Here is a 115343-nt window from a genome sequence, read left to right as displayed (position 1 = left end):
GATCATATTTATGATTCTGCAACTGCAAAAATAAAACCATCTGCACTGCCAGCTGGTTTTGAAGGACCTCCGGGACCGACTGGTCCGCAGGGGTTGACTGGTCCGATTGGCCCGCAAGGCCTGACAGGGCCCGCTGGACCGCAAGGCCAAAAAGGAGATAACGGATTACAAGGCCCTGTAGGGCCGGCAGGTCCATCAGGCAACGCAGTGCCTGGAATAACCTATATTATCGAAACTGGCAGATGGGGCATTACAACCGGCATACCTGTGAAACCGTATGTAAATGAAGATTACACACGGGCGGACACGAATATCCAAGGATTCAATAATGCCATTCAATGGGCGGTTGAGAACGGATACAGCAACATCATTTTACCGAAAGGAACTTATCCTATCTGTTATCCGCGAACGATTATGATTACTCAAAGCAACATTACAGTAGACTTTAATGGTTCGACATTAAAGGTAATCTACGATTCGGACCGCAAATCTCCTTTTGATACTAGAACGGGTGTAACGGATTTTTACAACTTCCCCGGCAAATTTTCGAATAGCCAGGATGGCGTCAGCATCAAACTGCAGGGAGTAACCAACACGCATATTAAAAATCTGGTACTTATCGGGTGCAAGGACGACCGCAGCTTCAACACTGCAGCGGAAGCGGCCATTGAATGGACCTATGGTATTCAGGTCATTAGAGGCTCCTCATTTAGTTCGGTTCGGAATTGCAAAGTAAGCAGCTACATGGGGGACGGGATTTCCTTTGACAGCACATCCTTTCATGAATACGCTGAGTTCGGTTTAGGCCTTACGGTCAACGACATCGATAGGATGACAGGCACACTTATTGCGGCTGCTGGAAAAACTCTCGTCACGCAAATGCTTAACCTGGCAACGACTGAGTATGACAGCTTCTTGATCGCCGGCACCGGGTATTCTCGCCAAACGGCAATTAACTCAAAGGAAGTTGACGTATTTTATTATGCCGCTGATAACACTTATCTCGGACGTTACGAGTACAAAAAAATTTATACGCCAATTTCAATTCCTCCAGGTGCCAAAAAATTCAGATTTTTGTTCAACAATGAAACGGTAACGACAAAAAATATGCAAATAACACTCAAATTCGGGTTATCTCCTCACCATAATATCATCGAATATTGCGAGGTATATAACATTCACCGCGGAGGTATTACGCTTGGCGGAAACTACAACGTTATTCAGAACTGTATCCTTCATGACGGCACCGGCATGCTGGACAGGAAGCCGCTCTTCACTGATCCAACCCGCTACGGCATTAATCAAGAGGATTCGTACGGCGATAACTGTATCATACGGAATAACCTCTTGTATAACCTGTGGCACGGTATATTAGCCGGATGTTACACGCTCGAAATTCACAATAACCACTTTTACAACCTCGGCGGTATCGGCATTAATTTATATTCTCTACATGCAGCTAATGTCAAGGAGAACTATTTGTACCGGTGCCAAACTGGAATTGGTTTGATGACCGCACATCTTCAAAATGCCCACGTAAATATAGAGAACAATACCATCGCTTTTACAAACAATACGGGTCTGTCCGGTGCGGGTTATGATGTTTATTTCCATCGAAACACGATCATAGATCCAGGTATCTTCTCTATGCCAGACGATGACAAATTCATATGCCAGAATAATCATTTCCAATGGACGGAAAGCTATTCGGGCGTTCCAACCATAACAGTTAATCGTGTTGTGGATTGTACGTTCGAAGGACTAGCAATACAAAGGGATATTTATTTCAGGGTATATGAGATCAACAATACAGTCATGACCAATATGAATTTGCGGATTGAAACCAGGAATCAGAAAACTGTTGCGGAGAAGGTAATCTTTACGGACTGCCGTTTTAGGAAATGTCTCCTGAATAATCACGTTTTTGCTACCAAGCAGCGGACTGCGATCTTTAATAAATGTAAATTATCAGATTCGGTAGTGAAGATTGGGAATATTAATACGCTGGGAGAGTCGCCAATTACTAAGCTTTCAAACTGCGAATTTCTCGTTTCGACAAACGCCTATCTCTTTCAAACTGAGTTTAATACCGGGTATGGATGGATAGAAGCAGACCAGTGCCGCATTAAAATTTCGAATAGCGGTTTCCTCTATTTTCTTACAAACATATTCGGTGTGACTGGTACGAATAGTTTATATCTAAAAAATACTGAGATCGTTTACACTGGAGCAGGGCGTCTATCATTGGCGTATTATAATACCACTAATAAAAAAGCCGTTAAAATCTTTTCCTCCGCAAAAAACGTGTTCACGAATATCAATCTCCCAACAGGAGAAGTTGGTATTTATATCGATTATGATCCTAGCGAAGAAGGCATGGCATCACCGTCTTCGGGGCATTGGTTCCGTAATCAGACTTACGGCAACGCTGCGCTTGTCGCTGGCGGATATGTTGGTTGGATATGTATAGTCTCCGGAATAGCTAATAAAGTGACTTGGGCAGCATCCGTCACAACAGTTAAAGGCGACCAAATTAACTCGGCCGGACATGTATATGAGGTGATTGTCGCTGGAACGACAGGCGGATTCTCACCAATCTGGCCGACAACATCGGGAGCAACGGTTACGGACGGCACAGTAACGTGGCAGGAAGTCGGCAATCTGGCCGTATTCAAAACCTACGGCCAGATTTCACAATAAAGATCCGGCATTTTTATGAGCACCCTTTATGGGTGCTTTTTTTGTCTAAACCGCTTTGCTTATGAGGCTTCTTCGAAAACGCAGCCTTATAAGCCGCAGCCGCTCATATAACACATCAACCGGTTTATCGAGCTGGGAAGCTTCCGATGTGCCGTATACCTGCTGCAGCACAGGCTTTAAATATTTATCGCCTACCTGTGAAAGAGCTTCCCAGACGAGCTGCTGCTCATCTTCAGGCACCTCATTCAGCTCTCTCCTAATAAGCGATTCAAAATCATAACCCTCCCGCTCCAGCTGCTCGATCCGGTCCATCAGCTCACGTCTTGACAGCTCCAGCTCGGCCCCGAGCTGCTCAAGCGTGCCGCCCTGCTGCACCGTCGTCAATATATGCTTTTTGGCCAGCTGACGGTCCATCAATGCTTTATATTTCGTTTCCTTTTGTTTATACAACCACTGCGTATACGCCGCCGAATCAAGTTTTTCCTCAACCCATTGCAGCGGAAATTCCGATTCACGGCTGGCCTCTCCCGTTATCTCCAGCACTTCCAGCCCATAGGAGGCATGCTTGGCACTGCCCCAGCCAGGTATTTGAGTCAGCTCTTCCGCCGTCTTCGGTACGAAAGCGCTAATCATCCAAAGCATCCGGTTGGTAGCAATAAGATAAGCCGAGCGCTTCTCTGCAATCGCCTTAGTTCGACGCCATTCGCGCAGCGATTGAAAAAGCTCCTGATTGGCATGAAGCTCGCCGTAACATTGCAGCATCATCACGAAGCTGCCAGCTGATGCTCGGCGATCATCCAGCATGCCGTCAATGATCGGTGCATAACCTTCCCCCATCACCCTTGCAATCCCGTGCCGAAAGGCCACGATCATTTCTTCCCACGATGTGCCTTCGAACCAGGTTTGCGGATCTCCGCCAGCCTCCTCGCCCACCACCCACATGACTGCCCATACGCCCTGACTCTCGCAAATAGACAGTTGGGCGCTCTCGAAATGTTGACCCTCACTTGGCTTCTCGAACGTGTTCAAAAATACGATTTGCATGATTGCCTCAATCCTCCAATAAATAGATGTATTCGCGAATGTATTGAACGGCAGGGCGACAGTCCGGACGGCAGACCGGAAAGCCGGAAACAAAAAAAAGCACCTCCTTTGCCTAAGGCAAAGGAGGTGCTTCCTCACTCACGTTCAATGATTCGATTGCTTTCATGCTATCATAATGATTTCTTTATTACAAGCATTTTATTGTTGTATAATGATTGTATTAATGGAGTGGAGGCTATACAACATGCTGCTGCCTGATTTTGATTTTATGTCCGATTCAACGGAAGAAACTTCAACAAGATACGTGACGTTTATCGGTCCTAGCTTGAAGCGCTTTGACCTTGCCATTACGTCCACTAGCCGTTTTTATGGCAAGAAGCTGGTTACCGACCTGCAGTCTGGCAAAACAGCGATTATCGGTCCTGATGACTTGGAAGAAGAAGGATATCTTGAATATACGTATAAGCTTACGGAGGAAGAAGCTGCCGAGCTCGTTCAATTCTTATACTTTGTTGTAGGTACGGTGCATTTTACCGATTAATCGGGGTACACTGAAATGGTAGTACATTACCATTTCAGGAGGAGTTTGCTGATGGACCCTTTTACTCATGAGAATCGCCAGCCGTATACAGATGTATCGACAGTAGAATCGCAGCGCAACGACCTCATTCCGGAGGAGTTCCCGGATGGCCCGTATGGCTCTGACCTGCGGATGGAATCTAAAGGCAAGAGCACACCATGGAGAATTGACCAGCGGTCACTGAGCCCCTTCAGCTATGAGAATCGCGCGCTTCATGCGGGATTGTCGCGCGACTATCCCGGAGAAGACGAGTACGGCCAACCATTTCCTGAAGTACATGACGAACCGTAAACACACAAAGCCCTTGCAGACACTCAGTAATACGTGCCAGCAAGGGCTTTTTTCTAACGCCGCGTATTCGTTTGATTCTCAATATGGCGTTTGCAAAGAGCAATTAGTATACTTTTTCAAAAAGTCTACGCTTGCCTTGAGCGCTTCCGTCAAGTGGAGCGTCGCTCCCTCATAAGGATGCAGCACGCCAAATACGTGGTCGGCTCCTTCGATCGTAACATAGGTTTGATCCGGACTTGCTTCCTTAAGCTTTGCATTTACCGCAAGCAAACGCTCATTGTCGCGGCTGCCCTGTACAATTAGAGCCGGCTGCTTCAACGCTCGGAAATGAGCAAGCACATCAAACCGTTCTTTATTCTCTTCCGCATCCTCCGCCACCAGCTGCTGAAGCGGCGTCGCATCTGACTGGCCCGCTCCCCGCGCCGACGTTGAGCCGCCGTTCCATACAACGACGGCTTGCACAGCTTCAGGCTGCTCCGCTGCCGTAATGAGGCTGCGGCTTCCCGCTCTGCTATGCCCGATTAACGCTATTCGATTGACATCAGCTTCCGTGCTGAGCGGCAGCAGCTTTTGCTTCACATGCTGGAGAATAACGTCAATATCAACGAGCTCCTGAGAAACGGTACTTGCTTGGGCAACGATTTCCTCGGCTTTGCCGGCTTCCTTAGCCGTTACGCGCGAGAAGTCAAAGCTGACTGCAAAAAAACCGTTCTCGGCTAAGCTGTCGGTTACTTGTGGCCAAAATGCCCAATCCTGAAATCCTCTATAGCCGTGCGCAACCACCACAACAGGCTTATCTTTTCTATCTTCCAATGTCTTCACTCTACCTCGCAGAATAAGCTGTTCATTTAAACGAATCTCAAAAGGCTGTGACACAATCGTTTTCTCGGACATTTCAACCACTCTCCAAATTTCTTATATTTTGAAAAAAAAAGGAGGCGTTCCTTTGTTAAAAGGACACCTCCGTTTTTACGGTCGCATGCAAAGCATTTAAAATTAGTTTATAGCGTAAAATAACTTCGCACTTGAAATTCATTAAAATCGCATAAGATTACTTGGTAATGATAGAATAATATCATTGCGATATAGGTTTGTCAACGTAAAAGCAGCAATTTTGGATACGCCTTATTTATGCTTCCGTTAACTGAAAGCTTGGCTTCACATTGTTAAAATCAGCATTTTCGCCGCTCACCATCAAGCCCATGCCCCAATCAAAATGAACCTTTTCCGTCGGAATGTCCGCTGCGTCGCGGTATTGGAACAGAATATTCCTGCGCGTTCTTTCGCTTCGGTTCACATCCGAGCCGTGAATCGTCAAGTAATTGAAAAAAAGCACGTCTCCTGCTTTAGCAGGGCAAGGCGTTCCAGAGGAGATCGGATGCTCCTTATGATTAAGATAATGCTTGCCGACATGCGGCAGCGGTCCTTGCAAATGAGAGCCCGGAATAACGGCTAAGCAGCCGTTCTCTTCGTCCGCATCATCTAAATGAACACTTGCTGCCAGCATGGAGTGGTTAAGATGCGGGAAGTACGGGTAATCTTGATGCATCGGAAATGCAGCGCCGTTTGCTGGCGGCTTCACGAGCATTTTCGAATGATGGAGCTGTACGTTCGGACCGATAATCCCGTTAAGCACCGCTACCATTTTCGGATGAACGACTGCCCGGGTGAACGCTGCGTCATGATAATGCACATCATGGAAGCCCTTCAGCACAAGCTTCTTAAGCTGCTCAGGCGGCAGGAAATCGCCTTGCCAGGCTTGATTCTGATCGGCCTGAGCCTGCGCCGCCCGCTGGATGATCCGCTCAACCGCCGCTCTCATCTCCAGCACCTCTTCCTCATTAAACACGCCTCTAACAAGCAAGTAGCCATTTTCTTTATAAAATTCCACATCTTCATTGACGATCATGTTCATTCTCCTTATCATATAATTAGTTTGAATATGGCTTAATTATAGACAGGATATAGAGTTCGCGTATTTACCCGCTAATGACATCTTTTTGCAATATTACGCCATAGGAGTTGATGGTCCATATGTACAATTGGCCAAAAAGCGAAGATCGCTTGGATCGATATGCACGCTTGCTGCAAGGTGAGAGCCTTATTATTCATGTTTATTACTGGGGTGTTGTACAGAAGCTTCCCGCGAACGCCGTTCATAAGCATTCTTTTTTCGAAATGTGCTACGTGGCTGGCGGGACTGGTATTTATGAGGAGGGTAACGTCGCTTATCCGCTTTATGAAGGAGTTTTGTTCTGCTCGCGGCCGGGCATTCACCATCAAATTCGAGACGTGGACCGTTTGGATTTACTGTACGTCGCCTTTGAGCTGGATGAGAAGCATTCGATGCCGGATGAATACGAAATCTACAACAATGCCTTGAATAGAGGCACGATATGGATGGAGAACCAGCAGCATTCCCCGACAGTTCAAATATGGCGTTCCCTGCTTATCCCAAGCGACGAATGTTTCGCCGTGCCGATTTCTTTGCTGCAGCCGCTCGCGCATGCCTTGATCCTTACCTTTCCCACTATACTTGGAGGGAAGAACCAAAGCATGGAAACCATTTTGCCCGTTTCGAATTCTACTATTCTTATTAATCGGGCCAAGCTGTACATCCGCGATAATTTGGGAGCTGCCTTGAATCTATCGGATGTTGCCCGTTACATCAACGTTTCGGAACGCCATCTCTCCAGACTTTTCTCCCAAAGCGTACACGAGTCCTTCACTATGCTTGTCAGGAACGAACGGATCCGCGCAGCAGAACAGCAGCTGTCGCAGACATCGACGCCGATAAAGATAATCGCTGAGCGCTGCGGCTTCTCGTCGGTTCATTATTTCTCCCGCACTTTTACTGATGCAAAAGGCATTCCTCCGGCCGCCTTCCGGAAGGCAAGCCGCAGAGATACCGTATTCGAATAGCTATGCCTTCCAGCTCATAGATCATGAACCGTTAATTCGCTTCTAACCATAAACCGTGCATTAACGCCCGCTTGACCGATACCTTTCGAGATATAGAAAACGCCGTTCTTTTCCGTGTGCAGCCCTTTGTATATCCCATTTGCGGCTAGAGGCCCCTTAGGCTTTAACACATAAAAGAACGGCACGTTCAGCTGCTTTCCATGCAGATGGCCGGCCATCAAATAATCGTATGGACGTTTAATTTGCAGAAGCACGTTTGGATCATGAGTAATAATGACAATAGGCTTCGAATCATCTACCAGACGAAAGGCGGGCCCGATATTACTGTGACCCGTCCCAAAATCGTCAATTCCAACTAAATGGAAATGCTCCAGCTGCACAGAATCGTTACGCAGAATCTTTATGCCGTAAACTTGAAATAAGTCAAGAAGTCTTTGTAATCGAGGCAGCTCATAATCATGATTACCTAAAACAGCATAAACAGGAACGCCGCATTCAGTTATCACTTTAAAATAGTGAGCGGCGCGCGGCAAATAGCTTTCCTTGTACGTATAATCTCCGGTCAAAAAAATATAATCCGGATTATTTGCTTTAATGACCTTTCGGATCCGCTTTGCGCTGACTCGCAGCCTGTCAACGTGTAGATCGCTAATTTGCAAAATGCGCTTATTAATGCCGATTGGCTTGTTAATCCACTCAAGCTTCAGCCATTGCGTCGGGAAAATGAAAAATATATAGATGAGAATCAAGCTGCCGACAATGATAAGGTAAATCAAACTCCCCCTCCTCTTTCATCCTGCATTTGAACATACATTATGACTTAGTATATTCAATAGAAAAGCAATTCTCAACAGAAGGCCTCTAGCTGACGTTTTTGTAAACGGTTTCATAATTATGCTCCGCACCTCTGACAACCCGAAAAGAAATATAAAAAAATTAACCTGTTGACAACGAAACAATGAAGATGGTAACCTAGTCTCAAGTTCTTTATAAAGAACAAAGACACAAAACAACGAATGCTCGCGCAGCAGATTAAATCCGCAAAACACGAACATTTCACTTTGTAAATCAAGCATATTTTAAAAATACATCAATGTTCTTAACAAAGAACATTGCTAGGTAATAGAATCATTTTTTCCAAACGTGCTTCTGCGAATGACAGGGGGATACAATGAGCGCAATCGTCGGTATTTATCATTTCAATTATGAACCTATTCAGCCTGAGCTTGGCATGGAGCTCATGCAAGCTCTGCAGCGCTATCCCGCCGATTATGTTCACGCTTGGCATCATGAAGGAGTTTTCTTTGGATGCCATGCGCAGTGGATTACTCCCGAGTCAATAAACGAACAACTGCCCTACTATGATTATGCGAGCGGACTTGCCATTACCGCAGATGCCATCATCGATAACCGGCCTGAATTGTTCGAAAAACTGCAAGTACGATTGTCAGAACGAAAAGATATGACTGATAGCAGTCTAATCCTGCTTGCCTATCAGAAATGGGGAAAGGATGCTCCCAAGCATTTAATCGGAGACTTCGCTTTCGTCATTTGGGATCAACAAAACCGCTCATTGTTTGGCGCGAGAGATTTCTCCGGCAGCCGCACGCTCTACTATGCTCGAACGAAAGAGCAGTTTGCATTCTCTACGACCATCCAACCGCTCTTTTCTATACCTGGATTGAATAAACAATTAAATGAACAATGGATGTCCGAGTTTCTGGCCATTCCCATCACAACCGAAGCCGTTGATCTATATACTACCGTGTACAAACATATCGGACAGATCCCTCCGGCCCATACGATTTCGGTCGCAGACGGCGATGTGAAATTTTCGAGATATTGCACGATAGGTAATGAAGAAAAATTAAAACTCAAATCCAATGAGGAATACGAAGAAGCGTTCCGGGATGTATTTCAGACAGCAGTCTCTTCACGGCTTCGTACGCATCGCCAGGTTGGAGCTAACTTAAGCGGAGGCCTGGATTCCGGTTCGGTTGTCAGCTTTGCGGCAAAAACGCTGCGCGGGGAAAATAAACGATTACATACGTTCAGCTATGTGCCGCTCGATGATTTTCAAGATTGGACGCCAAAGAGCCGAATAGCGAACGAACGGGAAAATATTCAATCTACGGTTAAACATGTAGGCAATATTAATGATCAATATTTTAACTTCCCTGATATGAATCCACTTTCTGAGGTGGACGATTGGCTCGACATCATGGAGACACCCTATAAATTTTTCGAAAACTCCTTTTGGTTAAAGGGCATCTATCAGCAAGCCCATCAGGCGGACGTCGGCATACTCCTTACAGGAAGCCGCGGGAACTGGACCGTCTCGTGGGGGCCTGCCTTAGATTACCAGGCCAGCTTGCTTAGAAGATTTAAATGGTTCAAGTTTTACAATGAATTAAAGCTTTACAGCAAAGTTTTGGGTATTAATAAATCACGTGTATTCCCGATTGTCAGAAATAAGGCATTTCCACAACTTGCACAGTTGTTATCGTCAAACAATAAACCAGACATACCTTCTCTCATTAACCCTGAATTTGCCAAACAAACAAACGTTTATGAGAGACTGCAGGAGCATGGGTACGATTTCTGGGGCAATTCTTTACAAAACGCATATGAGGTAAGAAAACAGCAATTCGAACAGCTATATTATTGGAATATAACCGGCACAGTCGGGTGTAAGCAATCCTTGCGTTATTCGCTTTGGGAACGTGATGCCACCAACGATTTGCGAGTCATCCGCTTTTGTTTATCGGTACCCGAGGAACAATTCGTCCAAAACGGTCTCGATCGGTCGCTCATTCGCAGGTCAACAAAAAATTATTTACCGGACAATATTAGACTTAATCAAAAAGTACGCGGGATACAAGGAGCCGATGGTATTCATCGGATGGTTCCTTCCTGGAACACCCTCATCAGCGAACTTCAACAGGTTATTGAAGACCCGGTTAGCTCCAGGTATCTCAATATAAAGGAATTAACTAACGCCCTATCGATATTTCGAAAAGAGCCGCGTCCGGAGCTAGTCTTCGACACACATTTTCGACTATTGATGCGCAGCCTCATTTTCCACCGCTTTATGAAAAAATACGCTTGAAAGGAGGTGATAAAATGCAAAATCAAGAGAAAAAAGCATGGCAACAACCTGTATTGGAAGTGCTTAACGTGAATATGACTATGGCGGGTCCTGGTGTACATCTTCCTGACGCTGTTCAGCCAGACCCAACAGAAGTTATTCACTACAGCTAGTCTTTAATCAACATTCTTTCATACTTAGAATCCAGATGCCCCTATACATAGAAGTATAGGGGCACCTACCCCAAATATCGCACCACGATCTGGAGTGATAATTATGTTTAAGACCGAAAACAAAAACAGCTATTATTCTTTTGGTTTGCGGATCGAAAGTTATATTCCACTGCCTGAACTGCCTCGTACGGATGAACATGCCGACCTTACTATTGGAACCGTCAATGTGACGAAGAACGAACTTTCTTCCTATTGGCATGATTGTGCCCCATCAAACGAATATTTCGCAATAAAAGACGATCAAGTATTCATTCGAGTGCCCGATACCGCCATATTTTGCATTTATAATGGAGATTCCATTACCGTTTCTCCTTATGAAGGATCTGACGAAGATAAACTTCGCCTATACATACTCGGCACCTGCATGGGAATTATTTTGCTGCAGAAAAAAATTCTTCCGCTGCATGGAAGCGCGATTGCTATTAATGGAAAGGCCTATGCCATTTTAGGAGTATCCGGTGCCGGCAAATCAACGCTCGCTTCGATTCTGCTGGAACAAGGCTATCAATTATTGAGTGATGATTTAATTCCGGTAACATTTAATCAAGATCATATTCCCATCGTTATGCCTTCCTATCCTCAACAAAAAATGTGGCAAGAGACCATCGATCATCTTGGTATGAGCTCATCGAATTTCCAACCGCTGTTTGATAGAGAAACGAAATTCGCGGTACCTGTCACTTCCAGATTCTGCAGCCATCCTTTACCTTTAGCAGGCGTCTTTGAACTCGTAAAAACGGAATCAAACGCAAACGTAGAGCCCATCGAAGGACTTGTAAGGTTCCAAACGTTGCTTCGACATACATTCCGCAGCTTTCTAATCGAACGTTTAGCGCTAATGGAGTGGCACTTCAACACTCTTGCAAAGTTCGTCAAACAGGTCGATATGTATCAGCTGCAAAGGCCATCTTCCGGCTTTAGTGCTCATGAATTGGCTAACTACTTACTAAATACGATCCCCAAGGAGGAAAAATTGAATGATTAACGAGGAAACGATTGCTTTATCGGATTTCGTTACAGCTTCTGAGCAAAATATTGTTAGTGATATGGGTGGCGAGAAGGTTATGCTTAGCGTCCGTAATGGAAACTATTATAATCTCGGAACGGTCGGCGGACGAATTTGGGATTGTTTAGAAAGTCCAATATCTGTTAAACAAGTTATAGAGCAATTATTGTCGGAGTATGATGCTGAACGAGAGGAATGTGAACGTCATGTTATTTCCTTTCTGGAACATTTGCGGAAAGAAGGTCTGATTCTTGTTAATCAAGAAAATCCGATTACTATTCAAACTTAATAGACAAACCATCCTCTTGTTCGGCGAAACTTATATTTTCTTGGGATGGGCACGTATCCTCATGTTCTGGCCATTTGCTAAAATCGCGCCTACACTAGGCGTAAAAACCGAAGAAACCCCCATTACGCACATAACAACGGATATTACTAAACTAAAGCACATTTCTCATGCGATAGATATTATCAGCCGTTATACGTTTTGGGACAGCAAATGCCTGGTTAAAGCAATCGCAGGCATGAAAATGCTTGAAAGACGGCGGATCGAATGTACCCTTTACTTAGGCACGGCCAAGGATGACAACGGAAAATTAATTGCACATGCGTGGCTGCGCAGCGGCCCCATTTATCTTACGGGCGCGGATGTCATGAACCGATTTATTGTTGTTGAGAAATTCGCAAAAAAGGCAAGTTGATTAATTGTGTATACTGCTGCGGTTGGTATGTCCGAAAGGAGAAACACATGAATTACATTTTACACTTTATTAAACGGCTGCACGCTTTTTCAGGACCCTCTCTTTACATCAATCTGTTCGGGATGGTTATTTCCAGTTTCTTGGAGAGCATTGGTATTTTATTATTGATTCCTATGCTAAGTCTTATCGGTATCGTGAGCCAGAATATGGGAAGTAATTACTTCTCGGTGCTTTCAAATTACCTGATGGAATTCCCTCCTACTCTAGCTTTATTCATGATTTTAGGGTCCTATATTATGATTGTATTTGGACAAAACCTCATTCAGCGAAAGGTTATGATTAGAAACGTTGAAATTCAACAGCACTTCAGCCGTATATTAAGACTTGAAATCTACGGTTCACTTCTGCAATCTGACTGGCCTTTTTTTCTAAAAAAGAGATCTTCCGATCTCATTAATTTGTTAACGATAGAATTAGCTCGAGTGCTTGGAGCCATCAATCTTTTCCTTCAGTTAATCACCTCACTCATCTTCACCTTAATCCAAATCGGATTTGCTTTTTGGCTGTCTCCGAACTTGACCTTGTTCGTACTAGGATGCGGCATTATTCTCGGCCTTTTCTCGAGCAAATTCATTAAGAGAGCAAAGGCGCTAGGCAACCAAACCTCCCAGCTGTCTCAGAGCTACCTCGCAGGAATAACCGATCAATTAAATGGTATCAAAGATATAAAGAGCAATACGCTCGAGCGCTCCCGTTTAAAATGGCTTGCCGGTTTGACTGAAGGCATGATAGTTGAGCAAGTTTCCTATATTCGATTGAGAATGAATTCACAGCTTGTGTATAAACTATCATCGGCCCTGCTCATCGCGTGCTTCATTTTGGTTTCATTCAAGCTCTTTCAAACGCAAGGCATACAACTTTTAACGATCACCTTCATTTTCGCACGTTTGTGGCCGAGATTCACTAATATTCAATCCACCTTAGAGCAGCTCGCCTCTATGATACCTGCGTGCAAAGCTTTGATTCTTCTTCAAAATGAATGCAGCAATGCTGTCGAGCAGATGGAACCGGAGAATAATACAAAAGCTCCTTTACGGGCAGAACACGGAATTGAGTGTCGGAATGTTTCCTTTCGTTATAACCAAGACGAAGCTTCATACACGCTGCAAAACATTAATCTGCATATCCCGGCGAATCGGATGACGGCTATTGCAGGTCCTTCTGGCGCAGGAAAAAGTACGCTTATCGATCTTGTAATGGGTTTGATGCAGCCCGAATCAGGCCAGATTTTTGTAGACGGCAAGCCGATTACGAAAGAAAATTTGTTGTCTTATCGACGATCCATCAGTTATGTTGCGCAGGATCCATTCTTATTCAATGCAAGCATCAGAGAAAACCTGCAAATGATCCAACCCGACGCTAGCGATGAACAGATATGGGAAGCATTAGAATTCGCCTCCTCTTCGGAATTTGTGCGCAAGCTCCCCCAAGGTCTTGATACGGTCATAGGCGATCGAGGGATCCGACTTTCCGGAGGCGAACGTCAACGGCTTGTCCTGGCACGAGCAGTCATACGCAAGCCGTCCATCCTCGTTCTGGATGAAGCGACAAGCGCATTGGATACGGAAAATGAAAAGAAAATTCAAGAAGCCATCGACCGCCTAAAAGGCACGATGACCGTTATCGTTGTCGCGCACCGGTTATCGACCATTAGGCATGCTGACCAAGTTATCGTAATCGATCAAGGGAAGCTGGTTGAACGAGGAGAGTTTGGTCAGCTGGCAGCTGATTCATCAAGTTTATTCGGTAATCTGTTAAACAATCAGTCAGAGGCTAGTGCATAGAAAACCATGAGAAAAGATGAATATAGAATTAAAGGGCTTACTCATTAGTAGGCCCTTTAACTTAAGTATAAAAAATCAGATTATTTTTAGTCCGATTTTCGCATCACCGCTTCCAATATCATACATTGGCGGTGGTTAAAGAGCTTTTACATTCCTGAAATATTCGTTATAATAGAGATTAGTCTACAACGATGAAATGACGGAGGAGTTTGTTATGATCGGAGAACGTATTAAGATGCTGCGTAAGAGAAATGGCTTATCACTGACTGAGCTCTCACAAAGAGCCGGCGTCGCGAAGTCTTATTTAAGCTCCATTGAACGAGGGCTCCAACAAAATCCATCGATTCAATTCCTCGAAAAGGTAGGCGTAGTATTGAAGGTATCCGTTGAGGAATTTTTGAATAACGAGCAATCTGAGCTGGAGGTTAATCAACTAGATCATGAATGGGCTGATTTAGTTAGAGAAGCTATGGCCTCTGGTGTTAGTAAGGAACAGTTTAAAGACTTTTTGGAATTCAACAAGTGGAAGATCAAGCGCGAATAGCGCTTTTTTTGTTTTTTAAGCAGTATCCTCTATACCTTCCTTACTGCTTTCCTGAAGGCATAGAAAAATTTTACGCACGTCCTCTGTACTAAAGCCTTTCGAACGCGCGCTCATTAATAATGCTACCCACTCCATGTCCAAGTCCTGATTTTCCTCTGAATTTACAAGTACCATATTCCCATGTCCCCCATTCGATTTGGGACGGTTGCACCACTGACTCCATGCGTTTAAGGTGCCCAGATACTAAACGCATTTCAACGTCTCCCTATGCTTGTCATTCGTTATAGATGTATTATAAATCACCGCAATTGCGCATGTTGTCGCTTCATGTCTCACAAATATGATAGATAATTACATTTTTTGTCGAATTTCTTTAAACATTGCTATAGGAAGAAGTATATGCGAACTATCAGCTAGGTCTGCATAACTAACCGTTATTGGTCACTCGTTTATGATTATTCACTTGCCTCCAGATGACGGCTGCGCTTCTTCAGCTTAAGGAGCAGGAAACGAAGTTTCGGAAGTTTATTTAGAAGAGACTGAGCTATACCGAATAAATATTTAAATTCCTCCGTCCGATGAAAGACGGCCACATAAATCCCATTTATTAATAGAAAGCAGACCATGCCTTTCAGCAGCAGCCCAATCAGACCGTCAGCAGGCAGGAAGGAGCAGGCATAGCCCGCCGCTGCCGCAGCTGTAACGGCAATGATTGAATAATAGATATAGCTTACAAAATAAAGCCTTAGCGGCTGCTTGAACACCCGTTTATATACGAAATACGGGGTAGTCCAGAACGGTACGATCAGAGCGCTCACCAGCGTCCCGATGAATATTCCCGCTATTCCCATCCGCTGTACAAGCAGGAAGGAGATCGCTAAATTAAGAGCTGCCTGGCATAAAGGAACGAAACGATCCTCATGAAAGATACCGGCCGTCGTTTTGACCATCGTAATCGAGTTTCGCATGCCCCGCTCGTAAAATCCGAGGATCAATAGAAGAACAACGGCAGGCCCCATCACGAATTCCGAACCGATCCACACCAGAATCATCGGTTCTATTAATAAGTAAAGCATGATCGCAAGAAAGGAATAAAGCCAAAAGTTTAGCAGCATCGTGACTTTAAATACATGAAAGACCTTCTCTTCGCTTTCTTTTGCCACCAAATTGCCCACGCTGTGATACATATTGGCAAACACTTGATTGATAAACGTGCGGCATAGGTCGATTAGCATTTTATAGTTCGAATAGAGGCCAACTGCCGCTACGCTGATGAATGAAGAAATAAGAATGCTGTCTACACCGAAAATAAAGTATGTGCCGACATTTTGCAGCAATATCGCTTTCATATTTTTTATAAAATTTGCTTTGGTTTCCGGATCGAGCTTGGGATTTATCTTCTGCTTGAGAAATGGATACATCCGATCTACCATCATAGCTAAAATGATCGATGTCGTAAGCGTGACAATACAGTCCACAATCAAATAGAAAATAAAATGCTGCGTAAAATAGAGGATGGCGATTTTGGCGCAGATTGAGAGGATCGAAGAAATGGAAAATACAGCCGTTACGATATAGTTTTTCTGATTTACGTTCAAGAACGAGTATTTATAAACGAACAAATACGGAGCTACCGTATTAATCAGAAACAGCATATAAATGATGGTTATATTTTCAACACTAGTATTCTTAATAAAAACATCAAGAAAAGGCATAATGCCAAGCCCGAGCAGCAGTACAACTCCCGCAATCACCATGTAAGCTTTTTTGTACAGATTCATTAATGCCATTATTTTGGGCCGGTCATTATCAGCCACAGGCTTATACAAATTATAGACGATGCTTGAGCCGATCCCTGCCTCCGCCAAAGAAAGCATCGCTAATATGCTCGTAAACAATCCGTTAATGCCCAGGTACTCGACGCCCAGGCTATTAATAAAGACCGTTCTCGATACGAAGCTTAAAACCGTTATAATGATTTGATTGCCGATACCGGCCGTAATATTTAGTAAAGAGCTCTTCACCCTCATGTTGATCCCCTGCCTTGGTTTATCCGACCTTAGTTTGCTGGCTTGCGTTAATAATGCGTATACAGAAGCCTTGCGTAAATGGCAAAATATTAAAGAGCATGGAATATACGCCGATATCCTTCGTATCCCCTTGCGAGAAATCGACTGCCCCACTCCGCCTGGTCACCTTCATTAAATAACGAACGGCACGCTCAGCGCCTTCTGCGCATGGCGCTGACAGTTCAGCGATGTGCGAAGCTTGAAGCAAAAACCAGCCAAGCGTTGCCGTTGTCGATGAATCGGCCCTCGACTCGCCGCGGCTAACCGTCCAGGTCCAATTGCCGCCCGGCGCTTGAAAGGCAAGCACTGTCCGTGCAAATTTCTTAATCATTTCCTCCAGCACAGGCTTAGACGCATGAGCTGACGGCAGCTCTCGCCAAGCATCAATCAGGCCAATCGCAAACCATCCGAGCCCCCTCCCCCAGCCATACAGCCCTAACGGCAGCCGGTTACCCAAATGATAGGCGTGGCTGGGAAGATAATGCTTATCCAGCATGCCGAATCGTTCGTATTCCGTCAGCTGTTTTACGGCCAATTGAATGCATTCCTCTTTGCCGTACTTCACCCCGTATGCAATTAAAAACGGGCAGATGAAGCCGATTGTATCCACATACCGGTAGTGCTTCATCGATTTCCGGTATTGAACCGTCCCATCCTCGCCTATATGCGCTTTAATCAACTCCCATGTATAATCGAAGGCGTTCCGATAATGTTCGATATTCACCATATCAAGCTTCATCACCGCATAGCTGAGTATCGCTGCATCTATATGTGTAGGCTCCTGCTTCCACCCGCCGCTGCTGTCGAATTTAACGTTAAGATACGTCTTGATTTCATGCTCCGCCATCCTGCTGTTGTCGACCCGGGCGAACTCCACAAGCCCAAGCAGCAAAGCTGCCTCTTGCCAGTGCTGAATCGCACTTTTCGTATAATTGCCCCTCAGCATATCAATGATAACGAATCTTGTATTATCCGTTACTTTAATTTTAGGCGTATGATTCAACCATTTCATGCCTGCCTTTGTAATCGAGGAATTCCAGCGGTTTGTGTCCGTATAACGGCCGATATGAATTCTTCCTAACCAATCCATGAACAGCGGGATAATATCAATGCATACGATAATCACCACCAAGCCGAGCAGCAGAATGCTTACGAGTTGGATCAAAATAATAACACTCCCTTTAACTAACTAATCCATTGATATAATTTATGTATTTCATATTCCGTGCCTAAAGCTTCCTTCAGCAGGTTATCGGTCAAATGCTTTCTCAAAGACTCGTCTTCGATTAGCCTCTTGATACCCTCATAGATGGAGACAGCATCCTGATTAACGATCAATCCGTTCTCCTCATGACTCAGCTGATCATAAATAACGGTGAAATTCGTCGATACAATCGGTTTATTTAATATTTTGGCTTCGGTAATCGTCAAGCAGCGACCCTCGAAAATAGAGGTTTGAACATATAGATCGCATTTTTTAATGTAGGGATACGGATTTTCCTGCAAGCCCGTCAATATAAGCGCATGCTCCAACTTCTTGCTCTTAACGAGCTGCTCCAGCCGCTCCCGCTCCTGCCCCTCGCCGACGATGTACCATTTAATATCGTAGCCATCCTTGACTAGAAGCTCGCAGGCTTCCACGGCCATATCAAAGCCTTTTTGATAATTAAGGCGCCCTACCGATGCAATGGTGAATCCGGTCTTCGGCAGATCAAGCTGATCGACCGACATGTCGATAATCGCAGCCGGCGATACAATATTGTGCATCAGTTCGATTTTATGCCCGAAGTTAGGGAATCGCTCTTTCAGCATTCTGACGCACTCCTCTGATACCGTTACGATATAGCTAAGCTTTTCAAAATAAGCGGTATCGATTTTCGGATCCATGCCGAGCTTGTCATAATCATTGTGGATAAACCCGATTTTGGTATGGGCCTTTACCTTTTCGATCACGTAATAAATTGGTGTTTTCTCCAAATAACCAATGGCCGCATCGTACTCCTTGCTCAGGCTTGCCAACGCTTTGGATAGATAGCGCCATGCCTTCTGCTCGCATTTCGCGCTATTTTTTTCCGTTCTGAACACAAACCCCGCGCCTATCCTTGCGGCTGCAAGGCGAAAACGGCTATGCTTGACGCAATCGACAACGGCTGTTTTTATCGACATGTCAAAATACGGATAAAAGTCTGGCGCATCCAAAACATTAACCTCTCGAGGCAGCATCTTCAGGAACATCCCTTCATGCTTAAACAAAAATAAATCCACCTCGTATGCGGAATAATCGATCGTTTGCAGCAGCGAGATCAAAGACTTCTCGGCTCCGCCGCAATTGAGATTATTCATGACAAACAAAAGCTTCTTCTTCATGGACTAACCACCTATCCAAGCAGCTTATACAGCTTCTCTATTTCTTCTTCGGTTCCTAATTGCAGACGGGACAAATGCTCCGACAGTCTGTTTCTTACTCCCTGCTCATGCATAAGCCTGCCGATTCCCGCAGCGACGGCTTCCGTATTCATCTCAACGATAATCCCTTCAACACCGTCTTTGATTTGATCTTTGGCCGTACTGAAATTCGTAACCAAAATCGGCTTATGCAAAATTTTCGCCTCATCGATCGCAATGGCTTTCCCTTCAAACTTGGACGTTTGCGCATAAATATCCGCTTGCTTAATATAGGGATACGGATTCGTCTTTAAGCCAAGCAGCTTAAAATGATTGTTCAAACCGTTAGCCGTTATCAATTCCGACAGCTTCCCGCGTTCATCGCCTTCGCCGATAATATTCCACTGGAAGCTCCAGCCGTTATCGACCAGCTTCCTTCCGGTTTTAATCGCAAGCTCAAAGCCCTTCTGAGCATGAAGCCGGCCAATAGACAGGATAACGATTTCACCTTGCCTGCGATTATAAACGTCGGCTTCTTCCTTATTTGCCAGTTGATTGATCACCCTAGGAGATACGATATTATGAATTACATTTACTTTATCGTTCTGATTCGGGAATCTTCTTTTTAATACATTCGCGCATTCGTCCGAGACCGTCACGATATGGTCCAGCTTCTCGAAATAGCCGGTGTCAAATTCGGGATTCAGACCGAGCTTGTCGTAATCGTTATGCACCCAACCTATTTTTTTGACTGCATCAACCTTCTCCACGCAGAAATAGATGGACGTCTTCTCTAAAAATCCGATAGCCGCATCATACTTCTTGTTAAGCCTGCTCAAGGAGTTGGCAAGATATTTCCAGCTCTCCTGCTCTCTTATTCCTACTTCCTTCGGCATGCGGTTAGTAAGGCTGAACATCATACGGCTATAGGCCATCGCTGCGCTGCCGCTGCTTATAAACTGTCCTACCGAGCTCAGAAGCGGCCTCGTAAACCGACTGTACGTATCGGTCAAAGGCAGCACGTTTACCTCCTTCGGCAGCAAATCCATAAAGATGCCTTCATGGCTCAGCAGGAACAAATCGACATTATATTCATCGTAATTCATTTGCGAGAGAAGATTGACCAGACTTCGCTCTCCACCGCCTGCCGACAGGCTGGGCATGACGAACAATAAATTTTTTTTCATGCTCACCTCATGCTAGCTCCTTTAAATATTCAACTGCCTTATAGGACATTTGTTTGATGTTCGGAATGGATTGCTTTAGTCTGCTTTTAATCTCATCTTCTTCTCTAATCATTTCGTCATAATGCTGAATGAGCTTGCTGCTGCTTGAAATATCGTCGATTCCGAGCACAAGCTTTTCTTCGTTAAAAATATCTTTGGCGATGCCCTTCGATTTCACGCTGTAGCCCAGCACCATCGTAGGCACGCAATTCGAATAGGCCGCTATCGTCGCATGCGTTCGGGCACCGATGAAAAAACGCATTCTCGCGATATATCCTTTATATTGAATGGCCGTCAAATGATCCGGCAGCAAAATAACACGCCCTGTATCTTTAAATTCCTGATAAAACTGCTCCAGCACCTCAAAGTCGTTATTTCCGCCTTCGATGACATGAGGGGTAAGGGCGACCGTCATGCTGGAAGTTTCTAAAATATGGTTGATCAGCCCTTTAACCGCTTCTCGCGAGCTTTGATTTCGTTTCCATACAAGCGGGCTAAAATTAATGCCAACCGTGTTTCCTTCCTGCCAGCCACCCGGCAAGGGCAGCTGCTCCTGCTCCATCGTAAAGGCCGGATCGGCAGCCAGCCTGACATTGCGCAAGCCTTTATTTTTGAGCATGTCATAGGTTAACGTCTCGCGCGCGACGATGAGATCGAACAGCTTCAAATCCTCCAGCTTCCGCTCAGACATATCCTCTTCGCCGATCGAGCAGCCCCACAACACCAGCTTCTTCCCCTGCGCCTTCACGCGGCGATCGATCTCATACCAATTCGGCTGCTCTCCGTAGCAGTAGTTGTCTCCGCCTATCGATAAACAAACATCTACATCCTTGATCCGGTTAATGATGTTCTGCTCGATGACGCCAAGCGCGTACGTTTCATCTTTACGCAGCTTATATTGAAGCGACGCTACGAACCAATCCAAAGAATATTTTCTAATACTCGACTTCGAGCCGTCATAAATTCCGTCTAAGGCCGAAATCACCTTATCGGTTTGCGGCTTCTCTGAGGCCAAATACACTTTAGACCCGCCGATTTTCTCCTTAATCAGCTTCGTCGACGAGCGAACGATCGCTTCACAGCCCCTGTTCAGACTTCCTCCATGCGCAAACATCATAATTTTCATGCTCAATCCCCCAATTTTCATTCATGTTATGAATTTCTTAGTCTGCTGTAGGCAACCGCGCACATCAGGCCAACCGTTGATCTCGCTCTCACCATGCTCAGAATGAATCGCTCGTAACGTCCTATTGAGCTTTGCATCTCATTCCAATACATCGGCAGCGCCTCTCTAACATGACTGTTGCTAATCATTTGCTTGACGTAGCTGTATCTTTTTGTAAAACTCATATCCTTGCTTGGCTTGAAATATATGTAAATGTAGGAAAGCATACTGCTGATAAGCCGTATTGACTTTAGCTGATGAACGGTTTCGCTGGGGATCATTTCATTGTAGATCTGAGGGGGAGCCATTCTGTATACCTCGATTGCTTTGCCGAAGTAATCCTTCTCCCTGATGTTTCGGGTAGCGCTTCCTTTCACTTCCCTATAATGATAGCCCGTATAATTCACATAGGTCATCGTCGCCGCATGGCTGAAAAAAAACATATTGAACATCCCGTCTTCGCCTAAGGCGACCTTCTCCGGGAAAGCAATCCTATGCCCGGCCAGCAAGTCGATCCGATAGATTTTGTTCACCGCCGTGTTGAGATCATCCGCTTTAAGGAAATACGGCATAATTTGCTCCTTGATAAAAGCTCGATCCAGCGGCTTGCCAGATGGAAAGCTATATTTTGTAACCACCCTGCTGCCCTCGAGCTCACTCTCCAAGTTGGACACGACGACGTCGCTGTTATGTTGGACAGCTGCGGCATACAGCGTTTGATACATATCCTTCTCGATGTAGTCATCCGCATCAACGAATCCGGCATACTCTCCGACAGCGATCTGCAGCCCGGCATTTCTGGCTGCGCTTACCCCCTGATTTTCCTGATTGAGAAGCTTTATTCGGCTATCCTTCGCCTGGTATCTTTCGATGAGAAACCTGCTTTTGTCCGTCGAGCCGTCATTGACAAATATAAACTCACAGGCGTGAAGCGTCTGATGAAGTAAAGATAAAATACATTCTTCCAAATATTTCTCGGCGTTATATACGGGAATGATTACACTCACTTTAATGCTCACGGCTATTGTCACACTCCTTTCACCCGCGAGTGCTAAACTATAATTTGATAGAGCTTATCAAGCTCAAAGCTGTTGCTGTAATCCTTATCCTTAATATTGCTTACGAGCGTGCTTCGGAGCTCCTTGTTCTGATAGAGATTCTCGATTGTGCCCGCAATGCCCTCCGGGCTAAGCTCGCATATGATGCCGTCGACACCGTTCTCGACTTGGCTTGCGGCTGTTGAATAGTTCGTAATCATAATCGGTTTCCCTAAAACTTTAGCTTCCGTGACCGTTACCGCCTTCCCTTCGTATCTGGATGGCTGCACATACAGGTCGCATGACTTTATATAAGGATAAGGATTTATTTGCTTGCCCAATAAAATAAATTTCCCTTCAAGCTTATACTGGACAATCAAATCCTGAATGACAGCTTCATCTCCGCCGTAGCCCACAACATACCAAACCATGTCGTCGTAACCTTTGTCGGCAAGCACTTTAAATGCCCTAACGGCATTATCTATTCCTTTTGCGTGAGACAATCTGGCAACCGTCAACAATTTAAAGCGGGGATCCGACGCCATTGGATTGTCCGATACCTCTTCATCGGCCATTACTTTAATAAATTCGGGCGACATAATATTTTCCATCACAATAACCTTATTTCTTAAAGATTCGTATTTCTTCAAAAACGATTCTCTACATGCATCCGATACAGCGACGATGTAGTCGAATTTATGCCACATCTTTAAATCCATTTTGCGGTTCGTGCTCACGGTAGAAAAATCGGTATGAATCCAAGCCACTTTTTTTCTGGCACGTACCTTTTCCGCTACAAAATAATGAGGCCATAGATAGCTGATTGCCACGTCGTATTCTTTCTTGACATCCGGAAGAAAAGGCAGCGCAAATTTCCACATGAGTTGCTGCTGTATATATCCTGACTCGGAGATACCGTTGATTTTGCCTAATAATGATACAAGGACCTTCGATAATACACGCGTAAGTCCTATCCAGAGATGTTTGGCTCTAAGAGTCTCGCCTATGCTTTTACGAAAAGAGGTGTATTCAGGAATTTCATCCAACAAATGAACTCTTTTGTTTAGAAGATTCATGAAATCACCTTTATGTCGATACAACATCAAGTCGACTGAATGTTCAACATAGTCAAATTCGTCGAGCATGCTGGCTAAGCTTCTTTCTACGCCGCCAACCTCCATATCATAAGAAGCAACTAATACGTTTCTCATCTCAATCTCCTAGTCACCAAATTTAATCTAAATAGTAAAAAGCTTAACTTTTCGTTTTCCTAAACAGCCATAAAAAAGGCCGCAGCGGAAAGTACAGGAAGTGAAGCGCCTTTGGAAGCGGCAGCGTCTCCGCATCCTCGGGATAAGGAAACAGGAAGCTGGCAACAAACTGTATTTTTTGCGGAACCGTTAATAAGGCGAAGAGATAACGCTTATGAAAGCGGCTTATTTCTTCCGGTATCGGCGGGGAGTGTAAATTGACCAGCCTGTGCACATAAAACATCGTATCCTCAGCCAGCCAATGCGCCTTCCTTCCAGCGAGCAGCGGCTTCATCTCGTCCCGAAGGGGAAGGGATAATAAGCGTGCCGCTAACAGCAGCGCCTGCCCGCCGATATGGGAATAACTATGCTTGCTAAGCAGCCGGGTAAGCTTCGGCCAATCCAGCTTCTGATTGACCAGCTGCTTGATGTCGAGCAGCCAGCGCAGCCGCGACCAGCCATGCCGGGCGCCATGAGACACAAGAAACATAAACAAATCTTCTCTTCCCAGGTAGTAAAGCGGGCGGCTGATCAAAGCGCTCTTACGTTTACGGCTCCAAAGCTCGTTAAAGCTGGGCTCCTTGGAGGGCGCTGGATTAAGCCGCCAATGAAGCTCAACCTTAATTCCTTTCTTCGGATGCAGAAAGGTTGTGTGATGATGCCTCCACTTCCAATCATTCAATACGGAAACGATATATTCATCCTTTTCATACCCAAGAGAAACCAGAAGCGCTTCTGCCTGCTCCAGCTCCTTTATCGGGATAAGGAGATCGAGATCACAGGAAGTACGCAGCGATACGTCACCATATAGGTCAGCAGCTATAACCGGTCCCTTCAAAAACAGCGAACGCAGACCCCGCTCAGAGAACGCCTTGGCGAGCTGCTCCATCTCTCCGCTGAGCGTCAGCATTTGCAAAGTATTGCGATAATAGTCACGGTGAAACATTTGGGTGACAAATACCGGAATTTCCGCTGATTTCAGCTCCTGCAGCTTGCGGTTAACGGTAGGGAATACCCGATGATGCCTTGCCAGCTCAATAAATTGGTCCCAATCCACCCTTTGCAGCAGCTCCTTGTAATCGAAGGACTGATCCGCCTCATCATCTGACGAGAGAAATGCAAGCATCAATCTCAATTCATCAGACAGATCTTCCATATGTAGAGTGACGTCGTTGTTCATGGATATCTCCTTCATACTAATTAGCCAATAACGAACAAAATTTAAATTTTGTTCTATAAAACGAACACAAGTACAGATTATCACCTTGCCTAATATCTGTCAATCACCATTCCCTGGGTTCACTATTCTTTTAGAAAAAAACGATTGATTCTGCTAGAATGAAAGTGTCCATAGAAACAGTTTATTAGGAGAGAAGAGTGAAGCTCATGCAAAGCATTGTCGTATATGGTGCCGGCGGTCATGCGAAGGCCGTTATTGATACGATAGAGAAAGCAGGTTTGTATCGTATCGCGGGTTTGCTGGACGGCTATAAACCAGCAGGTTCGATTTTTTATGGCTATGAAATTTTAGGCGATGAAGGCTGGCTGACAGCGAACTCTGATTGTATAAGCCTCGGCATCATAGCCATCGGAGATAATTGGACCCGTTCGTCCATCGCAGCGAAAATCGCCGGCATTCATCCCCGGTTCACCTATATTACCGCCATCCACCCATCCGCTTCTATTGCCAGAGGCGCACAAATCGGCGCAGGGACAGTAGTCATGGCAGGCTGCGTCGTTAACAGCGATACAAGCATTGGTAAGCATAGCGTACTTTATTCCCAAGCTACGGTCGATCACGACTCCACGCTCGGCAGCTTTGTCACGCTGGCTCCAAAAGCCGGTACGGGAGGCAGTGTCAGCATTGAAGACTATTCCGTCATTTCCTTAGGCGCAAATATTATTCATGGCAAAACGATCGGTGAGCATACCGTCATCGGTGCCGGATCTACCGTCTTATCCGATATTCCATCCTATTCGGTCGCTTACGGTACGCCAGCCAAAGTCATTCGAGCAAGAGAAAAGGGCGAGCGTTACCTGTAACCTGTTGTTTATGCCGATTGGACGCTTTTCTTTACCGATCTGTCGAAGACGTCATTCATGCAATCGACAACTCTTACCTGATCGACGACAGTCATGCTTGATCCTGACGGCAAACAAATGCCGCTTTGGAATAAACGCCCGCATACAGATTCGCCGTCATTATGGGCATAGAAGCGGCTGCCTTCAAATAGAGGCTGCAAATGCAACGGCTTCCATAGCGGCCGAGCCTCAATGTTGGCAGCCGCCAGCGCGTCCAGAAGCTCCGGTATCGTTACTTTCGTCTCCTGCTCATCCATAACTAAAGCAGTCAGCCAACGATTGGATTTCGTACCGGTTAATTCGGGCATGAAGCTGATTCCTCTTCGATCCGCGAATGCTCCCGCATAATTTTCGTATACCGTCCTTCTTGCCGCTACCCGTTCATCCAAAACCTCTAATTGCGCTCTGCCGACACCTGCTAACAAATTGCTCATCCGATAGTTAAAGCCAATGCTGCTGTGCTGATAATGTGGGGCGGCATCCCTTGCCTGCGTAGCAAGAAAACGCGCCTTTCTTAATAGCTCGACATCGTCCGATACCAGCATGCCGCCGCCCGAGGTCGTTATGATTTTGTTCCCGTTAAAGGAGTAGACGCCGAACTTGCCGAAGGTGCCGCTTTGCTTGCCTTTATAAGTTGAGCCAAGCGATTCCGCTGCATCCTCGACTAGCGGAACCTCATATTGCTCGCACAGTGCAATGATCTCGTCCATCTTCGATACCTGACCGTACAAATGAACGACAATAACCGCTTTTGGCAGCTTTCCCTGACGATTCGCATCCTCGAAAGCCTGCTGCAGCGCCTCAGGCGACATATTCCACGTATCCGGCTCGGAATCAATGAAGATGGGCTCCGCCCCGCAATATCGGATCGGATTGGCGCTCGCAACAAATGTGAAGCTCGAGCAAAATACGGTATCCCCTGCGCCTACGCCAAGCAATTGCAGCGATAGGTGAATAGCTGCTGTGCCGGAGCTGACTGCAACCGCATCAGCAGCTCCCGTATAGGCTGCCAGCTGTTTCTCGAATGCGTCTATATTCGGACCAAGCGGAGCAATCCAATTCGTCTCAAACGCTTCATCGATATAATGGCGCTCCTTACCGCTCATATGAGGAGGGGATAAATAAATTCGTTTCATTTCATTCGCTTGCACGTTGCTACACATCCTTTTCTATAATTTATTAAAAAAGAAGCCATCTCCCAAGCAGTACGCTGCTTGAAAAATGGCTTTATCCTTCGCTGCCGGTTGTCGTTCCTTGAAACACCGGCATCGTTACATGATTGGCATTCGATACCCCTTCGGACCGAATGACCTTCTTCACGGTAAGCAGCAGTATTTTGAAATCCAACGCCAGACTTTGATTTTCCACATACCACACATCGCGCTCGAATCGCTCTTCCCACGTGACCGCGTTGCGGCCGTGAATTTGAGCCCAGCCGGTAATGCCCGGCCGAACGAGATGGCGCTTCGCTTGCTCTTCGGTATACAGCGGCAAATACTCCATAAGCAGCGGCCGGGGCCCGATTAGGCTAAGATCGCCTTTAATTACGTTAATGAGCTGAAGCAGCTCATCCAGGCTGAATTTGCGCATCAGGCTGCCGAAGGCTGTCAGTCTCAAGTGATCGGGCAGTAATTGGCCGAAACTGTCTTTCTCATCGGTCATTGTACGAAATTTATACACATGAAATGGAATGCCGTGCAAACCCGGACGCTGCTGCTTGAATACGACCGGCGAGCCGAGCTTAATCCGAACTAAAATTGCCGTGATCAATAGGACTGGTACAAAAAGCAAAAGCAGTGTGCCGGCAATAACTACATCGAATAATCGTTTCAACATTAATCATGACTCCTAACCCTCGTATAAATTCCGCATTAATTAGAAGAAGATAACAGCTTTCTCATTTGAGCTATCATTTTGGGTCCTACTACGCGGCTTACCACCCTTTTCACATCGCCTCTTAACCGGACATGCGCAGGAAGCCAAGATTTTGCGAAGTGATGAATGGTATGGCTATCATCCGTCCTGTAATTTCCGCCATTGATATAATCGTAAGGACTAAAATAATCTCTCGGATAGAAGTTCACTCCATTTTGAAGAACCTGATGCTTACCGTTTAGAACTAAACCATGATTTTTGCAAATCGCCGTAATAACCGCCGTATTCGTTGTTGTATCGTATGAACCGTCCTCATGCAAAAAGCTTCTGTTATCGTAATATTGCAGCAGTTCTTTGATCCAAGGATGTTGTTTGGCCGCTCCCATTGTCCCCGACTGGAGAAATGTTTGATCTTCGAAGCCGGAGAAGGCCTCATGATTCAAAAATTTATCAAGCGGCTTTATAACTTCGACATCCGTATCCATGTAAACTCCTCCGTGATGATATAAGGCGTACAATCGCGCATAGTCACTAACGAATGCGTATTTTTTGGCCTTGTATGCCTCCATCACATACCTGTTCACAGAGAGATCGAAATTATCTTCATTCCATTCGATAAATTGATAGCCGCTTAAATGCTTTTGCCAGCTTCGCATGCATTTGACCATTTTTTTTGGTTTTTCCCCGCGCCCAAACCAGCAATAATGGACAATACGAGGAATTTTGGTTGAAGCCTTCATTCGTTTACCCCCTTAAAACGGCCAAATTAAGTAATCACTTTTGTATTCCAGCTCAAGAGCTATGACGCATTCATAGAAGTAAAATAAAAAATAAGAAATCAATATCACCAAATACACCAGCTTCTGATCCTTTTCCCGGAATACTTTAATTAACCACGCAATTAAAATAAGCTGATATAAATTAAAATAAATCGCCATTCTAGCGAAAATCCAATTTTGCGTAGATATGATCATCAGAATAACGCCGATCAGCGATACATTCACAATAATATCTGCTCTGGGAAAAATTTGACTAAGCCTTGTTCTTCCCAAGTAGGCAATAACGACCGGTATAATCCAGACAATGGCCCTGATTGTACTAGCTCCGCCTTCGGCAAACGCTTCATAATGACCATACTGCGTATCCTTGATCGCCGTGAATAAGAGCTCGGAAAACTCATTAAAGCCAACGACAATGAGAACGGCGAGTGATAGCAGCATAAAAGTCGTTTTCGTCCACGCTTTCCTTCGTACGATAAAATAAACCGGAATCATGATCAACGCGCTCTGATGAAAGAAGGAAGCAATTACAACGATTGTTATGTAAGCTTTCCATTTGCCTTCCAGCAGAAATTTTGTAGCGGAAAATACAATCGCAGCAGCCAGAAACTGCCTGATCCCGTTCATCGACACCGTAAATGTTCCCGTCGTTATGTATAAAAAGACGCTAAGCTCAAACAATCTTGTATAGTTGTATAAAACCATTACAATCAGCAAATTGGTCAAAATTCCAGTTGTTAAAACAAGGATTTGCGGATCGTCCGACAGCTGCTTTAGCAGCATTTGCAAAATATTAAAGGCTTTATCATGGCTGTTAACAACGGATGCCCAGCTGAAATCTCCGACCTCGTAGCTGTGCATATATAAATAGGTATCTCCTATATTTACTCGAAGACCGGATACGGCAGCGAGCGCAAGCGCTGCAATAAAAGCGAGGTACCTGTTAGGTATGATCCTAGAAGGGGCGATCCCTGTTGGTACTGAAAAGTATCTGGCCACTAAAGAGACTGAGAAAACGAAAGCCAGCGTGATCCACAGTATCGACATTTTATTCGTCCCCTTCATTGTTGTTTTAGAAGATCGGATGCTTAACGATTTTGCTTCAAGACCGTTGCTTTACTAGTATTCTGAATGTAAATATACAATAGGACGCCGAAAGGTATGGCAAAAAAAGTGACCCATTTCCGAGGCGACTCTTTCAGAAAGTTTTTATTTCGTATAATGATGCTGCTGGATACATAATGAATGGCCTCCCTAATGCTATCCTTCAAGGACGGAGCATAGGCCATTGCTACTTTACGAAAGAAAGAAAAGCCATGAGGATTTTTTTTGTATTGCTTAATGATGTTCAAGCTTGATCCGTCCTGCATGTACTCAACGACACAAAGTACCTCGTTCATAATGAGCAGCGGATAATCCTGATCAATTAGAATGTATTTATAAGATAAGGGACAGTATTTCTCTCCTGGAAATATCGGATAAGGAGGATACTTGCTCGTTAGTTCCGTTCGATATACGAGCTTCTTATCGCCCTTTACCTGATGCATGGCGTATAATTCTGTAAGAGTGGAATGCTTCAAGCGTTCGGGAAGCCTCGTTCCAATAACTTCACCGCTTTGTGATACGTCCAGCCCAACAATTCCCGCATAACGGTTACTTCCTGATTCTTTCCAGAAAGCTGTTATTTTCTCGACAGCGTCGTCAGCCATATAATCGTCTGAGTCAATGCAAACATTCAATTCAGTCTCAATACGTTCATAGGCTGCATTATGTGCACCATGCATTCCCTTGTTTTCTTGGAAGTGATAGCGGATCGGAATGCAATTCTCTTCTATCCAATGCGCTACGAGCTCTTTCGTATTGTCCGTAGAGCCATCGTCAATGATGAGCCAAACAAAATCCTTACAGCTCTGACGTTTTAAGCTCTCGTAGCAAAGATGCAGCGTATAGGCACGATTATATGTAGGCGTAAACACTGTTAAAGTCGGCTTCACTCTCTATCCCCCATTATCTTGAAGCAGCCATGGACAACTGATCCATATAGTAGTCCGATAGCCATTTCGCCATAGTAGTCGTGTCGTAACCATTTTTTCTTAACAAATCTGATGTGTCCGCATGCTCGCAGGAAGTTGCGATAATCTCTTGAGCCCAGAATTCGGCAGACTGTTTTAAACTAATAAACTGAAGCCTGCCTGTTACATCGGTTTCCGATGTGATCGTATCGGAAATGACACAGCGCAAACCGGCTGCTTGGGCTTCAACCAGTACAACCGGGAGCCCTTCGAATAAGGAAGGAAACAAGAAGATATCCATTCCTTGCAGCAGCCTTGATATATCATTGCGGACACCGAGAATCCTCACATGCTCCGACAAGCCCAATTTCTTTATTTTCTTTTCGATCATGGGTCTCAAATGACCATCGCCAGCCAGTATAAGCAAGGAATTAGGTTCTTTGTCATGTATCTCTTTAAAAACATCAATTAAAAAATCATGATTTTTTTGTTCATTGAATCTTCCAATGTGACCGATGACTAAACGATCACCGGCGGACAGCTCTTCTCTTATTTCATCTCGCAACCGTTGATTGAATGAAAACTCATTTACGTTTACTGCGTTATTAAGCACAATCACCTTGCCTGATTCGGATATTTGCTTGCCGAACAACCATTTTCCGGCTTTCTTCGAGCAGGCAAAATAGCTGCTCGGATTATCCTTCATAGAGAGCCTTGCGTATACACGAAACGGAAATTTAATATCCAGAGACAAATCGCTTAAATGACTATGCATGATTCGGCAAGGTATTCCAGCCTTCTTTGCCGCTTTTAGAATAAAGCTGCTGTTCTCATTAATATGGGAGTGGACAACATGATAATCAGGATGGCCGATAAAGAACTGATCTAATGCTCTGAAATATGATTTATATTGGCCCGGCCTGATTTGAGGCATGCGATAAATTTTTCCGCCCAGCGCTGTAATCTCGTGATCATAATGCCCTTCCTCTTGACGGTGAACGATGAAGTCAAATTGAATTTTGCTTCGATCCATTTGACGGTAATAGTTCATCAGCATGGTTTCTAATCCGCCGCGATTCATAATCGTTACCACTTGCAATATTCGAACCGGTTTCACCTGTAATCCTCCCCGTATTCCTAATCCGAATCCAGTTAATCGCTTTAAGCATGAAGTAAATAGCTAGTGAAAATCTGAATTTAGCGCATAAAAAAAATGCCCTCCAGACCAAAGGGCAATAGCCTAATTCAAACGCTTTAAGAGACTCGCTTATTCTCTCGCTGCGCAACAAAAGATTTAGAGCTTTCAACTTCTTTCGTGTAGAAGTCTCATGATCCTCGCTCATAATGTTAAGTCCTAATCCCAATACATTCATACAAATCCGATTGTTTAAGGCTGTTTTATACGCAAGAGGCAGTTTTTTCTCGGATACAAAGGACTGTATGCAGTTGTACAGCTTATCGAATCTTTGTGCCAGCACAGGATTATAGGTGGAAGTAATCGATGCTGCATTCGCACGCCAATAGTGATAGAACGGACGATTGAGAAAGACAAAAACTTTCGCATAATAAAATGCATGAATGTTAAAGAGAGTGTCTTCATTGCTTCCGATCACGCTGAGATCCATGAATTTCAAATCATTGTTTTTCAATAATTCGGCGCGATAAAGCTTTGACCAGACCGTCCCCCATGCATCTAAGTACTCCGGGTTCGCAAGCTCTTCCTTCACAGGACCGACAAGCCGCCTGAGTATTTTCTCCTGCACATCAGTTCCACGGTACATTTGCATTTCAGGCAAATCGAATGTTTTCTCTTTCGAATGTGTTCCAAACTCGCGAATGTATGTGCACATGACTATATCGGCATCATCCCGGACAGCCGCCAGGTGCATCTCCTCGTACATGACAGGATTGACCCAGTCATCCGGATCAACAAACCCAATGTACTGTCCTCTGGCTGCAAGCACACCCTCATTTCTTGCGGAGGATACTCCGCCATTCTCTTTATCGATGATTACGATTCGTGAATCCACTTCGGCGTAATGCTGAAGGAGTTCTAAGCTGGAATCCCGCGATCCATCATTAACGGCAATAATCTCAATGTCCGTTAAGCTTTGTGTAAGCAGGCTCCTTAAGCATCTGACCAAATAGTCTTTCATGTTATATATAGGCACGACGATACTGACTTTGGGATTCATTCCGTTCCCCCAACATAAATGACGTATAAATTTCTCCGAGCTCTTGCTTCACCTGAATCAAACCGTATTTCTGCACCAGCTGCAGACTTCTATTCCCCATTCTCTGTCTCAGCTCAATCGATTCACTTAACTGCTTCAACCGGCTGGCAAACATATCCGTGTCGTTTGGCGCAATTATAAATCCATTCTCTCCCTCGGTAATCAGCGACGAATGTCCTCTGTTTTGTGTCGCTACAATGGGAAGCGCGCACGCCATTGCCTCCATAATGTTAGCGGGCAAGCCTTCACGAAGACTAGACGCAACAGCGACATCGCAAATAGGCAGCAGCTTATCAATGTCGGTTCGATAACCTAGAAACTGTACCCTCGATGCTACTCCGAGCTGCGCTGCCAGCTCGCGGCATGGCTCCAGAAGAGGACCTTGACCCGCCAGCAGCAGCCGCGCATGAGGCACTTGATCCTTTATGGCAGCGAACGCTCTAACAAGCAGCTGATGATTTTTATTTTTGTTAAACTCTGCTGCATAGAACATTAAGAAATCGTCGATACGATAATCAAGTTCCTGACGTAATCGCCATTTGTCAATTTTCGGCAAAGGTTTGTAATTATACGTATTCACGCCTACACCATGCACGTGCGCAATGCTCCTTGCTTTAAAACCTCTCGTAACGGCAAGATTATAATCCTCGTCATTTATCGTAATCAGACAATCGGTGAGGCTCGAAAGCCTCTTCTCGACGGGATAATAAAGCAGCCAGTTCACAATCGAGGATCCTTTGCAAAAGTGAAATCCATGCGCCGTATAAATCACTTTCGTTCCGTTTCTTCTTGCTGACTGGGCAGCCAGACGCGCGAGCACGCCCCCCATTGGGGTATGGCAGTGAATCATTTCGTAATGCTGTTCCTCGATGATCGCTTTCAGCTCACGGTATGCCTTCACGTTGTTTAATCGCAAGGGTGACCTTTCTATGGACAAATTAAATTTCCTGTCAACGAAAGGAAGGACCATCTCGCCCTTGGCAGCGACATGAACCTCCCACCCCTGCTGTTTAAACCATTCCATAACCGGTAAATGAAAAGCTTTGAAATGGTAATCAACGGTTGCGCAAAACAAAATTTTATTGGCCATATTTACCACCCTATACCAGCGTTATTTACGAACGGCGTTCTTCTCCACCATTTGCGACAGGTATTCTAACAGCTCGTAGCGCAGATCGTCCCGCTGCATAGCGAACTCGATTGTCGTTTGAATGAATCCCAGCTTTTCTCCCACATCGTAACGCTTACCCTCAAATTCATAAGCATATACCGCCTCTGATAGATTGAGTGTAGCAATGGCATCCGTTAGCTGGATTTCTCCTCCCGCGCCAGGTGGTTGATTGCCGAGCACATCGAATATGGCCGGGCTAAGAATGTAACGCCCCATAATCGCCATGTTGGAAGGCGCATCCTCACGCGACGGCTTCTCCACGAGATGCTTAACCCTATGGAATGATTCTTCCATTGAGCTGCCGTCTACGATTCCGTAACGGGATACCGTATCTTCCGCTACGCGCTGCACGCCAATTACCGAGGTCCGGTATTGCTCGTATTTCTCAATCATTTGCTTAATGCACGGCTTTTCAGCGGAAATGATATCATCGCCTAAAAGGACGGCAAACGGTTCGTTTCCGATAAACTTACGAGCGCACCAAATCGCATGCCCTAAGCCCTTAGGCTCTTTCTGGCGAATATAATGGATATCGACCATGTCAGATGACTTCCGAACCTCACTTAACAGGTCAAATTTATGCTTCGCCGTTAGGATTTGCTCCAGCTCCACGGAGTTATCGAAGTGATCCTCAATTGCACGCTTATGCTTTCCGGTAACGATAATAATATCCTCAATGCCTGATTCGATAGCTTCTTCCACGATATACTGAATGGTTGGTTTATCCACAATCGGCAGCATTTCCTTTGGCATTGCTTTTGTTGCTGGAAGGAACCTTGTACCTAGGCCTGCAGCTGGAATGATCGCTTTTCTTACTTTCATTGGGTTTAACCGCTCCTTCGCTATTATTATCCTGTTACCGACACAAACTTCGGTAAAACAACAACATTATTTGCAAGATCGAGCAGACGAATCCGCAATTCTGCTTTGTTCATCCCGTTGAAATCCCTAATGATTTCTTCAATCTCCTCGTAATCAACCTCATTTGATTTGCCTATGTATATTTTTGGATAAACCTGCTGATCATTCATTTCATTTTCCTTCAGCATTTCTTCAAAGAGCTTCTCGCCAGGTCTGATTCCTGTGTATTGAATACCTATTTCCTCTACCGTGTAGCCCGACATACGAATCACATTTTGAGCAAGATCGGTTATTTTCACCGGATCTCCCATATCCAGAACGAAAATTTCACCGCCGTTCGCAAGCGCTCCTGCTTGGATAACTAACCTTGAAGCTTCGGGAATGGTCATAAAATACCTAACCATGTCGGGATGGGTTACCGTAACTGGTCCGCCCTTCTCGATTTGCTTCTTGAATAAAGGAATGACGCTGCCCCGGCTGCCGAGCACATTACCGAATCTCACCGCAACAAACTTAGTCGAACTAATTCGGTCCATATGCTGGATGATCATTTCCGCTATTCGCTTGGTTGCTCCCATTACACTTGTTGGATTTACGGCTTTATCCGTCGAAATCATAACAAAGGTGTCGACCCTGCTCATGCTTGCAGCTTTGGCTGCGTTCAGCGTGCCAAGAACATTATTTTTGAATGCTTCCTCCGGATTTCTTTCCATTAGCGGTACATGCTTATGAGCTGCTGCATGATAAACCACCTGAGGACGATGAGCCTGCATGACAGCTAACATTTTGTCGGCATCCTGAAGATCGGCAATTTCGGTCGCAAACTGAATTTTTGTATGCCCGTAAAGCTCTCTTAGCTCCATTTCAATAGAATAGATGCTGTTCTCCCCATGTCCGAGCAGAATGAGCTTCTCCGGCAAAAACTTGGATATTTGCCGACATACCTCCGAGCCGATTGAACCGCCCGCGCCGGTAACCATAACAACCTTTTGCGTAACGTAACCCGAGATGCTGTCGATATCGAGCTCTACCGGCTCGCGGCCAAGCAAATCCTCTACTTGCACGTCGCGAAATTGATTGACGGATACTTTCCCAGTCGCCAAATCCTCAAGCATCGGTATGATTTGGGTTTTGGCTGTCGTCTTGGCGCATTCGGTAAAGATCGTATTAAGCTGCTTCTTATTAAGAGAAGGAATCGCGATTACGATATTATCAATCTTATGTATCCGCGCAATGCTAGCGATACTCGCTACTCCTCCGATAACCGGAATTCCCATAATATCAAGATTATGCTTGTTGACGTCATCGTCCACGAACATGGAGGGCATAAGCTCCGTTTCACTATTTCTAAGAAGCTGTCTAGCCAGCATCGTGCCTGCCGATCCCGCTCCGACAATCAATGTCTTTTTGCGCTGCCCCCCATTTTTATGATATTTGCTTGTTACGATTCTCCAGCAAAGCCTTGAGCCGCCGATTAGCAGCATATGAATCATCCAGGTTACAGCTAGTAAGCGAAAAAACACATCCTGCATGGCGATTTGTTGAATGATCGCCGCCGTTACGATCGAGAGAGAGACCGCCTTCGTAATAATCATCAGCTCTCCAACACTCGCATATTCCCACGCCTTCTTATAAAGCTTGTAATAGAAGGAAAAGAAATGATGACTAAGCAGCAGCGTAATCGAACTAATGACGATGGGAGCCGTTATCACATTAAGTGAGGCGTCCAGCAAAAACCTGCTAAAAAAGATGGCCGTTAGCACGATAAAAGAATCGATTATAATTAGTAAAGATAACCGTTGCCGATACGTCAAAGCCAGTTCACCCTTTCCAGATGATAGATCGAATAATGAATGGTTTATAACGACTAATGAATGGATTATAACGACACTCCATTAGAGTGTTTAACTATCAGGTCTTAATCAAAACCTCATAGTTAAAAACTCTATTGTAGAGCCATAGGGCATTCAACCCGCCCTCACACCACACTCTTGACGACTAGCGTCTAAGGCTTCATTCAACCCACAGCATGGCCGAGTGCCTCCGTTGATAACGGTAAGGAGACATTACCGAACTCTACTATTATTCGTTTTCCAAGAATTGTTGTGCTTAATAAAGAACAATAACCCGCAAAAAAGCGCTATCCGAATTTAATCATCAAACGCTCTTTTTGTTTAATATGACGCCTAATATATTGGCTTTGGCAAATAGCAATGCACGCTTGGCTTCCTTAGCCTGCTCTTGCTGCGTTTTACCGCTCTTTAGCAAAAGGATCACACCGTCACATTTACTAACCAATGCATTCGTATCAGGCAAACCTAATACTGGAGGACAGTCGAGTAGAATGAAATCATAATGTGCAACCGCGTATTCCATGACTTCAACCATAAGCTGAGAATCAAGCAATTCTGTTGAATTAAAAAATCGCTGTCCGCTTGGCAAAATATCCAGGCTTTCGACCTCGGTGTTATAAATCGCCTCGCGAATATCGAGTTGTTGTCCTAACACATTCGACAAGCCTGGAGAAGTTTGTACGCTGAAAATTTGGTGGATAATCGGATTTCTAAAGTTGGCGTCGATTACAAGTACCCGATCACCCCGTTGTGCCATGCAAATGGCCAAATTTACGGTAGCCGTTGATTTCCCATCCCCTTCTGAAGGGGATGTCACTAACAGAGAACGGACTTTTTTCTCGTTTGCGGCATAATGGATATTGTTTCTTATGGTTCGGTATTGCTCGGATATGTTGCCATGAGGATCCGTATAGGATAGCAGGCTTCTATTCACGAAAGATTTCGCAGGTTTTATTCGTTCACGACCCAATAGTTTCACCTCGCGCTAAGATGTTTTTCTGCTTCTTCGATTGTTTTGGTATATCTTTTCTTTTCATTTTGGACACTTGCCCAAGCATCGTTAAGCCTAATATCTCCTCAACCTCTCGTTCCGAACTGATTGAATCATCCAAAGAGTCCAAAAAGAAGATTAATCCTATGCTCAAAATAAGACCTGCGATAAAAGCGACAAACAAAATTGTGTTGCTTTTCTCATTTATAGAGAACGAGCTTTCTTCCGCTTTTGTAAGTACACTGATATTGCTCACACCAAGCGTTTCCGCAACTACCTCCCTATACACTTCAACTCCAGTGTTTGCAATATCAGCCGCTAGTTTGGCATCAGGATCGACGACCGTTACTACCGTAATAAGGGAGTCATCGACAGTGCCCAACCTTATTTGACTTCTTAATTCTGCAGCAGAACGATCCAGCCCTAACTCCTCAGCCACCTTGTTAAGGACAATTGGTTCTCGAATCATGACCCTCGCCGTTCCCACCACATCGGCGCTGGCAGAGATAATTATTCGAGAGGTAGCAGCATACATAGGAGTTTCAGGCCTTGAGTTGTAAATACCCGCTATTACCGTCAATGTGATGGTAATAAGAGCGACTATCCAGAGACGTTTTTTCATGGTGGTGTATAATGCCTTGAGGTTAATTTCTTTTCCTATTTCTTTCTCGTTTCGCTCTGTCTGCATATCGTCTTGTTTTCTATACATGAGTGCACCTGCCAGTACTGTTTTTTATAAAGAACACTAAGTCAATAGTAGTTCTTTATAAAGAACATGTCAATATCATTTTATCTTTTTTCATTCACTGTCAGTTATCGATATGAAGAATAATGATATTTGATGTTTTCTTTTTCTCGTCCGGATTTGCATTCGCATCCGTCCTGCTTTCCTTCCACAAATTCGAACGTATCAAGTCTTTTAAAGCCTGAAAGTCGCCTTTGCTCATACCTTCATCAACCGCATTTTTAATAATTAATTGCCATTCCTCGTCCAACATATCTTCCTCGTGAATTTTTGGTAAAGGCTCTTCTCCAAGTAAATATTCAATGTTAGAATCCAAAGGAGCTGCTATTTTTGCCATTACTTGAAGAGATGGGTTATTCTGCATATTGCGCTCAATGTAGCTCAAGTAGGACTTGGATACGCCTGCCAGGTCGGCAAGCTTCGTTATCGAATAGCCCTTTTTTTCCCGTAGACTTTTAATCCGTTCCCCAATCATAGAATTCTCCTTCGGCCAGTTTAGATCCTAATGTCAAGCTAAGCGATTACAATCAAAATGAAAAGACGCTATAACAGACGATATAGTCATTGTAGTTCTTTAAAAAGAACAGGTCAATACTATTCCAAGCATTTGTCAAAATGTTTGCGGAAGAAGCTCATTCCGCAAACATCGCCGCTTTTTAATTACACGCTTCTCCAGCACCGTTCACCGCCCGGCAGTTTAATTCGATTTTCCGAAACTAATGGAAGATCGTTATCCGATAGAGGGCAATTAGTTTGATTGTGCCTAATTAAACAGCGTATTGGGAGAGCAGCATCTAAAAATAACCGATTACGTTTGCAAAATAGAGCTAATCCGCCATACTCGCACCCCGAGTGCGATTTAGTTTTGTGAAATCAAACTAATACTCCGAGCAGCGCGATTTAGTTTTGTGAAATCGAATTAAACAGGTGATTCCTGCTTCGCGGATTGCCAAAGGCAGGCCTTGTGGCCGGGCGGCTTTCGCTTGTCCGTAATCTGCTAAAGAAAGCAGCAATCGATCGAAATCAAAAAATGGCAGTTCAGGACTAACAACCTGCACAGCCATTTCCTCTTCTTTTCGCGTCATTGTTGCTCAAAGCGAGCTGTCCATCAAGCCACCTTACCGCTTTTGAAACAGCCCCTTCTGTAAATACGCAGCCACAAACTTATGGAAGGCATTAGCTAGCTCAGATCGGCTATCATTTGATCGGGCAAACCGGCCTTTTGTCCTAGCTTACCGTTAATTTCGCCGAAGATTGTGATCGCCCTGTCAATATGCGTCTGAGCTTGCTCGTTGCTGCCGTCCTTAACGGCTTGCTTGAATGCTTTCTTTTCTACGGCTATCTTTTTCCACAAATCTTTAAGCTCCGCATTAACCTTATAAAGCTGTTTCCTAACCTCGGCAGCTTGTTTCAACGCTTCCTTGTCGCCGATTCTCTGGCCTCAATGATCAAGTCGAGAATTTGATCCTGCTTTTGGACAATTTGCGTTTTCAATCCAAGCCGTTCTACCCGTAAAGGGTTATGTTGTGCAGTTCATCCTGGATCTGCTTCAACACATCGGGCTTTTGGGCAAGAAACGCGGTTTCGCCGCTTTCCATTATGCTTTCGTTCACTGACGGGGCCGGCCGCACCTCACTCGCATACGCGCTTCCAACTCCGGCGAACATCATTAAACTAACCATCAACGCTGCAAATTTCTTTTTCATTTTCCCTCTCTCCTTCATACATTCGAATTTGGTTCCCGCATTCAGTGTAGCCGGAGAGTATGGTGTAATTCAGATACAATTGTGGAAAAAGGATGTGAATGTCATTCCATTAATTTATGTGACTGCTGTGCAATCTAAAGACCGTGACCAAGGCCCCACTCTCCAGACCCTGAGCTCAATCGGTTTCCGGCTGCAGCCTCAGCTCGAACGGCTTGTCGCGGTGGCATACTAGGACGCCGTCAATGACTTCAAGCTTCGCTGCCTGAATGGATGAACGCCTTGTCTCATAAGTCGAAGCTTCATTCCCGCCGATTCTGCCGGGATGCGTAAAGTAAAAAATATATGCCTCTTCTCCCTGAACGACGACATCGGCATGCAGGCCGATCGTGCCGTCCTCCTCTCTAGTTCCCGGCTTATCGAGAATGAGGCCGTTGCGCTCCCAGCCGATCAAATCGTCCGAACGGTAAACGCCCTGCCCTCTCCACTCATCCACGATCATCCAATAATAATCTTTGAAGCGGAACACATTCGGCCCCTCATGCCCGCGTCCTTCGATCACGGGTCCAACTCGCTCCCAATGATACAAATCCGCGCTGTCGGCCGCATAGGTATGGTTGTTTTCTTTGAACCACATCCGGAACGTACCGCTTGGCAGCCTATAAATACAAGCATCTATGATGCTCTGCTCGCATATGGCCAGCTTGGATTGAAAATTCCACGTTATCAGATCAGGACTTGTATAATGCATCATATCGGCCTGACGGCCCCAATCTTCCGGCACGCCTTGAATATACGAGACATACATATGATAGATTCCATCATGCCAATAGATTTCCGGAGCCCAAAACGTATTGCGTCCCCACTCGATATCCAGTCCCGTCAGCGTTCCGCGATACGCTTTGAGAGTCTGGTCCATTCAGCATGGAAGCCCAAAACAAGTTATATTCCCTGGAGGCCGCGTCGTAGAAAACCTCCGGCGCCCAAGCGCATCCCGCTTCTGCCGGAGCGATTTCGACCATCGTTTGGTCCGACCAATGAACAAGATCCGCAGATTCCCAAATCATTATGGACCGGCTGCCAGCCGTGACGGCACGCTGCCAATCTCCGTTACCGTGTATCTTGAGATCGGTTGCAACCAGGTAAAATTTATTCCCCAGCGGTGATCTGACGATAAACGGATCTCTTTGCGCAGGAATGGAATGTCCCCGTTATTTCACTCTAAAAATCGTAACGGAATGCTTTGGAAAATCATAGAAGAAGCTGTTAGCCTCAATCTGCAGCTCTTTCCGCTTAGGCAAAATCCGCTTAGGCGACTCGAAATCATTCGCTTCATCAAGCGCATATCCGGACAGCTCGAACACCTCGACCAACGTCGGCGCTTGGGGCAAATCCGCCAATACGACCTGTGCGGCTGCGCTTTGCTCCTGCATATTGACGACCTTTACGATGACATCTCCAGTCGATTGATCGGCGCTGGCGGAAAAATACAACGGCTCGATGATCGGCAGTTTATCCTCTGTGTCATTAATCAAGACGCCGTCGATATAGGTTCGAATCCGCCTTCCCGACACTTCTAAAGCAAACTCATATGCAATGCCTGTTTCCAACGTAAATAAGCTTTGGGTTAGGCATGAGCCTCTGCCGTCCACTTTGGAAAAGACCGCGGAATCCTGATTCTGCCACCCGCCAATTTCCCATATCAACTGATTCTCATCATCGTTCTTTCCGAAATAAACGTCAAAGCCTTTGGGACCGCTTATTTTCTTCGCCTTGAAACGCAAGGTATAGCTGCCCCAATCCGTTTCATCCAGCTCCTGCGTCTTGACAACGGTCCCATTCAACCGATCTTCCTGCGTATCCGAAAGCATCCCGTCGAGCCCGGCTAAATGCTTGACTTCTCCCGTCTCATCATTGATCAGTTTAATGTCCCAATACTGGACAGAACAAAGATCCGTACCTAGCGAGAGCTTCCCTGTGATCGGCGAAGCCGGTTCGGCATGCGGCCGTTCAAACCCGTTTGCTTCAATTTTCAGCAAGTGATCTCCCTGATGGTGCATAAATAACTGCTGCACATAATAATTCGCCGTTCCGTACACCTCATGGTTATTGAACCAAATCATATCCGGCTTCCAGTTGACGTAATCGACGTTGCAAAGCATCGGCGCGTAGCAGGCCAGTCCGACGGCATGCGCGTTCCGCTCCAGCCCGGTCATAAACGCGGCTTCGACAAGCGCATTGTAATACGTATTGCCCCAGGATGCATATTCGCCCAAAAACACCTTCGGTTCATCGGCTTTGAAATGATTGTACCGGTCATAGTTGGCCAAAAACCATTCCGGCGACTGGTAATAGTGCTCATCCACGAGATCCGAGCCGTTGTCTCTGGCTGATTTCCAGCCTCGTTCATATTCCCCGCCGGCCGCGAACGGGCCGCTGGAATTGATGATCTTCATATCGGGATATTTCTCTTTAATAGCCCGGTGGAAGTAGGCATACCGCTCGAAAAAAGGTTCGCCGACCTCTTCGTTTCCGATACCGATATACTCCAGCCCAAACGGCTCCGGATGGCCTAACCCCGCGCGGATACCGCCCCATACGGTAGTGGCGTCTCCACAGGCAAACTCGATCAGATCAAGCGCGTCATCGATCCATGGCTGCAGCTCATCGAGAGGAACGATCCTTTTATGATGCGGATCGTACCCGGCAGGCAGTATCGGAATCGGCTTGGCTCCAATGTCCTCGCAGAACAGAAAATACTCATAATAACCGAGGCCCAGTGTCTGGTTATAACGCCAATTATTCCGCCTCGCCGGTCTCTGCTCTACTTCGCCTATCGTGTTTTTCCAGCGATACATGGAATTCCTGTCATCCGGATTGAGCGAACCGTCATGGACCAGGCAGCCCCCCGGAAAACGCATAAACTTCGGCTTCAAATCCGCGATAAGCGCAGCTATATCCTCGCGCATACCGTTAGGCCGGTTTCGGAAAGTTTTAAGCGGAAATAAAGAGACCATATCCAAATAAAGCCTGCCGCTTCCTTTCGTCACGATCGCTAACCGGCTGCTGACATCCGTAGCGTTTGCCGTCAATACCGCTTTATACTTTCTCCACTCATTAGAAGCCACCGCAATTTCAGCAGCAGCATGAACGGTACCGTCCATGCCTTCGACCGTAATTCGAACCGGTACGTCAAAGCTGGCATCCCGTCTGGCGTAGAACGAGAACGTATAAGCTTCGCCTTGCTTGACGGGTATCCCGGAATTAAAGCCTTGGTTCGTAATGCCGACGCCGTCGCCTTCCGACAATATCTCGATGACCGCGTAATGCTTGTTGCGCTCTGAGAACGGCTTACTCTCTTCCACCGTCAATTCAGCTCTTCCGCGGCCTCGCTCGACTTTCTCCCACGCTGTAAAGGCATGGTAATCCGGATGATCGATCGGATCGAATTCGAAGGAGCGGTTCTGAACCAGTTCAGCGTATAGTCCGCCGTCCGCCGCATGATTTAAGTCCTCGAAAAAGATGCCGAACAGATCGCCTAATTCCGCACCTCGCTCCTGCGTAGATATCTTAAGTGTCCCTCGTTCTTTCATCGCTTTTAATCTCCTTCACAATTATTGCCGTATTTTGATTATTCTTTTTTACGACATTGCTTTTAGGTGAATAAATAAAAACATTAATCACTATATAAATTTATTAATTCATACACATAATAGATGATATTATACTTGAATGCAATTAAAAAAAATGTACGATTATCTCAGCATGAAGAAGACTGCCCTTTCTACGCAAAGGATCTCCTGCGGCCGGCTGAAATCGGCGAGGAGATCCTTTATGCCATTTTTCCATTATCCTTTTACCGAGCCGAGTAAAACACCTTTAACAAAGAACCTTTGAGCGAAAGGATACATAATAATCATAGGAATCGAAGCGATGACCATTGCCGCAAGCTCGATCGTTTGCGCCGTCACGAGCCCCTGCCCCTTCGAGTTATTTAATAACTGCGACACCGCCAAACTGGAACCTTCAACCGTGCTCATCATATTTTCGACCGCCCGATTGGATTGGATCAGTCTAAGAATGACGTACTGCAGCGTCTGCAAATCGGGTGACTGCGTAAAGTAAAGAGTCGTTCCGTAATCATTCCAAATATTGACCGCCGTAAATACGGATAGCGCTGCCAGCACCGGCTTCGAGAGAGGAATGACAATCTGGAAAAATATTCTGAACTCACTTGCGCCGTCCATCTTGGCCGACTCGAACAAGGATTCCGGAATGCCCTTATAGTTCGCGTTGAATATGATGACATTCCAGAATCCTCCGAACAGTGCGGGGAGAATATATACCAAGTAATGATCGTACAGCCCGAGCCAATTCATTAACAGAAAGGATGGAATCAACCCTCCGCTGAAATACATGCTGATGAAGCCGATCGTCATATAGAACTTCCTTCCCTTCAGATAAGACCGGGAGAACGCGTAAGCGAACATCGACGTATACAGAATGGAAGCTACAGTTACAATAACCGTACGCGAAGCGGTAATCCAAGCCGCCTGGAGCATGCCGGAATCGGCCAATACCGTCTGCCAGCTGGCCCAAGTAAGCTCTCTTGGCCATAGAAATACCGGACCGCGCGCCAAGTCCTCGCCGCTGTTCAAGGAACTGATCAATGAAAACCAAAACGGATACAAGGTCACAATCATCAGAATAATCATGATCGTGACGGTGGATAGATTAAACGCGCGTTCCCCTACACTTTTCCCGCCAACCATATTGATCTCTCCTTAAAAAAGCCCTGATTTTGTCAATTTCTTCGATAGTGTATTTGCGCCAACCAGCAATAATAAAGCAAATACCGATTTAAGCAGACCGATCGCCGTTGCCGATGCAAATTGGAATTGCAGCAAGCCGGTTTGATAAACGTACGTATCGATGACTTGGCTGGTAGGCAAATTCAAAGTATTCTGGAGCACATAGATTTGGGTAAAGTTGTTATTCAGCATGCCGCTGACGGCAAATATAATCAACACCATCAAGGTCGGTAATATCCCCGGTATTGTAATATGCAGCATCCGTTTGAATCGCCCTGCCCCATCGATCGCGGCAGCTTCATATAAGCTTTGGTCTACGCCTGCCATCGCCGCCAAATAAAGAATAGCTCCCCAGCCAATATCCTTTAATAGCCCTGTTCCGATAGCGACACCCCAGAAGTATTTCGGATCTGCTAAAAATTGAATGGGCTTGTCGATGAAATGAAACTCCATCAGCAGGAAGTTAACGATTCCGTCCGTATTGAGCAGCGTAATGAACAAGCCGCCAAAAATAACCCAGGAAAGAAAATGGGGAAGATAAGTAACCGTTTGTACCAGCGATTTGAATTTATGGTGCTTGATCTCGTTCAGCAGCAACGCAAACAACAGAGTGGCCGGTATCCCCACTAAAGCTCCCAATAGATTGATTCCGAGCGTATTTCGAACCATTGGCCAAAATTGAAAATTTTGAAAAACGCGGATAAAGTGTTGAAAGTGGTTCCAATCGCTTGTAAAAATCCCTTTTACGCCCATAATAGGCTCGTAGCTTTTAAAAGCCATAAGCAATCCGAATAAAGGGGTAAAGTCAAAAAGAAAGATGAGACACACAGCCGGCAGCAGCATCACCTTTAATTCGAGCTGAGTTCTGAAATCATAGCCGAGCTTATATCCTTTTTGTTTTTTTGAAGCCATGCGTTCTCCTCCATTCTTACAATAGCAGTGCCAAAGTGCGTGATTGCCTGCAGCACTTTGGCACCCCTCTTACCTCGAAATATAATTAGGAATTAACGCCTATAACATCGATTCCGTATTCTTTTTTCTTTTCTTGCACGTATTTGTTTCTTTCCGTATCAAGCGCTTCAATACCTAATTTCTTCAACTGGGCGATCATCTCGTCATACAGCTTGTTAAACTCGGTATCATCCTTGGCCAAAATGATTTTGGCGATTTGCGCTTCTTTATAGGTCTTGATTTGCAGCTCATCATTGGCAAATTTACTGTCAGCCGGGAATAAATCTCCAGGCAGACCTAATGGCGAATTATTATAAATAACGGTTTCCGGCGACTTTCCGTATGTGGATTGGACTCTATTGGCTGTAACGGCTTGTAAATCCGTTTCCTCATTAGGGGGTTGCTGAGTACCAAAAGAGAACGAAGTGTGATGGAACGGCCAGAATGCGCTTAGCCCTGTTGTCATATATTCTGCGGCGTCCTTAATGCCCTTCTCCGTCTTGACCACATGGCCTTCGCCATCAAGTTTGTAATCAACGCCTTCAAAACCGTAAATGTGCATGAGCATACCTTCCTTGCTGCTCATATAACTCAGCCATTTTGCCAGCTTTTCAGGTTCTTTGGCTGACTTGGAAATAAACGTTTTCATCCAACCGCCGCCGGCGCGTTTAGACTTCCCGAGTACAGGCTTGGTGCCTGCATCCGACAAAACCGGACCGGAGGATGTCCAATAATTGTTTAATTGAAAGGACGTATTTGCCGAGTTGCCCATGAAAGTAAATACTCGGCCCGAAGCCATGTCGGCTTTCACCGCTGCGTTATCTACCGTCATTTGACCCGGCTCGAAGTAGCCTGACTTGTTTGCTTTATAGAGAAAATTCAACGCTTCTTTCGTCTCAGGAGCAAGTAGCTTGTCCCTATAGTTTCCATCCTTGTCAACCGGCATAGCGCCAAACGAATCTTGGAGAAACGCCAAGGTAGAATCCTGATAAGATTTTCCATCCACCAATAACGGAATGACTGGAGCTCCATTAACCTTCAAATTCTTATCCTTGACCTTTTGGTAGGCAGCAAGGAGTCCTTTTTCGGTTTTGATATCCTCCAGAGTCAGACCAGCCTCTTTCAACAGATTTTCATTAACGACGATGGCATTATTACTTCCATAATCAACCAAGTCAATGTAAAATTGGCCGGATGGCGGATACTGTTTTCTTGCATCTTCTGAGTCAATATGGCTCGGGAAAGCATAGAAGCCGCCATCGCGTTCAATAATCGTTTCCTTTACGTCAGCCGGAAAGTCTGTCAACAGATGGGAACCCGGATCGTACTTCTTCAGAAATTCATCCAGATCCCAAACCTTGCCGGCTTCGATCAATTTTTTGCCAAGTACATCATTGGTTATCGTAATGACATCAGGGAAAGCTTCACCGGACGAAACAAGCATCAAGTTCAGCTTCGTGTCCCCGTCTTGCGCCGGAATGTTAAACTCAAAAGTCAGCCCGGTTTTTTCTGTTATGGCGCCTTGAACCGTGTTTGGATCCGTGCTCCATGTAGTAGGAGGATTCCAGAAGTCAATCGACGAGAACCAGACAGCTTTTGACGGGGCATTTGCGCCACCGCCGTTTTCTCCCGCAGCCTTTGTGCCGCCTTGGTTCGCGCCGCCCAAATTGTTAGCGGTTTCATTTCCGCCATTGCTGCAGCCTGCCATCACGAGCAGGAGCGCCAAAAATACTGTCGCCATCCACTTCCCCTTCATAATCAATAACAACCTCCCCATTCTGCTTTGTTTGATTTCGTTTTAACATCTTTATAGTATCCCGCTTCCCGATCCTGTCATATGTTTCAATTTTTATATTTTGGTGTTTTGTTCACCTATCAGATACAGAGCTTCCGAATTAGGTCTAAATTTTTCTGTATTTGCTGGGGGTGATTCCAAAATGCTTCTTAAACAGCTTGTTAAAGTGGAAATAATCCTTATAGCCGACCCGTTCAACCACCTCGTGCACGGAAAGGGAGGAATCGTTCAACAGCTCCTTCGCCAGGCCCAATCTTTTGCCCGTCACATATTCCGAGTACGTTTTGCCTTTTTCCTTCTTAATTAACTGGCTGAGATAACCGAGGCTGATATTGAATTGCATGGCCAATTGGCTTAATAAAATGTCCTCCGTAAAGCTGGAATCGATATGCGAGATGATTTTACCCACCTGCTCATTTGAGACCGCCATATCTGCTCCGGTTTGAAGCTCAAAAAATGCTTTCAGCGTTTCGAACAGCTGTGCGGGCGAGCCGTAAAGGCGAACCATTTGGGAATAGTTCAAATACTCGATCTCATTTAAAGCCTGACTGTTCACGTAATATTTATATATAAGCGAGACAATTTGATTGTGCACATTGGAAATTTGATCGACATATAAACGCCCGGAAGCGCACTCTGAGAAAATATCGTCCAATCCTCTGCGAATGAGACCCTGCTTTCTCTCCTTGATTGCGATTTCGAGATTCAAAATCGATTTCGTAAGAAAAACGGAAGAATCGTTCGATTTATATTCAATAATTCGTGTGTCAGCAAGGCTGAAATGACTGAATAAAGCAATATCGGATTCCTGATAGAGCTTGGCCAAAGGCGCAGAATACACTCCAATCGTGCTTATTCCCAAAACCTGAAAACCGGACAGATGGTTTGAAATAAAATCAAGGAATCCAACCGGATTTCTGAACTCATCATAATTCAATAAAAAGGATAGTTTGTTTTGGCCTGTCCGGAACCGGATAAAGTTAATCCCATCGCATGCCGGTATATCCTCACGGGCAGTTGAAGCACTCTCCTGCGGATATTGACCAGTAATAAAACGGTAGTGCGGGTATTCGAAATCATATCCCTTATTGAGCAGGAAATTGCTTATTTTAATTTTATTATCCGGCTCAAACAACTCAAACAGATCATTCAGCAGCAAATCAAATTCTTTTGAAGACTGCCTCTTTCTGTTCAGCTTCTCCGACAATCGCGTCATCGTTTCGAGCAGCTTCGGCTTCTCGATTTGCTTGAGCAAATAGTCAAACGCGCCGAGACGAATCGCCTTCTGGGCGTATTCAAATTCCGAGTAACCGCTCACAAACACAACCTCGGTCTCCATTCCTTCTTGAACGATATGATCTAATAATTGCAGGCCGTCCAGCCCCGGCATTCTGATATCCGATATGACGGCATCCGGTTTCTGTTCCCTGATGTTCGCCAGCGCCGATAATCCGTCAAACGCTTCGCCGATGATCGTAAAGCCCAGACCCTCCCAATCAATCAGCTTTGAGATGCCATAGGCTACCCATGGTTCGTCATCTACAATCAATACACGATACATGTCAATGCTCCTCCCTCTGTTCAGCGTTTAAATTCACGGGGAATGTAATGTACACCGTAGTCCCTTCATGCAACTCACTTTTCAGTGTCAAGTCGGCCTCATCCCCGTAAAACAGCTTAATTCTCCGGTAAATATTCAGTAAACCGATCCCTTTTTCCGTGTCATTGTTCATATAGCCCGGCTCATTATGCAGCTTCAGCTTGCTTAGCAGTTGTTCGTATTGCTGCTCATCCATGCCGTAACCGTTATCGCTTATCGTGAACTGGACGCTGCCCGGCTCAGTTCTCCTAACTCCGATATGAACGGAGCCGTTTCCGACTTTCCTCTCCAAGCCGTGAAAAACGGCATTTTCCACGACGGGCTGAAGCAGCATTTTGAGCATGCGTTCCTCCAGCAAATCCTCCTCGGCGTCAATTTCGATTTTGAATCTTCCCCTGAAACGGAAATCAATGATTTTGGCATACTCGTTGGCATGAGCGATTTCATCCCTTACGGTCACGAAATTGCTGCCTTTAACCGCGTATCTGAACATGCTGGACAGTGATCCTGAAATATCGGCAATTGCCTCGACATCGTGATAAAGAGCGACAGCTCTGATGCTTTCCAGCGTATTGTACAAAAAATGCGGATTTATCTGGTTGCGGAAGGCAGAGATTTCCATTTGTTTTTTCGTGAGCTCGATTTCATACATGCGCGCCTGAGTAGACTGAACCTCCTTGCTCAAAGAGTCGATATCATCAAGCATTTTGTTCAAATTCGCCCCCAGGACGCCGATCTCGTTATTATGCACGACATGGAACCGGCTTTCTCCTCCCTTTCTCGGGTAGGATTTGATAAAGTCCATCAGCTCTTTAACCGGTTTCAAAATCCGGGTGAAGAAAATAAATAGGAACACGCACATAATGAAGAACATGACGACGTAAGTGAAAATGTTAAAGCGCTTTACCGTATCCAAATCGGCAAGCAATTCGTCTCGGGGAATGAGGCTGATCAATTTCCATCCCGAGCGCGGCAAGGTGATCGTCTGCACGATATAGCGGTTATTGCTCTCCCAGTCCTCGATCTGGAACGAATCCTGTTTGATTAGATCTCCTTCGGACGCAATCTTCTTATTATTCCGGTCCAGCAGCATGACCTGCGAGTTTTCCGTTACTTTTGCGCTTTTTAAAATCGGGCTGAAATTGGTTGCATCCATAAAAAAACGTCCGATTCCCATAAACCCCGTTACGAGCCGGTTGGTGTCCAGTTTATAGATCGGAGCCGTAATGGCATAAAACGACCGTTTACTGTCTCTTGAATCCGATAACGGCGTTTGTATCAGGCCGGAATATTCGATCGATTGAACATCCGAAGGCACGGATTGTTTCGAGCCAACACCGATGCTGGCCAGAAACTTTCCTTCTTTATCGTACAGCTGAATGCCTCTTATATTTTCTTTCAATGAAATCGTATTAGCGAATACCGATAATACCTCCTGGTTTTTCAAAATCCGCGTCAGAACGTCATCCGAACCGAGATAAGCTTGAATGGTCGGGCTGTAGAACAGGAAGGTCGATATCCCCTCCATGTCGGTATCGAAGCTGTTCATTTTCTCCTCTACCTGCAGGAAGATCCGGCTAACCGATTCCGTTACTTTGACCTCGATAATCCGTTTGGCAATCAGATTGGAAATCACGTAAGAGACAAGAAGAATGACCAGCATCAACAAACTTAAATAAAGAATCTGGCGGATCAGGCTTAACTTTCGAAAGCGATTCACGACACCACTCCAATCTATCAAGATTCCATTTTTGCGACAGCTGTACATCATCGTAAGTTTAAGTTATTGCCGGCGCGGATTCAAACCATTTTCATGGATCACAGCTTAGCGCTTTTTTTGGGAACACATCTGACGATTGTGCCGCTATCTGCTTCTACCGCCCAATTACTTAATGAAGGAGCCGTTCAGCTAGTCGCCGCGGGACAAGCGCAGCATGCTCCGAACCACGCGGTTTGGGGAAGCAGCCCGTACGCCGCACTTTCGCCGGCGGACCGGATTCGGGTGCTCGCCAAGCTGGAACAACTGAACGTCGATCTCGGAACCTTGCCTCCTCCTTACCAGAACGACGGGGGACTAGTTGTTTTTATGGTCGATTATCTCAACAGGCAGACGATGTTTGGAAATTACTCGGAGTGGTCCGCGTACGGAACGACGCGGCTCGCGACCCCAACCGCACGAAGACTGGAACATTTCCCGATAAGCTGGAAGCAGGTCGGGTATCCGGGCGTCTCACTCGGGTATCGCGCTCTTCTCGGCTTTAAGTTGACCATCGTTCGTGAAGGGGGGGGAGTCCACCATTGTATGATGCAGACGTCATTGTTATCGGGTCCGGAGGCGGCGGGGCCGTCGCGGCCAAGGAGCTTGGAGAAGCGGGACTGAAAGTATTGGTGCTGGAAGCCGGGCCATGGTACGGAAACAAAAACTGGCAGAATCCAAACCGTGAGCGTGGCGGGGAATGGAGCTCCAGCTACGAAGATCTGGACGTGGGGATTTACAAAAAGATATTTAATTCATACGAAAACAACATGAACGACGGGACGTCCGGCGCATTCCGCTTTGGGCCGGCCGACCGGCGCCGCGCGCCATGGCACCGTGTTATGCGCCAGAAGGGCGACATCTGGCAGCTTTCCGGTGTTGGAGGAACGACCCAGCATTACTGGTCGCAGTCGCCGCGTGCTTTTCCCGCTGCGGTCGACGGGATTTGGCCGATTAGTTATCAAGAACTTATTCCTTATTACGAGAAAGCTGAAGCTACCTTGCCCGTCCAGTTCTCACCGACGACTCCCAAAGAAGAGCTCTTTTACTATGGGGCCAAAAAGGCTGGATGGCAGCTTATTCCGACGCTAAATGTCACGACTCCGTGGTACCGCCCCAATCCGAACGCGATTCTGCGGGCCAACGAGCATCTCATGGATTCCAATTATTCAATGGAGCAATTGTCCAATATGGTCGGCTGCACCCTAAGAGGACACTGTGTCAACGGATGCACGACAGGTCCTACGGTAGATACGATCGCCAAACGCAGTACCCTTGTCAGCTACATCCCTCTCGCTCTCAAAACAGGAAACGTCTCGATACGGCCAAATTCCTTCACGATCAAGATTTTGACGGCACAAGACCCGAAAGAAGGGCTTCGCGCAACAGGCGTACAGTTCCGGGATACATGGACGGGAGAAATCGGTGAACTAATGGCTAAGACTGTCGTCATGGCTGCCGGCTGCATCGAATCACCGCGCCTCTGGCTAAATTCTGGACTCCCCCATAACGCTTGGGTGGGCAGAGGATTGACCAATCATTGTTTCGACTGGGTTGCAGGCGTATTTGATGAGAAGGAACTCATGAGCATTATGGGCATGCCTTCCGTCTATCCGTATATGGGCCATACTTCAGGGGCCAGGGTCGATATTCCGGGAACAGGTATCTTTCAAGTCTCCTGCCTGAGCCCGGGATTGATGTCCTATTTGACCTATGGCTTCAGCGAAGCCGGTTATGATGCCCTAAACCCGCCGGAGCCGGGAGCACCGTGGGACATTCATGGCCGCGTCGTTGGTCCACAGCTGAAAGAGCTAATGATGAACTATACCCGAACGATGAGCATGCTGCTTCTGACGGATGACGAAACGCTTTATCATAACAGGGTAGAGGTCGATCCGCTGCTGAAAGACGAGAACGGTCCGATTCCCGTCATTCATTATACTCCAAGCAAAAAAACGCTGCAGAGACGCGATCAATTGGCAAGGTACGCCTCCGAAACACTCAAGCAAGCCGGCGCCAAAACCATTATTCGTTCGGATACGCCGTTCAGCTTTATGCTCCACCTCGAAAGCACTATGCGAATGGGGTACGTCACGGATACGGACTGTGAGGCTATGCAGGTTAAACGCTTATTCATCGCCGACAACAGCGTGCACTTTAACGGAATCGGCGGACCGAATCCGACCCTTACCACTCAAGCGCTAGCCACTCGGACGGCAGAAAAGATCGCCAGCAAATATTTTATTTAGCCTGCGTAAACAGAACATTAAAGAATGGAAGGATACCTGACGATTCCAGAAAAAAATTAGGCAACCTCTCCCCAGTTGAATACTGAGAAGCGATCGCCTCTTAATGTTCTTATTTCACTGTCTGCTTGATGGGGCTATGACCAACTGCCAGCTCGCAGCCTAGCGTCTTTCTACTGTCTACCATAAGAGGCTCGATCACAGGCGCAGCCGGACTTGGCCTCCTTTATTTAACCAATCAACGAAATCAGGCTCTTAAACTCCAGCTCCTCGAATTTAAGCAATACGCTCTCACGCTTATAAGACCAGCTGCAGCCTTCAAGCGAAGCCGACACCGGCACGTCGCAGCGAATCGTCGCCAGCTCGCGGGACAGATGCAGCATCTCAAGATCCGCCTCGATTTTTGCCCGAATCGTTTTGGACACGGCCTCCAAATTGGCAAGCAAGCCATCGATAGAACCATGCTCCTGGATCAGCTTATGCGCCGTTTTCTCGCCAATCCCCTTCACGCCTGGATAGTTGTCCGCGGTATCGCCCATAAGACCTTTAATATCGATAACTTGAACGGGCGTCAGCTGGCGTTCTTCCATCAGACTTTCCGGGGTATATACCATGTAATTCCCGATCCCCTTCTTCATGATGGCAACCGACACCCTATCGTCCACCAGCTGAAGCATATCATGATCGCCCGTCACTACAAAAATTTGCGCCTGATCCTTAAGCGCAGCCGCCAATGTTCCGATGCAGTCATCCGCTTCATAGCCCGCTATGCCTATATTTGGGACATCGAAGCTGGCGACAACCTCCTTAACAAGATCGAACTGGGGAATCAAATCCTCCGGTGCGGATGGGCGATTCGCTTTGTAGCCGTCATACTGCTCGGTACGGAAGGTCGTGCTTCCCATATCCCAACAGCAAACGACATGCGTCGGATTAAAGGTATTGATTGCGTCCATAAAATAACGGACAAAGCCATGTACAGCATTTACAGGTACGCCAGCGCTCGTTTTGCGGACGCTGCCTCCGAACGAAGTAGCAAAATAGGCCCGAAACAAAATCGCCATACCATCTACCAACAGCAAACGTTGTTCACTCATCGTAATATTGCCCCTCTCTTACTTATATAAAATGAACTAAAAATTGAATATACGCTGAGTTGCATCAAGGAACAGCCACCCTTTACTCAACTTGATGAAGTTTTTGAGCGACAAATAGCAGGATTTTCTCATTCTAATTAGTTGCGAATGATCAATAAATTCTGCTCCTGTTTTGGAACTGCTTCGAACTTACTCCAATTGAATCGCTATCTTGTAAAATTGCAGTAACTTTTCCCTTATTAGCGACAAATTCTGTTCTATCCTGCACATTTGCAATAAAAAGCTGCTATTTTCGATTATAGGCTGACAATTGGGTCTTTATGTTGTACGAAGTACAACATAGAGACCTCGTTTCACTGAAAAAGGTCTTCTATCCTGTGAAAATACAATATAGCTATTTATCTTGTTTGGGATAACACGCGATGACCGCTACATTTATTGCCCGCGAATAAAGCTTCCAATCCGTCTAGCCGCTTCCTGCAATCGCTCCTCGCTCTCGACAAGCGCAATTCGAACGTAGCCCTCGCCTTCAGAGCCGAACGCTTCTCCCGGAACGACGACTACCCCGGTCGCTTTAAGCATTTCCTGGGAAATCCGTCTTGAAGTCCACGGCTCTTCCAGCGACCATTGCATCGGAGGCAGCTGCGCCCATACGAACATCGTTGCTTTCGGAGCAACGACGTCCCAGCCTTCTGTCCGAAGCGCTTCAAGAAATGTATTTCTCCGCTGCTCGTAAAGCTTGCCTGCCTTTGGCAGCTTCGTACCTTCTATCGCTTCTTGCAGCGCAATGATCCCGGCCTCTTGAATAGGATCAAATACGCCATAGTCGATATTTGCCTTCAGCTCACGAAGAGCGCCGACTGCAGTCTTATTTCCTGCCAAAAAACCGATTCTGCAGCCAGCCATATTAAAGCTCTTCGATAACGAATGGAACTCGACGGCTTGATCGCTCGCGCCCGGTATCTCCAGTATACTTGGGGGCTCGCATCCGTCAAACCCCATTTCCGAGTAGGCTAAATCTTGAACGACCAATACGTCATGACGGCGCGCCTTATCCAGCAGCTGTTCGAAAAAAGCTAAATCCGCTACGGCTGAGATGGGATTGTTCGGATAATTGAGCAAAATGAACGTCGCTCTGTCCCATTCCTCATCCGGTATGGCGTCCAAATCGGGCATATACCCGTTCTCCTCGCGCAGCGGCATGAGTACAGACTCCACGCCCGCAAGCGCTAATGAAGCGGCATAAATCGGATAGCCCGGATTTGGCAGCAAGGCCGTATCGCCGGGATCGCAAAGCGCCAGTGCGAGATGCGCAAGTCCATCCTGCGAACCCAGCAGCGTAACGATCTCGCTCATCGGATCCAGCTCTACGTTAAAACGGTGCTTCATCCATGCCGCAGCGTGCCTGCGAAAGGGCAGTCCGCTTTTGGTAGCAGGATAGGCGTACATATCGGAGCGCAGCGCAGCTTCGCTAAGCGCTTGCCGAACGGCAGGAGAAGGCGGCTGATCCGGACTGCCGATTCCCAGGTCAATAATATCGAGCCCGCTTTCAGCGGCTGACAGCTTCCAACCCGCCACTTCAGCAAAAATTGAAGATCCCAGCTGCGACAGTCTCTCCGATCTCCATTTGGATTGCGACATATCATTACTCACCCTTTTCCGTTGTTCCAAACTTGTTCGTACTGCTCTTCCTTGTAGCCTACGGTTACCGTCTTGCCATCCGTTACGATTGGACGCTTGATGAGCATGCCATTGGATGCCAGCAGCGCATACTTCTCATCCTCCGACATCGCGCCAAGTTTGTCCTTCAAGCCAAGCTCCCTGTAAACTTCACCCGATGTATTAAAAAACTTCTTTAGCTCCAAGCCGCTGCTCGCTACAAGCTCCTTCAACTCCCCGGCCGTCGGCGTTTGTTCTACAATATGGCGGGAATGAACCTCATTGCCTTTGCTTTGCAATGATTTAAACGCTGACCTGCATGTGCCGCATTTAGGATACTGAATAATCGTTAATTGATTTTGCTTCGACATCACTATGAATCCTCCAATATACATGTAACAGTTTCTGTATCATTCAGGATAGCGTCTGCTCTAATAAAACGAGCTCCGGCGGTAAAGCCGCCTGCCATTCCATCCATTGCTTCGTGATCGGATGAGTGAAGCCCAGTATTTCGGCATGCAGCGCTTGACGACCGGCCGCTGCCTCCCATGCCTCCACTGCGCCTTGCTCCGGCCCATACATTTTATCCCCGATCAGCGGACAGCCAATATGCTTCATATGAACGCGTATTTGATGGGTGCGCCCCGTTTCCAGCTTCAAACGTACGGCAGCCGCAGCCGTCTTGTTCATGGAAGAGCCGAAGCACTTTACCGTCTCATAATGCGTAACGGACGGATAACCATCCGGCGTCACGATTCGGATATGCGGCTCGTCCGGGTTACGGTCGATCGGCGCATCTACCGTTCCCTTAGCCGGATCAGGACAGCCGTACACATAGGCGCGGTACAGCTTCAAGAAGCCATTCGCCTGCATCTGCTCGGACAGCTGCTGATGCACGTAAGACGTTTTTGCGACTGCGACTAAGCCTGAGGTCTCTTCATCAAGGCGGTGAACGGGCCTGAAGCGCACCCGCTCCCCTTTCTCCTGCCAATGATAAACGACGCCATTGGCGAGCGTACCCGTGTAATGCCCATGCGTCGGATGGACGATCATGCCGGCCGGCTTATTGATGATAAGCAGATCCTCGTCCTCGAATACAATTTGAATCGGAATGGGCTGAGGCAAAATATCTCCGGATACTTCCCGCTCCATGCGGACGCGTATAATATCGCCGGCAGCGACGGGAGCGGTCGTATAAGCGCGGCTTTCGTTGACGGTAAGCCCGTGCTCCGTCAGCTTCACCTGAGACAGCAGCTTGCGCGAAACGCCAAGCTGCCGCTCCAGCACTGTCCGTACCGTCTTCCCGTGTTCCGCTTCGCTGACGATAGCTACTAACGGACGGTAATATAATTGCTCTAAATTTTCCATCATTTTTTCGGCTTCCGAAACACTTCCGCGCTCCGTACATATTCGGTATCCGGTACGCCCAGCTTCGCATTCGCTACTCTAGCAGCCGCGAAGAAAAAGTCAGACAAACGATTTAAATAGGTTAACACATCATGGTTGATCGGATGATCGGCGGCAAGCGTTACGACGCGGCGTTCCGCGCGGCGGCATACCGTTCTGCATACATGCAGCAGCGCGGAAACGGAACTGCCCCCCGGCAAAATAAATCTCGTAATCTCAGGTGCCTCCGCAATATATTGATCGATCCAGCCTTCTAATCGCACAGCAGGCTCCGCAGCTATTTTGAGCGGCGCCCCCTCGACCGCATAGGCTAGATCCGAGCCGCAATCAAACAGCTCCTGTTGAATGTCGATCAGCCAGCCGGCCATTTCCGTCAATTCCCCATGCTTAGCTGCTTCCGCCGCAGCCTGCCCGACGAAGCTGTTTAATTCATCGATCGTTCCATATGCCTCAACGCGAACATCATCCTTCCGGACGCGTCCGCCAATCAAGGATGTCTGACCGCTATCCCCTGTTCTCGTATATAATTTCATCCTCTTCTGCCTCCTCTTTCATCAGGGTGCTCTTATTCATGCAAACAGCAGGCCGGATACACTCCTGACCTGCTGCTCATTTATGTGAAGTAACGATAATAGATTACCTTTGCCGGCTCAACCGATGGACAAAGCTGCCTATTCGGTCCAGCGCTTCGGTAAGGTTCGCAACGGAGGTTGCATACGAACAACGAAGATGGCCTTCGCCTCCAAGACCGAATACGTCGCCTGGCACGGCCGCAACATTCGCCTCATCCAGCAGCCGCTGCGCGAATTGCTCGCTCGTTAGCCCTGTCGATACGATCGATGGAAAAGCGTAGAACGCGCCCTGCGGCTCATGGCAATCAAGGCCGATATCCCGAAAGCCCTTCACAACAAGGCGGCGCCGTTGATTGTAAGCCTCAACCATGCGGTCCTTCTCCTCCAAACCGTGCTGGAGCGCTTCAAGAGCAGCGTACTGCGCCATTATCGGAGCGCACATAACGGTATATTGGTGGATTTTCAGCATAGCTGCAATAAGATCGGAATGTCCGCAGGCATAACCCATCCGCCAGCCGGTCATAGCGAATGCTTTCGAGAAGCCGCTAACGAGAATCGTGCGATCCTTCATGCCGGGCATAGCGGCAAAGCTTACATGCTTCGCACCGTATGTAAGCTCGGCGTATATTTCATCAGAGATGACGATGAGATCGTTCTCTTCCACAAGCTTGGCAATAGGCAGCCAGTCCTCGTAAGTCATTGTGCCGCCGGTCGGATTGCTCGGGTAACATAATATAAGTACTTTGGATCGCGGCGTAATGACCGCTTGAAGCGACTCGGCCTTCAGCTTAAATTCATCCTTGGCATATGTCTCGATGCCTACGGGCTTGCCGCCGGTAAGCGACGTAATCGGAGAATAAGATATATAACAAGGCTCCGGAATCAATATTTCATCACCCGGCGCAATTAAAGTGCGGAGAGCAAGATCGATCGCTTCACTGCCGCCGACCGTCACCAAAATTTCGTTCGCAGGATTATACTCCACGGCGAATTGATCATTCAAATATTGTCCGATCGCACCGCGCAGCTCAGGCATCCCGGCATTCGACGTATATTGCGTCTTCCCTGTTTCCAGCGCGTAAACCGCAGCTTCCCGGACATGCCACGGTGTAATAAAGTCAGGCTCGCCTACGCCTAGAGTAATAACATCCTTGCGCGTGCTGACCAAATCAAAAAACCGGCGGATTCCCGACGGTTTAATGTCCCGTACGAGCGGGGACAAATAATTAGCCATCGATTGCTGCCGCACAGGTGTGGCGGGTTGCTGCTCTTCGTCTTTAATCATTGCCATCACCCTTTTTTACGGCGAAACCATCAAGCGATGGTCACCTTCATGCTCCTCGAAGATAATGCCGTCTTGTTTGTATTTTTTCAAAATAAAAAATGTTTTAGTCGATAATACCGCATCGATCGGTGATAATTTATTGGATACGAAAGAGGCAACCTCTTTTAAGTTTTTGCCTTCAACCTCAACTAAAAGATCGTATGCTCCAGACATTAAGTAGACAGATTTTACTTCCGGATATAAATAAATGCGCTCGGCGATTCCTTCGAATCCGCGACCGCGTTCTGGTGTAATTTGTACCTCGATAAGTGCGGTTACCTTCTGGTCGTCAATCTTGCTCCAGTTCACGACTGTCGCATATTTCACGATAATATGATCGTTCTCAAGCTCGGCTATCGCTTGCTTTACATCCTCTGTCGGTACGGCAAGCATGGTTGCGATCAGCTCTGCATCCCTTCGCGCGTCTTCCTTCAGCAGTTCCAGCACTTTCAACTGTAATTCGGTCATTGTATAACTCCTTCCAGTACGACTGCGATTATAAAAAATATTTTACAACTTTTTTGAATAGCGTGCAATAAAGCGTAAATAGCCAAAGCCTTTATTTGGGCGGCTTCAGCTCATCTCACGGTTAAAAATAACCCATTCTGCAACCAGATGATATGCTTTCTTGACTTTGCAAAAAAAAAGACCCCGAAGGGTCTTTACATGTAATACGTTTGAGTACCTTGCTGATGCTGGCCGGACTGATGCTGCATATTCGGCGTATACATGGTTTGGCCTTGGCGTTGACCGAGATTTTGCTGCAGAAACTGGTTCGTTTTTTGCTTAGTCTGCTGATATTGTTTCGCCTGCTTGTCCAGCTCCTGACGGAGCGCAGGCGATGAAACATTATACATATTCGCTTGCTGCATCGCTTGGAACATCTGGCCTTGCAGGGCCAAGGTACTGTCCATTAATTTTGTGAATAATTGGCGGATGTCAGGACAGGTCGACTCTGTTGCCGCTGTCGCGTACTCACGAACGACTCGTTTTAAATCACCAAGTATCGAACCCGCCAAATCTTCCTCTGTCAAAATCGATTGCTTCTGCTGCTGAAACATAGCGACTTACCTCCTAAGCATTTTTGAAAGGCCTTGCATGACGTGGTTATTACTGCGGCTGCGTTGGAGCCATTTGTAGATGATGATTAATGGCGTGCAATAGGGAATCGTAATGCTGTTGATGCGTTTGAATCATTTGCGAGCATAGGTTTGTGAGCGCCGGTGTAGTGCCTGTCGCTACTACTGCCGCACACTGCTTCATTAATAAATCCTCGTTAGACATAGAGTCTGCAATGTACTCCAGCTCTTTTGCCGTCATTGGCTGTAGCATAGGTCATCCTCCTTATTTCCATTCTGGTTTCGTAAGCACTCGCTAATCCAATTTTTTCGTGCCAAAAGTAGTATGAGCCGTATTTCCTTTATTTATGTGCTAATAAAAAAAACGATGCTCACGCCTTTATAGGCTGCGAGCACAGTCTTCATTCATTAAGGTATATGCACCGTTTTCACATGATCAAAGTGTAAAAATACGGCGTTGCCGCTTGCGGTAGCAAGCTCGATCATGCTTTGATCGACGCTTTTCAGAACACCGATTTTGTTAGATTTTTCACCTAAATCGAGTACGACAAATTCACCGATTAATTTTCGCAGCTGTTGATCGAGGGTTCTTGCCAGCGTAATTGGAGAAGGCTTTAGGGGGAATTGCTCTGGCGTTAATGTGTACGGCGTTACGTTCGGACTATAAGGAATTAAATATTTCATATGATTGAGCGAGACGATAATAGTATGATAGACGGGAGAATAGAAGACAAAAAAATCATTCATTACAGTCGTCAAATAACCATGGATGGACTGATTGCCCGTAATATAAATCTCAGAAAACATGCCCTTGGCGTTCATGAGTATTTTACGGTACGAGATCGGTTCGTTATAAGGCTCGAAAGGCATTTCCGGTATTTCATCCTTATCTTCTTCTTCCCGCGTCGAAATACGAAGCTGCTGTAGATGAATAAGCGGTATATATAAAAATTGTGTTCCGTTGTGCAGCACTAAGATATCTTGACCAAACTCGATCAATTTTCCTCTTATTGGTGCCGCTTTACCTGAAATCTCCAATTCGACCTGCCGGTCCAGCAGCGGATGACGGTTTTTCATGCGATCAACCTCCTTTCATCCGGTATATATTAGAAACGGGCAAAGGTCTAGACCTTTGCCCGGCAAGCCATTAACCTTTTTTCACCGAACGGCTAGTCGTTTCTAAAGCTTTTTTAATAGAAGCCGCTTATGAGCGGTTTTTACCGGCTTTTGTTGCTTTTGTTGCTTTTGTTACTTTTATTGCTTTTGTTGCTTTTGTTGCTTTTGTTGCTTTTGTTGCTTTTGTTGTCTTTTTTGTTGTCGCTTTTATTGTCGCTTTTGTTACCGCTTTTATTGTCGTTTTTGTTGCCGCTTTTATTGTCGTTTTTGTTGCCGCCAGATTGGTTATTGCCCGCTGCTTTAATCGTTTTGATATGATCGTTCTGAATTTGGATAGCCTCTTTGCCGGATACTAACAAGATCGAATCATTTCCTGCTTGCGCTACGAAGCCTTCGACTTTCTCAGGTCCGCCCCAGTTAATTTGCACGAATTGTTGATGGAATGAGCGGATAACTCCGTTGAAGTTGTCAGCATTGATAAATACCGGATCACGGCGTCCGCTTCTGTTTCTGCTTCTGTTACCGCTTCTGTTACCGCTTCTGTTACCGCTTCTGTTTCCGCTTCTGTTTCCGCTTTTATTTCCGCCCATCTCAGTAATACTCTTAACATGGCTGCTTGCAATATAGACGATGCCTTCGCGAGTGCTTAGAACGAGGTAGTCGCTTTTTACCGCAAGAAGCTTGCCTTGAAGCGAATCCGGTCCGCCGCGGTTAATTTTAACGTTTTTGCCTATCAAGCTATGAAGAAAGTCATCTTTTTTCCCGCTTTTGTGACTCTTGTGACTCTTGTTACTCTTGTGACTCTTGTGACTTTTGTGCCAGTTGGAATTACCAGCAGCAGATTGACCAGCAAAGTTAAAGCAATTACTCATAAAAAAATCCCTCCGATAATTTTATTAATGGTAGTTTTATGCTTCCTTTAAAACCGACGTGTTGACCTCGTCATCAGCATCATGTTTGTATTGCTGCACATCCCTCCAATACTTCATTCACTTCATCTATCATGGTAAGCGATATGTAATATAATTATATGTATACCGTATCGCGGTGGTACTAGATTACTATCTATTTATTAAAGATTGAGCACATAACCGGTTCGAATAATAGATTAATGTCATAGGTTATAGTATCTTCACAACGGGAGGAATTTGATTTGGCCAAAAATAAGAAGAGCAAACAAAAGCAATGCGCAAAAGCGAGTTATACGGAAGGGAATTTTACTGGCGGTAACCGTACGAACGGTAATCGTACGGTGGGAAATCGTACGGTGGGAAATCGTACGGAGGGCAGTCTTACACAAGACAATCGTACTGGAGGCAGTCTTACACAAGGCAATCGTACTGGAGGCAATCTTACTCGCGGCAACCGTACGGCGGGTAATCACACGGAAGACAATCCAGTGGAAACCAATCGAACGACTGGAAATTTCGCGGATGGCTACACAATCACTTACAATACCCCGCTCCTCTTTAATGAAGTGTCCGACCTGCCGCCCCCAAGCTTTGTTTGGGAAATCAATCTATAATAAATAACTGTGACCATCTGGGCATTAGCTGAATACGCTAAATAAGATCAATGCCTATCGACTAACGGTAGGCTTTATCTTTTGCCTCGGGAGATGGTTAGATGGTTGCTGAAACCTTGCCGGCACGCACCGTTCACATTAATGAATCTGATTTTCAAAAAATACAGAGCAACGCTTGGGGACGGGACTTTAAGCCGGCAGAGCTGGAGCTTGACGGACAAACTTATAAAGCGACTTTCGGATTGCGGGGAGGACATACGCGTAATTATTCTAAGAAATCCTATGAAATACGGATCGAAGGCGGAAGAACGCTTCATTGGAATGCCGAATATGACGATCCCTCCATGATGCGCAACGCGCTTTCCTTTTACTTTTTCAATAAAATTGGCGTTCCATCACCTCAAACCAATCACTTCTGGCTTATTATAAATGGAGCTCCTCAGGGCGTTTATTTGGAAATCGAGGCGGTCGACCGGCTTTTTTTCGAGAAAAGGGGCATCGGCTACCGCTCACTGCTGTATGCGGTTAATGACAGCGCCGACTTCAGCTTAACCGATCCCGAATCGAAGGGGAAGAAGCCGTCCCTGTTTGATGGTTATGAATTGATGCAAGGAAAGACGGGGACAAAGAGCAGACTTGTATCGTTTGTACGCAATTTGAACCGGATGTCGGGGAAAAAACTCCGTGCACACACTGCAAGGCGGCTTGATGTATCCCAATATTTATTATGGCTGGCCGGTGCCGTATTGACTGGAAATTACGACGGTTTTGATCAAAACTATGCGCTTTATGAGCTGCGTACAAGCGGAAAATATCGAATTATTCCGTGGGACTATGAGGGAACGTGGGGGAGAAATTGCTATGGGAAGCCGTGCGGCAGCGATCTCGTTCGTCTTCAGGGCTACAATAAGCTGACAGCGAAGCTGTTTACTTTTCCGGCATGCCGCCGAGAATACCGGTCCATCATGAAAAAGCTGCTTCAATCCTCCTTCACTGTCGAGAAGCTTGAGCCTGTTATTTCACGGATGCATAAACGGCTGTCACCAGCCATTCGGAACGATTACACGCGAAAGGCAAGCTACGACACCTTTCTGGCAGAGCCGTCTTTCATTCATCATTATATTCAAGAAAGACGGGATATTCTAAAGGAATCGCTGCGGGAGTGGGTTTAAGCCGCTCCCGTCCGCTGTTCAAAATATATCCATGCTCATGTAGCGTTCTCCCGTATCCGGCGCGATACAAAGCACGCGCTTGCCAGTGCCGAGCCGTTTCGCCATTTGCATCGCTGCCCATACCGAGGCGCCCGATGACGGGCCAAGCAGCAGACCCTCTCTTGTCGCGAGGGCTCTCATCGTAGTCAATGCGTTCTCATCAGATACTTGAATAATTTCATCGTAAATCGAAGTGTTAAGAATAGCAGGTACAAACCCCGGACTCGTGCCGACCAGCTTATGCGGCCCCGGCTTGCCGCCTGATAATACCGGAGAGCCCTGCGGTTCTACAACCGCTATATATAAATGCGGAAGCAGCTCCTTTAGCGTTTCACCTGTTCCGGTTATCGTGCCGCCGGTGCCTGCCGTAGCGACGAAAGCGTCGAGCTTACCGCCTGTTTGCTCCATAATTTCCAAAGCTGTTGTCAATCGGTGAATATGCGGATTAGCCTTATTTTCGAATTGATTGGGAATATAACTGCCCGGACGCTGAGACTGCAGCTCCTCCGCCTTGCGGATTGCACCCGGCATTCTTTCCGCGGCAGGCGTCAACACGACTTCCGCCCCGTACGCCTGAAGCAGCTTAATCCGTTCCGCTGTCATGTTATCCGGCATGACCAATATAATTTTGTAACCTCTGGCTGCCGCATTCATGGCCAGTCCTATGCCGGTGTTGCCGCTCGTTGGCTCAATTATGGTGTCGCCCGGCTTAATTAGCCCGCGCTTCTCCGCATCGTTAATGAGCGAAAAAGCCGCTCGATCCTTCACGCTGCCGCTTGGATTGAAGCGTTCCAGCTTGACGTATACCTCGGCACTGTCTTCCTCCGGGAGCCGATTCAGCCGGACGACCGGTGTATTTCCTATCAATTGCGTTATATCCGATACGATTCTCGGCATCGCTTGTCCTCCTTTTGGCTTTGTTTAAGCTTTCTGCTGCTGCTCCAGAAACGGCTTTATAAACCACCAGCCCGCTACCGGAACAACGCCAACCGCAAATAACAGCCACGTAATCGCGGCAGTCGAATGATTCTGCGGCAAAACGATTAAATACGACGTTAAACCGATGACTCTCCCCGTCACAAGCGCAATTTCGCGAAGCACGATAAACTCTTCCCGCTCCCGCGCGCTCTCCTCGGATTGCCCGATTAGGTCGAAAACTCTGGAGGTCATAGGAATAATATAAAGCGGCATAAATAATGACGTACCTATGCCGAACATGATCAGCGTAGCGTAAGATACTTTCCAAAATAATGGTAAAATCACGACCGAAATCATAATGACACCGATCAGCATCACCAGCTTGCGATTCCTTTTTTTGAGCATTTTACCAACGAGCCAAAAGCTGATTAGTGCCACGAGGGACGTAATGAGCGAGAAGGTACCCAGCTTGCTCTCGTTTTTTGTAGCCACGTATACCGTAAGGCCAACAAGAAACATAAATACACCTTCGCGCACGCCCTGTGCCGCAATAGCTGGAAACATGCGGCGCCAGGGATTCCCTTTTTGCATAAGCTGCTGCAGGCCATGCTTCCAATTATAGATGCCTTGACCATGCCGCTTCTTCAGCCAGAAACTTAAAATAACGCTAATAGAGAAGATGACGAGCGATAAGGTAAAAATAAGTCGATACCCCTTCTCCCCTTGCATCGACGTAATAAGCAAGCCTGAAACCCAAGGCGCCACTATGCCGGCCGCTGAGCCGAGCAGTCCCGCCCAGCCGTTATAACGGTCACGGTTATCAGGATCTGTTACTTCGAAATAAACAACGTTAAACGCGAGCCAAAAAAAGCCGAGCGCCATCCCGTGCAAAATACCGAGCGGCACGTAATAGCTTTTCGCTTGCTGCCCTAGCAGCAATACTGTGCAATAAAAGACGCCGGACAAAACAATTCCAATGCGCAGGCTGTTCATTTTGTTATGCTCTTTCACCCATTTGCCGGCAACCCAGAACGTTAATCCGCTCATCACGTATTGGCCGAGCGTGTACCAGCCGATCAACATATAAGACTGGCTTGCTTTCCAAAGGTACACCGGGACAAATGTCCCGGACAGCACATTCGCCACGCCGAAAAGCGCTTGAACAACGAGTAATAGGACTGCTTGTCCGTTTAAGGCTTTCGCCAAAGCTTTTGTCAAAACGATTCCTCCTGCCGCAGGCTAGAGCATGGCTTCGCATGTCTAGACGATTACGTATGAGAATTACGTTTTTTAAAGGTTCCCTTTTTGGCTGAAAGCAATGCCCGTCCATTTTTGCCAGTACTCTTCTATTCGTCAGGAGTCAAACGCTTGATCATTTGCTCGCGGTCGCCATGACTCAGCAAGGATGAGGTTTGGTAGCAAGAAGGACATACATATAAAGTGAGTTTGAACGGAGTCGGCAATACCGGTCCGTTCAGCGACGGGGCGATTCTTGACTCAAACTGCCCGTCTCCTACCAGCTGAACGCCTGCCTCGATCATATACGCCCGGCAAACTGGACATTCCGGCACTTCGTCTTGATCGTCTAGCACGCGTTGAATGGTTTCTTCAACAGCGAATCGTGCACTGTCTGCGCTGCGGAAGCCATCGCCGCTCTCTAACCAGCGTTTGTTATTCGGATCATCGGAATAATCTTCTTCCTCTTCTTCTTCATGCTCATCCTCTGACCATTCCGCCGGCCTGGCGGCTCTGCGGGCATCATTAATTTTTAGTGCCTGAACAGCCCGTTCATGCTCGTCAGCCTCTACTTCTTCCTCATCATAGCCAAGCTCTAACGTCCGGTACGCGCTTAATTCGTTGTCGCAATGCGGACAATGCGACTCCGCGCCAATCTCTTCATCCCATACAATTTCCGTTAAACACCACGGACAGACCAAATGCTCTTCCATTGTTTTTCTTCCCCTCTAATGATTCATAATATAAACGACACCAAATACAAAAAACAAAATAGCGACGACCACTAATACTCTCCATAAATAATTCAAAATAGCTTCCCCCGTTATATAATGACAGTTGCTCCGATGACGTAGGATAACGATATGGATATGATCATCGCAATGAGCCCTACAGCACGGTTATCGCGGGCGATTTCCTCGTCAATCCGGAATACAGGCGTCAGAAATTCGAATAAGAAATAAGCGGCCATCAAGATCACGAAACCGAATGCGCCCCAAATAAGGCTTTGGTAAACCGAATCATTCGACTCGATGGAGAATCGAAAAATATTGCATATACCGAAAATTTTTCCGCTTGTCGCCATCGCCACGGCAACGTTCCCTTTCTTGATCTCGCTCCAGCATTTATACCTGGTTACCAGCTCAAAGCAGGATAAAAACACTATAAGCGACAGCACCGTTACCGATACATAAACGAGCGAAGCAGCGTAAGGGTTAGCTAGCAGCTTATCGACTTCATTACTCATTCAAAGTTCCCTCCATCATCAGGCATTTTCGCTTTCGCCCTGCTGCCCGCTACTTCAGCTCTGCAACGGTTACGCCAATGCCGCCCTCGCCATAATTGCCGAGCCGGAAGCTCTTTACATGGCTATGCTTGCGTAAATATTGCTGAATGCCCGTGCGGAGCACGCCTGTGCCTTTGCCATGAATAATGGCTACTTGACCTAAGCCTGACAAAAACGCCTCGTCGAGAAAACGGTCAACCTCAAGAATCGCTTCTTCCAAATTTTCTCCCCGCAGGTCAAGCTCCATCTTGATGTTCTCATCGCGCGTACGCTTTAAGCTGGCTGCCTGCTTCGGCTGCTGTGTCTTCACGGCGGACGAAGATTTAAGCAGCTCCAAATCATCCAGCGCAACTTTCATTTTCATAATACCGAGCTGTACCGTCGCATCAGAGCCATGAATTTCCACGACCGTACCCTTTTGGTTCAAGCTGTAGACGGTTACCTCATCTCCGGCTTCAATCTTTGTCGGTTTTGCTGCGGTTTTTGTTGCGCCTCGTTTAGCCTTCTGAAGCTCAGGCGCCGCTTCATCCAGCTTGCGGCGGGCCTCGATGAGCTTATGCTCTTTGACAGAGGCGCCCTCCTCCATAGCCAGCTTACGCAAATCCGCGATAATTTGCTCGGCTTCGCGCTTCGCCTTTGCGACGGCTTCGCGCGCCTCTTCCTGTGCTTTTAGCAGCAGCTTTTCCTTCTGCTCCTCGAACCGGGCACGCTCTGACTCATGACGAGCCCGAAGCGTCTCCATCTCGCGGCGCAGCGACTCAGCCGTCTGACGCTCGGTTTCTGCGCCCAAACGATTCTCCTCGAGCGAGGCAATCATATTTTCTACCCGTTGATCCTCTTCGCTAACCTCGCCTCTGGCATGATCGATAATGGAACGGGCAAGGCCGAGTCGTTCAGCGATCGCGAATGCGTTACTGCGTCCCGGAACGCCAACAAGCAAGCGGTAGGTTGGACTTAACGTCGCCACGTCAAACTCCATGCTCGCATTTATAACGCCTTTTCGATTATAAGCATATGCCTTCAGCTCGCTGTAATGCGTTGTGGCCACGATACGGCTGTCCATCGCATGCACATGCTCCAATATGGCAATGGCAAGCGCCGACCCTTCTGCCGGATCCGTCCCCGCACCGAGCTCATCCAGCAGCACTAAGCTTTTGGAGGTCATCGAACTTAAAATTCGGATGATATTTTTCAAATGGCTGGAAAATGTGCTTAGGCTTTGTTCAATGCTTTGTTCATCGCCGATATCGGCATAGATCGCGTCGAATACGCAAAGCTGGCTTCCATCTTCGGCAGGAACGAATAAGCCCGACATCGCCATGAGGCTTAAGAGCCCAATCGTTTTCAAAGAGACGGTTTTGCCGCCTGTATTCGGTCCCGTTACAATAATTGCCGTATATTGATTGCCCAGCTCCACATCAATCGGAACAACCTGGTCAGCGGCGATAAGCGGATGGCGGCCGCGCTTCAGCTTGAGGAAGCCTCTGTCATTCATTCGCGGCAGCGTCGCCTTCATGCCGTGAGCAAGACGCGCCTTTGCATAAGCAAAGTCGATTTGGCCGAGCAAATTGAGGTTCACAAGAAGATCCTCGACATAATCAGAGGTCAATGCGGTAAGCTTCTGCAAAATTTTCTCGATTTCCCGCAGCTCGCCCGCCTTCAGCTCCCGAAGCTTATTATTCATCGCGACGATCGCTTCCGGTTCGATAAATAACGTAGCGCCGGATCCAGATTGATCATGTACGATACCGCCGAAATGAGAACGGTATTCCTGCTTAACAGGAATAACATACCTGTCGTTGCGCAGCGTAATGATGGATTCCTGCAGCATTTTTTGCACCGATGAGGAGCGGATCATTTGATCCATCTTCTCGCGAATGCGCGATTCTCCGTTTCGAAGCTCACGTCTAATTGAAGCTAATGCAGCGCTTGCACTGTCCATGACCTCCGCCTGATCGTCAATGCATTCGAATATCGCATCCTCAAGCGGCTTATGCTCGCTAATTTGATCCGCAATTAGCTGCAGCAGCGGGATTGGATGATCTTCATGCAAAAGGCCGATATGCTTCTTCACACGGCGTCCGCCGCGAGCGGTAGACGCGATATCGAGCAGCTCCGCCGGATTAAGCGTACCGCCGATGCGGGCACGGTGAAGCGGAGCGGAAATGTCCACGACACCCCCGAATGGCGCACTCCCTTTCAGACGGTCAGCCGTATAAGCTTCATCGGTAGCTTGGAGAATCTTCTTAACCGCTTCCAAATCGGAAACCGGCTGCAGCGACTCCGCGGCCGTTTTTCCAAGCGATGTTGCCGCATGCTGCGACAATCTATGTATGATTTTAGGATATTCAAGTGTGGTCAAAATTTTAGTGTCCAATAAATAACACCCCTCTCGCCTTCCTATTATAGCCGAACAATGATCTTGATGCACGGGCTGAACAGTCGATTCATACATAAATGATGTTCAAATGGTCACAATATAAAACGAACGAGCCTTCTTACGATGTAACCTTACCTTATCCAGGGTGGTAGGAGGGAAAAGCTTAAGATCTGCTTATAATGCGGTTTATAATCGCAAAACGAACAGGAGCTGCACTCGATGCGGTCTCCGTTCGTAAAAATTAAGGAGGGTTTGTACTATGTCTTTTCTAGGCCATGTCGTCCGGTTTATTGTAGCCGCGCTTGTATTAATGCTTGTCGGGTTTATCGTCCCGCAATTTAGCGTCGGAGGTTTCTGGAGCGCATTATTTCTTGCTCTGGTCATTGCCGCGCTCGGCTGGATTATTGAAGGTATTTTCGGCAAAAGGGTTACGCCCTTCGGCCGCGGTATCGTCGGCTTTATCGCCAGCGCAGCCGTCATATGGATCGCCCAGTTTATCGTCGGAGGCGTAAGCGTTACGCTGCTCGGCGCCATATTAGCCGCTTTGGTCATCGGGATCATCGACCTGTTCATTCCGGTCAGCACCCCTTATGAAGCTGGCAGACGGGAACGCGACTAACACATATGTTGCAGTGAAAGCCCTTGATTGCCCGTAACAGGGCGGTCAAGGGCTTTCGCTGCGCTTACTCGGCATCCATTTGCTGTTTCACTATTTCACAAGTTCTTCATTACTTTGTCATAGCGCTGTCACTGCAAACGCTTGAAAGTTGAGGTACAATAGATAATACCCAACATATAACTAAGTTGGACAATTGAAAGGGGAAGCTATCCAAATGAAAAAATGGTTACTATTTGCAAGCGCAATGTGCCTGGTGTTCGTCATTGCGGCATGCGGCGCGAACAACACGAAGGAAGCAAACAAGGATGTGGACACTACCGTTGCGGACAGCGGCGCAGCATCCTCAGATCTTGTAATCACAGCATCTAACTGGAAGTTTGACCAGCAGGAATATAAAATTAAAGCCGGAGAAACGGTTAACGTCAAGCTTGATTCAATCGAAGGCATGCATGGCATTCAAATCAAAAAAACCGATTATACGATTTCTGCCGGAAAAGCGGTTCCCGTCACTATTAGTGAACCAGGCACTTATGAAATGATTTGCAACAGACCATGCGGCGCGGGCCACATTGAGATGAAAGCAACGCTTGTTGTCGAATAAATTTATTCGCCGGAAATCAGGGGCTGCTCCACAGGTGTTTTATAACCTGTAGAGCAGCCTTTATTGTTTTCTTAGACAAATCCGTCCTCCTCCATGACATCTTCATTGATCGCTTATATAATCTTTATTTACCATTCCAGTAAAAAAGTCTGATGCCTCAACCTCTTCCCCTGCCACTCTCCCTCTGCTAAGATATTCACAATACAAACAGCGAATGGAGGAATGGTGATGGGAGCACTACAAAATCGAGTCGCCATTATTAGCGGAGCAGGTACCGGCCTCGGCAGCGCAGCATCAATTTCTTTTGCAGCGGCAGGCGCCGATGTCGTTCTGCTGGGAAGACGAATTGCCAAGCTTGAGGAAACCGCATTGGTCGTAAAGACAAAGACGGGCAAAGACGCGCTTGTGCTGCAAACAGACGTATCCGACGAGCAGCAGGTTCAGGATACCGTTTCTGCTGCCATCCGGCGCTTTGGCCGTATCGATATTATTTTGAACAGCGCAGCCGCGTTCGAGCCAGGATCTGTTGCGGAATTAAAGTCGGATGAATGGCAAAATCAAATTGCAGTTAATTTAACCGGGCCGTTCCTGCTCTCGAAAGCTGTCATACCCGCTATGCGCAAAGCGAAGTACGGGCGAATTATCAATCTAACCTCCGGCCTTTCATGGAACGGAGCAGGCGGTTACGCAGCTTACAGCGCAGCTAAGGCTGGTCTTGAATCGTTAACGCGCACACTTGCTGACGAGGAGCATGAGCATGGCATTCTCGTTAACCTCTATAATCCAGGCATGCTCCGCACAGAAATGCACGCAACCGGCAAAGATCCAGCAATCGTTACACCGGATCTGATACGGCTAGCCAGCTTGCCTGTTGGCGGACCTACCGGCACAATCGTCTCATACGGTTAAGAATATACAAGTAAGTAGAGTGAAAACGCTATCAGCTCGATTATAATAAAACACCGCAGTAACAAGCGCCGGCTTATTGCCCAAGCTTGTCACTGCGGTGTTTGCTGCTTATGGGATATCAGCTTTGCTCTATAAGCTCAATCCACTCGTTATATTCGGTTTGCAGCTTCGAATACTCATTTTTCAGCTTGTGATGCTGCTCAAGCAAATCGCTATGGTCTAATGCCAGCTTTTCCTTAGAACGTGCTGCTTCATCGCGCTCATAGGAAAGCGACTCCAATGCGCTCGCTGCCTCATCACGCTCATAGGCCAGCTGCTCCGCTTTGCGCGCGGCTTCATCCCGCTCGTTCGCAAGCCGCGCCGTATACTCGCTCAGTTCTTCCTTCAGCTCGGAGGCTGCCGCTGCTTCCTGCATCGCTCTCTCCAGCCGTTCTCTCAGCGCCTCTTCAGCAGCCTCCCGCGATTGCCTCTCAAGCTCAAGGCGATCTGCTTCGGCTGCTGTCTGCTCCGCATATTGCTGCTGTGCTTGCAAACGTTCACTAAGCTCACGTTCGCGGGCTGCAGCAGCTTCCAGCTGCTGCCCGGCAATACGTTCACGCGCAGCCGTAATCTCAAACTGCTCGGTTAGCTCTTGCTCCCTGGCTTCGAGCTTCTCAAGCTCGGTCTTATAGAACTGTTCTCCATCAGCAGCTGAAGCGGCTATTTTCTCGATTTTGTCCAGCTGCTCTTGCAGCTTCTGAATCATAATCTCGTAATCATGCCGCTGCTGCAGCAGCTCCTCCTCTTGATTCGCTTTCAGCTGCTTAAGCTGCTCTTCATGCTCAGCAGCCCATTGCTGCAAACGCTGCTCGTGTTCGTCCTCCAGCTGCTTGCGCTCTTCTTCCTGCTTAGCAGCAAGCTCGATATATTGCTCTTCGTACTGGTTCACCAGCTGTTCAGAAATGGCCGCCTGCTTAACAGCAAACGCCTTCGCTTCAGCTTCATAATCGTGAGCGAGCTGTTTATTTTGCTCCTCGTACTGTACAGCCTGCTCAATAAGCTGTTCCTCATATTGATTAACCAGCTGCTTATTCCGCTCTTCATACTCGGCTGCTTTCTGCCTTGCCTGCTCATCATACCCGCGAGCGAGCTGTTTATTTTGCTCCTCGTTCTGAACAGCCTGCTCAAGCAGCTGCTCCTCATATAGATTAATCAGCTGCTTATTCCGCTCTTCATACTCGGCTGCTTTCTGCAATGCTTGCTCATCATACCCGCGAGCGAGCTGTTTGTTCTGCTCCTCATACTGAACAGCCTGCTCAAGCAGCTGCTCCTCATATTGATTAACCAGCTGCTTATTCCGCTCTTCATACTCGGCTGCTTTCCGCCCTGCCTGCTCCTCGTATTCAAGAGCAAGCTGTTTGCGCTGCTCTTCGTGCTGAACGGCCTGCTCGAACAGCTGCTCTTCATATTGACTAGCCAGCTGCTTATATTTTTCCTCGTACTCAAAGGCAAGCTCCCTAATGTGCGCATCCTGCTCGGCAGCGAGCTGTTCGCAGCGTTCATTGCTTTCTGCGGTCATCTGTTTAAACAGCTCATCATTTTCCGCTTCTACAACTCTTAACTGCTCCTCTTGCTCCAGGCGCAGCGTTCTCAACAACTCATGCTTCTCTTCCTCAAACTTCTGCATTTGCTGCTCATGCTCTTCTTTCAGAGAATCCCGCTGTTTCTCAAGCTCCGCACGCAGCAAATTCCGGTGCTCTTCAAGATTATTCTGATGCGTCTGTTCAAGCTCTTCCTGCTCAAGCTGCAGCTTTAGCAGCTGCTCCTCCTGCTGTCTTTGCAGCTCCTCGAGCTCGAGCTGCTTCTGCTCCTCACGCTCCAACGCTTCTTTCAAACGCTGCTGCAAATCCGTTGCGCGCTTATCCGCAGCAGAGACATGGCTTCGTTCATGAGCGAGCTTCTGCTCCAGCTCTTGAACCATCGCATTCGCCCCGCTATTGTGCTCTTGCAGCTCCGCCAATTGGCTGCGCGTTTCATTCAGCTCGCTTTGAACAAGCTGTAATTCACTTACCCGTTCTTGAACGTCCCGCTCAAGCTGCCCGTTAGACGTACGGAAGGACTCCTCCTGCTCCATCGCCTGAATGAGCTGATCATCCGCCGCAGAAATACGATTCTCCAGCGCTTCCTTCTCTTCCTTCCAGCCTTGCTGAAGCTCGGCAACCTGTGCTTGCAGCTTGCTCCGCTCCTCAAGCCAGCCGTTTCGCCGGCGCTCAAGATCAGCGCGGAACGCCTGCTCGCGCTCCTCGCCCAGACGGGCTAGCTCAAGCTGCGAAGCCTCGGTATGTGCAAGCCAGCTCAGCTCGCGCTCATCCCATTTGTTCTGCCAGTTCCCTTCAAGCTCGGTGAGCAGCGACTCTTTCTCTTCGTTTAGAGCGGATATCGCCGCTTCCTTCTCTGAAATTAACGCTGACAGCTGCTCTTCCTTCTCGCGTCTCAGAGCAGCCAGTTCCTCGGCACTCGCTCTTTCAAGCTCGGAAATTTGTATTTCCTTTTCAAGCTCCAGCTCAAGCTGAAAATCCTCTTTGGCCTGCTGCAGTTCTGCCCGCTCGGCTTCCTTTTGATTTCTCAGCTCGGATAGTTCAGCCTCTTTTTCATTCTTCAGCGCTGCCAGTTCCGCTTCCTTCTGATTTTGCAGCTCCGACAGCTCCGAGTCCTTTCTCATCTGAAGCTCAGCCAGCTCTGCTTCCTTCTCCGCCTGGATCCGGGCAATCTGCTCATCCTTCTTCGTCCGAAGAGATGCAATCCGTTCCACATTTTCTTGCGTAAGCCGGAGGATCGTTTCCTCCTGTGTCTTCATGGCCTCTGCAGCCGCTGCTTGCTGCTCCGCTGTCTGCTCTGCCGCAAGCGCCAGCATTTCGGCTAGCTCCGCTTCAGCGGCTGCCTTGGCCTTTTGCAATTGCTCGCTTGCCATTCGCTTAGTCTCAGCCAGCTCAGCCTGCAGCGCGACTGACTGCTCGCTTATATGCTCCAGCTCGCGAATCATGAGGTTAAGCCTCGCTTCCTCCTCTAGAAGCCTTGTATTATCGCGACGCAGACGGTAAACTTCCTCCATGATTTGCACGGCAGAGAGCACCGCCAGCTTCGGCATATCCAGACGCGGATAACCTTTCGCCAGCTTTTTCATGCTTTCGTCGATTGCGGCGGCAACCTTTTTTATGTATTCCACATTGGAATGGCCTTTTAATTTATATTGAACTCCATATATATCAACCGTAACAACTGTTTGATCTGCATCCATTAAGGCGAATCCTCCTAATAATCCAAGTAGAGCCAGCGTAAACGGCTGACGGCAGCCTTTGGCTTCAAAAGCTCGTTTCGTGTTAAATATAGGCATAATCATCGTTGCAAATTGAATTTTGCCTTATATTTAAAGGAAAAAAAGCCGCATCAATAGCTCACTAGGAACTATTTCGATGCGGCTTTAAAGGTTTCCTGCCTACTTGCGCAATTCAGCTGCAAAAGATTGTTCTAATTGTAAAACGACCTTCCCATGCAGCTCCGTTACCTCTTCATCTGTCAAAGTACGCTCTGCATGACGGTATACAAGCGACAACGCAACGCTCTTCTTGCCTGCTCCAAGTTTCTCTCCTGTGTAGACGTCGAATACGCGAACGGACTCCAGCAATTCTCCTGCTATTTCCCATGCTGCGCCGGTTAGCTTAGCAGCCGCCACCTCATGGTCAACGACTACCGCGATATCGCGCTGCATAGCCGGATAACGAGGAAGCACCTTATATTCGATCCCCGAATCAGCCAGCTCGTAAATCAAATCAAGTCCGATTTCGAGCACATACGTGTCAGCCAGATCCGCCTGCAGCTGAAGCGCAGGATGCAGCTGTCCAACGTAACCGATCACTTCATTGCCTTTTGGCGTATGAAGAAGGACGGCTGCTGTTCTGCCCGGGTGGAAATGCTCAGGCTTAGCCGCTTCGTACGAAACGCTTGCCGTTAAGCCCAGCACAGCAAATATCGTCTCCAAGATACCTTTCGCATCGTAAAAATCAACTTGAGACGCCTTCGCATTCCACTGCGCCTCCGAACGATTGCCTGTCAGGAGCGCCGCAAACCGGTGCTTCTCATGCGGCAAGCGCGTCAGCTGTTCCTCATCCGTGTGGAATACGCTGCCGATTTCAAAAAGTGCCGCTGACTCATTTTTACGGTTGCGGTTGTAGGCCGCCGTTTCGAGCAGCTGGGCGATCAGCGTCGTGCGCAATACGCTGCGGTCCTCGCTCATCGGCATCGCCAGGCGAACCGGATTCGTATGCTCGGCAAGTGCCGGGAAAAGCTTCGTCCGCTCAGGTCCGGTGAAGGAATAGCTGACGACCTCATGAAGTCCCGCATCGGACAGACGCTTGCGCAGCTCGCGGCGAATAGCCTGAGGCTTCGTTAAGGAGCCGGGCACAACATCGCCGTGAATAAGCGTTGTCGGAATTTCATCGTAGCCGTGCAAACGGGCCACTTCCTCGATCAAATCAACCGCGCGGGTAATATCACCGCGGCGCGTCGGTACGTTAACGGTAAACACATTGCTGTCAGACAGCTCATACTCAAAGTGCAGGCGGCCAAAAATCGTCTGAACTTCGAGTCTGGACAGCTCCGTACCAAGATAGCCGTTAATTTTATCCAAGGATACAGCCACTTTGGCCGGCTTCGCGTCAGCCGTAGTTTCCTCAACAATTCCTTCGGTAATTAAGCCTTCCGCAAGCTCTGCAATTAGAGAAGCCGCGCGGTCCAGCGCAGGGATAACGTTTGCCGGATCAACCTCTTTCTCGAAGCGGATACTCGATTCCGAGCGCAGTCCCAGCTGACGCGACGTTTTCCTTACCGTACCGCCATCGAATCTTGCCGACTCCAGCAAAATGTTAACCGTCTCGCCCGTTACCTCCGTACTCGCTCCGCCCATTACGCCAGCAAGCGCGACCGGATCCTTGCCGTCTGTAATGACAAGCATATGCGGCTCCAGCTTGCGTTCCTGGTCATCCAACGTTACGAGCGTTTCTCCTGCTTTCGCAAGACGAACGTCGATGCGTCCGCCCGGCAAACGATCGGCATCAAAGGCATGCAGCGGTTGACCGTACTCCAGCATAACAAAGTTTGTAACGTCTACGACGTTGTTGATCGGACGAACGCCGGCAGCAATTAGCCGGTTTTGCAGCCACAATGGGGAAACGCCGATTTTTACGCCTTTAATATAGCGGGCCGAATAATGCGAGCATTGCTCCGGAGCGCTGATGCTTACCGATACAAGGCTATCCGTGCGCACTGTCGTATGGTTCACCGTTACGTTCGGCAAACGGACTTCGCGGCCTGTCAGCGCACCGATTTCGTAAGCTACCCCGAGCATGCTGAGGCAGTCTGAACGGTTCGGAGTCAGATCAAGCTCAAGCACCTCATCGTCAATGCCAAGCACTTCACCGATTGGCGTGCCGATCTTCGTTGACGCCGGAAGGACAAGAATACCCTCCTGCTGCTCCTTCGGAAGCAGCTTATCGTTAAGGCCCAGCTCCTTCGCCGAGCAAATCATCCCTTGGGATTCGACGCCGCGCAGCTTCGCGCGCTTAATTTTGAAATCGCCGGGAAGCTGTGCGCCAATGACAGCGACCGGTACGAGCTGGCCTGCATCGACATTTTTGGCTCCGCATACGATTTGCAGCTCTTCGCCCGTTCCAACGTCAACTTTACAAACGTTCAGCTTATCCGCATCCGGATGCTTCTCCTTCGAATTCACATAACCGACTACGACGCCGGTAACGCCCTTGTTGCGGGATTCGACTACGTCGATCTCAATACCGCCGCGCGTCATTTTCTCCGCAAGCTCTTCTCCGGTAAATCCGGACAGGTCGATATATTCATTTAACCATTTATAGGATACGTTCATCTCTCTTCTTCCCTTCTCTCATGACTACATTCTTGCGAATTGGCTTAGGAACCGCAGATCGTTCGTATAGAAATGACGAATATCATCAATGCCGTATTTCAATAATGCGATACGCTCAACGCCCATGCCGAAAGCAAAGCCGCTAACCTCTTCCGGGTCATAGCCTCCCATTTCGAGAACGCGAGGATGCACCATGCCGCAGCCAAGAATTTCGAGCCAGCCCGTGTGCTTGCACATCCGGCAGCCTTTGCCGCCGCATTGCACGCAGGTTACGTCAACTTCGGCGCTCGGCTCCGTGAACGGGAAGAAGCTCGGGCGCAGCCTGATTTGCGCTTGCGCGCCGAACATTTGCTGCACGAATTGCAGCAGCGTTCCTTTCAAATCGCTCATCCGGATGTTTTTGCCGATAACGAGACCTTCGATCTGATTGAACTGGAACGAATGCGTCGCATCGTCATCATCGCGGCGGTATACTTTACCCGGGCAAATAACCTTAACAGGCGTTTGTCCGTTCATGGCCTTCATCGTGCGAACCTGCACAGGCGACGTATGTGTACGCATGAGAATATCATCCGTTACATAGAACGAGTCCTGCATATCGCGAGCCGGATGGTTTTTGGGCAAATTCAAGGCTTCGAAGTTGTAAAAATCCGTTTCTACCTCCGGTCCCTCGGCAATCGTATAGCCAAGGCCGATAAATACATCCTCGATTTCCTGAGCTACCTTATTCAAAGGATGCACGGAACCTGTCGGCAGCTGCTTGCCTGGAAGCGTGACGTCAAGCGTCTCCGCCAGGAGCCGGTCATTCGTCTCCGCTTGCTGGAATGCCTCCTGCTTCTCGTCAATGACCGTTTCGATTGCTGCACGAACATCATTGGCAACCTGACCGATCACCGGACGCTCTTCGGCACTCAGACCGCCCATTCCGCGCAAAATTTCAGTCAATGCGCCTTTTTTACCCAGATACTTGACACGCAAATCATTTAACTGCTGGGGAGTATCCACTTGCTGCAGCTCCTGCAGCGCTTCGCCGCGCAGCCCTTCCAATTTTTCCTTCATTCTTCTTCGCCTCCATATCATCTTCCCTAAATCAAGACACAAAAAAAGGCCCTCTCTCCCTGAAGGGACGAAAGAACCGTGGTACCACCCTAATTCGGACCGCTTTCCTGCCTGCGCGTATAACTTAAAGTATAGTTATCGCTTGCCTTGCGGCAGCGGATTGCAATCCCTTAGCCCCATAACGGCGGGAACCGGACCTTCCCTACCCGCGCCGGACGGCATGCCGTCATGGCGTTTCAGGTGTCTGCTCCGGAGTGAACTTTCAACAGCCTAATTTCACAAAGACGCTCTCAATCAACGGCGTCTTCTCCCTGTGCGAAAGCACTGCTTACTTTTCTCCATCATCGCTTTACTGCGAATATGAAACAATAATCTATATTATATGCAATCCGCTGCAGCGTTGCAACCGCAAAGCCCGACTTCTTGCTAAGAGTCGATACAAGCGGATAAGTCTGGAAACGTTAGATGCGCTTCATCGGCAAACTTTTCTATCCGCTGGAACAATAAGTCCAATAAATACCGCCAAGATCCGCTAGCCCTCTGCATACATCTACCCAATCCATCCTATTAGAAGTATTAACTTTTCCATAATCGATTCTCCCGAACGCCCCCATATTACTTACCGTATTATTCCGATACCATTCCTCACCGTTCGACCAAGCCTTGCTCGAAGGCGTAACGCGTCAGCTGAACCCGGTTGTCGAGATGCAGCTTCTGCAAAATATTTTTAAGGTGGTTTTTGACCGTATGCTCGGACAAACCAAGCTCCCCTGCAATCTCCCGGTTCGAAGCGCCCGTCGCGACTCGTTCGAGCACCTCCTTCTCCCGTTCCGTCAGCGGAGTCGTAATAATCAATGCATCCTTATCAATCGTTTGCGATTTGCCCGAAGGGCGCTTCGTCTCCTGCGGTTTGCTTGTTGAGAATTCCTGAAGCAAGCGGAAGGCAAGCTCCTTCGACATCGGAGCTTCATCCAGCGAAATCGCGCGTAAATATTCCATCCAAGCGGACGGAGCCAAATTTTTGAGCAAGTAACCCTGCGCCCCGCGCTTAATCGCTTCGAATAAATTCGTAATGTCATCCGATACCGTAACCATTACAATCTTCAAGGAGGGCATCAGCAGCTTAAGGCGCTGCGTCGTTTCAAGGCCGCCCATGCCTGGCATATTGATGTCCATCAACACCAAATCCGGCTGCATTTCTTGAATGGCGGGTAACGCCTCCTCGCCGCTCGCCGCTTCGCCTATAATGGCAAAAGATTCATCGCTCAAGACGATATCGCGCATGCCTTCCCGGCCGTGCGGGTGATCGTCTACCAAAAACACGCGTACCTGCGCCGTTTTATCCGTCATTTGGATTCGCTCCTTCCGATGATTTCAACGATTGTTCCGTGAGGCTCCGCCGTCTGCACCGTCACGCTCCAGCCCATTGCGTTCGCCCGGTCCTGCATCATTTTAACGCCGTATTTCCCTTTTTCATCAAGCTTCTCCGCCGGTGCGCCTATGCCGTCATCGTGAATGGAGCAGCGGAAGGCGTTTTTCTTCTTATCCGAACGTATTACGCCTTCGCCCCTAATGGTGATATGCTCTGCTTTCGCATGCTTCTGCACGTTCATAAGCGCTTCACGCATAATCGCAAGCAGCTCTACCTTCTGCTTATGCGAGAGAAAGCCCTCCTGCACCTTCCACTCGACGGTCGTCCGAACACCGCAGGTCTGCTCCATTTCAGCTGTTAAATGATGTATGCTTTGCATCCAAGACATATCCGCCGGAACAGGGGAGTCCTGCAAATTCGCGATCGACTGTCTCACATCGTCATAGACATGCCGCACCGTTCTTCTGATCTGGTCCGTCATTTGCTGCACATCCGAATCGGTTTGCGCCCGCTCCAGCTTGTCCAGCTTAACCGAGAGCATGAACAGCGATTGCGAAATGCCGTCATGAAGCTCTCGCGCCAGCTGTTCCCGCTCCTCGAAGGCTGCCTTAACAATTCGCTCCCGCTGCAGCGTCTCCTGCATTTGCTCCAGCTTGGCGAATAGCGCCCGCAGCAGTGTCAGCGTAATGAGGAACACGAATACAGGCGCAAGAAAATTGCCGACATCCATCGAAACGAACGGAAGCAGAAATGTATGGCGCATATATTCCCATAAACCAATCGCAATCGTAGGAATCCATAGGATGAGCCATTTTAACCATTTATAAGACATAGCCGCCTCTCCTTCCGTTGTTAATCATTGCGAAATTCAATCAGCTGCTTCGTTTCTGCGCCGGTTATATCGGTAATGAGCAGCTCAGCCGTCCATCCGCCGCGCGCCCACAGATCAACCTTGTCCGATACATAATCCGTCTCTATGAAGCCCGGAAAAGAGGTGTAATCCTCGCCGCTGCCGCTTCGAAACGGAACATCGACAGCCGCGCGCTGCGGACGTTCGGCGTCCCGCAGCAGCAAACGGACGGAAGCCGGCGCGCCAAGCTGTTCCGGCAGCCAAACCTTCAGCGTAACTTGGTTCGGTCCCGGTCCGTTTGGCGTAATATTAATCGTGTAATGCAGTTTTTCGCCCATTTTATGATAGGATAGCGGCTCCGTATCGGGAACGGGGCTGATATAGGTAAATATACTTACGATGAGCAGCACAATGCCCATCAATAGCCCGTCCAGCTTCAGCAGCCTGCCGCTTGGCAGCATCCGCTGCTTCGCCCGTCTGTGAAGCAGGAAGCCTACGCATGCGATAAGCAAGATCAAGCCTGCTTTCGTAAGGAGCATGATGCCCCAGCTCGTATATAACAAATAACGCCAGGTTGGCAGAAGGAGAACGGTCATCCAAATCCCGCTAGCCGCCAGCAGCAAAATCGTCAGCCAGGCGATTTTCGTAAAGCGCTCTGAGAATCTTCCCGCCTCCTTACGGTCTGCGCGCCAGAACAGCAAAAGCAGCAGCAAGCCGCCCGCCCATAAGGCTGAGCTCGCAATATGTATGAAGTCTAACACGATTGCCAGCGTATTATTGGGAAGCGCATTTACGTGCCCGTTAAAGCTTTCCGCCGCGGCGAGCAGCAGCGCCCATATGAATTTAAACGAATCCTGCAAGCGCAGTACCGCAAAGCCGAGCAGCGACAGTACAATTAACGCTGCCCATGACTGTCCGGTTGCCGTTTCCGTCAGCAAGCGGATCCACTCGTTCGGACTGCTTCCGTCATAGCCTTTCAACAAATGGCTTACATGGACGAATACGAATAGAAGAACAGCGAGCAGCAGCCCTCTTAACGCATAAATCCCCCATTTGTCTACAAGCTTACGTGAGACGTTATTCGCATCCTCCGGAAGCGCAATAGACCAAAGCATTAATCCGGCCGCCAGCATAAATGCGAAATAGTAGACCGCTCTAACGGTAAAAAATAAAACCTGCTGCACCGAAATACCCTCTTCGGAGTTGGCGTCTTCTGAATGATTGTGACCGACCTGCTCATGCGGATCGAATGAGGCCGCTTCAATGCCGGCAATCGGTTGTGCGAAAGCCAGCGGCGGCGGAAGCAACAAGGAAGCGAATGTTATGAGGATGAGAAGCAGCATGATGACTGCCATACCATTCGTCCGCTTGGAGGATGATGATCGATTAGCGTTAATTTGAAGCAGAATTTTAACCAATGATGTCACTTCCCTTTATGTCGTTCTGCTTTAGTGTACTAGACCATTGTCAAAAGAACAATTCCAGAATCGCAATCAAATTATAGCGCATATTGATGAGTCAGCACGTATAGCAAGATGCCGTAAGGTCCATTCTACTAGTAAAACACTACTAAGAAGGGAGTGAATGACGATAATGGACAAGGATTATCGTATTGCCGAACTAAACAGTCAAAGCGATGCGCTCGATGCGATCCGCAAGCTGGAGAAGCAATTGACTGAAACTTACGGCTCGGATGTCGCGCTTATTGCTTATGCCGCAGAGAACGATGAAGACAATGGCTAGGCGATGAGCCGGGGAGCATGCAGTGCAGCAAGTGTAAACAAATGCCGCTTTTTCATTAAAGGCATGGCTCCCCTGTGCAGCACGGGGACCATGCCTTTATTTATAGAGCATCCGTTATTTTGCGGGCGAAAAAGTCCGGCCAATAGGCATCCGCTATGGCGGGGCAGCCTCTGCTCGTATCCCACACGTAAGCCCATCCCGAAACGCTGCGATCCACGGAATCGAAGACCCATATCCGATGATAATCATTTTGCTCCTCGATGCCGTAAAAATCCTCAAGCGTATCCATTGCAGCGAGTCCCTTTCTATCGACGGTAATCCATTGACCACGTATAATACTATTGCGCTGCCTTGCGTCCTTATCCCGGACGGCTGCCGGATAAGCGCCGCAATCGACCATTCTTCCGGCGATTTGACCCGGCCTGTACGATTGTACATATGATGAAACGATATGGTGATTGCTGTGACCCGGAAGTAACGAGCCGTAAATAAAGACGAATATTTGCTGTGCCAACTCCTCTGCCCCTTTCCAAATGAATGAAATACCACATAATAATATGCTTCCAGGAGGTGCTTATGCGCATGGTTGTGCAGCAGCCTTACGGCGTGTATGGCTACCGTTTTCAAGACCCGCCCCAGCTGCCGGTCTACCAGCTCTTCGCCACCGGCTTCGAGGAGGTGACAGAAACGGATTACTATTGGGACGGTATGAAACGAATCGACGGACCATTATACTTGTTTCAGTACACCGTTTCCGGTTTTGGCCATTACAGGCTGGGTGAACAAACCTATGAAATACATCCCGGCACTGCTTTTTTGGCCGAGATTCCGGGCGACCATCATTACTGCTTGCCGCGTACGAGCGACCATTGGACCTTTTATTTCGTATTGTTCCGCCAGCAGCATTTGCAGGAGCTATGGACCGAGCTGCTGCAAACTGTCGGCGTCACGCCTTCTTTCGGGCAATCAAGCGCCGTCGTCCGCTCGCTGCAGGGCTTGTATGCGGAAGCGCGCAGCAATCGAATACAGAACAGCTTTCAAGCCTCCTCGCTTATTTACCGCTTGATGATGGATCTGCTTCAATCGAGCACGGCGCAGCAGCAGGAGAAAGCGAATTGGCCGCAGCAAATCAAGCTGGCAGCCGCTTATATGGAAGCCGAGTTTCACCGTTTGCAGAGCTTGGATGATGTTGCCGGCGCCGCCGGACTGTCCAAGTATTATTTTACGAGATTGTTCACTCAAACGACAGGCATTTCTCCTATGGACTATGTTACGAAGCTGCGGATTGAGAAGGCCGTTCAGCTGCTCCGTTACAGCGCGCTTCCCGTGGAGGAAATCGCGCATGCCGTAGGCTACTCAAGCGGCAGCTACTTCAGCAAAGTATTCCGAAGCCGCGTCGGTTTTCCGCCTGCCGATTTCCGCTTGGCCAAAGCGCTTCCTTCGATCGATCGTTTACTCTTCGATTAGAGAGCAATATTTTACATATCACCGCAATAAATTGTGCTAGTCACTGACTACCGTTTCGTTTTACGATTATCGCATAGAGCAATATTACGATAAGAGAGGACGAAATTTAATGACTAAAGCTTCCAAACATCATCAATATGCCTTGACGCCGCCAATGGGGTGGAACAGCTGGGATTGTTACGGCGCCAGCGTCCGGGAGGACGAGGTTCGCGGCAATGCGGAATATATGGCCGAGCATTTAAAGGCATACGGCTGGGAATATGTCGTTGTCGATATCCAGTGGTATGAGCCAGGCGCAAATTCTTCGCTATACCGTCCATTCGTGCCGCTTGAAATGGATGAATACTCCCGCTTGCAGCCTGCAGCTAACCGTTTTCCATCCGCTGCCGGCGGCATCGGTTTTAAGCAGCTTGCGGATTACGTGCATTCCCTCGGGCTGAAATTCGGTATTCACATCATGCGGGGCATTCCGCGTCAAGCCGTTCATGCGGACACCAAAATACTCGGCTCGAATGCGACCGCGCGCTCGATCGCGCATCCGAACTCGATTTGCCCGTGGAATACGGACATGTATGGCGTCGACGCGTCCAAGGACGGCGCCCAGCAATATTACAACTCCTTGTTCGACCTGTACGCTTCATGGGGAGTGGATTTCGTCAAAGTGGACGATATCGCCGCGTCCAGACTGTACGGCATTCATTTGGACGAGATTAAATTGATCCATAACGCAATCGCGCAATGCGGCAGACCAATGGTGCTCAGCCTCTCGCCTGGACCGGCTCCTCTGGAGCATGCGGAGGCGCTCGCGGAGCATGCGAACATGTGGCGGATGACCGATGATTATTGGGATCTGTGGCATCTGCTGCATGAGATGTTCGAGCGCTGCGAGAAGTGGGCGCCGCATGTTGCGGAAGGAGCATGGCCGGACTGCGACATGCTGCCGCTCGGTCACCTGGGCATCCGTTCGGTCGATGGCGGAGGAAGCGATCGCTGGACAAGATTTACGCGGGACGAGCAGCTGACGATGATGTCGCTATGGGTGATATTCCGCTCGCCGCTTATGTTTGGCGGTGAAATGCGCGACAACGACGAATGGACATTGTCATTGCTCACAAACGATGAGGTGCTCGCCCTTCATCGCGGCGGCAGCGGCGCCCGCCAGCTTTATCGTGAGCAGGAGCGTATCGTATGGACGGCCCGGGATGAAGAAGGCGCGCTGTACGTCGCCTTGTTTAATGCCGGAGATCAGGAGGATACCGTTACGGTCACGCTTGCGCAGCTGGGCTTAACTACTGCTCCTCATGCGCGCAGCCTTTGGACACGCGAGGATCTCGGAGCCTTGAACGAGCTGTCGTTCACGCTGCCGCCTCACGGCTCGCTGCTGCTTAAATTGACCTAGCATAGGTTTTTTGCAATAGATGTGATCTTAATTGTATTTATCCTTCGATACTATAAAATGAAAACCAGTCATAACACCGGATGAAGGTGTTCGACTGGTTTTTGTTTATTTGCTGTCGTTAACGTCGTAAGATGTGATGTTCCAGTTTGTGCTAGTTGCGCTCTTATCGACGCAGCAACAATCCTATTATTGTCTCTCCCTTTATTTCATGTACTTGTTCAGATTAGTTGGAAATAACTTTAATGTCTTTCATAGATCGGATCGGAGGATTGGATTCGAACTGATGGGATGAATCCCACTTCACCTCAACGTTCTGGCCAATGTTTAGTTTGTTGTACATTTCCTCTGACAAGGTGTACCAAGATGAATCATTTTGTGATCTTGCCAAGCTTTCTAATTCTTTCAAGGACATTTTTTTGTAGGCAATTCCTTCTGTTTTAGGAATTAGTAAAAATCTAAATTTTTCGTTCATTACACCTTTATAAACAATTGTTCCATGGGAAGTGCTTATATGGTCTGAATTCGTAACACTGTTGTCTGTGCAACCCGATATAAGAAGTACTAGAATTATAAGACCATATTGCAAAATCCCTAATTTCATTGTCGATCCCTCCTTAAACATTGTTATTTGGGATTACACGTTCCAATATGTTACAGTTACAGTTAGGTTCTATTGCAAGCGTTTCGCGCATTTGCAATCCGGCAATAACGTTTCGCGTTGAAATCCTCTCATTTCAAGACACTAAGGAGGTCGTTTAGTTATGGCGAGCCAAACAGGAGCTATCGTACAGCAATCCTTAAATGCTTTAATGGGTGACCCCGCTTTTTTGCCAAATTTGCAAAACCAGGCACGCGAGCAAGCCTTTCTTTCGCTTGCCGCTATTTTATCCACGCCTAACAAAGTACATAAAGCCTTTTTGCGTATAACGGTCGATAACGGCAGCGTCGTTCGTATCCCGGCCTATCGTATCCAGCACAACGATACGCTGGGACCTTATAAGGGCGGCATCCGTTTCCATGAATCGGTTAGCGAGGACGAAGTAACGAATCTTGCAGCGCTAATGACACTCAAAAACGCCCTGCACGAAGTCCCATTTGGCGGCGGCAAAGGCGGAGTCGTCATTAACCCGCGCTCCTATTCTGTGAAAGAGCTCTACCTCATTTGCAAAAAATATGTGCAATACTTCAGCGATGTGCTCGGGCCGGACAAGGATATTCCCGCTCCCGATATGGGAACCGGCGAACGCGAGATGGACTGGATGATGGCGGAATATAAGAGCATTCATCCCGGCCAGCCTTACCTTGGCAGCTTCACAGGCAAAAGCGTCATCAATGGCGGTTCGCTCGGCCGCAGGGAAGCAACCGGCAAGGGTGTCTATTTCACCTTCCGCTATATGCTGCATGATTTCTTTAAAGCGCAAAGCAGCCGGCTTGCAGGCAGCACGAATCCATTTGTACAAACGGCGCAGGCACATGCGGGCAAGCCGCTGTCGATCGCGGTGCAAGGCTTCGGCAACGTAGGCTCAGTCACTGCGATGGAAGCTTATAAATGCACTTATTTACAAAATAAAGTGGTCGCCGTAAGCGACCGGAACGTGACGCTCTACAATCCGGACGGCCTATCGGTCCCGGCCTTGCTCGAATATGCCGCTCATCATCAGGGGGATTTGCCCTCTGACGAAGCGGCTCTATCCGCGCTCGATCTGAAGGCGCAAATTCTCGGCCGCGAGGACGTCTTATATTTGGATGTCGATGTGCTGATCCTTGCCGCGCTTGAGGAGCAAATCCGTCAAGACAATGCCGGGCGGGTATTAGCCCGCATCATTGTCGAAGGCGCCAACGCACCTGTCACCGGCGAGGCGGACGATGTGCTGACCGCTAAGGGTACGATCATCATACCCGATATATTAGCGAACGCAGGCGGAGTAATCGTCTCCTATTTCGAATGGCTGCAAGGACGGGAAACGCAATTTTTCAGCGAGGATCAGGTATATAAGATGCTTTATGATAAAATGCAAAAAACGTTAAACAGCATCCTTCCAGCTTTCTTCGAAGATCCGTTCCCGCTTCGCCGTAATTGTTATAATCACGCGGTTATGAAGCTATCTACTGTGCTGTACCGTCAAGGCAAGCTTTATTGACAAACACAGACGGCTGATGCCGTTATTGGCGGCAAAGGCCATGACTTGCTATAAAGTTGAAATAAAAGGGCAATTCTTCCAGCAGCTTCTGCTGCAGGGGGATTGCCCTTTCATAATTGACCGGTCTACTCCTGCACGTAACGATTGATGACCTCAACGAGCAAATCATTTAGCAGCTTAACCTCATACCCGCCAACAGCCGGTTCTAAGTGGTCGCTCCCGATGCCGCTATCGTCGGTCAGGAATAAATAGGTGCCGCCTGTCGCTATCGCCATAAAACGCATCAAATATTCCGTTTCCACGCTGACGCCGCTCGAAGCAACCGGAATAATCCGTATCCCCTGCTCCGCCGCATCCTCCGTGAGCTGCTTCATCTCGTCAATAATTTGCTTATCATCATGCGGCGGCGCATCCAGGACGAGGAACAGCAGCCGCGCGCGCGCTTCCTTGCTCCACTTATGCTCATGAATAGCATCGCGCAGCGCTTGATCGACAGCCTCCGGGAAATCGCCTCCCCCCTCCGCCTCTTGCTTGCTGAACTGATCGGTCACTTTATTGATATCCGCCGTAAACGGATACGGCTTTACGATGTAATCATCATGCTTATCGCGGTAAAAGTTTGCGCTGATGCGGATGCCAAGCTGATTCGCATGCTCATCGGACACGCGGTTTACAACATCCTTAAGTTCCGCCTCCAAATAGTTCAGCTCATCCTCCATGGAGCCGGTCGTATCGACGACAAACATGATGTCTACCTGGTCCGAAAGCTTAGCGCCATTGCCCAAATCAACCTTAATGCTGCCCTGCTGCGGAATTTCCAGCTGCTGTGTCGTTTTGCTTTCCTGAGCCGACTGTACTTTAACCGTATACCGGCCTAAATTTGCCGTATCCCTCTCAAATAGCCCCGCATAGACGAATGCTCTTCCCTCCGTGTTTGTGCGCGCCTTCCAAATCGGGTGCTTGCCGGCATACAGCTCAACGCTCGCATCGGACACCGCTTTCCCGTTTGCCGTTACGACAACCTCCAATCTGTGAAAATTCCAAAACTGCCAGGCCCGCTTGCTGCTATCGCCCTCTTGTGTATTCAGCAAGTTGCCAAACCGCTCCCATGCCGCAAGATCATCCCATTCGCCGGCCGTCAATTGTCCCGCCTGTACGTCCTTATCCGGATTTTGATAGCCGCGTTTGCCTCCTGCCTTCTCTTTAACTGGCTCCTCACTTATAGAAGCACGATCATCGCTGCCCGGGCTTGTTATTTCTTTATTCTCCGCCGCTTCGCTAGTCGAGTCCCCTCTGTCTGCAGCATCCCGGTTTCCGCTGTTCGACGCCTCGTTCTCTGAAGAAGAGCACGCGCTTAGCGTCAGCAGCATCGCAAGACAAGCGGCTGCAAGCCAGCCCCGGCCTTTTCTTTGTTTCGTTGCCCTTTTGAACGAATGACCCACCTTCATCCTTTCAGCCCCAATCTTTGTATTTCCTAATCTGACGATTATTGGATGGCGAATGTTGCATAAATAGGCCAGTACCATTACAATCGTTTACAGACATGCGGCGAGTCCTAAGATCGGCTGCATTAAGCTTTGTATACAGGAGGACTTCACCCTTGGAAACATTCGAAATTATCGCTTTTGAAATGACCTATCAGCAGAAGACGATACAGCTATCCTTCACATCCGCCGAGCTCGTCCGAGTCACCGAATATGGAGATCGCCTATGGTACGTCGATATAAACGGCGTAGGCGACCGGGAGCTTCTCGCATGGTTTGGCAAAAGCGAGGATATTGGGATTGAGCTTATTGCGATCGCAAGCAGCGGCCAAACCTTTCGCGGAAAAGGATATTTCCACCCAAACGAGCCGCATCAAGCGGCCGCCGTTCGCGGCGATGGCGAGCTGCTTGAGCAATAGACCACGGCAAAAGAAAAAGCAGCCCCGACAAGTCATTTTCACGACTTATCGGAGCTGCTTTTTGATATTATTATTATTTGCTGTGAGCGATCTCAGGTGTTGTAAGGCGGTCGTAGAACTCCACGCCTTTATCTTTGTCCGCGGAATCGCGCAGCGCCATCGCGGAGCGAGGGTGCTCGTCCAGGATGCCTGTAATCATGTAAGGGATGATGTAGCCCCATTCTTCCCTCTCGCGAAGCGGAATCATGAATTTCTCGATCATGTCGAGAACAGGACGGATGCTGTATTTCGAATTTTTCAGCTCAGATACAAGCAGCTCCGTGTTGCAGTTGCCGGCAGCGCGGCCCATACCGTAAACAGAAGCATCAAGCAGCTCAACGCCGTTTTCTGCCGCAAGCAATGTGTTGGCGAAAGCAAGCTGCAGGTTGTTGTGCGCGTGAACGCCAAGGCGTTTGTTCGGCAGGTGGCGACGGAATTTATCAACAAGGTAGCTTACGTCGCTTGGCTTCAAGCTGCCGTAGGAGTCAACGATGTATACGACGTCAACTACGCTTTCGTTGATTAGCTCGAATGCTTCGATAAGCTGGTTTTCCATAACGTTCGAAAGAGCCATAATGTTCAGCGTCGTCTCGTAGCCACGATCGTGGAATACTTTAACGAGTTCCAGCGCTTTGTCTACGTCTTGGATGTAGCAAGCAACGCGGATCAAGTCTAGAAGGCTCTCGCTTCGCGGCAAAATATCGTTCTCATCGACGCGGCCGATATCAACAAGCGCGGATAGCTTCGTATTGCCTTTGTTCGGAATGACTTTTTTCAAGAAATCATCGTTCAGGAAACGCCAAGGGCCTGCACTGTCAGCGCCTTTAAGCAGCTTTGGCGAGTTTTTGTAGCCGATTTCCATATAATCGACGCCGGCTTCGTTCAAGCTTTGGTACAAATGCTGAACGAATTCGACACTGAAATCCCAATTATTTACGAGTCCGCCATCGCGGATCGTGCAGTCAACAATTTTACAATGGCTCGTTTTTGATTGCATGCGTTGTAACTCCTTTAATGTGAACATGAGTTCATTTTTTCTCATCATACTTGAAAAAGAAGAGGAACGCAAAATAATTTTGTCGTTTTATAGCTGATTTAGATGCTTTTTCGTGTCTTCGGACGGTTCTCGATTCGTCGTTTATTATAACCAATGATTTGCACCGATCATCCATCCTTTACTTACTAATGGATTGCGGTCGGATAAATATGCAGACAATACGTAAGCAGAGCTTCGTTATGACAAAAAAAACCGTCGCTGCGCATTCACGCAAGAAACGGTTTCCGCTGTTTATATTGCTGCCGCGGCTTTATTGAACGAGTGTATGCGGCTCTTCTCCAAAATGACCTGACCGGTTCCTTTTCGTTTGAATATATTTCTCGTTATAGACGGAGGAGTTGCCCCATAACGGCACTCTTCCGGCAACGTTCATACCCGATTTGCGCAGCGCGTCCACTTTACGCGGATTATTCGTAATGATCGACACCGGCAAAACGCGCAGCAGCTTAAGCACGGCGATGGCATCGCTGTAATCGCGCGCATCATCCGCAAAGCCCAGTTCCGTATTCGCGTCAACCGTATCAAGGCCGTCCTCCTGCAGCAAATAAGCGATCGCTTTGCTGAACAACCCGATTCCCCGACCCTCATGGTTCGCCAAATAAAATAGTGCTCCCGAGCCGTGCTCGGTAATAATCCGCATCGATTGCTTCAGCTGGAAGCCGCAATCGCATCTTGCGCTCCCGAATATATCTCCCGTATGGCAGATGCTGTGCATCCGAATGAGCGCATCTTCATTATTTTCGAAATCGCCATATACGAGAACGCTTGATTGCTGAAGATCGGCATAGGAGAAGCGGTTCAAATCTTCAACCAGCTGCTCGGGAGACTTCTCCTCGCCTGCCTCCTTGCGAAGCCAGCTATACCAATGAAACACCTTCGTTTCGCCGTCTAACTCTACAGGAAGCTTAACCGGCCCAATGACATAAATATCGTGGCTTCCGCTTTGCGTACGTTTTAATTTATCCTTAATAATGGCTGCGATATTTGGTTTGATCATGCTTATTCACCTTCTCTAACTGTATATAAAATTAAAATTGCATGGATAAGTAGCTCAGTGTGCCGAATTGGTAGCTTCGATAAATAACCTCCGGCGTCGCTTCCGCATGGCCGCTTCCAAGCGCGATATATAAAGGAACAAAGTGCTCTGCGCGGGGTACAGCCATTTTAGCATGCGGAGCAAGCTGTTCATACTGAAATAGAGAATTTAAATCCTGCTTATTCATTTTTTCGATTAGCCACTCATCAAATTCGACTGCCCAGCTCTCCGGCTCCTGCTGTCCCCATTTCACCACCCTCAGATTATGGACGGTTACGCCGCTGCCGATCAGCAAAATATTTTGCGAGCTAAGGCTGCGCAGCGCTTCGCCAATCCGGTACTGCTCCTCTGCGGAGCGGTAAGGATTAACGGAAACTTGCACGACCGGGATGTCCGCCTTCGGAAACATATGCTTCAGCATCGTCCATGAGCCGTGATCGAGTCCGCGATTCGTATCATAGGCTGCCGGTATGCCGCTATCCTTCAGCAATTGGCCGACAAGTGCAGCTGCCTTAGTAGATCCTTTCGCTGGATACTTAACCTTGTACAGCTCATCGGGGAAGCCGTAAAAATCGTAAATCGTCTCGTATTCATCATCCTTGGACGAGATCGTAACTACCTCGGTCTCCCAATGCGCGGTGAAGATAACGATGGCATCCGGATTCAAGCCCGCTCCTGTTTGCTCAAGAAACCTGCTATATTCATTTTGCTCGACGGCGAGCATCGGTGATCCGTGTGCTAGAAATAAGGGCTTCATTGTTGTGCCTCCTTCAAATCACTTACTATTTGTAACTAATTATAATTTTATAACTAAGGATAGTCAAGTAATTAACAATATTCAGGTTTGCTTGTATAAATAAGATATTGAGGTTATACTTAATAGAAGTAAAAAGAGGTGATACGCATGGATCAATCTAACCTATGTCCCCGTTTCCAGAAGGGAATGGACATCATCAGCAGGCGTTGGACCGGCCTAATCATAAATCAGCTTTTGTCCGGCCCGCAGCGATTCTGCGCCGTACAGTCCGCGCTCCCCATCAGCGGCAGACTGCTGTCGGAGAGATTTAAGGATTTAGAAAATGAAGGTATTGTCGACAGGCATGTTTACCCCGAAATACCTGTTCGCATAGAGTATTCATTAACGGAGAAGGGCCGCGCACTCGAGCCGGTCATCCGGGAAATACAGAACTGGTCGCAGGACTGGGTAGAGGTTGAGCCAATTACAGAAGACTGACCGGGCCGTTTCGAACAAAGGGATGATCTGACAAGAGGTACTTGTCGATCATCCCTTTTTTAAGCTCTCGGCAGTCATGAATGCCCGCCAGCCATTATCTCTGAATTTTTCATAAGATTTACAGCGAAGCGATTGGGGGTTATAATAAAGAGTACACTATTAACGCTGAATTTTTCGAATGAAAAAACGGGGGAACCAACGCGTACGTTCGATAACGTTTCGCAAGGGGTGAATCCAGGGATTTGTAACCCTGGTAGGGCATTCTCTCTAGCCCGAATCCGGCAGCTAACCTCGTAAGCGAACAAAGGAGAGATTTTTTTATGTTGACAAATTGTGAAAACCAGCATTATTTCATCACCGAACAATCCCCCTATTTATCCGTCACACGAATCGAACTATTCGTCATTCCAGCTATCGCCGTCGACTCGGCAGGCCATCGTATATGTCTACGTTTAACAAGCAATCTGGGATTCGGCTGGAGCGAGCTATTCGCCTGCGATAACGAAGATGCGATTGACTTGGAACGATGGAGCGACCTGCTTCAAAGCTTTATCGGCAGCGTCCCTCTCCCGCCTCTAAACCATTTTCAGTATGACAAGACGGATCGGGACGGACGCATACTCAACCTATTCGCCACAGCCGTCAATCATGTCCTGGCACATGCGTCCGATTCGTCACCGTTCAAAAGCGATCTTGAAGAATCTGTTTTGCGTCAACGTGCTGTCTCTTACGTCTCTTTGGATTAACGGTCTTCATAACAAAAATAGACAGTCCAGAACAGGTTCCACGTTCTGGGCTGTCTTACTGTTAGCGTCTCTGCATCCCGGTAAAGGCTCGCGAGAGCTGTATTTCGGAAGCCGGGTTAGCGTATTACCTCCAGAGCAGCTTTCCCCTGCGAGTTATTCTTCCCCACATAAATCCTTCGATATTACTGCTTAATTACTTTAAAGTGCTTACGTCACTTCAAAGTGCGTACTTCACAGCTCCTATTTGTTGAGGCAATATAAGTCTGAACAAAGCACAGTGCAGAAGGAGCTGATTCGCAATGAATACTGAATCTCCAAAAAATCGCAAAGTCGCCTTAGTCGTAGGCGCAAATGGTGTTATTGGGAGCAACCTTATCGATTACCTCATCACTCTCCCTGATTGGGACGTAATCGGCATATCGCGCCGAGGCGGTGAGTCTAGCGGCCGTGTCCGGTATATTGCTGCAGATCTGCTCCATGCAGACGAAACCCGTGAAAAGCTAAGCGGTTTAACCGAGGTTACACATATTTTCTATGCCGCCTACCAGGACCGTCCAACTTGGGCCGAACTCGTTCAACCTAATCTCGCCATGCTAGTGAACGTCGTAGAAGCTATCGAACCAATCGCATCGGGCTTGAAGCATGTCAGCTTAATGCAGGGATACAAAGTATACGGCGCGCATCTCGGACCCTTCAAGACGCCGGCCCGCGAGTCAGACGCTAACCATATGCCGCCCGAGTTCAATATTGATCAGCAGCAATACTTAGAACAAAGACAAAGCGGCAAGACTTGGACTTGGTCGGCGCTCCGTCCTTCTGTAGTCTGCGGCTTCTCGCTTGGAAATCCGATGAACCTCGCCATGGTTATTGCGGTCTACGCTTCCATTTCGAAGGAGCTTGGACTTCCGCTCCGGTTTCCGGGAAAGCCCGGAGCTTACAACAGTCTCTTGGAGATGACAGATGCCGGGCTTCTTGCAAAAGCAACCGTATGGGCGGCGACAGATGAGCGCTGCGCCAATCAGGCATTCAACATTACGAACGGCGATTTGTTCCGCTGGAATGAATTATGGCCAAAGATTGCTCACTACTTCGGCTTAGAGACAGCGCCTCCGCTGCAGATGTCATTGGACATTGTTATGTCGGACAAGGAGCCGTTATGGGACAAGATGGCCGAGAAGCATGGGCTTGCCCGGCATTCCTATAAAGAGGTATCCTCATGGCGATTTGGCGATTTCGTGTTCTCATGGGATTACGATTTCTTCGCCGACGGAACGAAGGCCCGCCGCTTAGGCTTTCACGAATTCATCGATACGGAAGCGATGTTCATGAACATCTTCGACGACTTCCGAAGGCGCAAAGTCATACCGTAAAAGATCTGTCATAAAAAAAGCCGGCCTGCAGAATAAGGTCGGCTTCTTAACTATTATTGACGGCATCAAGCGGTGGATTGGCCAGAACGGCAGCCTTCCCCTCGTACTTACGCTCTATATGCGAATCTCCCCACCTGCACATCAGATGCAGGATCTCCTTTAAACTCCAGCCGTAGTCTGTCAGCTCATACTCGACTTTTGGCGGCACCTGATTGTAAGCAGTGCGCAGGATGACGCCTTCCTCTTCAAGCTCCCGAAGCTGCTGAGTCAACATTTTTTGAGTAATGGCGGGTATAAGGTTTCTAAATTCATTGTTACGCTTTTTGCCGAACGTTAAATGAAAAAGAATAACCGTTTTCCATTTCCCTCCAATAACCTCCAAAGTTGCCTCTACCGCAGTGTTATAAATTTTTTCAGTCTCCTTCACACATCTCGCCTCACTCTTCCGAATATTTCGACATACATTTGTAAACATCCGATGAATTGAAGCCGTTAAATGCCCGTCATCGAACATTATAACTGCAACCAAAATATTACGCTATCCTGTTCGTTGCCCGATGCATTTTTACTTGCCGCGGAGTGCGTCTTCCCCGAAATCTCTCCAGCTGCGAATAAGGATTGACGCAGAAAATATTCAGTAATAACATATAAGAACTGTAAAAACCATTTCTATATGGAAAACACATGTTGTCCTGCCACAGATTTTTCTTTAGATATGGAAATGCAAGCATCGAAATACGATTAAGCGAAAAGGAGCCACACAATGTCTGAGAATCCCGAATATGCTGAACCATTCCCCGAAAGCAATCGCCTCACTCTTCAAGCTGACTGCGAGAGCTGCTTCGGTTTGTGTTGTGTCGCGCTGCCCTATGCGGCTTCGGCAGACTTCGCAACTGACAAAGACGCCGGGCAGCCCTGCCAAAACCTGCAATCGGACTTCCGATGCGGCGTTCATAACAGCCTCAGGCAGCGGGGCTTTCGAGGCTGTACTGTATATGACTGCTTCGGCGCGGGGCAAAAGGTTTCCCGGATTACCTTCGGCGGACACGACTGGCAGCAGGTCCCGGCATCCGCGAATCAAATGTTTGAGGTGTTCAAGGTCATGCGGCATCTGCATGAGCTCCTCTGGTATTTGACCGAAGCGCTGACTCTTCAACCTGCACGTCCGATCCATGATGCGCTCAGCTTAGCGCTCAAAGAGACGGAACGCCTTACTTACCTAGATCCCGACTCCATTATGGAACTGGACGCAGCCGCACACCGAGCAGATGTCAATGCGCTGCTCCTGCGGACCAGCGAGCTCGTGCGGGCCAAAGCCCTTCGCTCGCAGAAGGGAGCCTCAGGCCGCCGGAAGACCTATGGCCGGGGTGCCGACCTTATCGGTGCCAAACTGAGAGGCGCTGACCTTAAAGGCGCCAATTTGAGAGGGGCCTGCCTAATTGCCGCTGACTTAAGAGGCGCTGACCTGAGAGCGGCTGACCTCATCGGGGCTGATCTCCGGGATACTGATCTCAGAGGCGCCAACCTCACCGAAAGTATTTTTCTCACTCAAGCCCAGATTAACTCAGCTAAGGGTGATGCCGACACAAAGCTGCCTCCGTCACTCACATACCCGGCGCACTGGTCCGCCTTCAGAGTATAAACCGACTAGGCACAAATCACATACATAGAACCGGTAAAAAGCTAAGAAGCCCGCGCGCTCCTATGGAGGCACGGGCTTCTTGAATTCCTATTTTAGCTTAAACTGTCGTTAAAGCAGCGCGCTGCTCTCGTACTCGGTAAGAAGTCAGCATCATGTTGCGAAGCGCATCCTAAGCCGCGCAGTGGAAAGCCCTGTCGATAACCCGCCATTTACCTGACTAACCAACCGCCGTCAACGGCCATAATATGGCCATTCATATAATCGGAGGCTGCGGAAGCCAAAAATACGGCCGGTCCGATCAGATCCTCAGACGTTCCCCAGCGACCTGCTGGAATGCGCTGCAAAATTTGCGTGCTGCGAACCGGATCGTCACGAAGCGCTTCCGTATTATCCGTGCTCATATAGCCAGGCGCAATCGCGTTTACTTGCAAGCCCTTGCCGGCCCACTCGCTCGCAAGCGCTTTGGTAAGCCCGGCGACCGCATGCTTGCTGGACGTATAGCCGGGAACGTTAATGCCTCCTTGATAGGAGAGCATAGAAGCGATATTAATAATTTTGCCGGAGCCTTGCTCAATCATATGCTTGCCTGCCAGCTGCGAAAGAAGAAATACCGAATTCAAGTTAACGTCCAGTACATCCTGCCAATCCTCATAGCTATGCTCTGCGGCAGGGGTCCGGCGGATAATGCCCGCGTTATTGACGAGTACATCAATGCGTCCCAGCTCATCAACCGTACGCTCAATAATACCCGCAAGCTTGGTGCGGTCGGCAATATCCGCTTGGATCGTAATGGCCTTGCGACCCAGCGCACGCACCGCATCCGCCGTTTTGTCGGCTGGCGTACGGTTCGTGACAAGCGCCACATCTGCGCCCGCCCGGGCAAGTCCAAGCGCAATCGCTTCTCCAAGGCCGCGTCCTGCACCTGTAACGACAGCTGTTTTTCCCGTCAAATCAAACAAACTCATCGAATCATGTCCTCCCTTTCGTTCGCTTCCCGTTCTCCGGAAGCTCCGCCTTCATCATCCGTATATCAAGCGCCTCGTATTTCGCCGCCACGTCTGAAGAAATCCCTGCATCCGTAATGATGCAATCGATCTCGCTAAGCCCGGCAAACGTAATTAAGGCGCCCTTGTCAAATTTGCTATGATCGGCTAGACAGTAGACCATCTTAGCGTTCTCCATATACAGCTTCTTCAGCTTCGTCAATTCTTCTGTAAATATCGTAAGCCCGTATTCCAAATGAATGCCCGTCGTGGAAAGAAACAGCTTATGGACATTCAATCGTTTAATCCACTCCTGCGATTCAGCGCCAATAAGCAAATTATTATGCCGGTAGCCACCGGGAATAACGAGCCTTACCTGATCCTTAACGGTTAGCTCACGGATTATAAGCAGATCATTCGTCAGCACCGTTACGGGCATATTCGGCATAAGCTTTGCCATCTCCAGCGTCGTACTGCCGGCGTCCAGCGCGATAATATCGTTTGGCTCAATGCATGAAAGGGCTAGCGTGGCGATCGCCGTCTTCTCCTTTTGATGCTTGCTGTTCGGAAAATGCAGCGGATACAGGCTATCCTCGCCTTCCTGCTCCGGTACAGCTCCGCCATGGGTCCGCTTCAACAGCCCCTTCTCTTCCAGCTTTTCGAGGTCCTCGCGAACCGTCTTCTCGGTAACTTGAAACAGCTCACTTAGCTCGGAAACCTTAACCGCGCCAAGCTGCTCTAATTTTTCAATGATTTTACGATGCCGTTCAGCAGCAAGCATGGTGCACCTCCTGTAGCGAATGCTTCTATTTTAGCTCGCTTGCAGGTACTGCGTCCATGTCTGTAAATGTATAGTTCTCTCCGGCCATCGACCAGCAGAACGTATAGTTGCTCGTTCCAACGCCGGAATGGATCGACCAAGGCGGCGAAATGATCGCTTGCTCATTCGCTACGACAAGATGTCTCGTCTGCGAAGGTTCGCCCATCATATGGAATACGCGGGCATCGGCATTCATGTCGAAGTACAAGTATGCTTCCATACGGCGGTCATGCACATGCGAAGGCATTGTGTTCCATACGCTTCCGGTTTTCAAGCTTGTTACGCCCAGCATAAGCTGGCAGCTTTGAATGCCGTCTGCATGGATATATTTATAAAGAACGCGTTCGTTAGAAGTCTCCTGCGAACCAAGATGAGTTGGATTCGCTTCCTCCATCGTCATCCTGCGTGTAGCGATTTCAGCATGCGCAAGCGCGGAACAGAAATAAAGCTTCGCAGGGTTCGCTTTATCTACGCTGGACAGCAGTACTTGGCGTTTTCCTTTGCCGACATAAAGCACGTCAAGCTTATTCAGCTCGTATACTTCTCCATCAACGGAAATAGAAGCCGGTCCGCCAATGTTCAAGAAGCCAACCTCACGGCGCTCCAAGAAATATTCGGTTTTCAGCGTAGCCGCATCTTCCAGCTCAAGTGTCTCGTTCACAGGCACCGCTCCGCCGACAACCATGCGGTCATAATGCGTATATGTCATCTTAATTTGATCCTGCTCGAACAGGCTCTCGATCAAAAACTCGCTGCGCAGACGTTCCGTGTCATATTGCTTCACATCGGTAGGGTTTGTTGTGTGGCGTACTTCCATTGGATAAAAGCCTCCTAAAATGTTTTATGGCGCAAAGCTTGCATCGCAAGCCCTCGCTAAAGTTTGTTATTGTTCGTTTTTATAATAACACACATTTACGAACATAAAAAGAACATTTTAAATACAATTTATAGACTCTGTTATTGCTTATTGTTGATGACGGAGCAAAAGAAAAACCGCCTTAAATAAGCGCGGTTCATTTGTTTGCTCGTATTAAGTTTTACTGCCCTCGATCATTTCCCTAAAAAACCGCCTTCAGATTTTATCACTTGTCCTGTAATCCACTGGGATTCATCACTCGCCAAAAAGCTTATCGCTCTAGCCGCATCTTCCGGCAATCCGATTCGTCCCATTGGAAACATAGGCAGTAATCCTGCTTTCATCTCTTCATCCATCCAGCCTGAATCGGTTGGTCCTGGATCAAATCCGTTTACAGTAATGTGGAGCGGCGCCAAACCTACAGAGAGCGGCTCGATTAAACCAATCTGAGCACCCTTCGTTGCAATATACGCTAAGTTATCCGGGTCAGGCCCTTTTGAAACCATAAATATAATTCTTCCCGGAGTCGCTTTTGGATGGTTTTTCTCAAATCGTTTTGCGAATTCTGTACTAAGCAAAATCGTCCCGCGATTGTTCACGACATAATGCTGATCCAGCGAGTTTATGTTCAAGCTCCGAAAATTTGTTGGAACGCAATAAGTTGCATTATTAATCAAAATAGAAGCGCCACCTAAAGATTTTTCCACTTGATCCATAACAATTGACGGCATTTCGGGATTAGCAAAATCCGCTTCCATATGACTTGCCCTCACACCTAAACTAATCAATTCCTTGCGTAACTGTTCAGGCCACTCCTTCTCCCCGCCATTCCCTTCCGTCTCATCAAACGGATGCCAATGAGTAAAAAAGATATCTGCGCCTAAACTTGCCAGCGAGCGGCATATTGCTGTTCCAATCCCCGAAGATCTGCTCGCCCCTGTAATGATTGCGATTTTGTTTTTCAATGAAATCATTGCCGTTTCTCCATTCATTATCTTCACAATTATGATGAATATACTTTCTGCGCTTAACCGTCTATGACCTTCTTATGTGGAGCTTAGATTGAAGCATATTCTTCCTAAGGAAGCATCCATTGCTAAAGCAAAAAAAGAAAGCACTCGTTCAGACGTGTGCTTTCTTTTCTGTAAAGATGAGAGCGGTTTACAGGACGACGTCATTATCCTTATCCCTTTACAGCTCCGGCCGTCATTCCTTGAACGAGCTTCTTCTGTATGAAGGAGAACAAAACAGCAACCGGCATTCCGGCCAACACTCCACCAGCTGTAAGTAATTCCCATTGAATGACGTACTGGCCAACAAAACTGTTTAGAGCGACTGGAAGCGTACGCGATACCTTACTAGTAAACATCGCCGCATAAATAAATTCGTTCCAAGCATAGATGAAGCAATAAATTCCAGCAGCAATCAGCCCCGGAGCAGCCAAAGGCAGGATGATCCGGAAAAATGCCCCCGCTCGTGACGAACCGTCAATCATGGCCGACTCTTCCAGCGCTACGGGAATGTCGGTCAAAAATCCAATCAGGAGCCAGACCGCGTAAGGTACGGTATAACTGGCATAAGCTATGACCAGAGATGAAGTGTGTCCGATCATACCCAAATTTTTCATAATTTCGAACAATGGTGTTAAAATCAGCACTGGCGGGATCATATAAATGATCACAAAGGAGCCCCTGAGCAAATTTTTTAATGGAAAATTATACCGTGAAAAAGCATATGCCGCCAATGTCGATACAGCTAAGCTAACGATCGTCGTATAGGTGGCGACCTTTAAGCTGTTCCACATGCTGCCCAAGAAATTGGTTGATTGAATCAAAGTAACATAGTTCTCAAATGTGATTTGCTTCGGAAAATACGTCACAGTTTTGGTATACAGCTCGCTTACACTCTTTATCGATGTTATAAATGTCCATAGATAAGGAAACAAGGCGATGGATACCAGAAAAAACGCGAGCAGATAAAAGAGAACCACTCCAACATATTGCGTGTTGGATTTCCTTGTAGACTCTTTAATGCGTATTTCCGGTTTCGGACGAATCATGCGCGCCGGTAAGTTCATCATTCGAATTTCCCCTCTGCCTGCCTGATTTTTTTCAAGAATACCATAACCAGAATAACGAGCATGAGGGTCATCAGGATCGCCGCCGCCGAAGCCATTCCGAAATTAAGCGATTTCTGTGCAAGCTGGTACGTATATACCGATAAGATCATCGAGCTATTGCCGGGTCCTCCCCCTGTCATCATATACACGATATCGACGTCGTTAGCAATCCAGATCGTTCGCAGCAGTGTGGTTATTAATATTGTAGGCAGCACATAGGGGAGTGTAATCGTCCAGAAGGTTCCGATTTTAGAAGCCCCATCGACATGTGCCGCTTCGAACATTTCTTTAGGTATGGTTTGCAGAGCTGCAAGAATCATGATGGCAAAGAAAGGAATACCTTGCCATACCTTAACCGCAATTAACGCGGGCAGGGCCGTTTCGGCTAAGGACAGAAAAGCCTTATATTGCGAAATAAAACCCAGCTTATAAAAAATATCGTTGAGAACACCGTAATTGCCGTCATACATCCAGCGGAACATTAACGTAATCAACACGGTTGGCGTTACCCACGGAATCAATATGAGCGTTCTCGATAAGGCCCGGCCTCTGAAATCTTGATTCAGAACAAGAGCAACGATAAAACCGATAATAAATTGAAACAGTAAACAGAAGAACACCCAAATAAATGTATTTTTCATACTCATTAAAAAGTTTTCATCTTGCAGCAACTGCACATAATTTCCGAATCCGATGAATTTTACATCCTGCGGTTTCCACAATATATAATCGGTAAAGCTCATTTTCACCGCGTTAATGATCGGATAGATGACAATCCCGAACATGGCTATCAAGGCTGGCAACAGCAAGAAATAAGGGGTTGCTTGTCTCCATAACAGCATACCGTTTTTTCTCATGTGAAACTCCTTATCTACCGCTATTTATTGGAATGGTTTGCTTAATTGTTCCATCATTTGCTGGCTCGTATATTGTCCCAATAAAGCTTTCTGCGTCGTTTGAGGCCAAATATTTTCTGTCCACTCCCCCATTTTCGGGTGAACCGGAATAATAGCTGCGTTATCCAGAGAAAGCATCGCCGCCTGCTGGAATTCATCATTCGCATATTCAGGATCATTCTTTAAAGAATTCGAAATCGGAACGCTTCGCAAGCCTTTGCTCCATTGTTTGATTTGCTCCTTCTCACTCAGCCATGCAATAAATGTGAAGCCTGCTTCTTTCTTCTCCGGTTCGATGTCCTTATTTAAATATGACTCCCAATCCCCGACGAAATTGATGCGTTTACCATTTTTACCTGGAGGAAGAGGAACCGCGCCCAACTTGTCGTTTCCAAGGATCGGAAGCAATCTGCCCGCCATCTTGATATTGCCGATAGTCATTGCGGTGACGCCCGATTGCAGATTTCCGACGATTTCATTAAAGCTGTCTGTGATGGAGGAATCAGGAACAACTTTGTATTTCGAATACATATCTAACCACAATTGATTCGCCTGAACAGCATCAGCGTTCATAAAGGACGCTTTGTTATTTGTATCAAAAAAAGCAGGCTCACTCATATTCGAGAGAACGAAAGTCGCCCATGTTTCGTGTCCGAAACGTCCGCCTCTTAATCCAAAGCCGTATTGATCAATTTTTCCGTCTTTATTGGAATCAACCGTCAGCTTTTTTGCAGTTTCCAGAAGCTCTTCATAGGATGAAGGCGGTTTCAAACCTGCTTGTTGAAAAATATCTTTACGGTAATACAAAATTTGCGAAACCAAGTCATAAGGAAGGCCATAAACCTTTCCATCCTTTGTTGTTACGATATCCATGACTCCTTTAATCATATCGTTCTTGCCTTGCCATTTGTCCAAATAAGGAGTTAGATCTTCAACGACATTCAGTCCTAAAAACTCCGGAAGCCATATCATTTTTCCGTCAAAAATGTCCGGACCGCTATTCGCTGCCAATGAAGCAATTAATTTATCATGCTGGCCATTCCATGGAATCTCTTCTAATTGGACTTCGATATTCGGGTGTGTCTTATTAAACTGTTCGACAAGTTCTTTTTTAGTCGTATCTCCTGAATCCTGTCCCCAGTATACTAATTTAATTTTTTTGTCATCTTCCTTAACGCTTGTATTCTCCGAAATTGCATTGATCTTCGTTTCTTTTCCTTCTTGACCCTTAGGTCCACAGCCGGCCAGCACGATTAAAAATATGATCAAACATAGTCCATAATATGACAAAATTTTCATTAAGCAACCCCTCCAAATTATGCTATATGCTTGCAAACCCAGCGCTGGTTTGACAAGTTAATTATATTTCCTTGGCAGAGTTGTAGAAATCCAATAATTTAATCAAAATCTATAATATATTAAGATGACGAACAAAATTTATTTTCCCTTGAATATGCTAGGAGAGGAACCGGTAAATTTTTTAAAGCTTGCGCTGAAATAATTGGGATTGGAGTACCCCACCTTCTCGGCAACTTCATAGGTCTTCAGGTCTGTGCTTACGATTAAACGCATAGCCTCCTTCATTCTGATTTCCTGCAGGTATGCTGAGAAATTTGTCTCCTTTACCCGTTTGAAAATCGTGCTTAAATAGACCGGATTTATATGCAATTGTTTTGCCACGTACTGTAAATTCAGATCCTCCTCGGAATAATGCTGTTCGATCAATTCTGCCGCTTTTTGCACGAGTAAAGTATGGCTTCCGGTCTTCACCGCCCTGAATGCTTCGAGCGCATCCTGATACGATCTGTACACATGCTCCCAATTTTTTTGAATACTGCCGATTCCGATCGATACCGTATTCTGCAAATAGTTCTTCACATTGCTGCGAATGTCCTCAGCGACCCGGTCTGTTTCATTACTTTTGTCACTATGCTCGAAAATTAGAACGATCTGATCTCCTCCATCATCAAAAACAATGGCATGCGGTCCTACAATTTCTTGGGCTATATTCATCACACAAAATTTGAATAATTCCTTCTCTTTAATTTTCTTAAGTCGAAATTCATTGTCATATTCATCGATTTTAATGACAAGTACCGAATAGCGCTCTTCCGGTAACGTTAAGTTCAACAGTTCTAATTTCGTTTGGAGTTGATTTCTGTCATACCGGTTGGCCAGGAGCTGCTGGAAAAATTGCCTGCGGAGCAATGCCGTGCTTTCCGTAATCGTTTGTGCAAGCTTCCGGTTTCGCAAAACTTCCGATGAAGCCTTCTTTACTGTTTCCAGAAGAAGTTCATAGTTGACCGGTTTTAATAGGTAATCATATGTCTGAAGCTGAACCGCTCGTTGTGCATAAGAAAAATCCTCGTAACCCGTAAGTATAATGACTTTCACTTGCGGGAATTTGTCCCTGATGTGAGCTGCCAAATCCAAGCCATCCATAAAAGGCATACGAATATCCGTAATCACAATGTCCGGACAATCATTTTCCATGCACGCCAACGCCTGCTCCCCGTCTTCCACCAACGCTGAAGTATGAAAACCGTAGAATTCCCACGGAATATTTTTACTTAAACCTCTACGAATAATCGCTTCATCGTCCACAATCATAATTTTTAACATGTGCCGCCTCCGATTTTCTCTTTCTTTGGGATCACAATTTGCACAACCGTTCCATTACTATATCGGCTCTCAAAATCCAGGCCGTATGCTGGACCATAGACAGCCTTAATGCGGTCGTACACGTTAAAAACGCCGAAAGCTTTAACCGATTGTTGACCGTTTGATTCAGGCGACAGAGCTGCCTTCAATGTATCCAAAGTTTCCGGCTGCATTCCTATTCCGTCATCCACAACTTTCAAACAAATATGTTCGTCCTTCATAAAGCCCTCGACCTCAATGCGGCCTGATCCTCTCTTTTGCTTAATCCCATGATATATGGAGTTTTCAACTAAAGGTTGAAGCAGTAGTTTCGGTATCGTATACTGCATAATTTCCGGACTAACCTTAATTTCATATTCGAATTTATCACCGTATCGCATCTGCATAATAAACAAGTAGTTCTTTATATTCTCAATTTCATCTTCGATAGTTATATATTCTTCCCCGCGGCTGATACTAAGTCGATAAAAGTTGGCCAATGCCTCAACCATAGAGCTCGCAAGTTTGTTTTCCTGCATGTCGGATAATTGACGAATAGCTTCCAGGGAGTTGTATAAAAAATGAGGTTTAATCTGCGCCTGCATAATTTCAATTTCTGCCTTTCTTTTGTTTTCTTGTTCCAATCTCGCTTGTTCCAACAGAAATTTGATTTTGGCGATCAACTCGTTCAAAATGCGGCTAAGCATTCCTAACTCATTATTCGTCTTATCATGAAAAACGACTTCCAAATCACCCATTTCAACCCGTTTCACTTTGTTTTTCATGTCTGTGATTGGATTTGTTATGTAACGTGCTATCAGGTTTGACAAAATAATGGCCACGAGAATCAAGCCCATCAGCAATAATGCCATATATAATTTAATTTTTATTAGATTATGGACGATATCTTCTTTCGGGAATACTGCTGCAATTTTCCATTTATTCATTTTTAACGTGGTATATACTACATTCATCTCAACCCCGCCATATTTTCGAAAAGTAAATTGGCCCGAAACTTTTTTTGAATCCCGAAGGTAGTTCAGGATCGTGCCGTCCATTGTATATTTTGTATCAACATCCTTAAACACGGACACATCATCCTCGCTAACAAGAGCCAAGTAACCGTTTTCACTAATTTCGGGATTAGATAAAATGTTCTCGAAAAACTTCTTATTTAAATTAAACAAAATAATGCCGTTCACCTTGGTACCCTGTTTTCCGATCAATTTAAAGACGCTGTACACTTCATTAGCACTAGCACTTTCATAGATGATATTCCGGTGCAAATTAAGCCAATAATACCCCAGCTTATTGCCAGTATACTTTGATTGCCATGAGTTGAAGTCAAATATTATTTTTTCATTCTGCATTTTCCCTTTATGAACTACAAAACGGCCGTTATTGAAATATACAAAAATGGAGTCGAGCATGGAATAATTAGATGCATAAAGGTTATCTAGAACGTCGTTCATCACTAACCAATCGGAAATTTGGTTTTGATTACCCGAATCGCGATCAAATTTAGAGATAATCGAGAGAATCTTCTTGTCATTTTCGAGGATATACAGCTTATCAAAAATTTCACTCAAACGGTTGTCCAAAAAAAATTGAGTTTGGGCTACGGTGTCTGTAATATTAAGATTTGCATTTTGCTGAATCTGTTTTTCCGAAATTAGAAAAGAAATAATCGTACTACATAACAAAAAAACAAAAATAAGTGAAAAGAATAGTGAAAAAATTATCGTTTTAATAGAGATAAAATTGTATTTGCGGTAGATTCTCATACTTTTCATTATATTTCCAGCTCTTCCTTCCTTTCGGGATCATAAGTCAATAATTACCACGAAGAAGATGGGCAGGCAAATACCTGTCCCATCTTCTTTCCTTATTTATTATTTTCCTATTCGCAAGAGAGTATCTAGGATTCGTCTACTGCTTTCCCAATAATGGGAAATCTTTTTTCTTTCTTTACTCCCAACACCTGAATGCAGGTAAGAATCAACATGAGTGCAAGGAAAGCAATACCGAATGAAACACTGCCTGTCGCATCATTTAATAAGCCAATAACGTAGGGTCCTACAAATCCGCCAAAGTTTCCTACCGAATTGATAATTCCAATACCTACTACAGCAGCTTGAGCTGATACCGTTGCGGATGTAAATGCCCAGTATGGACCTGAAAAGCTGTATAATCCGGCTGTGGCCACACAAATCATAATGACTGAAACAATAGGGCTTGGAGAGATCAATACCCCCACTAGGCCGATAGTTCCCAAAAACGCCCCGAATGCAGCGTGATATTTGCGTTCTCCGGTACGATCAGAACGAAGCCCCATTAAGACCATCGCTATAGCCCCGCAAATATAAGGCAGCATAGTAATAAACCCAACTTGCGTGTTCGTTAGTACATCCGATAAGGACTTGATGATCCTAGGCATCCAGAAACTGATTCCGTAAAGCCCAACCACAAATGTCAGGTTGATAAAAGCAAACTTCCATACGACTCGATCTTTAAAAACTTCCTTGACAGACATGCTCTTTACTTTTACTTTACTCACTTTTTCTTTTTGAAGTTCATTGCTTAACCATTCTTTTTCTTCATTGCTCAGCCATTTGGCGTTTTCAGGTTTATCTGTTAAATAGAAAAAAGTAATGATTCCAAGAACAATCGCCGGGAGTCCAGCAAAGATGAAAAGCCACCTCCATCCAGGCATTCCTGCTAAATGAAAATTTTCAACAATCCATGTTGATACTGGAGCGCCTAAAGCGTTTGCAAGCGGTGGCGCCGTCATAAACAAAGCAATGGCTTTCGCGCGATCTTTAGATCTAAACCAATAGGTTACATAAAGAATTACTCCTGGAAAAAAACCGGCTTCTGCAACTCCTAAAAGGAAACGAAGCATATAAAGATGATTCGCGCTATTGGCCCATGCCGTGATAACGGTTACAAAGCCCCATATAATAAGTATGCGGGCAATCCATACTCTGGCTCCAAACCGATTCATCAGCATGTTGCTAGGTACTTCAAAAATGAAGTACCCGATAAAAAAGATGCCGGAGATCAGACCAAACGCACTGCTTGTTAGATTTAGAGCCTTATCCATACCGCCTATAGAAGCATACGTTATACTTACACGATCTAGAAACGCAATTAAGTAAGCAATAAATAAATAAGGTATAATCCGCATCGTTACTTTTTTTGTAGTCGTTTGTTCAACAGATGAAATATTCATCTTGTTATCCTCCTCAATATTCATAACTAATTAGTTAATCGAAACTCTAGTAATGTTAGGATCTATAAAAATATCATTTTCATCCGTACTCGTAGATGAAAATTCTGATACAACAGCCCCATCATCTCCTGCCTGGAACCAATGCGGCGTATTCGGAAGGATGGTATATTGTTCACCGGGCTTTAACACAATTTCCTTATAAACGGTCAAATAATTCTCATATCCCTCAGGGATAATGGCGTGAGGATTTTCTGTTGAAGCACCTGGCACATATAAATAGACTATTCCTTTCCGGCATCGGAAAGTTTCTTCCTTTCCTTGCATACCATTCACCGGCGGGTGATAATGCTGAGGGCAGGTTTGACGCGGCAGTAATACAAGTTCCTTCGCACAATAACGGTTAGTATTTACATAGACCACTAATTGTAGTCCAAGTTCCCGGATACGCCCTAAACCAAAATCAGCGATTTCAAGCGTTTCAACTTCTTGAGGAGAAAGTACAATGCCGGCCTCCTTTAAATACTGCAACGATTCTTCTTTTACCATCTCATATTCCTGTCTTTTCATCATACTTTGTAACCCCTTTCAAGTTCTTGTTAATTATTGTAGACCTGAAGTAAGTAACAAGGCTATGCCGGAAACACATGTATACTTATCTAAAATTCAGATTTTTGCAGTCAGTCAAGATCCTATGAATTTTGATTAAGATTATATGAATTTTCGATATGGATACTTGAAAGCGTTTCCCCTAAGCTTTATGTAACACATCGAATGCATGTGATTCCTATATTATTGGAGGACTTATAAATGGTACGAAAAATGACAGTACCCCCTATGCAATTAGTTGAAGAGGATGGCTTTGGTACTCAAATGTGTGCAGTAATGGAGGATCTAGGTTCTATTACGATTAAAAGAGCTCAAATCCCAGAGCCTCTTGAAGGAGAAGTTAGAATTAAAGTAAAGTGGGTTGGAATTTGCGGCAGTGATCTCGAAGTATACAGGGGTGCTCGCGAACCAGAATTTATTTCCTATCCGACTCGCTTAGGGCATGAAGTGGCGGGCGTTATCGATAAAGTTGGAGAAAATGTAATTGGATTAAAAGAAGGCGACCATGTTGCCCTACGTTATGTTTGGGGAGCCTTTGCAGAATATGTATGCTGCAGCCCATTTGCGGTAAAGGTTCTGCCCAAAGATTTCCCGTTAATAGAAGGCTCTCTTATTGAGGTGCTCCCTCCTCTGCTTCATACTGCAGAACGCGCTGAAATCTCTCCTAATAAAAATGTTCTGATTATGGGTCAGGGTGTAAGCGGCCTAGCAATGACACAGGTCATTAATCTTTTCAGCCCAAGAAATCTTGTGGTTACCGATCTCTTCGATGAAAAATTGGAGCTTGCCAGGAAATATGGAGCAACGCATACCTATAAACTGCCAACATCCGATACGAAAACAATGGACGTAGTAGGCAAAGACTTCCCCGACGGCTTTGATGTAGTGATCCCATGCCTTCTTGAGGGATCCGGTATGGTAGACGCCATTGATGCAGCTGCACAGAACGGCCGAATTGTCATGTATGGATGCATTGGAACGAGTCATAAGCCAATCGATTTCTTTAAAGTTCATAAAAAACGTCTCGACATTTTGTCTACGGAACCGAAGCGTGACATTGATAATCGCAGATTTTTCGATGAAGGGTTACGTCTAGTTATGGATGGTCTAATCAATACCAAAGAGACGATCACTCACATCTTTCCTCTTGAAAAAATTGAAGAAGCGTTTAAGCTTCGCAATCAACGCAGTGGGGATACTATTCACGTCATGATTGATTGTGAAGTAAATTGTTCCGATGCAAAATAATGCTGCTCATTATTCGAATGAGAATTCAGAGTGCTTTTATTGCAGTAAGAAGCTAGACAAGCTAATGATCGAAGCGGCTAAATTAAAAGTATCTACCCTCTATCTAAATAAAGACCAAACACATCAGGGACGGTGTATAGTAGCTTTTGACCGGCATGTCACAGAGATCTTCCATTTGGATGATAAAGAACTGCATCTATTTATAGAAGATGTTTCCCAAACGGCCAGAATACTTCATGAAGCTTTTCATCCGGACAAAATAAATTATGGTATTTACGGTGATCTGGTCTCTCATTTGCATGTTCATATCGTCCCCAAATATGAACAATCTGATGAATGGGGAGAAGCTTTTGTGAACGCCCCTCCTTGCAAAAAAATGTTAGATCCATTGGGGTATCAAGAGATCATAATGAGCATTCAAGCAAAATTGAATCCGTAGCATTTAAAATACAAGCCCCTGTAATAATAAATTACAGGGGCTTGTATTTGTCTGAAAAAATCACCTGCTTTCTGTTTGAATAACAGTCGGCTGCGCATCTATACTGAAATCTTCTTCCAAAATAATATCTTTCCCTACTACGGTCCGCATTTGTTCACGGATTTTACTGGGGGACATTCCTAGCCGCTCCATGCAAAGCCTTGAAAAATAGGGTGGAGTTAATCCTATTAAATCTGAAATTTCTGAAACGGAGTACGATGTAAATTCAAGATACTCCTTTGCTTTATCAAGACGCAGAGATTGCAGATATTGCATGGGTGTAGTGCCCAGATTCTTTTTAAACACTTCAATTAGATAATGCGGATTAAAGTTGAAGTAATTAGCCATTTCTTCCAGGTTAATTTTAGAGGAAAGATTCTGCTTTAAATATTGCACCATAGGAAAACCTTCGTCGGTTTCGCTCATCGGGGCTATAATCTGGTGGGTAAGATTTTGAGAATCCTTACCTTGAAGGACTTCTAATAAAAAACCTTTAAATCCCACATCTATTCGAAAGCGCAGTAAATCATGGGTGCCCTTCAGATTGGTACTTGAAAGTCGAAATAATTCCTTCAGGTGTGCCAGATTAGTAAATTTAATTCCTCCAAGCCATTCTTCATTCTCTAAGTAAAGTGCCAGCTCCTCTGCTAAGGAGAACTTAATATCAATCGTGATGGTCTCTTCTGTAAAGTTGAAGCTATGAGGAATCCCCTTTTTAAATAGATAACAATGATTAGCATGTACTGGATACAATTGTTCTCCTATTTCCACGGTCCCTTGTCCGTCAATAATATGAAGAACTTGGTAAAAATCATGTGTGTGTTCTTTTATACCACTGTTTCTGGAATAGTCCACACGGGCAATCCATAATACCTGTAGTTGACTATCTCTTACTTTCATAAAATTTTTACTTCCTTTCAAAGGACTTACAACGTAGTTTAGCATAACATCATGTGAAATCGTTTATTTTTCAAGAATTTTTGCAAAAGGTTTATAAATCACAGTAAACAGCTGGGTAGGTCCAGGAAGGTCGGGATAGAGAACAAGCAGAACAGCTAAAATGTAACCAAAAACAGAAAATACGGCAAAGGCCAGTTTCTCTCTATGGAGATGCCCCAGTTTCGGCCATTCCATAAGAGTCATCGCAGCAACAGCTAACGTTATCCCCAATATGGATACCCATTTCACTTCTTCTTCACCTCTTTTTCCGGTCTGCTTATACCTGTATCCGCTTGACCTGTACTTACCAATTTTGACGCGACTTGAACATACACCTTTACTTTTGGAAAAACTTCGTTCCATTGATCCTTAGCTTGTTCCCATTCTTTAGGATATTGACGGTAGAAAGCTTCCGCGAAGCCAAAGATGTCAGCATTCATCTCTTTCTGTACTTGGGCAAGAGCTTTCTTCACACGGTTTTCGATCGCTTCATTCAAATCTTTTTCCAATTCATTTGAAAAATTCGGATTTTTATAAGAAAGATTCGTCGTATTTTCTATAAGACTAGCCACCGGATTAATCTTGACCGTTATGCTCCATTGATTGTCATTAATTTTAGGAACTAATTCGGTTTTGTTTTTTATTACATTCAGCGTAACTAAGCCCTCTGCTTCATTGGGAGCAACAGAGATTGTGGTAGTTCTCATTTCATTCCTCAACCAAAGTACCCCTTGTGTCACTTTATCATCAATATGTCCAACCATTTTATCTTTTTTAAAAATGGCTGTTCCCTTTATGTACGGAACCGTTTGATTTTTTTTCACATCGGGCTCTGGCGGCAGAATTTCTATCCAAGGAACGGCAGCTGCATTTGCATTTCCTGCCATCATTTGAGCTAATCTTTTAATCGGTGTATCCATCACGGAATGGATCTCTGTCATCTCCCGAAGCACCTCCACCGTACTTCGTTCAAGAGGTGAGATTAATTCCAGAGTATGTTTTGCACTTCCTTTACTGATAAATACTTTCTTACGGACCCGGGCTTCCGGAGATCGCATCATAAAGTCAACCAAATCACTTATACCTTCCTCTGCCATCTTTTCTCCAATGACAAGAATCTTGCTATGTCCCCAAAAAGCTTCCCGCGGTAATTTCATTTTTAGCTTTGATAATGCATCAGCCACCGTCACCCCCGTTGCCGACCTAACAAGAGTATTTCCATTACCGCCGTCGGATGACATTCCTCCTTGTTCCCCGCCTCCCGATTTTTTGGGTATGAATACTTGGGCTGAGATCTCGATCGTGTTATTCTTATTTTTATCAACAGCGCTCCCCAATATCAATGCCAGATCATTGACCTCTACTCTGTCCCAGCAACCTGAAAGCAAAATAAATACAGCTCCACAAATGAAAAGATAAGAGAGCTTCATCCCTTTTTCCCTTCCTTATTTTTCTGAATTTTTTTTTGTACCAAAGCAGCAAGCAGCAATATCGTAGGAATTCCAATTTCGAACGATGCACTTTGAAAATATGAAACAGTACTCAGAAAATGGAGGAATTCTTGTACGTCAGTTGCAACCCAAATACTAAACGCTATTAGCAAAAAACCGCTTGGAAATACCATAGGCCTATAATCGGATAGATGCAGCCATTGAGAGATGCCTAGTACAAATACATAATAATAAGTTGAGATCTTGAGAAAGGTACCGATCACCCAGATCGCCATCATAAAGGCCTCTAGATGCTCGATAAAGCCAGCCATTTCGATATACCTTATCGCTATCATGACGGGAAATGCGAGTTGAGATGTAATGTCACCGAATATAAACAGACTGGACATCGTGATAAGTACTAGTGTAATCATGGTAATAAATACAGATATTACTCCCCATTTCATTCCTTTTTTCAAGTCAGCCAAATAAGGGAGCATGAACGTAAGGAGTACAAAATGCTCAAACAAAGCCGCTTGGGGAATCGCCCCCTTAATCGAAGGCAAGATACCCTTCGCCATTATAGGAAGCATATTTCTGGGCTCCATATCAGGAATGAGCAGAATAAAGAAGAGAACCCAAGTCAACAACACTATCGGCACAAATAGCTGGGCACATCTGGCTATTACTTCGAGACCTCCACGTACTGCAAAGGCGCATACCAGCACAATGCTTCCGATAACGATGAGAATGGGGGTCTTAACTAGAAAGACATTCCCTACAAATTGCCCGTATTGTCTAACGATCTGACTATTGATCTGCAGCATAACGAATAAAAATGAAATTCCGATGATTTTTCCCAGAACACGGCCAAAAATCCGCTCGGTTTGCTGAATAAGCGTCTCCTTAGGAAAGAGCTTGTGTAATTGAAAAACGATATATACGACAAAAAATCCAATAAGTGAACCCCAAAGCGGGGAAATCCACAAATCCCGGTTTGCATGGTTTGCCGTAACTGCCGGTATGAAGAGATCCCCGGTGGCCACGACAACAGGGTACATAATCATCGCCATCTGTAATGAGGAAATTTTTCCTTTTTCGATCATTCTGATTCATCACCCTTGCTCGATCCGGGTTTTTCCCCGGGATATTGTCTGTACTTATTCCCTGCTCCGGTTAAGTGTGGTCGAGTCTTCAACATCCACCAAGGGGCCCGGACTAATACGTCCTTCATATCGCGGGTTTTCATCGGAGCTAATGGAGTCATATATGGAACACCAAAAGAACGCAGCGTGCAAAGGTGAATGACAATCGTAATTATGCCGAGTACTACCCCGAGCAATCCCAGTACTCCGGCCAAAATCATGAGGGGGAAGCGTAGTAATCGAAACGAAACTCCTGTGCTGTAATGAGGGATCATAAAAGAAGCGATTCCCGTAAGTGCCACCACCATCACCATGGGTGAGGAGACGAGGCCGGCTGCTGTTGCAGCTTGGCCAATGACAAGAGCTCCCACGATGCTTACAGCCGAACCGACTTGTTTTGGGAGTCTAATGCCCGCTTCACGAAGCGCCTCGAAAGTAATCTCCATCAGGAGAGCCTCAAAAAAAGCCGGAAACGGAATATCTTCTCG

The 115343-nt window shown here is 46.8% G+C and carries 110 protein-coding genes and 2 riboswitches (2 of these 112 cut by a window edge); of the genes, 30 read left to right on the top strand and 80 right to left on the bottom strand.

The window, feature by feature from the left end; all coding sequences use genetic code 11:
* A protein-coding gene (locus tag AC0YNZ_RS11240) for a right-handed parallel beta-helix repeat-containing protein (RefSeq protein WP_475826686.1) crosses the window boundary here: on the top strand, window positions 1-2700 show its 3' portion. It extends 84 nt beyond the left edge of the window; 2700 of the gene's 2784 nt are visible here — the last part of the coding sequence; its start codon lies off the left edge, out of view; its stop codon occupies window positions 2698-2700.
* Between the two features lie 45 nt (window positions 2701-2745).
* Here AC0YNZ_RS11240 and AC0YNZ_RS11235 read toward each other — a convergent pair whose 3' ends face one another.
* Window positions 2746-3837, bottom strand: coding sequence for an HRDC domain-containing protein (locus AC0YNZ_RS11235; protein ID WP_475826685.1), 1092 nt, complete (start codon window positions 3835-3837; stop codon window positions 2746-2748).
* Between the two features lie 151 nt (window positions 3838-3988).
* On the opposite strand from AC0YNZ_RS11235, the gene AC0YNZ_RS11230 reads away from it, so the two are divergent.
* Both AC0YNZ_RS11230 and AC0YNZ_RS11225 read left to right on the top strand, forming a co-directional pair.
* Entirely contained in the window at window positions 3989-4285 is a 297-nt protein-coding gene (locus AC0YNZ_RS11230) for a DUF3055 domain-containing protein (RefSeq protein WP_475826684.1), read from the top strand.
* Window positions 4286-4336: 51 nt separating this feature from the next.
* Entirely contained in the window at window positions 4337-4615 is a 279-nt protein-coding gene (locus AC0YNZ_RS11225; protein ID WP_475826683.1) for a hypothetical protein, read from the top strand.
* Between the two features lie 78 nt (window positions 4616-4693).
* Here the strand turns inward: AC0YNZ_RS11225 and AC0YNZ_RS11220 are convergent, their stop codons facing one another.
* Window positions 4694-5509 (bottom strand): alpha/beta hydrolase family protein, encoded by an 816-nt coding sequence (locus AC0YNZ_RS11220; protein ID WP_475826682.1) that lies wholly within the window; start codon window positions 5507-5509, stop codon window positions 4694-4696.
* Window positions 5510-5744: 235 nt separating this feature from the next.
* Complete coding sequence (locus AC0YNZ_RS11215) at window positions 5745-6524, bottom strand: phytanoyl-CoA dioxygenase family protein (protein WP_110772163.1); 780 nt, start codon at window positions 6522-6524, stop codon at window positions 5745-5747.
* Between the two features lie 125 nt (window positions 6525-6649).
* Between AC0YNZ_RS11215 and AC0YNZ_RS11210 the strand changes: the two genes are divergently transcribed.
* Window positions 6650-7537, top strand: a complete 888-nt coding sequence (locus tag AC0YNZ_RS11210; RefSeq protein ID WP_475826681.1) for a helix-turn-helix domain-containing protein — start codon at window positions 6650-6652, stop codon at window positions 7535-7537.
* A gap of 14 nt (window positions 7538-7551) precedes the next feature.
* On the opposite strand, the gene AC0YNZ_RS11205 is transcribed toward AC0YNZ_RS11210, so the two are convergent.
* Window positions 7552-8313, bottom strand: coding sequence for a metallophosphoesterase (locus AC0YNZ_RS11205; protein ID WP_475826680.1), 762 nt, complete (start codon window positions 8311-8313; stop codon window positions 7552-7554).
* A gap of 395 nt (window positions 8314-8708) precedes the next feature.
* Here AC0YNZ_RS11205 and AC0YNZ_RS11200 point away from each other — a divergent pair, with 395 nt between their 5' ends.
* The 7 genes from AC0YNZ_RS11200 (at window position 8709) to AC0YNZ_RS11170 (ending at window position 14953) form a co-directional block, all read left to right on the top strand.
* The gene (locus AC0YNZ_RS11200) at window positions 8709-10646 is read left to right on the top strand and encodes an asparagine synthase-related protein (protein WP_475826679.1); all 1938 of its coding nucleotides are present in this window, start codon (window positions 8709-8711) and stop codon (window positions 10644-10646) included.
* Between the two features lie 14 nt (window positions 10647-10660).
* Window positions 10661-10798 carry a paeninodin family lasso peptide gene (locus AC0YNZ_RS11195; RefSeq protein ID WP_475826678.1) on the top strand — a complete coding sequence of 46 codons (138 nt, stop codon included), beginning with the start codon at window positions 10661-10663 and terminating at the stop codon, window positions 10796-10798.
* A gap of 103 nt (window positions 10799-10901) precedes the next feature.
* Window positions 10902-11843, top strand: coding sequence for an aldolase (locus AC0YNZ_RS11190; protein ID WP_475826677.1), 942 nt, complete (start codon window positions 10902-10904; stop codon window positions 11841-11843).
* Window positions 11836-12153 (top strand): lasso peptide biosynthesis PqqD family chaperone, encoded by a 318-nt coding sequence (locus AC0YNZ_RS11185; protein WP_475826676.1) that lies wholly within the window; start codon window positions 11836-11838, stop codon window positions 12151-12153. Before AC0YNZ_RS11190 ends, AC0YNZ_RS11185 begins: the two co-directional genes overlap by 8 nt.
* On the top strand, window positions 12116-12565 hold the full coding sequence (locus AC0YNZ_RS11180; protein WP_475826675.1) for a lasso peptide biosynthesis B2 protein: 450 nt from the start codon (window positions 12116-12118) through the stop codon (window positions 12563-12565). The genes AC0YNZ_RS11185 and AC0YNZ_RS11180 overlap by 38 nt, the downstream gene beginning before the upstream one ends.
* Window positions 12566-12612: 47 nt before the next feature.
* The gene (locus AC0YNZ_RS11175) at window positions 12613-14409 is read left to right on the top strand and encodes an ABC transporter ATP-binding protein (RefSeq protein WP_475826674.1); all 1797 of its coding nucleotides are present in this window, start codon (window positions 12613-12615) and stop codon (window positions 14407-14409) included.
* A 214-nt stretch (window positions 14410-14623) separates the two neighbouring features.
* Window positions 14624-14953, top strand: a complete 330-nt coding sequence (locus AC0YNZ_RS11170) for a helix-turn-helix domain-containing protein (RefSeq protein WP_475826673.1) — start codon at window positions 14624-14626, stop codon at window positions 14951-14953.
* Window positions 14954-15143: 190 nt separating this feature from the next.
* A riboswitch (cyclic di-GMP riboswitch) is annotated at window positions 15144-15227 on the bottom strand.
* A gap of 181 nt (window positions 15228-15408) precedes the next feature.
* Here the strand turns inward: AC0YNZ_RS11170 and AC0YNZ_RS11165 are convergent.
* The 8 genes from AC0YNZ_RS11165 to AC0YNZ_RS11130 are packed head-to-tail and all read right to left on the bottom strand — an operon-like array spanning window position 15409 to window position 25265.
* On the bottom strand, window positions 15409-16983 hold the full coding sequence (locus AC0YNZ_RS11165) for a lipopolysaccharide biosynthesis protein (RefSeq protein WP_475826672.1): 1575 nt from the start codon (window positions 16981-16983) through the stop codon (window positions 15409-15411).
* Window positions 16984-17002: 19 nt separating this feature from the next.
* A complete protein-coding gene (locus tag AC0YNZ_RS11160; protein ID WP_475826800.1) occupies window positions 17003-18190 on the bottom strand; it encodes a glycoside hydrolase family 88 protein in 1188 nt (395 codons plus the stop codon).
* 17 nt (window positions 18191-18207) lie between these two features.
* Window positions 18208-19389 (bottom strand): glycosyltransferase, encoded by a 1182-nt coding sequence (locus tag AC0YNZ_RS11155; RefSeq protein WP_475826671.1) that lies wholly within the window; start codon window positions 19387-19389, stop codon window positions 18208-18210.
* An 11-nt stretch (window positions 19390-19400) separates the two neighbouring features.
* On the bottom strand, window positions 19401-20594 hold the full coding sequence (locus tag AC0YNZ_RS11150; protein ID WP_475826799.1) for a glycosyltransferase: 1194 nt from the start codon (window positions 20592-20594) through the stop codon (window positions 19401-19403).
* 7 nt (window positions 20595-20601) lie between these two features.
* Window positions 20602-21759, bottom strand: coding sequence for a polysaccharide pyruvyl transferase family protein (locus AC0YNZ_RS11145; protein WP_475826670.1), 1158 nt, complete (start codon window positions 21757-21759; stop codon window positions 20602-20604).
* A 26-nt stretch (window positions 21760-21785) separates the two neighbouring features.
* On the bottom strand, window positions 21786-22829 hold the full coding sequence (locus AC0YNZ_RS11140; RefSeq protein ID WP_475826669.1) for a glycosyltransferase: 1044 nt from the start codon (window positions 22827-22829) through the stop codon (window positions 21786-21788).
* A 20-nt stretch (window positions 22830-22849) separates the two neighbouring features.
* Window positions 22850-24046 carry a glycosyltransferase gene (locus AC0YNZ_RS11135; RefSeq protein ID WP_475826668.1) on the bottom strand — a complete coding sequence of 399 codons (1197 nt, stop codon included), beginning with the start codon at window positions 24044-24046 and terminating at the stop codon, window positions 22850-22852.
* A gap of 43 nt (window positions 24047-24089) precedes the next feature.
* Entirely contained in the window at window positions 24090-25265 is a 1176-nt protein-coding gene (locus tag AC0YNZ_RS11130) for a nucleotidyltransferase domain-containing protein (RefSeq protein WP_475826667.1), read from the bottom strand.
* Window positions 25266-25471: 206 nt separating this feature from the next.
* Here AC0YNZ_RS11130 and AC0YNZ_RS11125 point away from each other — a divergent pair, with 206 nt between their 5' ends.
* Entirely contained in the window at window positions 25472-26128 is a 657-nt protein-coding gene (locus AC0YNZ_RS11125; RefSeq protein ID WP_475826798.1) for an acetyltransferase, read from the top strand.
* A gap of 8 nt (window positions 26129-26136) precedes the next feature.
* Here the strand turns inward: AC0YNZ_RS11125 and AC0YNZ_RS11120 are convergent, their stop codons facing one another.
* From AC0YNZ_RS11120 to AC0YNZ_RS11010, 23 genes are all read right to left on the bottom strand, one after another.
* Window positions 26137-27303, bottom strand: a complete 1167-nt coding sequence (locus AC0YNZ_RS11120) for an aminotransferase class I/II-fold pyridoxal phosphate-dependent enzyme (RefSeq protein WP_475826797.1) — start codon at window positions 27301-27303, stop codon at window positions 26137-26139.
* 91 nt (window positions 27304-27394) lie between these two features.
* A complete protein-coding gene (locus tag AC0YNZ_RS11115) occupies window positions 27395-28000 on the bottom strand; it encodes a sugar transferase (protein WP_475826796.1) in 606 nt (201 codons plus the stop codon).
* Window positions 28001-28038: 38 nt separating this feature from the next.
* A complete protein-coding gene (locus AC0YNZ_RS11110) occupies window positions 28039-28782 on the bottom strand; it encodes a glycosyltransferase family 32 protein (RefSeq protein ID WP_475826666.1) in 744 nt (247 codons plus the stop codon).
* Window positions 28783-28794: 12 nt separating this feature from the next.
* Window positions 28795-29868, bottom strand: coding sequence for an EpsG family protein (locus AC0YNZ_RS11105; RefSeq protein ID WP_475826665.1), 1074 nt, complete (start codon window positions 29866-29868; stop codon window positions 28795-28797).
* Between the two features lie 41 nt (window positions 29869-29909).
* Complete coding sequence (locus AC0YNZ_RS11100) at window positions 29910-30815, bottom strand: glycosyltransferase family 2 protein (RefSeq protein WP_475826664.1); 906 nt, start codon at window positions 30813-30815, stop codon at window positions 29910-29912.
* A 13-nt stretch (window positions 30816-30828) separates the two neighbouring features.
* Entirely contained in the window at window positions 30829-31950 is a 1122-nt protein-coding gene (locus tag AC0YNZ_RS11095) for a glycosyltransferase family 1 protein (protein ID WP_475826663.1), read from the bottom strand.
* Window positions 31841-33028, bottom strand: coding sequence for a glycosyltransferase (locus AC0YNZ_RS11090; RefSeq protein ID WP_475826662.1), 1188 nt, complete (start codon window positions 33026-33028; stop codon window positions 31841-31843). Before AC0YNZ_RS11090 ends, AC0YNZ_RS11095 begins: the two co-directional genes overlap by 110 nt.
* Window positions 32991-34157, bottom strand: coding sequence for a glycosyltransferase family 4 protein (locus tag AC0YNZ_RS11085; RefSeq protein ID WP_475826661.1), 1167 nt, complete (start codon window positions 34155-34157; stop codon window positions 32991-32993). Before AC0YNZ_RS11085 ends, AC0YNZ_RS11090 begins: the two co-directional genes overlap by 38 nt.
* A gap of 21 nt (window positions 34158-34178) precedes the next feature.
* Window positions 34179-35060, bottom strand: coding sequence for a UTP--glucose-1-phosphate uridylyltransferase GalU (gene galU, locus AC0YNZ_RS11080; protein ID WP_475826660.1), 882 nt, complete (start codon window positions 35058-35060; stop codon window positions 34179-34181).
* A gap of 26 nt (window positions 35061-35086) precedes the next feature.
* Window positions 35087-36913, bottom strand: a complete 1827-nt coding sequence (locus AC0YNZ_RS11075; protein ID WP_475826659.1) for a polysaccharide biosynthesis protein — start codon at window positions 36911-36913, stop codon at window positions 35087-35089.
* A gap of 343 nt (window positions 36914-37256) precedes the next feature.
* Window positions 37257-37922, bottom strand: a complete 666-nt coding sequence (locus AC0YNZ_RS11070) for a CpsD/CapB family tyrosine-protein kinase (RefSeq protein ID WP_475826658.1) — start codon at window positions 37920-37922, stop codon at window positions 37257-37259.
* Window positions 37912-38652, bottom strand: coding sequence for a YveK family protein (locus AC0YNZ_RS11065; RefSeq protein WP_475826657.1), 741 nt, complete (start codon window positions 38650-38652; stop codon window positions 37912-37914). Before AC0YNZ_RS11065 ends, AC0YNZ_RS11070 begins: the two co-directional genes overlap by 11 nt.
* Before the next feature lie 100 nt (window positions 38653-38752).
* On the bottom strand, window positions 38753-39163 hold the full coding sequence (locus tag AC0YNZ_RS11060) for a helix-turn-helix domain-containing protein (protein WP_475826656.1): 411 nt from the start codon (window positions 39161-39163) through the stop codon (window positions 38753-38755).
* A gap of 403 nt (window positions 39164-39566) precedes the next feature.
* Window positions 39567-39773 carry a hypothetical protein gene (locus AC0YNZ_RS11055; RefSeq protein ID WP_475826655.1) on the bottom strand — a complete coding sequence of 69 codons (207 nt, stop codon included), beginning with the start codon at window positions 39771-39773 and terminating at the stop codon, window positions 39567-39569.
* A 95-nt stretch (window positions 39774-39868) separates the two neighbouring features.
* On the bottom strand, window positions 39869-40042 hold the full coding sequence (locus AC0YNZ_RS11050; protein WP_475826654.1) for a hypothetical protein: 174 nt from the start codon (window positions 40040-40042) through the stop codon (window positions 39869-39871).
* A 151-nt stretch (window positions 40043-40193) separates the two neighbouring features.
* Window positions 40194-40394 carry a hypothetical protein gene (locus AC0YNZ_RS11045; RefSeq protein WP_475826653.1) on the bottom strand — a complete coding sequence of 67 codons (201 nt, stop codon included), beginning with the start codon at window positions 40392-40394 and terminating at the stop codon, window positions 40194-40196.
* 175 nt (window positions 40395-40569) lie between these two features.
* Window positions 40570-41310 carry a glycoside hydrolase family protein gene (locus AC0YNZ_RS11040; protein WP_475826652.1) on the bottom strand — a complete coding sequence of 247 codons (741 nt, stop codon included), beginning with the start codon at window positions 41308-41310 and terminating at the stop codon, window positions 40570-40572.
* Between the two features lie 292 nt (window positions 41311-41602).
* The gene (locus tag AC0YNZ_RS11035) at window positions 41603-43984 is read right to left on the bottom strand and encodes an alpha-L-arabinofuranosidase C-terminal domain-containing protein (RefSeq protein ID WP_475826651.1); all 2382 of its coding nucleotides are present in this window, start codon (window positions 43982-43984) and stop codon (window positions 41603-41605) included.
* 255 nt (window positions 43985-44239) lie between these two features.
* Window positions 44240-45163, bottom strand: coding sequence for a carbohydrate ABC transporter permease (locus tag AC0YNZ_RS11030; RefSeq protein WP_475826650.1), 924 nt, complete (start codon window positions 45161-45163; stop codon window positions 44240-44242).
* A 12-nt stretch (window positions 45164-45175) separates the two neighbouring features.
* A complete protein-coding gene (locus AC0YNZ_RS11025) occupies window positions 45176-46114 on the bottom strand; it encodes an ABC transporter permease (RefSeq protein ID WP_475826649.1) in 939 nt (312 codons plus the stop codon).
* An 85-nt stretch (window positions 46115-46199) separates the two neighbouring features.
* Window positions 46200-47894 carry a type 2 periplasmic-binding domain-containing protein gene (locus AC0YNZ_RS11020; RefSeq protein WP_475826648.1) on the bottom strand — a complete coding sequence of 565 codons (1695 nt, stop codon included), beginning with the start codon at window positions 47892-47894 and terminating at the stop codon, window positions 46200-46202.
* A 160-nt stretch (window positions 47895-48054) separates the two neighbouring features.
* Window positions 48055-49509, bottom strand: a complete 1455-nt coding sequence (locus AC0YNZ_RS11015) for a response regulator transcription factor (RefSeq protein ID WP_475826647.1) — start codon at window positions 49507-49509, stop codon at window positions 48055-48057.
* Window position 49510: 1 nt separating this feature from the next.
* Window positions 49511-51268: a cache domain-containing sensor histidine kinase gene (locus AC0YNZ_RS11010; RefSeq protein WP_475826646.1), complete on the bottom strand. Its 1758-nt coding sequence runs from the start codon at window positions 51266-51268 to the stop codon at window positions 49511-49513.
* Between the two features lie 93 nt (window positions 51269-51361).
* On the opposite strand from AC0YNZ_RS11010, the gene AC0YNZ_RS11005 reads away from it, so the two are divergent.
* Both AC0YNZ_RS11005 and AC0YNZ_RS11000 read left to right on the top strand, forming a co-directional pair.
* The gene (locus AC0YNZ_RS11005) at window positions 51362-51928 is read left to right on the top strand and encodes a hypothetical protein (protein WP_475826645.1); all 567 of its coding nucleotides are present in this window, start codon (window positions 51362-51364) and stop codon (window positions 51926-51928) included.
* On the top strand, window positions 51847-53553 hold the full coding sequence (locus AC0YNZ_RS11000; protein WP_475826644.1) for a GMC family oxidoreductase N-terminal domain-containing protein: 1707 nt from the start codon (window positions 51847-51849) through the stop codon (window positions 53551-53553). Before AC0YNZ_RS11005 ends, AC0YNZ_RS11000 begins: the two co-directional genes overlap by 82 nt.
* A 227-nt stretch (window positions 53554-53780) precedes the next feature.
* On the opposite strand, the gene AC0YNZ_RS10995 is transcribed toward AC0YNZ_RS11000, so the two are convergent.
* From AC0YNZ_RS10995 to AC0YNZ_RS10945, 11 genes are all read right to left on the bottom strand, one after another.
* Complete coding sequence (locus AC0YNZ_RS10995) at window positions 53781-54647, bottom strand: 5'-3' exonuclease (RefSeq protein ID WP_475826643.1); 867 nt, start codon at window positions 54645-54647, stop codon at window positions 53781-53783.
* A gap of 435 nt (window positions 54648-55082) precedes the next feature.
* Window positions 55083-56288 carry an aminotransferase class I/II-fold pyridoxal phosphate-dependent enzyme gene (locus AC0YNZ_RS10990; protein ID WP_475826642.1) on the bottom strand — a complete coding sequence of 402 codons (1206 nt, stop codon included), beginning with the start codon at window positions 56286-56288 and terminating at the stop codon, window positions 55083-55085.
* Window positions 56289-56296: 8 nt separating this feature from the next.
* Window positions 56297-56677: an arsenate reductase family protein gene (locus AC0YNZ_RS10985; RefSeq protein WP_110772224.1), complete on the bottom strand. Its 381-nt coding sequence runs from the start codon at window positions 56675-56677 to the stop codon at window positions 56297-56299.
* A 43-nt stretch (window positions 56678-56720) separates the two neighbouring features.
* On the bottom strand, window positions 56721-57677 hold the full coding sequence (locus AC0YNZ_RS10980; RefSeq protein ID WP_475826641.1) for an RluA family pseudouridine synthase: 957 nt from the start codon (window positions 57675-57677) through the stop codon (window positions 56721-56723).
* Window positions 57674-58246, bottom strand: coding sequence for a cob(I)yrinic acid a,c-diamide adenosyltransferase (locus AC0YNZ_RS10975; RefSeq protein WP_475826640.1), 573 nt, complete (start codon window positions 58244-58246; stop codon window positions 57674-57676). Before AC0YNZ_RS10975 ends, AC0YNZ_RS10980 begins: the two co-directional genes overlap by 4 nt.
* Window positions 58247-58349: 103 nt before the next feature.
* Window positions 58350-59570 carry an aminotransferase class I/II-fold pyridoxal phosphate-dependent enzyme gene (locus AC0YNZ_RS10970; protein ID WP_475826639.1) on the bottom strand — a complete coding sequence of 407 codons (1221 nt, stop codon included), beginning with the start codon at window positions 59568-59570 and terminating at the stop codon, window positions 58350-58352.
* Window positions 59571-59585: 15 nt separating this feature from the next.
* Window positions 59586-60077, bottom strand: coding sequence for an Lrp/AsnC family transcriptional regulator (locus AC0YNZ_RS10965; protein WP_475826638.1), 492 nt, complete (start codon window positions 60075-60077; stop codon window positions 59586-59588).
* A gap of 194 nt (window positions 60078-60271) precedes the next feature.
* Entirely contained in the window at window positions 60272-60670 is a 399-nt protein-coding gene (locus tag AC0YNZ_RS10960) for a spore coat protein (protein WP_110772229.1), read from the bottom strand.
* A 49-nt stretch (window positions 60671-60719) separates the two neighbouring features.
* Complete coding sequence (locus tag AC0YNZ_RS10955) at window positions 60720-60941, bottom strand: hypothetical protein (RefSeq protein WP_475826637.1); 222 nt, start codon at window positions 60939-60941, stop codon at window positions 60720-60722.
* A gap of 155 nt (window positions 60942-61096) precedes the next feature.
* Window positions 61097-61765 carry a DUF2642 domain-containing protein gene (locus AC0YNZ_RS10950; protein ID WP_475826636.1) on the bottom strand — a complete coding sequence of 223 codons (669 nt, stop codon included), beginning with the start codon at window positions 61763-61765 and terminating at the stop codon, window positions 61097-61099.
* Between the two features lie 140 nt (window positions 61766-61905).
* A complete protein-coding gene (locus AC0YNZ_RS10945; protein WP_475826635.1) occupies window positions 61906-62676 on the bottom strand; it encodes a DUF2642 domain-containing protein in 771 nt (256 codons plus the stop codon).
* 281 nt (window positions 62677-62957) lie between these two features.
* On the opposite strand from AC0YNZ_RS10945, the gene AC0YNZ_RS10940 reads away from it, so the two are divergent.
* Entirely contained in the window at window positions 62958-63329 is a 372-nt protein-coding gene (locus tag AC0YNZ_RS10940; RefSeq protein WP_475826634.1) for a c2 calcium-dependent domain-containing protein 4C-like protein, read from the top strand.
* Between the two features lie 101 nt (window positions 63330-63430).
* Window positions 63431-64501 carry a CotH kinase family protein gene (locus AC0YNZ_RS10935; protein ID WP_475826633.1) on the top strand — a complete coding sequence of 357 codons (1071 nt, stop codon included), beginning with the start codon at window positions 63431-63433 and terminating at the stop codon, window positions 64499-64501.
* 18 nt (window positions 64502-64519) lie between these two features.
* Here the strand turns inward: AC0YNZ_RS10935 and cysK are convergent, their stop codons facing one another.
* From cysK to AC0YNZ_RS10910, 5 genes are all read right to left on the bottom strand, one after another.
* Entirely contained in the window at window positions 64520-65437 is a 918-nt protein-coding gene (cysK, locus tag AC0YNZ_RS10930) for a cysteine synthase A (RefSeq protein WP_475826632.1), read from the bottom strand.
* Window positions 65438-65461: 24 nt separating this feature from the next.
* The gene (locus AC0YNZ_RS10925) at window positions 65462-66676 is read right to left on the bottom strand and encodes an MFS transporter (protein WP_475826631.1); all 1215 of its coding nucleotides are present in this window, start codon (window positions 66674-66676) and stop codon (window positions 65462-65464) included.
* A 128-nt stretch (window positions 66677-66804) separates the two neighbouring features.
* Window positions 66805-67407, bottom strand: coding sequence for a hypothetical protein (locus AC0YNZ_RS10920; RefSeq protein WP_475826630.1), 603 nt, complete (start codon window positions 67405-67407; stop codon window positions 66805-66807).
* A gap of 110 nt (window positions 67408-67517) precedes the next feature.
* Window positions 67518-67940 carry a DUF350 domain-containing protein gene (locus tag AC0YNZ_RS10915; protein WP_110772240.1) on the bottom strand — a complete coding sequence of 141 codons (423 nt, stop codon included), beginning with the start codon at window positions 67938-67940 and terminating at the stop codon, window positions 67518-67520.
* 49 nt (window positions 67941-67989) lie between these two features.
* Window positions 67990-70356 carry an endonuclease MutS2 gene (locus AC0YNZ_RS10910; RefSeq protein ID WP_475826629.1) on the bottom strand — a complete coding sequence of 789 codons (2367 nt, stop codon included), beginning with the start codon at window positions 70354-70356 and terminating at the stop codon, window positions 67990-67992.
* 262 nt (window positions 70357-70618) lie between these two features.
* Between AC0YNZ_RS10910 and AC0YNZ_RS10905 the strand changes: the two genes are divergently transcribed.
* The 3 genes from AC0YNZ_RS10905 (at window position 70619) to AC0YNZ_RS10895 (ending at window position 72488) form a co-directional block, all read left to right on the top strand.
* Window positions 70619-70978 (top strand): phage holin family protein, encoded by a 360-nt coding sequence (locus AC0YNZ_RS10905; RefSeq protein ID WP_110772243.1) that lies wholly within the window; start codon window positions 70619-70621, stop codon window positions 70976-70978.
* A 214-nt stretch (window positions 70979-71192) separates the two neighbouring features.
* Window positions 71193-71579 (top strand): plastocyanin/azurin family copper-binding protein, encoded by a 387-nt coding sequence (locus AC0YNZ_RS10900; RefSeq protein WP_475826628.1) that lies wholly within the window; start codon window positions 71193-71195, stop codon window positions 71577-71579.
* 228 nt (window positions 71580-71807) lie between these two features.
* Entirely contained in the window at window positions 71808-72488 is a 681-nt protein-coding gene (locus tag AC0YNZ_RS10895; RefSeq protein WP_475826627.1) for an SDR family NAD(P)-dependent oxidoreductase, read from the top strand.
* A gap of 118 nt (window positions 72489-72606) precedes the next feature.
* Here AC0YNZ_RS10895 and AC0YNZ_RS10890 read toward each other — a convergent pair whose 3' ends face one another.
* The 6 genes from AC0YNZ_RS10890 to AC0YNZ_RS10865 all read right to left on the bottom strand — a co-directional run bounded on the left by AC0YNZ_RS10890 (window position 72607) and on the right by AC0YNZ_RS10865 (window position 83104).
* Window positions 72607-75765, bottom strand: a complete 3159-nt coding sequence (locus AC0YNZ_RS10890; protein WP_475826626.1) for a hypothetical protein — start codon at window positions 75763-75765, stop codon at window positions 72607-72609.
* A 198-nt stretch (window positions 75766-75963) separates the two neighbouring features.
* The gene (gene pheT / locus AC0YNZ_RS10885; protein WP_475826625.1) at window positions 75964-78405 is read right to left on the bottom strand and encodes a phenylalanine--tRNA ligase subunit beta; all 2442 of its coding nucleotides are present in this window, start codon (window positions 78403-78405) and stop codon (window positions 75964-75966) included.
* A 24-nt stretch (window positions 78406-78429) separates the two neighbouring features.
* On the bottom strand, window positions 78430-79464 hold the full coding sequence (gene pheS / locus AC0YNZ_RS10880) for a phenylalanine--tRNA ligase subunit alpha (protein ID WP_475826624.1): 1035 nt from the start codon (window positions 79462-79464) through the stop codon (window positions 78430-78432).
* Between the two features lie 645 nt (window positions 79465-80109).
* Window positions 80110-80814 carry a response regulator gene (locus AC0YNZ_RS10875; protein WP_475826623.1) on the bottom strand — a complete coding sequence of 235 codons (705 nt, stop codon included), beginning with the start codon at window positions 80812-80814 and terminating at the stop codon, window positions 80110-80112.
* Window positions 80811-81668, bottom strand: coding sequence for a sensor histidine kinase (locus AC0YNZ_RS10870; protein WP_475826622.1), 858 nt, complete (start codon window positions 81666-81668; stop codon window positions 80811-80813). The genes AC0YNZ_RS10875 and AC0YNZ_RS10870 overlap by 4 nt, the downstream gene beginning before the upstream one ends.
* A 20-nt stretch (window positions 81669-81688) precedes the next feature.
* Entirely contained in the window at window positions 81689-83104 is a 1416-nt protein-coding gene (locus AC0YNZ_RS10865) for a copper resistance D family protein (RefSeq protein WP_475826621.1), read from the bottom strand.
* Window positions 83105-83279: 175 nt separating this feature from the next.
* Between AC0YNZ_RS10865 and AC0YNZ_RS10860 the strand changes: the two genes are divergently transcribed.
* Entirely contained in the window at window positions 83280-83429 is a 150-nt protein-coding gene (locus tag AC0YNZ_RS10860; protein ID WP_475826620.1) for a hypothetical protein, read from the top strand.
* Window positions 83430-83529: 100 nt separating this feature from the next.
* On the opposite strand, the gene AC0YNZ_RS10855 is transcribed toward AC0YNZ_RS10860, so the two are convergent.
* Complete coding sequence (locus tag AC0YNZ_RS10855) at window positions 83530-83943, bottom strand: gamma-glutamylcyclotransferase family protein (RefSeq protein WP_475826619.1); 414 nt, start codon at window positions 83941-83943, stop codon at window positions 83530-83532.
* A gap of 62 nt (window positions 83944-84005) precedes the next feature.
* Between AC0YNZ_RS10855 and AC0YNZ_RS10850 the strand changes: the two genes are divergently transcribed.
* Both AC0YNZ_RS10850 and AC0YNZ_RS10845 read left to right on the top strand, forming a co-directional pair.
* Window positions 84006-84896 (top strand): helix-turn-helix domain-containing protein, encoded by an 891-nt coding sequence (locus AC0YNZ_RS10850; RefSeq protein WP_475826618.1) that lies wholly within the window; start codon window positions 84006-84008, stop codon window positions 84894-84896.
* A gap of 109 nt (window positions 84897-85005) precedes the next feature.
* Complete coding sequence (locus tag AC0YNZ_RS10845; RefSeq protein WP_475826617.1) at window positions 85006-86295, top strand: glycoside hydrolase family 27 protein; 1290 nt, start codon at window positions 85006-85008, stop codon at window positions 86293-86295.
* Window positions 86296-86518: 223 nt separating this feature from the next.
* Here AC0YNZ_RS10845 and AC0YNZ_RS10840 read toward each other — a convergent pair whose 3' ends face one another.
* Window positions 86519-86896, bottom strand: coding sequence for a DUF3221 domain-containing protein (locus AC0YNZ_RS10840; RefSeq protein WP_475826616.1), 378 nt, complete (start codon window positions 86894-86896; stop codon window positions 86519-86521).
* A gap of 160 nt (window positions 86897-87056) precedes the next feature.
* Between AC0YNZ_RS10840 and AC0YNZ_RS10835 the strand changes: the two genes are divergently transcribed.
* Complete coding sequence (locus AC0YNZ_RS10835; protein WP_475826615.1) at window positions 87057-88436, top strand: Glu/Leu/Phe/Val family dehydrogenase; 1380 nt, start codon at window positions 87057-87059, stop codon at window positions 88434-88436.
* Window positions 88437-88561: 125 nt separating this feature from the next.
* Here AC0YNZ_RS10835 and AC0YNZ_RS10830 read toward each other — a convergent pair whose 3' ends face one another.
* Entirely contained in the window at window positions 88562-89884 is a 1323-nt protein-coding gene (locus AC0YNZ_RS10830; RefSeq protein WP_475826614.1) for a vWA domain-containing protein, read from the bottom strand.
* Between the two features lie 152 nt (window positions 89885-90036).
* On the opposite strand from AC0YNZ_RS10830, the gene AC0YNZ_RS10825 reads away from it, so the two are divergent.
* The gene (locus AC0YNZ_RS10825) at window positions 90037-90339 is read left to right on the top strand and encodes a hypothetical protein (protein ID WP_475826613.1); all 303 of its coding nucleotides are present in this window, start codon (window positions 90037-90039) and stop codon (window positions 90337-90339) included.
* Between the two features lie 73 nt (window positions 90340-90412).
* Here AC0YNZ_RS10825 and AC0YNZ_RS10820 read toward each other — a convergent pair whose 3' ends face one another.
* The 3 genes from AC0YNZ_RS10820 to AC0YNZ_RS10810 form a co-directional block, all read right to left on the bottom strand.
* Entirely contained in the window at window positions 90413-91375 is a 963-nt protein-coding gene (locus tag AC0YNZ_RS10820; protein ID WP_475826612.1) for an aldolase catalytic domain-containing protein, read from the bottom strand.
* Window positions 91376-91685: 310 nt separating this feature from the next.
* The gene (locus AC0YNZ_RS10815; RefSeq protein WP_475826611.1) at window positions 91686-92432 is read right to left on the bottom strand and encodes a GTP cyclohydrolase II; all 747 of its coding nucleotides are present in this window, start codon (window positions 92430-92432) and stop codon (window positions 91686-91688) included.
* A gap of 31 nt (window positions 92433-92463) precedes the next feature.
* Entirely contained in the window at window positions 92464-93228 is a 765-nt protein-coding gene (locus AC0YNZ_RS10810) for a DODA-type extradiol aromatic ring-opening family dioxygenase (protein WP_475826610.1), read from the bottom strand.
* Window positions 93229-93375: 147 nt separating this feature from the next.
* On the opposite strand from AC0YNZ_RS10810, the gene AC0YNZ_RS10805 reads away from it, so the two are divergent.
* From AC0YNZ_RS10805 to AC0YNZ_RS10795, 3 genes are all read left to right on the top strand, one after another.
* Window positions 93376-93705 (top strand): winged helix-turn-helix transcriptional regulator, encoded by a 330-nt coding sequence (locus tag AC0YNZ_RS10805; RefSeq protein ID WP_475826609.1) that lies wholly within the window; start codon window positions 93376-93378, stop codon window positions 93703-93705.
* Between the two features lie 153 nt (window positions 93706-93858).
* A riboswitch (cyclic di-AMP (ydaO/yuaA leader) is annotated at window positions 93859-94020 on the top strand.
* 5 nt (window positions 94021-94025) lie between these two features.
* Window positions 94026-94451 carry a hypothetical protein gene (locus tag AC0YNZ_RS10800; protein WP_475826608.1) on the top strand — a complete coding sequence of 142 codons (426 nt, stop codon included), beginning with the start codon at window positions 94026-94028 and terminating at the stop codon, window positions 94449-94451.
* A 299-nt stretch (window positions 94452-94750) separates the two neighbouring features.
* Complete coding sequence (locus AC0YNZ_RS10795; RefSeq protein ID WP_475826607.1) at window positions 94751-95821, top strand: SDR family oxidoreductase; 1071 nt, start codon at window positions 94751-94753, stop codon at window positions 95819-95821.
* Window positions 95822-95867: 46 nt separating this feature from the next.
* On the opposite strand, the gene AC0YNZ_RS10790 is transcribed toward AC0YNZ_RS10795, so the two are convergent.
* Window positions 95868-96248: a winged helix-turn-helix transcriptional regulator gene (locus AC0YNZ_RS10790; RefSeq protein ID WP_475826606.1), complete on the bottom strand. Its 381-nt coding sequence runs from the start codon at window positions 96246-96248 to the stop codon at window positions 95868-95870.
* Window positions 96249-96584: 336 nt separating this feature from the next.
* Here AC0YNZ_RS10790 and AC0YNZ_RS10785 point away from each other — a divergent pair, with 336 nt between their 5' ends.
* Window positions 96585-97463 (top strand): pentapeptide repeat-containing protein, encoded by an 879-nt coding sequence (locus tag AC0YNZ_RS10785; protein ID WP_475826605.1) that lies wholly within the window; start codon window positions 96585-96587, stop codon window positions 97461-97463.
* A gap of 209 nt (window positions 97464-97672) precedes the next feature.
* Here the strand turns inward: AC0YNZ_RS10785 and kduD are convergent, their stop codons facing one another.
* The 11 genes from kduD to AC0YNZ_RS10730 form a co-directional block, all read right to left on the bottom strand.
* The gene (kduD, locus tag AC0YNZ_RS10780; protein ID WP_475826604.1) at window positions 97673-98428 is read right to left on the bottom strand and encodes a 2-dehydro-3-deoxy-D-gluconate 5-dehydrogenase KduD; all 756 of its coding nucleotides are present in this window, start codon (window positions 98426-98428) and stop codon (window positions 97673-97675) included.
* A gap of 4 nt (window positions 98429-98432) precedes the next feature.
* Window positions 98433-99227 (bottom strand): DeoR/GlpR family DNA-binding transcription regulator, encoded by a 795-nt coding sequence (locus tag AC0YNZ_RS10775; RefSeq protein WP_475826603.1) that lies wholly within the window; start codon window positions 99225-99227, stop codon window positions 98433-98435.
* 25 nt (window positions 99228-99252) lie between these two features.
* Window positions 99253-100083 (bottom strand): 5-dehydro-4-deoxy-D-glucuronate isomerase, encoded by an 831-nt coding sequence (gene kduI / locus AC0YNZ_RS10770; RefSeq protein ID WP_110772288.1) that lies wholly within the window; start codon window positions 100081-100083, stop codon window positions 99253-99255.
* A 233-nt stretch (window positions 100084-100316) separates the two neighbouring features.
* Window positions 100317-101096: an SDR family oxidoreductase gene (locus tag AC0YNZ_RS10765; RefSeq protein ID WP_475826602.1), complete on the bottom strand. Its 780-nt coding sequence runs from the start codon at window positions 101094-101096 to the stop codon at window positions 100317-100319.
* A gap of 209 nt (window positions 101097-101305) precedes the next feature.
* Entirely contained in the window at window positions 101306-102202 is an 897-nt protein-coding gene (locus AC0YNZ_RS10760) for a carbohydrate ABC transporter permease (protein WP_475826601.1), read from the bottom strand.
* Window positions 102199-103098, bottom strand: coding sequence for a carbohydrate ABC transporter permease (locus AC0YNZ_RS10755; RefSeq protein ID WP_475826600.1), 900 nt, complete (start codon window positions 103096-103098; stop codon window positions 102199-102201). The genes AC0YNZ_RS10760 and AC0YNZ_RS10755 overlap by 4 nt, the downstream gene beginning before the upstream one ends.
* 24 nt (window positions 103099-103122) lie before the next feature.
* Window positions 103123-104436, bottom strand: a complete 1314-nt coding sequence (locus tag AC0YNZ_RS10750; protein ID WP_475826599.1) for an ABC transporter substrate-binding protein — start codon at window positions 104434-104436, stop codon at window positions 103123-103125.
* A gap of 138 nt (window positions 104437-104574) precedes the next feature.
* Entirely contained in the window at window positions 104575-105759 is a 1185-nt protein-coding gene (locus AC0YNZ_RS10745) for a response regulator (protein WP_475826598.1), read from the bottom strand.
* The gene (locus tag AC0YNZ_RS10740) at window positions 105753-107570 is read right to left on the bottom strand and encodes a sensor histidine kinase (protein ID WP_475826597.1); all 1818 of its coding nucleotides are present in this window, start codon (window positions 107568-107570) and stop codon (window positions 105753-105755) included. Before AC0YNZ_RS10740 ends, AC0YNZ_RS10745 begins: the two co-directional genes overlap by 7 nt.
* Before the next feature lie 125 nt (window positions 107571-107695).
* Window positions 107696-109009: an MFS transporter gene (locus AC0YNZ_RS10735; protein ID WP_475826596.1), complete on the bottom strand. Its 1314-nt coding sequence runs from the start codon at window positions 109007-109009 to the stop codon at window positions 107696-107698.
* 30 nt (window positions 109010-109039) lie between these two features.
* Complete coding sequence (locus AC0YNZ_RS10730) at window positions 109040-109579, bottom strand: D-lyxose/D-mannose family sugar isomerase (protein WP_475826595.1); 540 nt, start codon at window positions 109577-109579, stop codon at window positions 109040-109042.
* A 237-nt stretch (window positions 109580-109816) separates the two neighbouring features.
* Between AC0YNZ_RS10730 and AC0YNZ_RS10725 the strand changes: the two genes are divergently transcribed.
* Both AC0YNZ_RS10725 and AC0YNZ_RS10720 read left to right on the top strand, forming a co-directional pair.
* Window positions 109817-110863, top strand: a complete 1047-nt coding sequence (locus AC0YNZ_RS10725; RefSeq protein WP_110772294.1) for an alcohol dehydrogenase catalytic domain-containing protein — start codon at window positions 109817-109819, stop codon at window positions 110861-110863.
* A gap of 64 nt (window positions 110864-110927) precedes the next feature.
* Window positions 110928-111302: an HIT family protein gene (locus tag AC0YNZ_RS10720; protein WP_475826594.1), complete on the top strand. Its 375-nt coding sequence runs from the start codon at window positions 110928-110930 to the stop codon at window positions 111300-111302.
* A gap of 60 nt (window positions 111303-111362) precedes the next feature.
* Here AC0YNZ_RS10720 and AC0YNZ_RS10715 read toward each other — a convergent pair whose 3' ends face one another.
* From AC0YNZ_RS10715 to AC0YNZ_RS10695, 5 genes are all read right to left on the bottom strand, one after another.
* Window positions 111363-112241 (bottom strand): helix-turn-helix transcriptional regulator, encoded by an 879-nt coding sequence (locus AC0YNZ_RS10715; RefSeq protein WP_475826593.1) that lies wholly within the window; start codon window positions 112239-112241, stop codon window positions 111363-111365.
* A 63-nt stretch (window positions 112242-112304) separates the two neighbouring features.
* Window positions 112305-112529, bottom strand: a complete 225-nt coding sequence (locus AC0YNZ_RS10710; RefSeq protein ID WP_475826592.1) for a hypothetical protein — start codon at window positions 112527-112529, stop codon at window positions 112305-112307.
* The gene (locus tag AC0YNZ_RS10705) at window positions 112526-113710 is read right to left on the bottom strand and encodes a Ger(x)C family spore germination protein (protein WP_475826591.1); all 1185 of its coding nucleotides are present in this window, start codon (window positions 113708-113710) and stop codon (window positions 112526-112528) included. The genes AC0YNZ_RS10710 and AC0YNZ_RS10705 overlap by 4 nt, the downstream gene beginning before the upstream one ends.
* Window positions 113707-114816: a GerAB/ArcD/ProY family transporter gene (locus tag AC0YNZ_RS10700; RefSeq protein WP_475826590.1), complete on the bottom strand. Its 1110-nt coding sequence runs from the start codon at window positions 114814-114816 to the stop codon at window positions 113707-113709. Before AC0YNZ_RS10700 ends, AC0YNZ_RS10705 begins: the two co-directional genes overlap by 4 nt.
* Window positions 114813-115343, bottom strand: partial view of a spore germination protein gene (locus AC0YNZ_RS10695; protein ID WP_475826795.1) — the 3' portion only. Its footprint extends 963 nt past the window's final position; the window shows 531 of its 1494 coding nt (coding positions 964-1494); the start codon falls outside the window, past its right edge — the gene reads right to left on this strand; its stop codon occupies window positions 114813-114815. Before AC0YNZ_RS10695 ends, AC0YNZ_RS10700 begins: the two co-directional genes overlap by 4 nt.

The sequence above is a fragment of the Paenibacillus sp. J2L1-98 genome (assembly GCF_056269405.1).
Note: the sequence above shows the minus strand (reverse complement) of the source record. Positions and strands in the feature narration are given on the sequence as shown.

What these genes read in the sequence shown, in the direction of transcription:
- AC0YNZ_RS11230 (WP_475826684.1), top strand. Translation starts at nt 3,989, where the DNA reads ATGCTGCTGCCTGATTTTGATTTTATGTCCGATTCAACGGAAGAAACT.
- AC0YNZ_RS11225 (WP_475826683.1), top strand. Translation starts at nt 4,337, where the DNA reads ATGGACCCTTTTACTCATGAGAATCGCCAGCCGTATACAGATGTATCG.
- AC0YNZ_RS11220 (WP_475826682.1), bottom strand. Translation starts at nt 5,509, where the DNA reads ATGTCCGAGAAAACGATTGTGTCACAGCCTTTTGAGATTCGTTTAAAT.
- AC0YNZ_RS11215 (WP_110772163.1), bottom strand. Translation starts at nt 6,524, where the DNA reads ATGATCGTCAATGAAGATGTGGAATTTTATAAAGAAAATGGCTACTTG.
- AC0YNZ_RS11210 (WP_475826681.1), top strand. Translation starts at nt 6,650, where the DNA reads ATGTACAATTGGCCAAAAAGCGAAGATCGCTTGGATCGATATGCACGC.
- AC0YNZ_RS11200 (WP_475826679.1), top strand. Translation starts at nt 8,709, where the DNA reads ATGAGCGCAATCGTCGGTATTTATCATTTCAATTATGAACCTATTCAG.
- AC0YNZ_RS11195 (WP_475826678.1), top strand. Translation starts at nt 10,661, where the DNA reads ATGCAAAATCAAGAGAAAAAAGCATGGCAACAACCTGTATTGGAAGTG.
- AC0YNZ_RS11190 (WP_475826677.1), top strand. Translation starts at nt 10,902, where the DNA reads ATGTTTAAGACCGAAAACAAAAACAGCTATTATTCTTTTGGTTTGCGG.
- AC0YNZ_RS11185 (WP_475826676.1), top strand. Translation starts at nt 11,836, where the DNA reads ATGATTAACGAGGAAACGATTGCTTTATCGGATTTCGTTACAGCTTCT.
- AC0YNZ_RS11175 (WP_475826674.1), top strand. Translation starts at nt 12,613, where the DNA reads ATGAATTACATTTTACACTTTATTAAACGGCTGCACGCTTTTTCAGGA.
- AC0YNZ_RS11170 (WP_475826673.1), top strand. Translation starts at nt 14,624, where the DNA reads ATGATCGGAGAACGTATTAAGATGCTGCGTAAGAGAAATGGCTTATCA.
- AC0YNZ_RS11165 (WP_475826672.1), bottom strand. Translation starts at nt 16,983, where the DNA reads ATGAGGGTGAAGAGCTCTTTACTAAATATTACGGCCGGTATCGGCAAT.
- AC0YNZ_RS11155 (WP_475826671.1), bottom strand. Translation starts at nt 19,389, where the DNA reads ATGAAGAAGAAGCTTTTGTTTGTCATGAATAATCTCAATTGCGGCGGA.
- AC0YNZ_RS11150 (WP_475826799.1), bottom strand. Translation starts at nt 20,594, where the DNA reads ATGAAAAAAAATTTATTGTTCGTCATGCCCAGCCTGTCGGCAGGCGGT.
- AC0YNZ_RS11145 (WP_475826670.1), bottom strand. Translation starts at nt 21,759, where the DNA reads ATGAAAATTATGATGTTTGCGCATGGAGGAAGTCTGAACAGGGGCTGT.
- AC0YNZ_RS11135 (WP_475826668.1), bottom strand. Translation starts at nt 24,046, where the DNA reads ATGAGAAACGTATTAGTTGCTTCTTATGATATGGAGGTTGGCGGCGTA.
- AC0YNZ_RS11130 (WP_475826667.1), bottom strand. Translation starts at nt 25,265, where the DNA reads ATGAACAACGACGTCACTCTACATATGGAAGATCTGTCTGATGAATTG.
- AC0YNZ_RS11125 (WP_475826798.1), top strand. Translation starts at nt 25,472, where the DNA reads ATGCAAAGCATTGTCGTATATGGTGCCGGCGGTCATGCGAAGGCCGTT.
- AC0YNZ_RS11120 (WP_475826797.1), bottom strand. Translation starts at nt 27,303, where the DNA reads ATGAAACGAATTTATTTATCCCCTCCTCATATGAGCGGTAAGGAGCGC.
- AC0YNZ_RS11110 (WP_475826666.1), bottom strand. Translation starts at nt 28,782, where the DNA reads ATGAAGGCTTCAACCAAAATTCCTCGTATTGTCCATTATTGCTGGTTT.
- AC0YNZ_RS11105 (WP_475826665.1), bottom strand. Translation starts at nt 29,868, where the DNA reads ATGTCGATACTGTGGATCACGCTGGCTTTCGTTTTCTCAGTCTCTTTA.
- AC0YNZ_RS11090 (WP_475826662.1), bottom strand. Translation starts at nt 33,028, where the DNA reads ATGAATCCCAAAGTCAGTATCGTCGTGCCTATATATAACATGAAAGAC.
- AC0YNZ_RS11085 (WP_475826661.1), bottom strand. Translation starts at nt 34,157, where the DNA reads ATGGCCAATAAAATTTTGTTTTGCGCAACCGTTGATTACCATTTCAAA.
- galU (WP_475826660.1), bottom strand. Translation starts at nt 35,060, where the DNA reads ATGAAAGTAAGAAAAGCGATCATTCCAGCTGCAGGCCTAGGTACAAGG.
- AC0YNZ_RS11065 (WP_475826657.1), bottom strand. Translation starts at nt 38,652, where the DNA reads ATGTATAGAAAACAAGACGATATGCAGACAGAGCGAAACGAGAAAGAA.
- AC0YNZ_RS11060 (WP_475826656.1), bottom strand. Translation starts at nt 39,163, where the DNA reads ATGATTGGGGAACGGATTAAAAGTCTACGGGAAAAAAAGGGCTATTCG.
- AC0YNZ_RS11055 (WP_475826655.1), bottom strand. Translation starts at nt 39,773, where the DNA reads ATGACGCGAAAAGAAGAGGAAATGGCTGTGCAGGTTGTTAGTCCTGAA.
- AC0YNZ_RS11045 (WP_475826653.1), bottom strand. Translation starts at nt 40,394, where the DNA reads ATGAAAAAGAAATTTGCAGCGTTGATGGTTAGTTTAATGATGTTCGCC.
- AC0YNZ_RS11040 (WP_475826652.1), bottom strand. Translation starts at nt 41,310, where the DNA reads ATGGACCAGACTCTCAAAGCGTATCGCGGAACGCTGACGGGACTGGAT.
- AC0YNZ_RS11035 (WP_475826651.1), bottom strand. Translation starts at nt 43,984, where the DNA reads ATGAAAGAACGAGGGACACTTAAGATATCTACGCAGGAGCGAGGTGCG.
- AC0YNZ_RS11030 (WP_475826650.1), bottom strand. Translation starts at nt 45,163, where the DNA reads ATGGTTGGCGGGAAAAGTGTAGGGGAACGCGCGTTTAATCTATCCACC.
- AC0YNZ_RS11025 (WP_475826649.1), bottom strand. Translation starts at nt 46,114, where the DNA reads ATGGCTTCAAAAAAACAAAAAGGATATAAGCTCGGCTATGATTTCAGA.
- AC0YNZ_RS11020 (WP_475826648.1), bottom strand. Translation starts at nt 47,894, where the DNA reads ATGGCGACAGTATTTTTGGCGCTCCTGCTCGTGATGGCAGGCTGCAGC.
- AC0YNZ_RS11015 (WP_475826647.1), bottom strand. Translation starts at nt 49,509, where the DNA reads ATGTATCGTGTATTGATTGTAGATGACGAACCATGGGTAGCCTATGGC.
- AC0YNZ_RS11005 (WP_475826645.1), top strand. Translation starts at nt 51,362, where the DNA reads ATGGATCACAGCTTAGCGCTTTTTTTGGGAACACATCTGACGATTGTG.
- AC0YNZ_RS10995 (WP_475826643.1), bottom strand. Translation starts at nt 54,647, where the DNA reads ATGAGTGAACAACGTTTGCTGTTGGTAGATGGTATGGCGATTTTGTTT.
- AC0YNZ_RS10990 (WP_475826642.1), bottom strand. Translation starts at nt 56,288, where the DNA reads ATGTCGCAATCCAAATGGAGATCGGAGAGACTGTCGCAGCTGGGATCT.
- AC0YNZ_RS10985 (WP_110772224.1), bottom strand. Translation starts at nt 56,677, where the DNA reads ATGTCGAAGCAAAATCAATTAACGATTATTCAGTATCCTAAATGCGGC.
- AC0YNZ_RS10980 (WP_475826641.1), bottom strand. Translation starts at nt 57,677, where the DNA reads ATGATGGAAAATTTAGAGCAATTATATTACCGTCCGTTAGTAGCTATC.
- AC0YNZ_RS10975 (WP_475826640.1), bottom strand. Translation starts at nt 58,246, where the DNA reads ATGAAATTATATACGAGAACAGGGGATAGCGGTCAGACATCCTTGATT.
- AC0YNZ_RS10970 (WP_475826639.1), bottom strand. Translation starts at nt 59,570, where the DNA reads ATGATTAAAGACGAAGAGCAGCAACCCGCCACACCTGTGCGGCAGCAA.
- AC0YNZ_RS10965 (WP_475826638.1), bottom strand. Translation starts at nt 60,077, where the DNA reads ATGACCGAATTACAGTTGAAAGTGCTGGAACTGCTGAAGGAAGACGCG.
- AC0YNZ_RS10960 (WP_110772229.1), bottom strand. Translation starts at nt 60,670, where the DNA reads ATGTTTCAGCAGCAGAAGCAATCGATTTTGACAGAGGAAGATTTGGCG.
- AC0YNZ_RS10955 (WP_475826637.1), bottom strand. Translation starts at nt 60,941, where the DNA reads ATGCTACAGCCAATGACGGCAAAAGAGCTGGAGTACATTGCAGACTCT.
- AC0YNZ_RS10950 (WP_475826636.1), bottom strand. Translation starts at nt 61,765, where the DNA reads ATGAAAAACCGTCATCCGCTGCTGGACCGGCAGGTCGAATTGGAGATT.
- AC0YNZ_RS10945 (WP_475826635.1), bottom strand. Translation starts at nt 62,676, where the DNA reads ATGAGTAATTGCTTTAACTTTGCTGGTCAATCTGCTGCTGGTAATTCC.
- AC0YNZ_RS10935 (WP_475826633.1), top strand. Translation starts at nt 63,431, where the DNA reads ATGGTTGCTGAAACCTTGCCGGCACGCACCGTTCACATTAATGAATCT.
- cysK (WP_475826632.1), bottom strand. Translation starts at nt 65,437, where the DNA reads ATGCCGAGAATCGTATCGGATATAACGCAATTGATAGGAAATACACCG.
- AC0YNZ_RS10920 (WP_475826630.1), bottom strand. Translation starts at nt 67,407, where the DNA reads ATGGAAGAGCATTTGGTCTGTCCGTGGTGTTTAACGGAAATTGTATGG.
- AC0YNZ_RS10915 (WP_110772240.1), bottom strand. Translation starts at nt 67,940, where the DNA reads ATGAGTAATGAAGTCGATAAGCTGCTAGCTAACCCTTACGCTGCTTCG.
- AC0YNZ_RS10905 (WP_110772243.1), top strand. Translation starts at nt 70,619, where the DNA reads ATGTCTTTTCTAGGCCATGTCGTCCGGTTTATTGTAGCCGCGCTTGTA.
- AC0YNZ_RS10900 (WP_475826628.1), top strand. Translation starts at nt 71,193, where the DNA reads ATGAAAAAATGGTTACTATTTGCAAGCGCAATGTGCCTGGTGTTCGTC.
- AC0YNZ_RS10895 (WP_475826627.1), top strand. Translation starts at nt 71,808, where the DNA reads ATGGGAGCACTACAAAATCGAGTCGCCATTATTAGCGGAGCAGGTACC.
- AC0YNZ_RS10890 (WP_475826626.1), bottom strand. Translation starts at nt 75,765, where the DNA reads ATGGATGCAGATCAAACAGTTGTTACGGTTGATATATATGGAGTTCAA.
- pheT (WP_475826625.1), bottom strand. Translation starts at nt 78,405, where the DNA reads ATGAACGTATCCTATAAATGGTTAAATGAATATATCGACCTGTCCGGA.
- pheS (WP_475826624.1), bottom strand. Translation starts at nt 79,464, where the DNA reads ATGAAGGAAAAATTGGAAGGGCTGCGCGGCGAAGCGCTGCAGGAGCTG.
- AC0YNZ_RS10875 (WP_475826623.1), bottom strand. Translation starts at nt 80,814, where the DNA reads ATGACGGATAAAACGGCGCAGGTACGCGTGTTTTTGGTAGACGATCAC.
- AC0YNZ_RS10870 (WP_475826622.1), bottom strand. Translation starts at nt 81,668, where the DNA reads ATGTCTTATAAATGGTTAAAATGGCTCATCCTATGGATTCCTACGATT.
- AC0YNZ_RS10860 (WP_475826620.1), top strand. Translation starts at nt 83,280, where the DNA reads ATGGACAAGGATTATCGTATTGCCGAACTAAACAGTCAAAGCGATGCG.
- AC0YNZ_RS10850 (WP_475826618.1), top strand. Translation starts at nt 84,006, where the DNA reads ATGCGCATGGTTGTGCAGCAGCCTTACGGCGTGTATGGCTACCGTTTT.
- AC0YNZ_RS10845 (WP_475826617.1), top strand. Translation starts at nt 85,006, where the DNA reads ATGACTAAAGCTTCCAAACATCATCAATATGCCTTGACGCCGCCAATG.
- AC0YNZ_RS10840 (WP_475826616.1), bottom strand. Translation starts at nt 86,896, where the DNA reads ATGAAATTAGGGATTTTGCAATATGGTCTTATAATTCTAGTACTTCTT.
- AC0YNZ_RS10835 (WP_475826615.1), top strand. Translation starts at nt 87,057, where the DNA reads ATGGCGAGCCAAACAGGAGCTATCGTACAGCAATCCTTAAATGCTTTA.
- AC0YNZ_RS10830 (WP_475826614.1), bottom strand. Translation starts at nt 89,884, where the DNA reads ATGAAGGTGGGTCATTCGTTCAAAAGGGCAACGAAACAAAGAAAAGGC.
- AC0YNZ_RS10820 (WP_475826612.1), bottom strand. Translation starts at nt 91,375, where the DNA reads ATGCAATCAAAAACGAGCCATTGTAAAATTGTTGACTGCACGATCCGC.
- AC0YNZ_RS10815 (WP_475826611.1), bottom strand. Translation starts at nt 92,432, where the DNA reads ATGATCAAACCAAATATCGCAGCCATTATTAAGGATAAATTAAAACGT.
- AC0YNZ_RS10810 (WP_475826610.1), bottom strand. Translation starts at nt 93,228, where the DNA reads ATGAAGCCCTTATTTCTAGCACACGGATCACCGATGCTCGCCGTCGAG.
- AC0YNZ_RS10805 (WP_475826609.1), top strand. Translation starts at nt 93,376, where the DNA reads ATGGATCAATCTAACCTATGTCCCCGTTTCCAGAAGGGAATGGACATC.
- AC0YNZ_RS10800 (WP_475826608.1), top strand. Translation starts at nt 94,026, where the DNA reads ATGTTGACAAATTGTGAAAACCAGCATTATTTCATCACCGAACAATCC.
- AC0YNZ_RS10795 (WP_475826607.1), top strand. Translation starts at nt 94,751, where the DNA reads ATGAATACTGAATCTCCAAAAAATCGCAAAGTCGCCTTAGTCGTAGGC.
- AC0YNZ_RS10785 (WP_475826605.1), top strand. Translation starts at nt 96,585, where the DNA reads ATGTCTGAGAATCCCGAATATGCTGAACCATTCCCCGAAAGCAATCGC.
- kduD (WP_475826604.1), bottom strand. Translation starts at nt 98,428, where the DNA reads ATGAGTTTGTTTGATTTGACGGGAAAAACAGCTGTCGTTACAGGTGCA.
- AC0YNZ_RS10775 (WP_475826603.1), bottom strand. Translation starts at nt 99,227, where the DNA reads ATGCTTGCTGCTGAACGGCATCGTAAAATCATTGAAAAATTAGAGCAG.
- kduI (WP_110772288.1), bottom strand. Translation starts at nt 100,083, where the DNA reads ATGGAAGTACGCCACACAACAAACCCTACCGATGTGAAGCAATATGAC.
- AC0YNZ_RS10765 (WP_475826602.1), bottom strand. Translation starts at nt 101,096, where the DNA reads ATGATTTCATTGAAAAACAAAATCGCAATCATTACAGGGGCGAGCAGA.
- AC0YNZ_RS10760 (WP_475826601.1), bottom strand. Translation starts at nt 102,202, where the DNA reads ATGATGAACTTACCGGCGCGCATGATTCGTCCGAAACCGGAAATACGC.
- AC0YNZ_RS10755 (WP_475826600.1), bottom strand. Translation starts at nt 103,098, where the DNA reads ATGAGAAAAAACGGTATGCTGTTATGGAGACAAGCAACCCCTTATTTC.
- AC0YNZ_RS10750 (WP_475826599.1), bottom strand. Translation starts at nt 104,436, where the DNA reads ATGAAAATTTTGTCATATTATGGACTATGTTTGATCATATTTTTAATC.
- AC0YNZ_RS10745 (WP_475826598.1), bottom strand. Translation starts at nt 105,759, where the DNA reads ATGTTAAAAATTATGATTGTGGACGATGAAGCGATTATTCGTAGAGGT.
- AC0YNZ_RS10740 (WP_475826597.1), bottom strand. Translation starts at nt 107,570, where the DNA reads ATGAAAAGTATGAGAATCTACCGCAAATACAATTTTATCTCTATTAAA.
- AC0YNZ_RS10735 (WP_475826596.1), bottom strand. Translation starts at nt 109,009, where the DNA reads ATGAATATTTCATCTGTTGAACAAACGACTACAAAAAAAGTAACGATG.
- AC0YNZ_RS10730 (WP_475826595.1), bottom strand. Translation starts at nt 109,579, where the DNA reads ATGATGAAAAGACAGGAATATGAGATGGTAAAAGAAGAATCGTTGCAG.
- AC0YNZ_RS10725 (WP_110772294.1), top strand. Translation starts at nt 109,817, where the DNA reads ATGGTACGAAAAATGACAGTACCCCCTATGCAATTAGTTGAAGAGGAT.
- AC0YNZ_RS10720 (WP_475826594.1), top strand. Translation starts at nt 110,928, where the DNA reads ATGATCGAAGCGGCTAAATTAAAAGTATCTACCCTCTATCTAAATAAA.
- AC0YNZ_RS10715 (WP_475826593.1), bottom strand. Translation starts at nt 112,241, where the DNA reads ATGAAAGTAAGAGATAGTCAACTACAGGTATTATGGATTGCCCGTGTG.
- AC0YNZ_RS10705 (WP_475826591.1), bottom strand. Translation starts at nt 113,710, where the DNA reads ATGAAGCTCTCTTATCTTTTCATTTGTGGAGCTGTATTTATTTTGCTT.
- AC0YNZ_RS10700 (WP_475826590.1), bottom strand. Translation starts at nt 114,816, where the DNA reads ATGATCGAAAAAGGAAAAATTTCCTCATTACAGATGGCGATGATTATG.